The following is a 115,343-nucleotide window of genomic DNA, read 5'->3' as shown; positions in this document are numbered from 1 at the left end:
TCCTTGGAGTATAGTTGTTATCGGTACAAATGGAGAAGTATTGCAAAGCTAATGGTTACTATTTATTTTATAGCATTCAGCAAATAAAATCTGTATAAATGTAACATTAATTCTATATAAACAATTAAAATAGTGTTACTATTCACCCGAGACAGGATGCCTTGGAAATACTGTCAGCGGAAATGCTTGTTCTTCACCGCAATTGTTTCAGCGCCAATTGCGGGAGCAAGCCATTGATATATTGCATGGGAGTACTATATTAGCGGTCTACTGCTGATATATGTTATTTCCCATTTTAGCAGCTACTAGCATACTATGAACAATGGATGGTGAATGTAGGGCACTCATAATCTAATCAAATTAATAAGCTCAATAGTATCAAAATATTTTTATATAATTTAAAATATTAACTGTATTACTAGCTTATATTGATATTTAGTATTATAATAGGTCTGTAGACATAAATGTCTAATAGACCTATTTTTTTACATAAGACTAAAAAGTAAATAAGTATAAATTTATTTAATTTTAGTAAAACTGCACTATGTTTTTATTAATTTAACTTATGCAATCATAAAGTAAGCCTAAACTTCTTTGTGACGAGTTTTATTAAATGTTCAATTATTATTTTATACCCTGAAACAAATGTTGGAGGTTAAAAATGTTAATAGGTATAAGTGGTGCAATGCAAGAGGAAATACAATTCTTGTCAGAAAGTATGAAGATTTCAGAAACAAAAACAATTGGAATGAGAGAATTTTATATCGGTGAGTTATTTGGTAAGGATGTGGTTTTAGTATTTTCCCGATACGGAAAGGTTGCAGCCGCCTCAACTGTAACTACACTAATTGAGGTTTTTAAAGTTGATTTAGTTGTATTCACCGGAGTGGCTGGAGGGGCGGAAAAAACCTTGAATATAGGCGACATTGTCATTGCTGATAAGTTGGTGCAGCATGACATGGACGCTAGTGCTCTACCGGGTTTTAGGAAGTTTGAGATACCATTACTAGGTATAGAGGCCTTTGAAGTTCCTGAGAAAATAATAACACTCGCTAAACAATCTGCTCTTCATTACATATCTGAGAATATGAAAGCTGACGTTTCCAAATCTGATTTAGAAGAGTTCAATATTACAACTCCTAATGTTGTAGTTGGTACTGTTGCAAGCGGTGACATTTTCGTAGCAGATAGTCAAAAGGTACAAAGCCTAAGAAACGAAATTCAGAATTTAATGTGTATTGAAATGGAAGGCGCCGCTGTCGCACAAGTTTGCTATGAACACAATGTTGATTTTATTGTTTTTCGAGTAATATCTGACAAGGCAGATGAAGAAGCAACTATTAATTTCCCTAAATTTAAAAAAAATGCAGCAAGTCATTTTACTAGTGGTATCATAAAGAGGTTCATAAAGTCAGTTACTCTGGATTGAAAGGCTTGATAAAGCTATTGATATATAAATTTATTTTTGAGTATTTATTGAGTTAAAGCTTCGAACCATAGTTGGCTTAACAAACCAAATATGTTCCTTTTGAAAAACAAGTTGAATAAATATATCGCTATACAATTGATTAATCAGCAAAGACAAAGGAGTACAGCAGTTACAGCGTACTCCTTATTAAATTAAGCCTGCATTAATGTTAAAATCACCAACCAAGTTATAGTTTGATAAACAACATATTCTTTGCAGTAAAAAGTTTTACCAACAAGTCCATGGTGTTATTCCTCCCCTACTATTCATTAATATATATTTAAAACCACAGTTTAAGGCACATAACAATAATTTCAGAAGCAATGAAAAACTCTAGTTAATAATAATTCTATTGAAGCTTAATTTAGATTAACATAATTTTATAATAATGTAACAATATTATTTAGCATCTAATATACTGCTATTAGAAATATTACACTACGGTTTTATTCAATTTTCCATTAAAGGTGATTGAGAATGGCATATACAGTTAGAGAATTATTTGCAAGATTGATACAATGTGAAGCCGAAGGAGAAGGTGATGACGGCATGAGAGCAGTGGCGTCTGTTGTCATGAACAGAGTTACTGTTCCATATGGCGAATTTTTTAGATTGCTTCATGGTGATGTGCGAAAAGCAATATATCAAATTAATCAGTTTACATGCTGCAAAGAAGTAGTAGCAAATGCTTATAACCCACAAAATATTTATAATATGAATCCACAGCAAATACATTATGACATTGCTGATTGGGCTTTAGCTGGGAACACTCTTGGTGCAGTTGCTAATTCTCTTTGGTACTATAACCCATATAGTCCTAAATGTGCAACTTATTTCCCACCTGGAGGTACTGGTATTATTTTCACCAGAATAAATAAACACTGCTTCTATGTACCTACAGAAAAGTATGCAAAAACATAAAAACTAAATATATGAAAATAAAGCTTTCTCAGTTATATAAATACTAGTTAACTCCTGATGAAATGTAAGTAAATTTACATAGAATATTATCACCTTGAAATTAGGTATTAACTTTTAATATAAAGTTAAGGCTGATAATTTAATTATTTATATTGTTATAAGAATATTGAAAATAATAGCAAATTGAATTTAGATAGATTGAATTAAGAAAGGAAGTTTAGTATTATGAAAAATTATTTTATTCCATACTATAATACCACCGACTGCTATCCAAAAGAACGTATTGACCCAAACAACCCTGTTCCCGAAGAATTGATACCTTCTTCAGACCTCAACCAATTAACACCTATAACACCAACTAGCGAACCACAGGCTATAACACTTGAGAGCACAGAATATCTGAACGGTTACTTACGTACAAAAATTGGGCGAAAAGTCAGAGTAGAGTTTTTAATTGGAACAGGAACATTAGTAGATAAATTTGGAGAACTAGTCAGTGTTGGTGCAAATTATATTACTATTAGGCAAGCTGAAACAGGTAATCTTGTAGCATGTGACTTTTATACAATAAAATTTATATCTTTTTATAGTTAAAATTATAACCTTGTAAGGCATTTATATTAAATACTTAATAAAGACATTACCCTTTATATCATACACAAACCATGATACTCACCTCCACTTAGAAAATTCGCTTGGCTCAGTTTTTCAGAGCAAACCGAATTTTCTTTGTTAACAAGGTGTCTGAAATGCATCTATAAGTGGAACCTCTTTTCTCTTTAAGTAGTTCTTCTTCTGATACAATAACATACAATAATAGTTTTAAGCACATTTTCATAATTTTCATATAGATGTAGGAAACCTGATAATTTCAGACATAGAATTCCACATAGCTTATAAGAAAAAAACCAAATAGATTGTTAAAGCTACCGCCCCTAAATAATAACTTTCAGTTTACCGTTCTATCCGAGCTATTGACCTAGAACTAATTTCATGGAATTTATATAAGGAGCAACTTAAATTAGAAAGCAGTACATTGCCTACATATACAAAAAAGCACTAGACAACAATCTTTGTTATCTAATGCTTTTGGCGTGCCAATAGGGATTCGAACCCCAGACCCACGCCTTAGAAGGGCGTTGCTCTATCCAGCTGAGCTATTGGCACATATGGAGCGGGTAGAGGGAATCGAACCCTCGCAATCAGCTTGGAAGGCTGATGTTCTACCATTGAACTACACCCGCATCTGTTGCTTATCATCAGCGTTTGAAGTGTATCGCCAGCTGACTTTTAATATTATAAAGGACATGTTATACTTTGTCAACATTTTTTCAAAATTTTTTTATTTTTTATTTACAATCTCTAAAACCCGCTTAAATCAAGCTTTACAAGACATAATTTTATTTAAAAATAAAGAATATCAGAAAAAATTTTATTTTTATTGATATCCAAAATAGCATATGACTCTGAAAAACGGCTTCTTGATTGCGTTATACTTCCAGGATTTAACAGAAGTATATTATCAATTTTTTCAATAGTTGCTACATGGGTATGTCCAAACAAGACTAGCTTTGCATTTTCAGCTTTAGCGCGTTCTAGTATACGTTTGTAATTCAATTTAACAGAATAATTATGTCCATGGGTAATGAAAATTATATTATTTTCTATCTCAAGAACTTTTTCGGTACTGATATCCTTATTTCCATCACAATTTCCACTTACAAATTCAAATCTAATATTTGGATACAATTCACTTAATCGAACTGCATCTTTATAATAGTCTCCAAGATGTATTATAATTTCAACGTCAGGATTTAATCCTATTGCTATTCTCGCATTTGAAATATATCCGTGAGAATCACTAATTACAAGTGCTTTCATTTAGCCCCTTCCCCCATAGCTAAAATTCAAATTATTCATTTCTATTAATCATTAAATATAGCTTATTTAATTCTCCCTTCTTATACCCATGGTCTATAAGCGGAAGTGACATATTAATGGTTTCCAAATAATCAAATGAACATAAATTAGTAATTTACTAGAACTAGCAATTACTTCTTATTAGCTTCTTATTAGCTTTTTTAAGCATTCACACTCACCATTCAAAGCTGCTTTAACCGACATGCATTAAGCATTCCTGCAAATAATTTAAACTTGCTGAATCTATATAAATATAGCCATCTAAAATACAACTATAAACATATCAAGAATCTATATTCTATTGTCTGCTTTAGAAGCAGTTAGTATCGGGTAAATACTCTTTGATTTTTTCAGCCATTTTGTTCAAAGCCTTTGCTCGATGACTTATTTTATTCTTTATATCTGTGTCTAATTGAGCCATGGTTTTGTCATATTCTGGTACATAAAAAATGGGATCATATCCAAAACCATTATTGCCTTTACACTCAAAATCTATAAAGCCCTCACAAGTATCACGTACAACAAAAGCTTTTCCATCAGGAAATACAACAGCTATGGCACAAACAAATCTAGCAGTTCTTTTTTCAAAAGGTACACCCTCTAACATGCCTAAAAGCTTTTGATTTTTATCATCGTCAGTAGCCTCGGGGTCTCCAAACCTAGCTGAATATATTCCTGGAGCACCATCAAGAAAATCCACTTCAAGCCCTGAATCATCGGCTATAACTATCTTATTTGATATTTTGCATATCTCTTGAGCCTTCTTCATGGAATTTTCTTCAAATGTAGTACCATCTTCTTCAACATCAATATCTATTCCAATATCACCAATTGAAACTACTTCAAAAGACATATCAGCTAAAACTTTTTTTATTTCAGATATCTTCCCCTGATTCTTTGTAGCAACAACCAATACATTCATTCTTTTTCTCCCCTAATCAAATTTAATTCCTTAAATAGAAAGTAAATTAGTTATTTTAATACTTCCTTTTGTAGCTGAATCAGCTTATCTATACCTGATTGCGCTAAATTCAGCAATCCATCTAATTGCTTTTTACTAAAACTGCTTTTTTCACCTGTTGCTTGAATTTCAATAAACTCACCTTTGTCAGACATAATTACATTCATATCCACCTCTGCATTACTATCCTCGGTATAGCATAGGTCTAACATTTCTTTACCGTTTACTACCCCAACACTTGTGGCAGCAACAAACCCCTTAACAGGCATTTTAGAAATTAATCTATTATTTTTCAGCATTCTGCACGCATCCACCAATGCAACATAGCTTCCAGTAATTGAAGCCGTTCTAGTTCCTCCGTCTGCTTGAATTACATCACAATCAATAGTAATAGTTCTCTCGCCTAAGAGTTTTAAATCTACAACTGTTCGCAGCGATCTGCCTATTAAACGCTGAATTTCCTGACTTCTGCCATTTAGTTTAAGCTTTGATATATCTCTCGCATTTCTTACACCTGTTGCTCTAGGAAGCATAGCATATTCAGCTGTAACCCATCCCTCTCCTGAATCCTTTTTGAAGGGCGGAACTCTTTCTTCAACCGAAGCAGTACAAATAACCTTTGTATCTCCTACTTCAATTAGAACTGATCCCTCAGCATGTTTTATATAATTTCTTGTAATTTTCACAGGTCTTAATTGTCCATTCTCTCTTCCGTCTTGTCTTAACATATTTCCTCCAAATCAAGTATAAATAATATTTAATTTTTAATTAATCAACATTTAAATCACTGCATATAAATCAGGCTGCATATGCAGCAGTTCGTATTATTGAACCACATTTGTGAGATTGGCTCCTTCGCAGCAAACACAACTATTTATAATGTAATTACACATTTTTTATAAATTTTAAAATACAAATAGCATAAAAAAATTTAATCTCTGGTATTCCCAGATAAAAAGAACCAGAGTCAAAAATGACTGTAGTTGATACAAATCATTTTTGACTCTATTAATAATACATTAATTCTTTACAAAAATCACCTATATTTATTAATTTGGAATCTAATTAAATCAAATTTGTATGAATTTGTTGAAGAACAGTTAATTCTACTATGGTCTGTTGCAAAACAAGAAATAATGTATATCAATAATTAACTGCTTAAATAGTACTCACATGCAATATATATCTATTGCTTGCTCACGAAATTAACGCTGAAATAATTGCGGTGAAAAGTATCGATATACAGAAAATCTTGTTTTGCAACAGCCCTGCGTAACAAATATCTTGTAAGTGACCCATTTAGATAAGTTTGTACGGGAGTACCAGTAAGCTAGTACCTTATATTTACCTGCAAAGTTCACAGAATTATTAGCCTAACTCGTTTGCTGATTTTTTTGAAATGAATTTTACAGGCAAACTACTTAATTACTTATGCTGGTACGCGAGTATAACTTAGATAAATGGGGTACTGGGTTAATTACATTTGTATGAAATTTATTTGTCTATTACCTTATTTATAGTACCGGGTAAAATTTTAGCTACTGCAACCTCAGTACCTTCTGGTAAAGTGTTTTCCTTTCCATCTATCAATATTTTTACTTTATTAGCTCCTTTTAATTGGCTTACAGTATAATATATCTGATTTAATAAGCTTTGTTCCTTCTCTGATCCTCCATAATTGCTTATCTGAGAAGAAAAATCCAATGTCACCAACCCATTTCGTTCGTCATATGAAAGCAGCTTAGTTCCTTCTGGGAATGATGTAAAATATTTAGATTCACTTGGTGTTTTTGCAAGTTCAGAAAACATCATTAATGGAATTTGATTAGCCTCTGATTTTTCAATTTGCTTTGAGACTGGCACTAGATAATTTAACTCTTTATTACCATAGACCATATAATATAAATCGCATTTTACGCAACCATCTTTAAGTTCGGTTTCATCCGTATTAATAAAAGTATTCTGTCTGTTGGAAATTTCGGGTAAATCAGTGCCGTTAACAAGCCTATCAAGTGTTTTTCCTTCAACTCTTATTTCAACATTTGAAATTGTTTTAAATCCTGTTAAAGTATATACAACGGAGGAAATTATCATTTGCTCATCAGATTTACTTGCAGAATTAAGAAATTCCTTCGAAAAGTCTATAATAGCATTTCCATTTTTAATGCTCAGACCTCTTATAGTTGTACCCTTTGGCAATACAGGATACAAGCCATAATAAGCCAGCTGTTCCCTTGTTACTGCTTGATCCACTAAACCGTTTATTGCCGCCTTCGCTAAGCCTTCTTGCTTTGTTACTTTTCTAGTAACAGGTACAAGCAGGCCTTCTTTAGTTCTATAATAAAGTGTTATCAATACACTTTCTTTATTATTTGAATCACTGATAACACCTTTTCCTGTCCCATTCTCTACAAAAGTCTCTGTATCTATTGATTCACTAGAAATACCGCTTGCTGCTCCACTAGCCATTAATGCATTATCACTAGTCGAATTTGCAGCTGTAGTATTATTGCTATTTTGTGCTGATTCATTAATTACAAAGGCATTTGCCGCCGAATTTTCATCCTTGTCTGTCTGTATAGCATCAGGAATAATTTTATCTGAATCCTTCGGATTCTTTCCTATAAATGAACATCCTGTAATCATCAGCATAACTACTAGCATAATGCTAATTGTTCTTTTCATTATTTAGTCCTCCTTATTTTTGAAAAAATTTCCATAAAATAATTATAGACCAAATTTATACATTTTATTATTTCCCAAGAGTAATTGCTATCAAATAAAAAACTTTAACTATGCTGTCTTTATTGATTGGCTTTTTTCTCTAGTTCAATTTTCTCTAAAGCCTTAATTACTGCATCACATAAAGCTTGCGCAGTTTTTTGCTGAAAAGCCTCACTTTTTAAGTTCTTTAAATCAGTGGGATTAGTTAAAAACCCTATTTCGCAAAGGGCAGCTGGCATTTTTGTATATTTTAATACAACAAGATTTGGCCTTTCAACGGTTTTCCTATTAACTGTTTTCAACTTATTAATTAACGAATCTTGTAGCAATTTTGCAAATTTCTCGCCTGTAAATGAGGTATCCCCAGCCCTTTCAGGATAATATAGTGTTTCTGTTCCACTTACTTTACTATTGTCAATAGAATTATTATGTATACTTAAAAACAGTGTTGCATTTAAGGCATTTGCAATATATGGTCTATCATATAAGCCAACAAATGTGTCATCTTGACGAATCATATACGTTTTAATATTCTTAGCCTCAAGAAGTTCTTCCAACTTTAATGCTATAGCAAGGTTTAAATCTTTTTCATATGTAGTACCTTTACAAGCACCAGGGTCAACACCACCATGACCAGCATCAATAACAACTATTATTTCATCATCTTTTGCAGGCGTTAACAAGTTTATTTCAGATTGATTCAGTTTTTCATTAAAAGAAATGAAAAATTTGAACTCCTTTTTTGTATTAATGACTATATGAGTGTCTCTTGTTTCTTTATCTCTTTTAATTTCAACGGTACTAACCCGTGAATCATCTATGTTAAAAACTTCTTCCTTAAGAAAAATTTTAGAACTTGCAGGCAAAATTATTGTGTATTGTTCTGCATCATAGCTTTCTGTAAAGTAATTTGTAATAGTAGAACCAACACTTGCAAGTTGTATTCCCTTTAATGAGAAATAGACTCTATCGTATTTATTTATATATGATAGTTCAGCCTTCTTAGGTGCAAGTAAATTTATTTCAGTCACATTTGATTTTTCATTATAGGATATGTAAAAATTAACCTCTGTTTTTATATTAAACACTATATGAGTAGCTTTTGTTTCCTCATCCTCTTTTATTTCAACAGAACTCACCAATGAATCGTCAATGTTAAGAACTTCTTGCTTTATGAAAACACCTGACCTTTCAGGTATAATAATTGAATATCTGCCGTTTTCCATATCATATGCTTCTGAAAAATTGTTACCAGAACCAAGGCTTAATAAATTAATATCCTTTAATAAATAGTAAGCTTTATTTTTATCATTAACATAAGTTAATACGGTATGTATTTGCTCTTGGTCACTTACAGCTGTTTCCTCATTTGCATTTTCATTGCTTGTGTTGGGCTCCTGTGATACTGAATTGTTTGTGCTGTCCTTAATGCTTGTACCATCGTCAGCACTAGAGTTTCCTTTAGTATCTGAGCCGCCTGTAATGACTGTATTTTTTGTACTAATATAAACTGTTCTATTTGCAGAATTCCAGCTAATATCAGCACCAAAGGCTTCAGCTACATACTTTGCTGGTACATAGGTTCTGCCATCCTTTAACAAAGCAGTAGTATCCATCTGCTTTAATTTACCATTTAATGTGTAATATGCATCATTTATAAAAAGTACTAATGTGGTGTCTCCTAATTTAAAGGTTGCTTTCTGCTCTTGACCGTCCCAAGCTACAGTGGCTCCCAATTCTTCAGCAATAAATTTAGCAGGTGTTTGAGTCCTATTATTTGAATCAAGAAATGGCTGTGCATCAGGAAATTTGATTGTTATATCATTAACTATTACACTTATTGGCTGCTGCTGACCAAATGTAACTGTTGTAAAAACTGTAAAGAGACTTAAAATCAATATAAAGTGTATTAGTATTTTTTTCATATGTACTGTCCTCCTAAAAATAGTCGTATTATTCAAGGTTTCTATTGAAAAGGCTTGACTAATACTTTATCCTATGTAAAATATTGTGCTATATATTTTTGAACCCTTAAAGGTAAAATTATAGTACTAGTTATGATATATAGTTTAAGTATACTATTTTATTTAGAAAAATAGAAAACGAAATTAGAGTTTTAAAAAAAATGTAACATTTGTGTAAAAGTAATTTGATAAATTAACGAAAAACCGACAAACTTTGAATATACTATTAACTAAAAACGGAATGTGTGCGGCGTTTAAAACGCTAAGATAGTTCATTACTGGCTCATTTACTTTACTTCAAAAAGTTATTTTTCAATTTATTTGGCTCAATTTGCTGATGTTCAGCCATATCAAGGTTAAATAACTGCATGAATTTGCATGTAAAAAAAGCTTTCTTTTCAATATCCCTATAAAAAAAGAATTAAAAATATCTGAAATATAAAAAATTGTCTGGAGTATTTTAGTGTACACATTCAAGCTCAGAAATAAAAGTAATTTCGAAACACACTTATTTATAAATACATAAAAAATTCCTATATTAATACAATAAATATGGCAGGAAACCATTGATAGGCCTCCCGCAACAATAAAATTTCTATATTGGAAAGTTAATTATTTATTGCTTATCAACAATCACATCCGCAATCAGAGGTTTCAGCCAGCGGTCAGATTATTATTTATTATTCAACAACAATATACATCCACAATCCGAGTTTTCGGTCAGCAGTAACATTAATGTTATTTATTGTTCAACGACAATATACATCCACAATACTTTTGGCGATACAGTCCCATATCTCTTGCCATTTGCTGTCCTTGTCTGAAGCCTGGTCTAAAATCCCTATATACAAATTGCACACCATATTTCTTTGCATAATATTCACCAAGTTCTTTTATTAAATCGTGTTTTTGATATGGACTAACCAAAAGAGTTGTAGTAAATGCATCATAACCTTTTTCCGCTGCATACCTTGCAGCTTTTTCTAATCGTAAGGAATAGCATTTATGGCATCTGTCCTCTCCAATATCCTTCATTGCTTCCCACTCATCCTGCCTAAATTCATCATCGTATGCTACTGGTATATTTGTTATACTGCTGAGTTTTTCTACATTTTCTTTTCTTCTAGTATGTTCTTCGATTGGATGAATATTAGGATTATAATATAAACCTTGAATTTCAAAGTTCTCTTTCAACAACTCCTGTATAGGAAATGTGGAACATGGTCCACAACACATATGCAATATAAGTTTCATTTAATGCTAGTCCTTTCCCAATAAAATTAATCATTTTTCTTTAATTAATAATACTATATAAAATAATAGTACTAGCTTACTGTTACTTCCGTACAAACTTATTCTAAATAGGCTATTCACAAGATATTTACCTTATTTGTACTCGCGTACCAGTATAACAACAAACAATTTACCTGCAAACATAGTTCAAAAAATGCAAGGTTTATAAAATAATTCGCACAACACATTGCTGTAATATTATAATTCAAAGATAAATTGGAATAATAAAAAATCTTATTATATCTATTCCTCCCCAAAAGGCAGTCCAAAATGCTCATATGCATGCCTTGTAGCCATTCTCCCTCTAGGTGTCTTATTAATATAACCCAGTTGTATAAGAAAAGGCTCATATACATCCTCTATTGTTCCTGGGTCCTCTCCAATAGAAGCTGCAAGAGTATCAAGTCCTACAGGTCCCCCACTAAATTTTGTTATTATACTCAAAAGCATATTTCTATCTACGCCATCAAGACCAATTTCATCAACCTCAAGGGCATCAAGGGCATGTTTTGCAACCTTTAAATCTATTATCCCTTTTCCAATAACTTGCGCAAAATCACGAACCCTTTTCAATAGCCTGTTTGCAATTCTAGGCGTTCCTCTTGACCTTCTTGCAATTTCATAAGCACCATCTTCATCTAATTCTATGTTAAGTATTCCTGCAGAACGCTTTACAATATGCTTAAGTTCATCGGCAGTATACATTTCAAGCTTATTAATAACGCCAAATCTATCCCTGAGCGGGGCAGTAAGTAGTCCAGCTCTGGTAGTAGCACCTATTAATGTAAATTTAGGAAGGTCAATTCTAATAGAACGAGCACTTGGTCCCTTACCTATGATTATGTCCAAGGCATAGTCTTCCATAGCCGGATATAAAATTTCTTCTACACTCCTGTTAAGGCGATGAATTTCATCAATAAAAAGTACATCATGGGTGCTTAAATTTGTTAGTATTGCAGCCAAATCCCCTGCTTTTTCAATTGCTGGTCCCGATGTAATTCTAAGGTTTACGCCCATTTCAGATGAAATTATACTGGCAAGTGTAGTCTTTCCCAATCCAGGAGGTCCATATAGTAAAACGTGATCCAAAGCTTCATTTCTTCTTTTAGCAGCCTCAATAAATACATTCAGATTACTCTTCACCTTGGATTGTCCTATATATTCGTCAAGCTTTTTTGGTCTTAAACTCACTTCATCAATATCTTCAGAATGTGTTTCTCTATTTACTAGTCTTTCATCTTCCATATTAACCTCCATGTTTATCCCCAGCTTACTATATTGTCGCATATAATAATGACTTCAATATATATAACTATAGATGGATACTGATTTTGCTATTTGGTAAATTCTAAAATTATATCCATTGAGCATGCTTTTATACATGTAATTTATCTAAACAAACTTTTCAAAGAAAGCCGAACTTACTAGAGTTTATAAATCTTTTGTTACTATGTAAACTAGCTTATGCTATATAATTATCTGACTTAATAGTTAGTAAGGTCTCCTGCACCTATAAATTCAACTGCAAAATTAGAATAAAATAAGTATTAATTAATTTAAATTCTGTTCTTTTTTCTTTTATACAAAAAGTACAGTTGGGTATAGTACATCTCTATTGTATTTTACAGCAAAACAACAGGACTTTATCTTAAGGACAGCCCTTAGATCCGAATGATAAAGCTTATTTCATTGAAAGTGACTTAAGTGCCTTCGTTATAATTTCCTCTACGCTCATTCCCTCTGTGTATACGTTATTAACTGACTTTGAAGCTTCAAAGGAATTGTATCCTAACACCATAAGTGCGCTCACCGCCTCAGTTAATGCACAGTCACCTTCATTTTGTTCATTTATTGTCGAACAGCCAAAAGTATTATTTGTAAGCTGCTCTTTAGATATTTTATCTTTAAGTTCCAGGATAATTCTTTGAGCTACCTTTGCTCCAACTCCCTGAGCTTTTGTTAAAGATTTTATATCCTGTGAAACAACTGCAAGAGCAAATTTGGATGGTGAAAGTGTTGATATTAATGAAATAGCAGCCTTTGGCCCAACTCCTGATACAGATATCAGCATTTCAAACATACCCAGTTCTTCCACAGTGTGAAAGCCATATAAAACTGCTAAGTCTTCTCTTACATAGTAATGAGTATGTATTTTGACCTGTGTTCCAATCTGTCCTACACTGTTTATAGTAGATAATGCGGTAAAAATCCTATATCCTATTCCACCTGCTTCTACAATTATACTGCTACTAGACTTATCTTCCAAAGTTCCCTTTATATATGCAAACATTTTACACTCTCCAATATATTGTTTGGTCTAAAATTTATTATATCCTAAAATAGTTCCCATCCTATGGGAATTTCCATGGCATATTGCAATTGCCAAAGCATCAGCAACATCATCCGGTTTGGGAATAGCATTTAAGTTCAATATAGCTTTTACCATTTGCTGTATCTGTACTTTTTCAGCTCTGCCATACCCTACAACCGACTGCTTTACCTGCAAAGGAGTATATTCATATATATCAACACCTGCTTTTGCAGCAGCAAGTACCGCCACTCCTCTGCCATGTCCAACATTAAGGGCAGTTTTTATATTCTTATTAAAAAACAATTCTTCTATGGCAATGGCCTCTGGTTTAAATTTCTCAATCAATTCCTCCAACTGATTATATAGCACTAAAAGCCTTTGTGAAAGCTTCATGGATGCCTCTGTTGTAATTGCTCCATAATCCAAAACCGAAAATTTGTTCCCTTCATATTTTACAACACCATAGCCTGTAATTGCAAATCCAGGGTCTATCCCCATTATTATCATTAGTAACCCCCATGCTTTCTATTATTCAAAGTTTTATAGTTCACTTAACCTTGTAAGTTAAAAATCAAATATTTAATTTTAATAATAATCAAATGAATAAATCAAATAAAAAATTCATTTCTTTGACTGGATATAAAATTCAACCAAAATTAACTTGCACATTATAACATTTTTAGTCACTATTCAGTCAATGACAAATTATATTTTTTTGGCTATTCAACTATAAAATGAAAAGCTGAATAATGGCATCCTATATGCTGCTTTTCTTGTCAAAAAGCCATTAGTATACTTAATCGCGGCTTAGCTTTCCATTCAAATGTTAGATAAAAAATATTTATTACAAAACAGACCATTAATAAATTAAACATCCAAAGACTGAGTGTATTCTATTTATGAGGCTGAATAGAAATACTTATAATTTTAATATTATTGTATAAATATAAAATCATATTGAATATTTATGCAATACATTGTATAATCATTGTTGTAAATTTATTATTTGGTAAAAACTTAATTTATCAGGGAGTTTTCTTCCCTTCTAATTAAGAATTCATTTATAATATATTTTAGCATAATTTTATAGTATTGTTTTTTAATTTTAAATATTTAGTTGTTGCTGAATTTTTCAGCTGAAAGGATGGTAAATATGAGCAAAGAAAAGGTTTTATTAGCTTATTCAGGTGGACTTGACACCTCAATTATTATTCCATGGTTAAAAGAAAACTATGATTATGAAGTAATCGCTATGGCTGGTGACGTTGGACAAGGCGCTGAATTAGAGCCATTAAACGAGAAAGCAATAAAAACAGGTGCTTCCAAGATTTATATAGAGGATTTAAGAGAAGAGTTTATAACTGACTTTATATATCCTACATTAAAAGCTGGTGCAATATATGAAGGAAAATATCTATTAGGTACTTCCTTTGCTAGACCTATCATTGCAAAGAGAATGGTTGAGATTGCATTGAACGAAGGTTGTACTGCAATTTGCCATGGCTGTACTGGTAAAGGTAATGACCAAGTTAGATTTGAGTTAACTGTTAAAGCTTTAGCTCCTCATCTTAAAATAATAGCACCTTGGAGAATTTGGGACATTAAGTCAAGAGAAGAAGAAATAGATTATGCTAAGGCAAGAAATATTCCTGTTCCAGTTACTAAAGAAGATAACTATAGTATGGACAAGAATCTATGGCACTTAAGCCATGAGGGTATGGATTTAGAAGATCCTTGGAATGAACCACAATATGATAAAATATTACAGCTAATGGTTTCACCTGAAAAAGCTCCTGATGTACCAACATATGTTGAGATCTATTTCGAAAAAGGTATTCCTAAGAAAGTAAACGGTGTAGAGTACAGTCCAATTGAATTAATGAATGTACTAAACAAGGTTGCAGGAGAAAACGGAGTTGGTATAGCTGATATAGTTGAAAACAGACTTGTTGGTATGAAATCAAGAGGTGTTTATGAGACTCCAGGCGGAACAGTTCTTTATGCTGCACACAGAGAATTAGAATTGCTTTGCTTAGACAGAGACACTATTCACTACAAGGATTTGGTAGCTCAGAGATTTGCTGAATTAGTATACTTCGGACAGTGGTTTACTCCTCTTCGTGAATCATTATCAGCATTTGTTGATAAAACACAGGAGACAGTGACAGGTACAGTTAGAATGAAACTCTACAAAGGTAACTGTATGCCTGCAGGTGCTAAGTCTGAATACTCCTTGTACAGTGAAGAAATTGCTACCTTTGATAAGGATGAAGTTTACAACCAAAAGGATTCTGAAGGCTTTATTAATCTCTTTGGTCTTCCGATAAAAGTTAGAGCTCAAATGCTACAAGGTAAGGATATAAAATAATTAGTATAGTGCTCCATACAAAATGGCAAAAACTCTTGCGCTTTTTTATAAGCAATAAAATGCATGGGTTCGTGAAAAGATTCTTTTTGAGCTTTTGTATCCATTATTAGGACAAATTATTTAAACATTAATGAACTTGTATGGGACAATCCTAAATGGGTTGTCCCTTTATTAAAATTGAAATATTATTAATTCATCAAATATTTGAGTAACCCACTTAGATAAGTTAGTACGGAAGTATAAGTAATCCATTACTGTGCTTTTACTCTGCAAGGCTTGTAAATAAATAGCCAACGTGTTAGATTAAGTTTTTGTATTAGCTAATGTAAGAATGGGAAAGTTAAACTAACTAAAAAATACTATTGTTATTTTTGGTAGATGGAGGTAAATATGAAACTTTGGGGCGGTAGATTTGAAAAAGGAACTGATAAGCTAGTAGATGACTTCAACTCCTCTATTAGATTTGACTCACGAATGTACAAGCATGATATATTGGGAAGTATCGCCCATGCAAATATGCTTGGCAAATGCGGAATTATTTCTACTGAGGAAAGTACCCTAATTCAAAATACACTTAAAGCTATTTTAAGTGATATTGAAGCCGGAAAAATTGAGTTTGAAATTGATGCAGAAGATATTCACATGAATATTGAAAAGATACTTATTTCCAGAATTGGAGATACAGGAAAGAAACTCCATACTGGAAGAAGCAGAAATGACCAGGTTGCCCTTGATATAAGAATGTATTTAAAGGACGAAATTAATATCATTAAAGACATGCTTGTTAATCTTGAAAATACTATTATAAAAATATCAGAAGATAATTTAGACACTATCCTGCCAGGATATACTCACTTACAGAGAGCACAGCCTATAACCTTTGCTCATCATATGATGGCTTATTTTGAAATGTTCAAACGTGATATTGGGAGATTGAGTGATTGTTATTCAAGAATGAATGTACTCCCACTTGGTTCAGGAGCTTTAGCTGGTACAACATACCCTCTTGACAGGTATATGGTTGCAAATGAGCTTGGATTTAATGATGTTACACAAAATAGTCTTGATGGTGTAAGTGATAGAGATTTTGCTATTGAATTGCTCTCATGCCTTTCAATTCTTATGATGCATATGAGCAGACTTAGTGAGGAAATAATTCTCTGGTCATCCCATGAGTTTGGCTTTGTTGAACTGGATGATGCTTATAGTACAGGCAGCAGTATTATGCCTCAAAAGAAAAACCCTGATGTAGCTGAACTTGCCCGTGGTAAAACAGGACGTGTATATGGAAGCCTTATGACTATGCTTACAGTTATGAAGTCCCTTCCATTGGCTTATAACAAGGATATGCAAGAGGATAAAGAAGCTATATTTGATGCAGTGGATACCGTTAAAATGTGTTTGCCTGTTTTTTCAAATATGCTTGCCACTATGAAGCTTCGTAAAACAAATATGTACAAGGCAGCCCAAGGCGGCTTTACAAACGCTACAGATATTGCCGATTATCTTGTAAAAAAGGGTATTCCTTTTAGAAGCGCCCATGAAATTATAGGTAAAATGGTGCTTTACTGTATTGAAAATAACAAAGCTATTGATGATATGAGTATGGAAGAGTTTAAAGGTTTCTCTGAAAAGATTGAGGATGATGTTTATACTGAAATCAGTCTTGAAAAGTGTGTTGCAGGAAGAAAGCTTCCAGGTGGTCCTGCTGGCGAAACTGTACTAAAGGCTATAGAAAATGCAAAAATGTTCATTAGTTCGTTAAGCTAAAATAACTACGAAAAAACGTATTGTTTCCTGTATTTTAATATAACCCACCTTTGATTGATAATATCAAAAAGTGGGTTATATTAATTATTGGCAACTACAATTTTAAGACTCCCAATTGTATCTCGCAATAAGGGAGTCTATTAATCTCTTTTATGTTAATTAAAATAACCATTGGTAATTCTCCAACAGATTCTTATGTGTCAAGTTTGAGCATAAAAAAATAGGCAATAGGCATAGTTTTAATAAATATATCTTTAATTGCTATAAAAATAATACCATCTATAAATTACCATCAAATTGATGCTGCTTTATATTATGAGAAAGACATTGTATACCTATATTAAGGACTATGCTTTTTGAACTCATTTCAACAATAATATTTGAAGTAGTAATACCTATTTCATTTAGATGACTTTGGATATCGCTCTTAATGCTTTCTAGCAACGCTCTATCTCTTACCTCTATAGTCTCTTGATTCAAAAGCATTATATACCTCCCATAAAAATATTTGCATCAGTGAACCTTCGCTTTTTTTTCTAACGCCTTGCCCAAGCTAAACCATGAATCCCTCAATTTAAATCTCATCTCTTCATCAAGGGTTCTCTCGATAATATCATTCAGGCTCTTTCTGGCTTCAATGTAATCCTTAATCACAAATTCTTCTTTAGACATTATTTCCTCTATATACTTAATCCATTCCTTAAGAAGATCAATACCAACATATTCTGTAGCTGCCTTCCTTTTGATGTGATATACTACCTGCTTAATTGCTTTTCGCTTCACATCAACATCAGTTTGAATCTTATTGCTTCGCTTCTGGCTCATAAATTATAATCTCTCCCCTTTTAACATCATATAAATTAGCCTCTATGCCCATTTTCAGCCCAAAACAATAAAACTTTTTATTAAATAAAAAGTTCTGCTTTTTAAATAATTTTTAAATTGTGAAATGTGATTTAGAATTTGATTTTTAATTTCCAGTTCGTTTACTTTATTATAAAGTATTACCAGTATTTTTGCAAATGATATTATTTTTTCACATAACTTATGAAAAGCAAAAGGATGTCTTCTGACAGATAACCCGTCTGAACAACATCCTTAAAAAGTCTATTTAACTAAGCTAAGTATAAGTCTTTATCACTGTTTTCAAATATTTCACAAAGTAATATAGAAAATCTTCTCCACTATATTATTATTTTGTATCAATAACATTCGGCAATTATTTAATACGTCTAATACGTCACCAACTGTTTTCCATTTAGCCTTGCCATATCAACGTTCTCTTTTTTTTGTTGCGGTACAGTGACAGTGTTAGCATCTCCATCACTTACGTACTGTGAATTGCCCTTGCTCAATGCATCAAGCCACCATGCCAAATCACAATCAACCTTGGTTATACCTGTGGCTCTTACTCTAGGAATAGCCAGTGGATCAAATTTAACTGAAACTGGTGACGGTGATGGATTTGCACCAACCAGCATAATTGCAGAGTGCTTGTATTCGGTACCTTCATAATTTCCCTGAATGACGTATTCCTTTAAATTCTTTGATGCACTGCCAAAGGGAAGTGAAAAAGAATTAAAAGCATATCCAGGTACATATTCATTCATAAGCTTTTGGTTGCCTCCAACCTCTTCAAGCATCTTTTGAACAGTTTTAACACTTGGTAACGATACATGTGTTTTTGTATGATTTCCAATTTCAAATCCTTTGTCAATGAGATACTTTAGTCTATCTGACATTGTTCCAGCACCTTTGAAAGTAGTTTTAACACCTAAATTAACAAAGAATGTGCCATTTAGTCCAAAGTCAGGGTGCTTCTTATAAAATGCCTCCATTATACCAACAGCTGACTTGGGATTAGCAATAAGAGTTCCATCTTTTTCAACTAAATTAAACTCTCCTGCTGTTCCATCATCAAACGTAAAAACAATAGGTATGCAGCCCGCAGGAACATTAATATTATTGTTCAGCATATCTGTAAGACTAATCAGTCTATACTTTCTATCATATAAATCCTGAAGAAGTTTTTCGAACTCTGAAAATGTGGTTGTATACTCCTTATCTCCACTTTGGTATTCTTCAACAAAGTTGTGGAACATGACAACCATAATTTGACCACTTTCATCTGGCTTAATGCTGCTGTAGTCAATGATGTTGGCTTGCTGAGTGTTGTCAGTTGTTACTGTTTTATTATCAGTGTCGCCATTAGCCTCATTTCTAGTATTACTGTCATCACTGCTATCAGTACTTTCAACGATACTGTCAGAAGAAAGTGCATCCATTTGCTCCTGACTCTGAGTTAAGCTAGAAGCTTCACCTAAAACAGTATTTTCAGCATTATTAATTTCTTTGTTTGTATACAAATTATTAGTGCAGCCAGAAACAAGAGCAGCTATCAAAATTAATATTAGTAATGTATATTTTTTCATCTTTATCTCCAAATATTATCTTGTATTATAGTTCAGCAAATTAACATTAGTCCATACACTTTACTAAAATGTAAGGAGATGGACTTAACTTCTTTAAACTTATTCTATCCAAAAGATAAAAACTAAAACTGCATTTTTTTAAATTTAGTTTTCGCTTTCATAGTCAATTGCTACGGATGATTCTTTCACTTCTTTTATATATTCCAGAACCTTAAGATGAGCTGGATGTACCTGATATTCTTCCATATCCTTCAAAGAATCAAATTTTGTATAGAGTCCAACATCGTAAGATCTTTCTGAATGTAATATATCTGTTCCAACCTCTATAAATTTCAAACAAGGAATTTGACCTTTAAGCGATAGCAATTCTGATTTCATTTTCTGTAAACTTTCTTCACTTTTATCCTTTAATCTAAGTAATACAATATGTGTTAGCATTGCTGTTCCTCCGTAAAAATAATTTATATTTTACTTAATTTTATCTTTGTTATGGTTCATAGTCAAATAAATTTGTTGATAATTATACTCATCAAATATTTTGCAATATTTAGTTAGCAATTCCACAATTTAAATAGTTACAGAAAAAAATATTGTTACTATTCAGCCTCTGACAATACAATATGCAAAACAGTAAACTTCATAAACAATACTCGCATACAATATATTAATGAAATATTAATGGCTCGCTCTCGAAATTAACACTGAAATAATTGCAGTGAAAACAAGCACTTACGCCGACCATATTACACTCCATATCCAGGCTCGGGTCAATACTCACAGCAACCGATTTCCGCTTTATCAGCTAAAATATTGTGTTACACCTTTTATTTCTTACGTCAATTTCTAACAGAACATCGCAATTAAATATATCGCTACTTAGTACTATTTCTTAATATTTATTGTAAAATTGTTACAAATAATTAAATTAATAGTTGAATTTTCTAATTAAGCAATGTATAATTATTCAGTAGCATGAGTATTCATTCATTTTTTATTTTCATACGTTTCAGTTAGTTTTATTCAATCAATCGCTTATATCTATTTTTTTGATAAATCCCTATTATTTGGGGGGACTGACAATTTGCCAGTCCCCCACTTTTTATGTTTACTTTTAATTTATACAATTTCTTATTATACTCAAATTTTCCATTTGATAATTACTAATATATCAGACATATAACCTTGTCTAGGTTCGTAAGGTCTTTTATTAGGTCTTTAATAATTACCAATGTTGCAAACATATCTTTTATAAAACTCAAACACAGATTACTTACTAATGTGAAAAAATTGGATTATTTTTTAATTTCTTAAATAAACTTATTTATTGCTCAAATAACTATAGATACTCAAAAGCCCCTCAAGTCTAGTCATCTTATTCTTAGGATTAAAGTTTCCATTGCTTCCATTCATCGCCTTCAAACCAGACGCAATACAAACATATCCTAGCAAATCAGGATCAATTTTATTAGCATCCTTAAAGTTTGATTTATATATACCCTTTATTTCTGCAACATTCTTATAGCCAAGGAATCTAACAAAGTACTTTGCTGCTTCTTCTCGGCTTATAGCTGAGGTTGGTGCTTTTTCTTCCTTAGTAATTATTCCTGAATATATTAAAGAATTATACATATTTTCAATAGTTTCATCATCCATTTTGTTACCAAAATAGAACTGATTATTTAGCTGACACAGTAAAATAAAATAATCTTTCTGAAGTAAGTTTTCTTTAGGCTTTAATTGGCTATCAAAATATCTTATAGACATTTGAGTAAGAATTTTAATCTCATTTTCTGCCTTTAGTCCCTCAATATCAGTATAATCCAATACTTCATTTTCAATATAGACTTCCCCTGAATTATCTAGAATATCACCTGTCTTTGCACTTATTACAGATGGTTTATCTGTATTAATAAAGTAACCCAAAACGGCATTATAAGCTTCTTCGTACTCACTCCATACCTTTTCATTTTCTGTCTTTGAATAATCACTGACATATCTGATATCATATCCTATTTTGTCAAAAAGAATATCATAAATTTTTTCTACGGCTATTATGTTTTTTGGAACCTCAAAGGTTGTATTTTTACTCCAATTACTATTTGCTCCGGAAACATTTCCTATAACATTATCATATGATATTTGTACATAATTGTCAGGGCATTCCACTCCGTTTTCCATTCTTACAAATCTAAATGTATAATAATCCTGATTTTTTTTCTCAAAAGCAACTGAATAGCTGTCATCATACTTTAATTTATCATATTTACCAGGCATTAGGCTTTTTAATACATCCTCACAAATAGCTTTTGCTTCTTCCTCAGTCTTTTTTGGCTTTGTACTTTCTTCTTGTGAACCAGTAAAGCCAAAGTTTTGGATTTCACCAGTTTTTGCATCAATTTGTATATCTCTGTATAAAACTTTATCTTTACTTATTTCCTTTTTATAGTTTAAATACCATATAAACGATTCATTATCTCTCCAATCCTTACTCAAATAAGAATTTGCAAGCTTGAAGCTATCATCAAGACCAAAGAAACTTATCCCCCTTACCTTTTTATCAGCATTTTCTTTGGACATAACATCTGACATGCTCTTAACAGCCTCAAGTTCTTCAGGTGTTAAATTTATATTTCCACCTGCTGCTGCAACCACTGCACTTTTGGCAGCAGTATCAAAGCCATACTCGTCATATAAGTAACGTCCAGTGCTAACATCCTCCACTTCACCTGTCAATCCATCTATGTATTTGTTTGAATATTTAGGTACATATGCTAAATATGAAGTCTGCATATTGTCTTTTGTTTTTATCATATATACCAATTTTAGCCCAAGCTTATCGATAAAAGCTTTTTTTGCCTGTTCATTGCTTATAATCTTAGAAGCATCTTCAAAAGTAATTTTACTTGTGTGATTGCAGGTATAATTGCTAACATCTCCTGTAAACTTATTTACACTGATACTTATATCGTTAGAATAGTATTTTATACCATTTGCCTCTCTTACATAGCTAAATATGTATTCACTGTCTTCTCTGTATGTAATGTTTTGCTTAATAAGACTGTATTGTTCTAATAGCTTTGAATCAAGATTATTTATAAACTTCTCTGCAATTTCTCGGCTTTGATCTTCTGAAAACTTAGGTATTTTCTTTTCATATGAATGTGTTGAACGATCATACCAATAATAACGTCTGATTAAATTATTTTCATCAATAGAAACATTAATTGATTTACCCTCAGTATCACTGGTCCATTCTAAGTTAAATGAAGTTAAGCCTCCTTTATTATTTATGTAGTAATTAAAAATATTACATTCTTCTGGTATTTCAATTTTCTCTCTTACTGCTTTAATTGCAATGGCTAACGCATTATCTTCTGAAGCTACATCGCTTGCCATTGCAGGCACTATAAATGTAATCATCATAACAACTACAAGCAGCATTGAAATAATTTTTTTCACAACAATTCCTCCTCGGTTTTAAAATTATTTTTACTAATTATTACTAATAACTATAATCTATAGACGATATTTTATTTTATATGTTCCAAACTTTTTTAAAAATTTTTTGCTTATAGATTTACTTTAGGTTATGATTTCTATAGGCATGGAATGCTAGAATTAATCAATATTTAGTATCACCCTTAACCAGTACTTAGGCTAACTAATAAGCATTTCTCAATTACAAAAAAAGGAAAATTTTTTCTACATTACAGTTCTGCCTCAACTATTGCCTTAGAACTGAAGAAAGCAGCTCATATATAAAGCTGCTCTCTTGTACTAAAAATATGTAATTTTAAACTAATTTTTAACAACAATTATTAATTTAACTTTGGTATTTTCAGTTCTTGGTTAACATACAGGCTATTTGCATCCTTCAAGTTATTGAACTTAATAATGGCATCGTATTTGTTGGAATTACCATAATATTTATTGCTTATTGAACTGAGTGTTTCTCCTGGCTGAACTACATGTATATCATACTCGGTATTTTCACTATTATTATTGCTCTCAGTATTTTCTTTACCAGAGTCAGCTGCATTATTTTTGCCGGTCTGAGTTTCATTATTTGGCTTCTTGTCAGTTGTATTGTTTTTATTATTAGCCTGAGTTCCTGTATTTTGATTTGCCCCATCAGCATCATTATTTTGCTTACTACTATCAGTTTCTTCATTATCACTTGAAGATAATGTCGTAGAATCACTAGCTTCAATATCACCTAGATCATCTAGAAATTCATCCGTATTTTCAGCTGCATTGGTATTATCTGCAGTGATTGAACTTACGGTGCTATCTGCAGGTTCTTTGTCAGAAGCTAATATATTACTGTTTTGAATAATCAAATATGCCATAAATAAAACACCTGATATAACAACTACACAAACAAATGCAAGTATGTAATTCACAATATTTTTTTCTTTATGAGAATAATCATCTACACTTTCATTGTAATAATCATCTTGGCTTAGTCTTCTATAATTGTTGGAGGGGTACTCAATATTTAAAATTTTATCCACTTTGATAATCATGATAGTAATGCTATCTTCTATACCATTTTTCAAAGCCTCTTGAAATAGAATACTTGCCATCTTTGAGCAATCAAGCCCTGAATTAACAACAGCCTCAATCCTGCTTTTACTTACAGAATTTAGCAATCCATCACTACAAATAAGAAAAATGTCATCCTCTTCAATTTCAATAGTTGGAGATGCTTTTACTTTTGTTTTTGACTCCTCTTCTGCCAATTTTAATATTTTTTCTGTATCATTATAGATATCTGCTGAATTTGGAGTTATCCCTAACATTTTAAGTTTTTGGGTTTTTCTGCTATCATTTCTAGCAAACACATCATAGCGTTCACCCTGTCTGTACAAAAAGACTCCGTTATTACCAAGGTTCATCACAACAGCCCTATTATTATCTACAATAATTGAAGAAAAGCCCGTGAGAACTGATGAGTCCTGATTATGTAATACTGCAGATTTGCTATATATCAGATTACTTGTCAGCTGCACTGATTCTGATATTTTTTCTGCGATATACTCTAATGAATATTGCTGCCTTTTTATATTCTCATGGTATTTTTTAATTTCTTTTATTGCTGAAATACCATTTGTATCGCCATCATCTATACCCATTGAATCGGAAACAGCAAAAATAAAATTATTGGAATATTTCTCGAAAGAGCACTGAATACTCTCTGTATTAAGACAATTAGAAAAATTGCCATTAAAGTAAAAATCATCTTTATAAGAATCTTTACTGGCACAACTTATTACTGCAGCGTTCAGCTTAATGTTTCCATCCACAGCATTTCACCCCATATCGTATTTTAAATTTCTTTGTATCTTTTGTAAAACTCAAACTCTGTACCTTATGTTAATAGGCATTAAACAGTACAATTAACTAAAGTTTGAGATATTTAATTATATTACTGCTTAATTATGTAATACATTAATGTTATTATTATTTAATTAAATTACATAGATGTAAACAGGTTACACAAAGTTAGTATAGCATACCATATAAAAAAACAAAAGAATTAATTCTCTAGCAAAGTTTCATTTCAGCATTTTTGTCAAAAAACAAAGCATGTTATATTGAATATATTGTTTTGAAATAGCACAATAGCAATGTATAAGCTAACTGCATTTTTCTATATTTTTTGAATAATAAAAAATGGGGACCCTGCCAAGCAGAAATTCCCCACTTTATTTGAATTGTTCACCTATGTAGTTTTCATTTACTTTGATGAAGTAAATGCATTTAATATTGATTTTATTACAGAACTTGCTATATTGATTATGTTAAGAATATTTTCTGCATTAATCGAAAAAGAGTCTGTAACATTTTCCTCAACTGTTGATACAATTGAATTTGCTTTATCTATAGTACCTTTTGCACTGACTGCAAGTTCATCAACACTTTTAAGCGTTTCTGGCAATGCTGAAATAGTATTTGTAACACTATTAGCGTTGTTATCTATTAAATTACTTACTTTTTTTACGACCTTTAGGCAATTTATTAGCAGTATAATCAAAAATACACCTACTATAACAGCTAAACAAAATATTACAAACCAAGCAACTGCACTAAGGTCTACCGTAACTCTCATATGCAACTTCCTTTCGTATATAGAGCTAAAATGCTTTAGCTTTAAAAAATATGTATTGTTAAGCTTTATTATTCAGCATCTACAGCATCTTCAGCTTTTTCAGTTACGCTATCCTCAGTAGCAGCAGCATCACAGCTGCAGTTCTCTTTTTTTACTATTTCTTCTATCTTTTCTTTAGCAACATTTAGCCCTTCTTTTACATTTTCAAGGGTCTTTTTAGTTGTATTTGCTATATCTTCTCTAGTTTCTTTACCTGACTTTGGAGCTAATAATACGCCAGCAGCAACGCCAACTGCAGTACCAATTCCAGCACCTATGGCAACATTTTTTGCTGTTTGTTTTTTGGATGATTTTCTCTTCTGAAATAAATCTTTTAAGTTCATATATACGACCTCCTCAAAAATTAGTAACAATCAATAACTTTCATTTTGAAAGAAATTGATTATAAATAAAAAGCAAAATTTATATTTACAATATTTACTAAAACATATATACACATATTATACGTCTTTTATATTAAAATTGATAGACATATATAACATATTTTTAATAAAATTAATCTGATAATTTAAACTGCATATTAATATACTTAATATTTATATTTTTTATTACCCATTAATTTCTAAACCGCTTTTTGAATTATACTTTCTAAAGCTTTTGCAAGCTGGTCAGGGCAAGAAGTTCCTCTTCCTTGACAATTAATGCCTTTAAGTCTATTTATTACATCTTCTACAGACATTCCTTCAACTAAGTGACTAATACCTTGAAGGCTTCCATCGCATCCTGAATTGAATTTTACACTTTTAATTATACCGTCCTCAATGCTAACATTTATTTGTCTTGAGCATGTTCCTCTTGTTTTAAAAACTATATTCTCCATATAAAGTCCCCCAATACCGATTATCATCCTATTGTTCATTTTATCTTTAAAAATTCAGTAAGCTATTCTAATTTTAACATTCAATCATTAATAAGTATATTTTGATTATTATAATTTATGGATTATTTACTGTCAAGAATTATATACAATATATCACATACACCCCATAATTGAGGTACAATGTTATATAATTTATTAGCTATATCATCATTTATAAGCCATAAAACTATAATTCTTAATAAGTATGCTAAGATAATAGTAAACTGTTGCTAAAGGCTATATTGTGTGATTATACAAATTCTGTTAAACTATAACTATTAGCTTAAATAGCAATAACCTTTTCTATTTGTATTCTTAATTGGTATAATAAGAGTTGTTTATAATTAAGCTATTTTCAACTTGATAAGTAAAATTAACTATTGTACATACTTAAAGATAGTTTTGTGTCTGAAAACAAGCACAAAACTATAATTAACAAATCAATATTTAGGAGGTAATGGCTTGAATAATACTATGAATGTTTTGTTTGCTTCTTCCGAAGTATTTCCCTTTGCAAAAACAGGTGGCCTTGGGGATGTGGCTGGTTCACTGCCCAAAGCAATTTCAAAGCTAGGTACAGACATCAGAGTAGTTATGCCCAATTATGGGTGTATATCTAAGCATTTTAAAGAATCAATGGAATATTTAGGATATATATATATCGATCTTTCATGGAGACACCAATATTGTGGTGTTTATAAGCTTGTCTATGATGAAATTACTTACTATTTTTTAGACAATGAATACTATTTTAACAGATCTGAATTATATGGAGATTTTGACCAAGCAGAGCAGTTCACATTTTTTAGTAAAGCCATTATTGAAATGCTGCCTCTCATTGGTTTCAAACCAGATATTATTCACTGTAACGATTGGCAAACAGGAGTTGTTAGCTTACTATTAAAAGCAAACTATCGTTATATACCATTTTATAGCAATATAAAAACAGTATTTACAATTCACAATTTAAAATACCAAGGTATTTTCCCAAGTGATGTAATTCCAAACTTGCTGGGAATAGGTTGGGAATACTTCACTCCTTATGGGATAGAATTTTATAACAATGTAAACTATATGAAGGCAGGTTTGGTATATTCTGATTCAATCAGTACTGTTAGCCCAAGCTACGCACAAGAGATTAAAAACAGCTTTTATGGAGAAAATCTAAACACCCTATTAATACATCGTTCAAATGATTTATATGGAATTTTAAATGGAATTGACTACGAAAAAAATAATCCTGAAACGGACAAAAGACTTTATGCAAACTATTCGGCTGATAATTTATCAAATAAATATGAAAACAGACGCCTGCTTCAGCAAGAACTTGACTTGCCTGTAAGACCTGATGTGCCAATTATTAGCATAATATCCAGACTTACTGCCCAAAAGGGATTTGATCTTATAGAATGTGTACTTGAAGAAATTTTGCAAATGGACATTCAATTAATTGTTTTAGGAAAAGGTGATGAGCATTATAAGTGGGTGTTCGAAAATGCTGCTTATTGGCATAGAGAAAAAGTCTCAGCCAATATAACCTTTAATGACACATTGGCTCAGAGAATTTATGCTGGGTCTGATATGTTTTTAATGCCATCACTATTTGAGCCATGCGGACTTGGCCAAATTTTCAGTTTCAGATATGGTTGTGTTCCAATAGTTCGTGAGACTGGTGGCTTAAATGATACCGTTTTGTCTTATAATGAACAAACCGGTGAAGGGAATGGATTTACATTTACAAACTACAATGCCCATGATATGCTTTACACTATCAGGAGAGCAGTAGACTTCTATAATAATAGAAAAGATGTATGGAATTTGCTGATTCAAAGAGGAATGAGAGCCGATTTCAGTTGGCAAAAATCAGCACAGGCATACTTGGATATGTATCGCAAAACATTAACCAAAAAATAAGCCATTAATTGAAGAGCATCTCGCAATGTAAAAAATGCGGGGTGCTCTTATTTTAAGAAGGCTATGTCATACCAAATAATTGATAATTGGAATTTTTACAGGAAAGTCAAAAACTATCCTATAAACAGTGATTTGATTATTTCGACTTTTCTACTATTGTAATGCTATAAATCTTTCCAAGAGTGGAAGGATAGATTGTTTGAATATATCCGTCGTAAGTAATTTCAACCACATCACCCACTTTAGGTTCAGGTGATGCTGGCATATTTTGAATGGGAATACTAAAACAATCTGATGACTTCAATTCCAAAGACCCTTCTACTGGTGTCACAGGCATTGTGCCGTTAGCAATCTCTGTGATTGTTGCTTGAAATACTGTCTTTGTACTTTTAGCATCAGTACTTGGTTGTTCTTTCTGCCCGCAACCTGCCAATACAAATACTAAGCATAGTGCAAATAAAAATATCCTCTTCATAGTTTAACTCTTCACAAATTCTAATTTTACATCACCAACGGAATTGCTGATAAGTCTGTTTTTCGATAAAATCCAAAACGTCTTTAACGATAGGAATTTATCATCAACTCCTTTGTAGAGATTATTTCCTACTATTATCATGCTTATGAGGACAAACCTTAATACAAATTCCACATACAGAACCTCGTCCTATATGCTTAAACTTTTGGCTCATATACTCAGAACAGGCTTTAGCATCAACTAACTGGCTGCGGTCTGAACCAACTGTCCACTCCTTTCCTGTCAAAGCAAGTGCTGGGCATGAACTCACACATTTATTGCATGAACTACATTGGCTTTCCATTATTGTATTATCAGACGCAACCTCTAAATCTGTCAACACAGTTCCAAGCCTAACTCTAGGTCCAAATTCCTTGTGAATAAAAAGTCCGTTTTTCCCAATCCACCCTAGCCCTGCTAAAACAGCTCCTGTTTTATGGGGAAATACTCCACTGTATGGAACTTTTGATGTAGGTATGCTTTGCGAAGCAGCTATAGAGTAGGCATTGTACCCCTTTTTATTTAGTGCTAGCACAATTCTTAGTGAAAGTTGGTCTATCATAGTATTCACAGACCTATAATGATTAAAGTAGGTAAAAGTAGGTTTATCATCTATTTCATCAATTATTGCATCAGATAATCTTATTCCAAATGTTATTGCATACTGATACTTTTTCAACTCATCTGGCAGGCAATCCCCAACCTTTGACATTCCCACAAATGATGCTCCAAGCCCTAATATAAATTCTTCAAGTTCATTACTAAATAACATGCTAGACTCCATTTAACAGTTCCTCCAACGACAAAAAATAATATTTAAAATGTGTACACTCATTGCTTGATTGCCTAAATCTTCAAAAAGCTGCTTGCTGGTTTTTGTGGCTCGAAAGGCGCACCATGTTTGCACAAATTATATTTTCTCAAAAAGCTGCTTGCAGTTTTTTGTGGCTCGAAAGCGCACCATGCTTGCACAAATTATATTTTCTCAAAAAGCTGCTTGCAGTTTTTTGTGGCTCGAAAGCGCACCATGCTTGCACAAATTATATTTTCTCAAAAAGCTGCTTGCAGTTTTTTGTGGCTCAAAAATGCACCATGTTTGCACAAATTATATTTTCTCAAAAAGCTACTTGCAGCTTTTTGTGGCTCGAAAATGCACCATGTTTGCACAAATTATATTTTCTCAAAAAGCTGCTTGCAGGTTTTGTGGCTCGAAAACACCATGTTTGCACAAATTATATTTTCTCAAAAAGCTGCTTGCAGTTTTTTGTGGCTCGAAAGCACCATGTTTGCACAAATTATATTTTCTCAAAAAGCTGCTTGCAGGTTTTGTGGCTCGAAAGCGCACCATGTTTGCACAAATTATATTTTCTCAAAAAGCTGCTTGCAGCTTTTTGTGGCTCGAAAACACCATGTTTGCACAAATTATATTTTCTCAAAAAGCTGCTTGCAGGTTTTTGCAATGCGAAGAGAACTATGAATGCACAAAGCTGAACTTCGCATTTTTACCTCTTCACCTCCCATATTCAGGAAATATGGAAATATTTTTTTTATTATGCTATAATTATAAATATTATAGCACAAAATAAGACTTATTTTTATTTTACAAAAGATACCAGGGAGGTTTTATGAATCCTATAGAAAGTAGAGAACTTGCCGAAAACAAGATAATATTATTGTATATCATCAACAATCTAGAAGCTCCTGTTTCTAACCTGCTTCTAACTAAAATAGTACTAGAAAATAAGCTTATGAACTATATATTCCTGCAGCAATATCTTGATGAACTATGCGAAGGAAAATTATTAGAAAAAATTGATAGTGATGATAAACTTTCATACAAAATATCTCCAGCAGGTAAACAGAGTTTAGATTATTTTGTTTCAATCATTGCCGCTGGTACAAAGTCTAGAATCGATGAAGCCCTCACAAATAATAAAAAACGCATAAAGCATGAAAGCAGTATAATTTCAGATTATACCGCAATCAGTGAAAATCAATATCTTATTACTCTAAAGATACTAGAAGGTAATTTCACTTATGTTGATTTAAAATTAACTGTAGGCAGTAAAAATGACGCCAAAAAGATTTGCAATAATTGGAAACAAAATAATGAAAAATTATATAAAAAGATTTTATCTGATTTAACAGATGAAGTATTCTAATTATATACTTCAAAATAAAAATTACTTTTATTTTAAATAAAGCGCCAACCGTTATCTATTTTTCAAAATTGCTAAGATCATGGTTGATTTGTCTTGCCCTACATTCTCTTATTAATAGATTAAGTTGGTGCTTAACAAATGCAAGCCTTAAGCTAGCAATTTTTTTCTTGCCATAATCCTCTTTAACGCTGTTCAGATGGTTTTCACAAAGCTTCAAAAATTTATATGTATTTTGAACCTTATCAATAAGAGTTTTATCATTTATAAACTTTATATCTGATGCTTGTATATACTCATAGTTAATATTTGAATAATTAAATCTATCTCTCATACTCTTCTCCCACTATGCTCCAAAATAAAATACCACTATATATATTCCTATTATCATTTTTTTATGCCAAAGTTTTAAAAAAATTTTATAAATTTGAGTAAGAATGAGAGTAATTAAATAATTATATCCCCTTATTAAAGAAAAAAAGAAAAAGAACTACCTAGGTAGCTCTATAACTGAATTCTTTTCAGATTGTTTATACAATACAAATTTACTTCCAATTACTTGAACAATTTCTGACTGTGTCAACTCAGCAATTTCCTCACATACTGTTTTTGTGTCACACTCAGCATTTTTTAGAACTGTTGCTTTTATTAATTCTCTTGCCTCTAAAGCATCAGAAAACTGTTTTACCATATTATCGCTTATTCCGCCCTTACCAACTTGAAAAATTGGCTGAATATTATTAGCTAGTGATCTCAAATAGCTTCTCTGCTTACCTGTAAGCATATATTTCCTCCATTTTATAATTCTTATTATAAATCTTAGTATTCTTTCATATTTTATTAATATAATTTAGTCCATATTTTAAAAACCTGAAGCAGATGAAACAAAGCACTATTATTTTGAATAGTCAAACTCTGTATCATAGATTCTTACAGTATCCCCTTCTTGAATTCCCATTTCTTCAAGAGCCGCTATAACTCCCTTTTTCTTCAATGCTCTTTGGAAATACTGCAGGGATTCATAATTATCTAAATTGGTTGAGCCCAATACCTTTCTAAGCCAATTGCCCTCAACAACATAAACTCCGTTATCAATGTGAATATCAAAAGGCTTTTCATCCTTTGCAGTATATACAACCTCTTCATCTTTGTTTTCATCTATCAAAATAGTATCTGGCAAAGTACTAAGGGTATTTGAAATATAGTACATTAACTCCTTTAAACCTTTGTTTGTAGCAGCAGAAATGCCAAATACCTTATAGCCTCTGCTCTCAAGTTCAGCCTTGAAGGCTGCATATTTTTCTTCTGTTCCTGGAATATCCATTTTATTTGCAGCAACAATTTGAGGTCTGGAAGCAAGAAGTTCATTATATCTAAGCAGTTCTTTATTAATAGTTTCAAAATCCTCTATTGCACTACGGCCTTCAATTTCAGATACGTCAACAACATGAACCAGCAGCTTTGTTCTTTCTACATGTCTTAAAAATTCATGTCCAAGCCCAACGCCCTCACTGGCACCCTCAATCAATCCTGGAATATCTGCAATTACGAAGCTTTTTCCTTCGTCAATTTTAACAACACCAAGATTAGGAACCAATGTTGTAAAGTGATAATTTGCAATTTTAGGTTTTGCAGCAGAAACCATAGATAATATAGTTGACTTACCTACATTAGGAAAACCAACAAGGCCAACATCTGCAATTACTTTCATTTCCAGAATCAAAGAATACTCTTCACCAATATCGCCGCTCTTTGCAAAGTTTGGAATCTGTCTGGTAGGTGTAGCAAAATGCTGATTGCCCCTGCCCCCTTTTCCACCTTTTGCAATAACACATCTTTGGCCCTGCTTAATCATATCAACAAGAACCATTCCAGTAACTTCATCTTTTATAATAGTTCCACGCGGCACCTTAATAATTAAATCTGCGCCATTTTTTCCAGAACAATTTGAAGTTCCGCCATCTTCTCCCGATTGAGCCTTAAAGTTCTTTTTATATTTAAAATCTATTAATGTATTTAAGCCCTCATCCACTTCAAATATAACGTCTCCGCCTTTTCCGCCATCACCGCCGTCTGGGCCGCCTGCTGCTACATATTTTTCACGATGAAATGAAACACATCCATTTCCGCCATTTCCAGCCTTAACATGTATTCTAGCACTGTCCTTAAACATTTTCCTCTCCATTTCCAATCCGGATAAGTTTATTCTTAATCCTATCCAATAAAAAACAATCTAATCTTCAAATTTTATTGTGAACTAATCTATCGGCTAATATACGATGATATCGACAGTATTATTACCGTTTTGATATAAACCCAAAGGCTATTTACAAAGTTTGGGTTAAATTAATTTGATTATTACTCGCTAAAAGATAAATTCGAAAATATCAATAACCAGAAAAAGGTAGAAAATGCCTATCACATTTTCTACCTTATATTATTCGTTTAATGCGATAATATTAGTCAGCAGTTACAATCTTAACCTGCTTTCTATCTCTGCCAAGTCTTGCAAACTTAACCTTTCCATCCTTCAATGCAAACAAGGTATCATCCTTGCCAATACCTACATTCTCACCAGGATGAATTTTTGTACCTCTTTGACGAACAAGAATGTTTCCAGCTAGAACAAACTGTCCATCAGCTCTTTTTACACCAAGTCTTTGAGCCGCACTGTCACGACCGTTTCTAGAACTACCAACACCCTTTTTATGAGCAAAAAGTTGTAAATTAACCTTTATCATGAGACTACACCTCCTCATCCATTACCTTCACATAGTCCGGATAAGCATACTCTATCTGTTTGAATCCTATTTCCGCAGTAGCCATAATTATATTGGCATCATGTCTTAGTTGGGGCGATAAGTCCATATCAAGCTTGCAGGATACATATCCATCCTTATCTCTCCGCTTATAAAAGCCTTTCAAGCCTATAATTTCCTCAATAGCTCCTAATGCTGTAAACGTAATTGCAGAAATTGCTGAACATACAATATCACTGCCTTCTTCGGCATAATAAGCATGTCCCTTAACAACAAACTGTTTAATATTTCCTGCTAAATCCTTACCTATATTAATTTTAATCATTAATCAATCTAATCCTTAAGCATTAATCTTTTCGATTTGAACCTTTGTATAAGGCTGTCTGTGTCCTTGCTTCTTCTTAATGTTCTTTTTTGGTTTGTAATGAAAAACTGTGATTTTTTCACCTTTACCATGGTTAAGAACCTTTGCGCTAACAGAAGCAGATTCTAGTATTGGAGCTCCGAAGTTAACTTTTCCATCCTTTGATACTGCAAGAACTTTATCAAAAGTAATTGCTTCTCCTTCTTCTGCGAAAAGCTTTTCAACGAAAACTACATCGCCTTCTTGAACTTTATACTGTTTTCCACCAGTCACTATAATTGCGTACATGATACACCTCCTACTAACAGTCTCGCCGGCAAAATGACATTCACACATCACAGGCAATAGTTATAAACTATATTTTGAAAGCCTTGGCCGAGCGGTTACCGATATAGTTTAGCATAGTAATGAGTTATTGTCAATTACTTTAATTTTTAACTCATTTGGCTTAAAATCACTAGATGTTGATGCAGAAACCCTCACATCTACTTTTTTAGCTGCATTTAAATCAGATATTTTATTTATATTTTCTTCAATAACAGACACAACCGAAGGATGTACCTCAAATATTACTTCTTTAGCCTTAGTGGTGCCAAGATATTCCTTTATCTTTTTTAAAACCTCCATAGCATTTGTTTCAGAAGTATATACCTTTCCAGTTCCTTCACAAAGCGGACAGTCACAGGTCATAATAGTAGAAAGTTCTTGTCTCATTTTCTTTCTGGTCATTTCAACAAGACCCAGCTGTGTCATTCCAAGAACTATAGCTTTTGTTCTATCATTTTTAAGGCATTGCTTTAGAGAATCAAGCACCATTTGCTGGTGTTCACTGTTATTCATGTCGATAAAATCAATTATTACAATACCGCCAATATCTCGTAACCTCAGCTGCTTTGCAATTTCTCTGGTTGCCTCAATATTTGTTTTAAGAACTGTATCCTCTAAGTTATTATTCCCAACAAATTTGCCTGTATTTACGTCTATTACTGTAAGTGCTTCAGTTTTATCAATTACTATATATCCACCGCATTTCAGCCAAACCTTTCGAGAAAGAGCCCTCTGAATTTTTGTCTCTATCTGGTAATAGTCAAAAATATCATAATCCTTTTGAAATAATTCAACTCTGTTTTTTAGAGCAGGTGAAATCATCTCAACTAATTCAATTACCTTATAATATTCTTTCTCATCATTAATTACAAATCTATCTATATCCCAAGTAAATAAATCCCTTACTGATCTATAAACTAAATTAACGTCCTTGTGAATACATCTTGGAACAGGCCCGCTGCTTTCCATCTGTTTAATTTTTTCCCATAGCTTAGTAAGGAAAGAAACATCTTCAATAAAATCTTCCTCATTTTTGCCCTCTGATACAGTCCTAACTATTAGTCCCATATTATCAGGCTTTAGTTTTTCCGCTATTTTTTTAAGCTTTTGTCTTTCCTCATCACTTTCAATTCTTCGAGATATCCCCACATAATCGGCATTGGGCAGCAATACCAAATTCCTTCCAGGCAAAGTTATATGCGTTGATACCCTTGGTCCCTTAGTGCCAATAGGCTCTTTTATTACTTGAACAGTTAATTCTTGTCCTACTTTAAGTATATCCGAAATGCTGTACTCAGCAAAATCCCTATATACTTCCATTTCATCATCAGAATAATCTTTTTGTGGAATAGCATCCCCTACATATAAAAAAGCATTTTTTTCATACCCTATATCTATAAATGCAGCTTGCATACCAGGCAAAACACTGCTAACTTTTCCTCTGTATATATTACCAACAAGTCCTTGATGGCTAGTTCGCTCAATATGAATCTCTGCAAGTTCTTTGTCCTCAAGAATGCCAACTCTAATTTCTGCTTCATTGACATCTACAATCATTTCATTAATCATCCAATCACCTCAAATGTTACTATAAAACAAGCCCGTCCATTGGATCTAAAAGTTGGTTCTGAGCCATAATAAACAACTTTTCCCTATGAATTCTTTCAATTTCATAATCAAGCTTCATAAAATCAAATATTGAATCAATTAATAGTTCCGGTTTCAAATTTGCTTTGCTTCCAGCACTCACCAGCATGGAAAACTTAACAATACTAAATGTACCGCATGGCTTATATTCAAAATTTAAATCAAAAATCATATCCCGAATATTTGTATCTTTAATGCCGCTTTTAGTTCTCTTCTTAACAATTATTTCATTCTGAGCAAGATATTTATTTAAGCTTGTTTTTATATCCTTTTCTGTACACGGAGAATTAATACCAACAACTACAGAGTATCTAGATGCAGCAATTAAAGCCATTATATTATCCTTTGATTTCCTAGCCTTTGCCGCTATAATTTCCAGTCCCTTAGGCAGCTGTGAATTCAATCTTGTTAGAAATTCATTAACAGACATCTGCTCATCTGTAATTTCAAAATCGCCATATTCAGCTTCACTTGTAACACCAACACTCAATGGTAATCCAAAAACCATGTTAGGATGCGGATTGAAGCCTTGTGAATACGCTATAGGAAGCCTTGCCCTCCTTATTGCACGTTCAAACACCTTCATCAAATCAAGATGTGATATAAACTTAACTTCGTCGCCACGCTTAAATTTAGTTCGAATATTAGCCAATGCCGTTACCTCCACAAATACCACTTTCGAATACAGCAGCTCCACATCCACCGCAATTTACTCTACAGTTTGGTGTAATCTTTTCCTCATAAGCTTTTTTACTTTCATTTATTAAAAACTTCTTTGAAACACCTATATCTATATGATCCCAAGGCAAAATTTCATCATACTCTCTCTTACGCGTTGCATAGAAATATGGGTCTACGCCACATTCCTCAAAAGCCTTCATCCAAATATCATATTTAAAATATTCGCCCCAGCCATCAAATTTACATCCAAGTTCCCATGCTTTAATTAAAGCCTTACATATTCTTCTGTCTCCACGGGCAAAAACAGCTTCTAAAAAGCTTAGTTTATTTTCGTGATAATTATATGTTATCTGTTTTGAACGTATTCTTTCTTTTAATAGCATTTGCTTCTGAGATACATTTTCAATGCTGTCCTGAGCCTCCCATTGGAAAGGAGTGAAAGCTTTTGGAACAAATGTAGCCGTGCTGACAGTAACATTTAAGCCCTTTCCTTTTTTCTCCATTGGAACTCTTTTGTATGCATGTACAACCTTATGAGCCAAATCGGCTATTCCTTCTACATCCTCATTGGTCTCTGTAGGCAAGCCTAGCATAAAATATAGCTTGACTCCATGCCATCCACCATTAAAGGCAAGTGAAACAGCATTTAACAAATCCTCTTCCGTTATCCCTTTATTTATTACATCTCTAAGTCTCTGCGTTCCCGCCTCTGGCGCAAAAGTCAATCCGCTCTTTCTCACCTTCTGAGCTTTTTCCATTAAATCTAATGAAAAGGAATCTAATCTTAAGGATGGAAGAGATAAACCTACTTTTCTCTCTTTCATTTCATCAAGAAGTTCTGTTGTGAATTCTTCTAATTGGCTGTAATCACTAGTACTAAGTGATGTTAGTGATATTTCCTCATAGCCAGTGCTTTCCTCAAGCTTTTTAGCTAACTCCATTAATCTTTCATGGCTTTTTTCTCTTACAGGTCTATAAATAAAACCAGCCTGACAAAATCTACAGCCTCTGATACAGCCTCTGAAAACCTCTAACATTATTCTGTCATGCACAATATCTGTATATGGAACAATCATTTTTTCTGGATAATATACCTTATCCATGTCCTTTATAATGCGTTTTTTTATCTTTACAGGGTACTGTGGCTTTATTGGTGTAAAACTTTTAATAGTGCCATCTTCATTATAGTCAAACTCATAAAATGAAGGTACATAAATACCTTCTAGCTTTGCTATTTCTTCAAGAAAAGCAATTCTTGATTTTCCTGTGCCCTTCCATTTTACATATTCATCCATAACTTCATTAATAATTTCTTCACCTTCACCAAGCATAAAGAAATCAATTATATCAGCAAGTGGCTCTGGATTATATGCACATGGTCCGCCTGCACAAACAAATGGATCATTATCCTTTCTATCGGCTGTTGTCAGCGGTACGCCCGCCAAATCAAGCATGTTTACTATATTAGTAAAACTCATTTCATATTGAAGAGTAAATCCAATAAAGTCAAAGTTTTTTATTTCGTCTTTAGTTTCGAGAGCGTATAAAGGTATATTATTCTCACGCATCTTAGCTTCCATGTCTGTCCATGGCGCAAATACCCTTTCACAATAACAGTCTTGTCTTTCGTTTAACAGATGATACAGTATTTTCATACCAAGATGCGACATTCCAATTTCATAAGTATCGGGAAAACAAAATGCAAACCGTATATCTACAGTTTTTGGATCTTTAATAACACTATTCCATTCATTCCCAGTATATCTTGAGGGTTTCTCTACACTTTTCAGTAATCCATCTGACAGCCTAATGCTCATTTTTATCTCCATTTCATTTGTTAATGATAACTTTTATAAATTTTTATATTAAACACACACCTATAACAGCATAAAACTTACTTTTATATGTGCATGTATAATTAACAACTTAGTCTTTATTAATAACTTAACTAGCATTTTTCAGCCTATTAAATAAGCTTAGTCTATGAGGGTTCAAATTTATTAATGGTTTGCTGACAAAATAATTGCAGAATTTATTAATCATTCATGCAACTATTTCTAACCCAACCTTCCATTTATATATCCTCCCATCTTCAATTGAAAAAGTTGTGATAATAGGCTTTAAGCTCTACATTTTCAGTTAATAAAATTTTGTTTGTATTGTTTTAATATATAACTTATAAAGCTTTCATAAATTAATTTAATCTATATTTACTAGTTTCATCGGGTTATCAATCTTTTATTCAATAATGCTATTTTGTCAAAAATATAAGCGCTCTCCATCTTATGAAGTCGCTTAAATAATGGCCTAAGTGATGCGATTTGAACGCACAATCTCTTGCTCCCTAAGCAAGTCCAAATAACGTATATAAATTATGTAACGTTAAATTCTCAACCTATTCTAACACGGAAGTTTACCTAATAAAAGATATCAGATTTTTTATATTTCGTCAATTGATTAGTGTGCTGTTATAAATCAAAACAGTACAAATATAAGTATTTAGATACTATTTTGATATATAAATTTTATGGTAATAAATAATTGAATATAAAAAATACTGCATATCATTTTTAATATGCAGTTTTATGTAATTTTTTAGCAATCTTTTTGTTCTGACAATATAATGATTATTTGAAAATAAAACGCACAAATAAATTTATGACAGAGTTATGTCCATAAACAAAGCAAACAAAAAAGCAACTCTCAAAATCAAGAAAGTCGCTTAAATTAATGGTCGGAGTGATGCGATTTGAACGCACAACCTCTTGCTCCCGAAGCAAGCACCCTACCGTTGGGCTACACCCCGAAATATTTGAAATAATGTTTTATCATTTATCATATATATCGAAGATAATAACCATAATTTCTCCAACTCTTATATTTTATATCTAAGCTTTGTAATTTGCAATACAAACAATAGGGTTCTGCATGAAATTAGACTTTAGTTTATTTATTATTTTTCTACATTCTTATCACAACTTATCACAAGGAAATATTCTCGTAATTTTACACCACAGAACCATATTAAATTTTTATATTCTTAAAGTCATTTATCCTATTAGTTATAAATTCTATTATTTGCTTGTGTTCTGCTTTTCCATTGCCGGATATTATAATAGGCTCTCCAAAAGATATACATATAGGCTCTTTTCTTCTAATTGGGCCTATATCCTTAATCAGCTTTCCATTCCCCCAAAAATCGGTCTTAATAGCAATGGGTATAATAGGAACACCTGCCTCCTTTGCCAGCTTAATCCCCAATGAATTAAACTTTTCTGGATCAAACTCTACGCGTCTTGTACCTTCTGGAAATAAAACAACTGATGTACCATTTGCAATTCTATCTTTTCCTTGATTAATTACGTTAATTAAGTCTTGCCTAGAATTCTTTCTTGAAACAACAATGGGATCAAGACTTTTCATAATTGGTCCAAAAGCAGGAATTGAAGTTAGAACATCCTTAATAACAAAAGTTATTTTTTTCATAGGTACTATGATGCAAGGAAAAACAAAGGTTTCTAATACACTCATATGGTTACTTACAAATACAACAGGACCTTTTGCTTTTTTTATATTTTCAATTCCGTCAATAAATACTTTTCCGCCACAGTTCTCAATATTTTGAAGAATTTTATAGCTTGAATTGGCGAACTTCTCCATATTAAAGCTGCCTTTACCCACTAACCGTCTTGCTTGTATAATTACTTTCACATAAGTATATACAAAATACCATCTAGTATTCAAAAATATCTTATCAAAAATAATTCTTTTGCTTCCGCTTGTCTGATACTTATCTCCATTAAAAAATTGCTTACCCAAAATATCACGCCCCGATTTTTATGTTATGGTTAAATTAAATTTCTTTGAAGTACTGATTTGAAACTATTGAGCAACAATATATAATTGCAATAGTTTCTATCCCATCAAATTAACTCGACAGACATCAGTTATTATATATCACAAATCCTTCCATGTCTACCACCCATCTTTATTCATTTATATGCTTTAGAATACATTTTAATTCTATCTTATTGCCCTTATGAATACAAATATATCAAGGAGGTTAGTTTTCAACAAACTATCTCTTCTAGATATTTTGATGCTTCTATATTCAAAGCAGGAGTAATCTAAAAAGGTCAGTCCTCAAATAATCACAAATAAATTTTGCCAATGCATTAAATATGATTAATGTAAAATTCAATTTAACATATTATGCCTAGAATGGCGTTGGAGGTCAATATGAGTAGATTTACTTTTATAATAACAAGCAGAAAAAAACTATTTCTTTGTATAATTTTAATATTATTTATTATACTTGCTGCATTTTCTATTTCAAAGCTAAATTATCCTCATACTGCTCAAGTGATAGAGGTTGACAATTCTATAACTAAGCCAGTCATATCACCTGAAAATGAAAACAGACAATTAAAAGGCATATTATCCAGTATTCTTCCATCAGAGAGCAAATTATTATTCGAAAACAGTTCAAGAGGAATCTCAGATGTATATACTCCAAGTGAACCTCCTTCAATTACACCTAAAGAGGTTCTTGAAAAAGGAAAGACTTTGTCTTTTATTTTTACATATACAAATGAGGATTATCTTCGCCCAATTTACTCAGACACATGGAAACAGGCATATTATCAAGGTTGGCTGTATCTTCCGCGCAAAATAATATCTGCTAGACATAATCTTTTTATATATCCAGACAATTCAAATGATATTTTTAATATGGAAGGTGAATTAGGATTTAATCCATCTTTGTCAATTGATGACCAGAACTATATTAATATAATGATTTATAATTTTGATTTGCAGAAAGTAGTTCAATTGGAAAACCAAATAGTCCTTTCTGGAATTCCTGCAAAAAAAGGCGTTCAGATAATATCAATAAAAACAAATGATATTGCTATCCAAAATGAAGATGAACAGCTTTCAATACAATTATGTACTCCAAAAGGGTTAGAACTAGATTATCAAACCATAAACTTCCCTCAAGTTCCAAATGGTACAGATGATTTTGGTGCTGTGGAAGAAACTTTTTTGAATTTGAGCAGTGTTAGTAATATAGTAGACGAGAATACAATTCTTAAGCAGGAACTTAAACACTATATCTCAGATTCACCAAGCCCTATATATTTCCAATATAATGGAGGGTATCAAACCGCTAATATATTAAGTGAAATTATAGACTTGGAAAATGCCATAAATTGTTCTTCTCCCATAAACTATAGTATTTTATACGATAATAAAAAGTATGTTAGTCCTATTTTTCATCCCGAATGGAAGAAGCATTCTGACAAGGATTGGTGTTATATTCCACGAAAAATGTATCTTAACATGAAAAAGCTGTTTGTTCTGTCCTCAGATAAGGATGTCGCCTTTGATTTGTGCGCCGAATTAGGATTTTTTGAGGAATTCCCTGACATTAGTGAAAATCAAGTGGGACTACTTGTAAGTAATTTTTCTGTGTCAGCAGCACATATATTTGAAGATAATATTTTATTATCTGGAAGTCCATCTAGAACAGGAATTCAAGTAGTTGGCTTAGATAAAGAAAAATTAAAGAAACACAAGGAATACGCTGTTAGATTAGTAACAAAAGACCTGTGTGAAATAGATGTAGATGTCATAAAAAACTAAATTAGCCCATCGTGCAATTGATTCTGAACAGAAATTGTTTCAATTTATTGGCGAATAACAGTTAAGTCTGCTATGGCCTGTTGTAAAACAAGAAATAATTTAACTAAAGCTGTACTAAAATTATAACCATAGCTTATACTTGTACACGAGTATAGAATAGATAAATGGGATACTTGGTCAAAGAAATTTGATATAGTTTTATCAAATTTCTTAGCAGTATCCCATTTAAATAAGTTTGTACGGAAGTATAAGTAAAGGAGTAATTTTTTCTGTGTGTTATATAAAATAATTAGAACATCGCGTTGAATATTAATAATTATCTTAATTTATATATAATATTAGTCCTATTGATTATAGTAATGAATACATATGCTAATAAAGCGCTGATAGTTCCTTGGATTAGGTTACCTGGCAACTCTGAAACTATAGTCATAAGCGCTAAATTTTCATCAATTAACCTTAATACCAAAAGTTCAAAAATTAAATACCCTGAAGCCATAACCAAAACTCCAACAGCTAATGCAATTATTCTTCTTATAACTGATTTTGAATCATTGTTACTTTTATTTGCAATAGCACCAACTATATATCCCTCGAGCCCTTTCACAATGAATGTAATAGGAGCAAATATAAAAGCACCCAATACCAAATCTGCCAAAGCAGAGCCAAATGCACCTGCAATAAAACCTGATTTTCTGCCTAGAAGTATTGCTGTAATCATAATTACAGCATCTCCTACATTAAAATATCCTTGTGCTATTGGACTTGGTATATGCAAAAATGGCAAAAAAGTAATTAAAAACACCAAAGCAGTCATTAATGCATTAACAACTAGTTTTTTTGTAGAAATTTTATTCATTTATCAATCCCCTAGCTTAAATAATAGTAAAGAGTCTAAAGCAAATTTTGCATTTTTACTCTTCTTCTATTCTAATTGCATTTAATACACTATCAATCGAGTTCAGTTCTTTTAACCTTGAAATGTTACTTTTTAACTCTTTCTCCACAACTACTGGAGTAATAAAAGCAAACTGATTATTTTTTGAACCTATTTCAACAAACTTTAACTCTTGATCAAATACAGTGCAGATATCTTTCTTGGCTTCTTCAATATTACCAGCCTCAACTACCACCAAGAATTTCGACATACTATCTCCAATAGCAAGAATGTTGTTATCATTATTTCTAACCCATACGTTGTTAGTACCAAAATCTGGATGCTTGGCAATATCTATTATATCTGCTACAACTGCGCTTGCTGTAGGCATCTTGCCCGCTCCTCTTCCATAAAACATTGCATCTCCAATAGCATTACCTTTTACAACGATGGCATTGAATACGTCTTCAACATTAGCTAATGGATGTTCTTTTGAAATAATTGCAGGGCTAACTCTAGTAAAAATTTTGCCATTAACCTTTCTACTGATAGCTATTAGCTTAATTACACTGTCAATTGCCTCCGCATATTTCATATCGTCTGTAGTAATCTTTGTAATTCCCTCAGTGTATATATTTTCAGGATTAACATATTCGTTGTACGCTATTGAAGATAAAATAGCAAGTTTTCTGCAAGTATCGTGTCCCTCAACATCGGCTGTTGGATTTTGTTCCGCATAACCGTTTTTCTGAGCTTCCTTTAGTGCTTCTTCAAAACTTTTTCCATCCTTTTTCATATGAGTCAAAATATAATTTGTAGTTCCGTTTAGAATACCAGTAATTCCATTAATCTCGTTAGCTGCTAGACATTGATTAAGTGGACGTATAATAGGTATTCCACCGCCTACACTTGCCTCAAAGAGATAACTTACTCCGTTTTCCTTTGCCAACTGTAAAAGTTCCGGTCCTTGTGTTGCTACAAGTTCTTTATTTGAAGTTACTACACTTTTACCTGACATTAAAGCCCTTCTTGTAAAATCAGCTGCAAATGTTACCCCACCTATAGTCTCTACAACAATATCTACACTATCATCATTAAATACATCATCTGCGTTTTTTGTTAAAATGTCTGCATAAGGGCTGTCAGGAAAATCACGAATGTCTAAAATCCACTTAACTTTAATTTCTTGACCTGCACGATGTGCTATGCTTTCACTGTTAATTTTAAGAACCTCAGCGACTCCACATCCTACTACCCCAAATCCTAAAATAGCTACATTAATCATATTTACCTCCCATGTTCACCATCTCACAAAATATACTTAAATTATTACGTTAATTAACCCCTCTAATAACCTACTAATCTAATTACATCTCTACACTAGCAAAACCCATTTGTATTTTTTAGCTTGAAATCGCACCATATATGCAGTAACATTAATACACTAGCAAAAACGCTTGCGTTTTTGGAGCTTGAAAATGCACAATGTTAGATTCTTATTAAAAACTTAATTTTCAAGCTGTTATCTTGCCAATATTTCGCATCTTCTGACGCCCTCTATTTTTTCAATTTCACTCATCAACTTTTGCATATCATCCTTCATTTCAAAGGTTTCAATAGAAACAGTTACATCAGCTAATCCATTAATGGGAATATTCTGATTAATAGTTAAGATATTAGCCTTGGCAGAAGCTATTTTATTTATAATGCTTGAAAGTATTCCTGAAAAGTCTTCAACTACAAAAAAAAGTGTTAAGACCTTTCCTCTTGAAGTTTCGTAAAAAGGAAAAATATAGTCTTTATATTTATAATAAGCACTCCTGCTAATTCCGACCTCTTTAACAGCATCGTTGACAGTTTTTATCTTGCCAGTACTTAATATTTTCTTAACCTCTATAACCTTAGAAAATACTTCAGGTAAGATATACGAATCAACTAGAAAAAAAACTGATTCCTGTTTCATACGCCCTCCTGTCCGTGTCATACGTACAATTGTATTCCCTTGGTGATATATTAGCACATTTTAATTTTCTTTGCAACCAAAAAAGATATATTAATCAAATTATCCGATTAATATATCTTTTACCTTTACGCTATAATTTTAAATATTATTTGCAAAGCAAAAACCACAGAAATCTTGCTATTACAATATACAGAAGACAATATCTTATGCTTCTATTTTAAGAGTTTCTTTTACTTTATCTATCATTTTTGCAGGCTCACATGTCTCCTTATGAAGAACTGGTTTGTCTTTAAGTTCTCTAAGCGGTTCAGGAATCTTCAGTCCAGACTTTTCATTAAGCACTGATAAAAGTTCAAATTCGGACTTACCAGCAATGGCGTCCTCCCCTAAAATAGCTTTAACAACACTCTCATTAAATTTGTATGGGCTAGCTGTTGAAACTATTACAGTCTTTGTAATATCACTTGTTGAAATTACATATTTGTCATATACATCAACCGCAACAGCAGTATGAGTATCCAACACATATCCAGTTTCTAAATACACACTCTCAATTGTTTTAAGAGTATCACTATCATTTGAATAGTCTGCCCAAAATATATTTTGAATTTTCTTTTTTGTCTCTTGGTCTACCTCATATGAGCCTTCAGTATTTAGCTTGCTCATCCATTCACATACCATCTCTGAATTACCTTCAGTAATTAGGTATAAAAGTCTTTCAAGATTACTAGAAATCAAGATATCCATAGACGGTGAAAGAGTCTTCTTGAACTCTCTGTTTTTATTGTATATACCAGTATTAATAAAATCTGTTAAAACATTATTATCATTTGACGCACATATTAACTTATTTATTGGTAAACCCATTTCCTTTGCGTAATATGCAGCTAGAATATTACCAAAATTACCTGTTGGTACTACGAAGTTAATTTTGTCGCCAATCTCAATTTCCTTATTCTTAAGCATATCTGCGTATGCAGAAAAATAATAAACTATCTGAGGCACCAATCTTCCCCAGTTTATGGAGTTTGCAGAAGAAAATTTATATCCATTTTCCTCCATCAAAGCCATAACATCTTTATCATTAAATATGCGCTTTACACCATTCTGTGCATCATCAAAATTACCGTTTACAGCGACTGAAAAAGTATTATTTCCCTCTTGAGTTACCATTTGCATTCTTTGAATTTCACTAACACCCTGATTTGGGAAAAATACAATAATCTTTGTGCCTTCAACATCTTTAAACCCTTCAAGAGCTGCTTTTCCTGTATCTCCTGAAGTAGCAACAAGTATAACAATTTCTTTGTTTTCACCTGTCTTCTTTAATGCTTTTACAAGAAAATGTGGGAGAATTTGAAGTGCCATATCTTTAAATGCACTTGTAGGTCCATGCCACAGTTCTAGTATATTTACTGATTCATATAATTTGTGTATTGGTGCTATGCTATCTGATTCAAATTTTTTAGCAGTATACGCCTGACTGACACAATCCTTTAATTCACTTAAGGTATAATCATCTAAATATCCTTCTAATATATTTAAAGCTCTTTCTTGGTAACTTTGTTCACTCATTTTCAAGATTTGCTCATTACTAAAGTGAATTATATTTTCGGGTACAAATAGCCCTCCGTCTTCAGCAAGTCCTTTCTTTATAGCTTCTGCTGAACTGACGCTTGCACAATTTCCTCTGGTACTTCTATATAACATTTTTACCTCCCACAAAATAAACACCCTATTTGGATATTAGGATCAATTTACAATCTATAAATAACAAATATTATCAAATCCTATTAGACTAAATGATATAATAAATCCAAAAAAAATGCAATCTCAATATAAGCAATTTGAAGCTAATATAGCTTTATTTAAAACACTCTCCACACTTGATTTTTCTTTTGCATACCATAAATAAGCTTTTGTACCGATGTTCTGCCCAGATTATATAGAAACTCCAGTTCATCTTCAGATTTATTAAAATTCAAACTAGGTTGATTTCCAGTAATAATATGTGCAATGTTATCAATATTATATGAATTTTTAGGTACACCCGTATCATGGGATACAAAGAGCAATTTTTTAAGTAAATTTTCATCTTTAAGGAAATCTTTAGCACACTTTCCCATCAATTTTAAACCAATAATAGTATTTAATTGAGTACTGTCAATGAGCCAAACAGGAAAATTATCTAAAACCCCCCCATCAATTATATAATGAGGCTTAATGATATTGTTTTCTTTTTTCATTTGAGTAACAGGCTCAAATATAAATGGTATAGACATACTCATTCTAACAGCTCTTGCCACCTCTAGTTTATCTGGTTCAATATTATAAATAGCAATATCATCTGGAAGAACAATTACCTTTCCCATATTTGCATCAACTGCCGTCATTCTTACCTTGTATCCACGTGGATTTACCTTATCAGCAATTCCCCCTCTAAAATCACTAAAAGTATAAATACCTTTGCTTGCAAGTAGATTTGCCACCCATTCTTCGAAAAGTTCACCACTTAAAAAAGCATTCTTTATACTAAAGGCAATTAAATTTATCAGAAAATTACCTCTTGTCCCCTTAAAATCTTGGTTATCCCTCTCAATAAGCTGAAGTTCTGGGTAGTCTTGCTTATGCAATAATGTGAAAATATCATTATCGTTAAAAAATTTTTTACTCTCTGTCATATTTCTTATTTTATCTGCAATTGATATATCTAAGTATTTGTCCTCCCTAAGCTTTAAACTATTAAAATCAAATTCATTTATCAGTTTCATTAACTCTTTTGCTGAATATCCAGCACCAATTAGCGCAGCAGTAAGTGCTCCTGTAGATACACCTGCAATATTCCCAAGAATACTATACTTCTTTTCAAGTTCTTCATATGCACCAATAAAAGCAACTGAATTAACTTCTCCTCCACTAAATACGATATTTAACGCACGATTGGCAGCACTCATTCACAAATCCCCTCAGAACATAATGAAATGTATCTAATGTATATATATTACTGATATTTGCTAATTAGTATATTGTACAATCCTAAGTATTTGATTTTTTAAGTAAGACTTGTTTATTGGCTATATTATATAGAAAAATGTTGCAGATTAATAAAAGCATCATAAAATTAGCAATAAATAAAATTATTGTTTTGACAAGCAAAAAAATCTGGTACGCGAGTACAACTTAGATAAATGGGTTACTTGGTGGTAATTCCATTTAGATAAGTTTGTACGGGCGTACCAGTAAGTCAGTACTTTGTATTTACCTGCAAAGTTCAATTCAGCCTATTGTATTGCTTTAAGTCTTTCTTTAGCATACTTTATATAGGATGAATTAGGATATTCCTTTATGAGCTTCTCATATGTTACAGCAGCCTTTTGTAAATCGTTAACTTCAACGTAGCTTTTTCCTAAAATATATAGCGCTTTATCAGCAAAGTCCCAATTATCGCCTAGAACAAATAGCTTTTCAAGCTTTTTAACTGCTTCAGCATACTTTTTATTTTTATAAAGCGTATTCCCATCTGTAACCAATTGATTAGCAGCACCTAAAAGTACCTTGTCTTTTATTGAACTATATTTTTCTTTTAAATCTTCCGAAAATTCATCAACATTAAGAGACATTAAATTGTCTGCAGCTTCAATATATTTTTTTTGATTATATAGAGCTGATATTTGAGAAATTTGAGTTGATATCTCATATCGCCTTAGCTTTGTGTTTGCAGCTTCAAGCTGTTCTTTTAATCTATCCAATTCTGCAACTGAATTATTTTCAGCCATAACCTGCTGCTGTTGCCCTGCAGCGTTTTGCTCAGCGGCATCAACATCTCTCGTCTCCTTTGCCGTTCCAATAAAAAGAATTATTGCAGCTATAAGGCAAATTAAACTAAATACACTAAAAATTACTGCAGTAAATGGTTTTTTTAACTGTGAACCTATTTTTTCTAATACGATGTTCTCAGCAAGTACATCGTTTGAAATATAGCTGTTTTTTTGTACGGGTTCTTTCACTTGCTTTTTTAATGTATTATTAGCTAACTTATTTTTTGATTTGACTATTTTCTTGTTAGAAGCATTTTCTGATATACTAATAAAATTAAGATAATCTGCTGCTTTTATAGCATTGTTCTCTTTCTCCACAATACTTCTAAAAAGTTCTTCTGCTTTATCCAATTGATTTGTACATGCATAACATAAACCCAATAGATTTATTGCCTCGTAGAAAACTGGATTAATAGATACAACTTTTTTAAGTTCAATCATCGCAATATCTTCATTACCTGATTTTAGATACTCAATTGCTTTATTATACAGTTCTACAGAATTTATGACCTTATCAGTTTTTCCACTATTTGGGGCAAATTTTTCGATGTCGATAGGTCCGAAGCTTTTTATCTCTTGTTTTAGATCCATGAACATTAGCTCCTTTCAAAGTATAAATACTTTTATCCCATGTCTATTGCCCATATTCCTTCAAACAGCCATATTATCGTATTAGGGCAGTCGCAACACTGGATAACCATTTCTTATTCCCACCTCAAGCAAATCAATTAAAATGAAATTTAACTTTACATCGGAAAATACATCTAGTAATAATATTATTTATCCTTTACGTAAAATAAAAAGATAAATTAACTATAATCCTTTGTTCCCAGAAGTATACCAATGTTTATATGCTCCCATTGCATTAATTTGGAAGCATATATTGTTATCAATCTAGTTTATCTAAAATACCCGGTAAAACTTCACATATAAAGCATTGATCATATATATAATTTTCTTATTTCTCCAATCATATATAACGATCCAAAAACACAAATTATACTATGCTCATCAATGTTATTATATGCTAACTCTAAGCTCTTCTCTAAAGTAATTCCATCCTTAACATTACCTGAATATTCCTTTAAAACCGCAGCAAGCTCGCTAGAAGGTAATGCCCGTTCATTGTTTGGAGTTACTGTTATGATTAGCTTTGCTTTTTTAGCCAGCAAGTCCATAGTCTTTCGATAATCCTTGTCTCTAAGGAAGCCCACAATAAATATTTTGTTTTTATCCGCAAAGTACTTGTCAAGTGCCGCATCCAAAGCCTGCCCGCCTTCAAAATTATGTGCACCATCAATTAAAATCAAAGGTTTTTTATTAATTATTTCAAGTCTTCCAGGCCATGTTGTTTTTGATAAACCGTCCTTAATATTATTATAATCAATATTAAAACCTTTATTAATTAAAATTTCACATGCATCAATGGCTAATGCAGCATTAAAAATTTGATGATCCCCTAAAAGCCTAATGTTCAAACTTTTATAGTTTTTATAATTAAATAATTGCCCCTCTAGGCTATGCTCAACTAACTTCACTGATTCTAAGCAAGTTTTGTGTAATACAGCATTCTGACTTTCGCACACTTTCTCAAATACTTTTTCAGCTTCTGGCTTTTGAGGATATATAACAGTATCACAATTTGGCTTAATTATTCCGGCCTTCTGATAAGCAATTTCAGCAATAGTATTTCCAAGCCTGTCTGTGTGATCTAAGCTAATAGTAGTAATAACACATACCTCTGGCGGTTCAATGACATTTGTTGAGTCATATCTTCCACCAAGGCCTACCTCCAAAACTACTATATCGCAGTTATTCCTATAGAAATACTCAAATGCTACAGCGGTAATAATTTCAAATTCTGTAGGGTTCTCAAATCCTTCTTCAATCATTATGTCAATTTTAGACTTTACATAATTAATTATTTCTGTTAATTCCCGTTGTTCTATTTCAGTATTATTTATTTTGATTCTTTCTGTAAATCTCTGTATATATGGTGAAGTAAATACTCCTGTTTTATATCCGGCGCTAATCAATATATTACTTATAAATGAAGTGGTAGACCCTTTTCCATTTGTACCTGCTACATGAACAAATCTTAATTTTTTTTGGGGATTCCCCATAAATTCCATTAGTTTGTCAATTCTCTCCAAACCTAGTTTACTTCCAAATTTAAGGGTACCATGTATGTACTCCATAGCTTCTTCATAGTTCACGGTAAATTGTTACCTCCAAATATGTATTATGCAAGAAAACAATATCAGTTTTTATCAATGGAGTCAATTGAAATTAGTATTTAAATTCTATTCAATAATGCTTGAATATCTTCTTTTTTCATCTTACAAGTATTTATTCCCATACTGCCTGATAATATATAATCAAAAATTACCAAATTACATTGGGAAATTCTTTCGTCTTCTTCTAAGTCAATAAATTCATCTAAATTGACATCTTTTATTGATGTTGGTAAATAATATCTAACACCCATATTAGGAATAATACTTCTAAATATTTCATTTTTCCAAACCTCATCAGGTATAACAGCAAACAACTCAAATCCTTCAATTACTTCAGTCTTTAGAGAAATAGACAGCATTGTGCGTCTAGTGTGTACTAATACTTTTCTTTTTTTGTACAAAACTCCAAAGTTATCTAATTCGTTTGTAAGTCTTGATAAAAGCAATTTACTTTCCTTCTCACTTAATTTTAAAAAAGAACAGTTTATCTCAATAATTATATCATTCTCTGCCTTTAATGAAGATACAATTTCGTAACTTATTTGTGAGTTACTCATGTTTTTTGCTGAATACGATAGAGTAAACTTTGAAATAGAATCCCTTTTATTTGAAATATCTGATAATTTTATTTTAATATTTTTGATCATTTTTCTACTCCTTGGTATCTTTTATTTACCTCTTTATCCAAGAACACTTCAATTTTAACCAGGAAACGAAGTTTATTAATAAAAATGCTTTAATAAAAAAGGAAATATACTTTTTATAAGCCCTCCAGCTTCCCTTATGAAAATTGTATATTATAATGGTAATAATTTCAATTATTCCCATAAATAAACCTGTCGATTTGGGCTTAAAAGAATATGAGGTTAGTTTTTTACCTGTCCTTCGCCCTAAGCATTATTAACACGCACAACTAAAAAGAATATGATGTTAGGTTTCACTATAAAACTTCAATTTTTAAAATAAAAGTAAACTATATTAAAGAAACTGCCCAATTAACAATTCAAAAACATTGTTTTAAGACAGTTTCTTTAATTTTATTTATACTATATTATCCACTAATATTTTTCAACTAAATAAATTGTAGTTGTGGAAAAGTTTTTATTCTTACTTTGCCAACCTAGCTTCTAATTCTGCTTTCTGTTCTTCATATCCAGGCTTTCCAAGCAATGCAAACATGTTTTTCTTATAAGCCTCTACACCTGGCTGATTAAATGGATTTACCGCTAGCAAGTATCCACTTATACCACATGCCTTTTCAAAGAAATATACCATGCTTCCGAAGTAGTACTCGTTTAATTCGGGCACATTAACTATTAAATTGGGTACTCCGCCATCAGTATGTGCAAGAAGCGTACCCTCAAAGGCTTTCTTATTAACAAAATCCATCTCTTTTCCTGCTAAGAAATTAAGACCATCAACATTATCTTTGTCTTCTTTTATTATAATGCTCTTTCTTGCCTTTTCAACATTTATGACAGTCTCAAATATATTTCTAAGTCCATCCTGTACATATTGACCCATTGAATGTAAATCTGTTGTAAAATCTACGCCAGCTGGGAATATTCCCTTCTGATCCTTACCTTCGCTCTCACCAAAAAGCTGCTTCCACCATTCAGTAAAAAAGTGAAGGGATGGCTCATAATTTACCATTATTTCTATTGTTTTATTCTTATTGTATAATGCATTTCTTGCTGCAGCATATCTGTAGCAGTCATTATTTTTAAAATCGCTGTCCTTGTATAAATTATATGCATCTAAAGCACCCTGCATAATTTTGTCGATGTCTGCACCAGAAACAGCAATTGGCAATAAACCAACAGCAGTTAAAACAGAGAATCTGCCACCAACATCATCAGGTATCACAAAAGTCTCATAGCCTTCTTCATCTGCCAGCTTTTTCAATGCTCCTCTAGCTTTATCAGTAGTTGCATATATTCTCTTTTGAGCTTCCTGTTTGCCATATTTATTTTCCATGTACTCCTTGAAAATTCTAAATGCAACAGCAGGCTCAGTAGTAGTTCCTGATTTTGATATTACATTAACAGAAATTTCTTTTCCTTCTATTAACTCTAATAAATCTGCCACATATGTTGAACTAATATTGTTTCCTACAAAATAAATTTCAGGAGTTTTACGCTTGTCCTTTGGAAGCATATTATAGAATGAATGTGAAAGTATTTCAATTGCTGCCCTAGCTCCTAAGTATGAGCCTCCAATACCAATTACAACCAATACATCTGAATCTGCCTTTATTTTTTCAGCAGCCTTCTTAATTCTAGCAAATTCTTCTTTATCATAATTTACTGGCAGGTCAACCCAGCCTACATAATCATTTCCGGCACCGGTTTTATTGTGCAGCATATCATGTGCAAGCTTAACCTGTCCCTCTAAATAATCAATCTCATAATCACTCAAAAAGCATGATGCTTTAGAGCTGTCAAATGTTATTTTATTCATAACTGCCTCCTATTTGCACTATTCAATTTATAAATTTTACCTTTAATAGTATATCATTCGATTTCATTATTTAAAAGCTAAATTACTGTTTTTTTATGGACTTTTACTTATTTTCTTACTATTTAAACAATCTTATTTAAATAAACTCTGTCTATGAGTATTCAAATTTTGTTGAATTTAAAGTATATTTTCTTATTAAAACCAATTCTAATAATATTTTCTTGGTAAGAAATTTATTTTTTTGACAACAATAGTATCAAAGACAATTAATGTTGTTATAAATCATTCAACTTTACAAAAATCATTAAAAAGTTAAATAATTCTATCTTGAAAAGGAGAAAAATTATGTCAAATCCAAAAAAACCATTAGTTCCAGAAAGTAGAGATGCCTTAACAAAATTCAAGCTTGAATGTGCAGCTGAAATTGGAAGACTTCAGTACTGCAAAGAAAATAACGATCACTACAAGGGTGACTTAACTGCAAGACAAAACGGGTCTGAGGGCGGTCCTATAGGTGGACAGATGGTAAAAAAAATGATTGAAATGTATGAACAAAACATAACACAGCAATAGTATTTACTTGTAATATTGCTTAAAAGCTTTGAAGTCTGAAGCATAAAATAAAAAGTTTAAGAAAATCTTAATGTTTGTGTAAATAATTTATAAATTATATTTATATAAACAATTACAGAGAATCTTAAACTTTTTATTTTTCTCTTGATATATATTAAATTAACACATAATTCTATTTTATTGATTTTTTGTTTTTTATTTTCATTTTATTTAATTTATGTAACTATATTAATGTGTTACTCAAGTAATAAATCATATTATTAAGGAGAAAAGCATGAGAAACATGAGAAGAATTTAAGTAGTGTAACATCCAACATAGTTAGCCTTGTATAATATATGCCATTTCCATTGTTGTGTGTATACTCATACTAGATAATAACTACTCCAGTTCTTCAAGCTATTATGATGCTTTCTTATCTTTAATGATTAAGCGAAGAGGAGCATAGCATTAATTCAAATATGACATTCAAAGATTTTAACAATACATTGGAAGTATTTATAAAAAAGTGGGATATCTATGGTGAGAGGTCAACCTTAGGCTTTTCTCCTTATGACTATTTATTAATCAAAAAATAGTACTTTTTAAATTATTTACATTCCATACGTGAACTCTTCTATTTTATTTAAGCGGTAACTTTTGTTTTTTGCTATATCTGGTTTATTTATTTTATATTTTTATTGTTGTAACATTAATTCATCTGTCCCTGCTAGTTAGTTTATTATCTAATGCTCATTTAAGCATATAAAAATTTTTATATATCTGATATAATAAATTAATATTAGTACTCTAAGGAGATGATTTTTATGTGGTACACAACAAGCAAAAAAATAGTACCCTTTTTTCTTATAATAAGCATTTTCTTGTCCTACTCAGTTCAAATTAATGCACAGCAAACAGATAATTCTTTAGCTTCAATTTGCGATAGCTTAAATAAATTAGGACTTCTATCAGGTGACGGCAATGGCAATTACAATATTGACAGCACTCTGAAAAGAACAGAAGCCATGACTTTTATAGCAAAATTAATGGGCAAAAATGAGTACATACAGAAAAACAAAGACACCTTAAAGAAAACTAAATTTAAAGATGTTGCTGAAACAGATTGGTTTGCCCCATATGTAGAGTTATGGTGTTACCCGATAATTCAGCCCTACTTACGAAATATGTGTATATTTTATTTGGTGCGGTATAATTAATTATTTCAGATTCATAATCTTTATTTTTAATAGAATCAATAGTAATAATATCGCTGATTATATCAACATTGTATTTTACCTTGTTGGTTTTATAATTTCCAACATCGAAGATTGTATTATCAAGAATATTGTTATTAGTGTTAGTCTGAACTGGTTCTGATAAAGTTAATTTGATTTTTTGTTCTCCTATTACTTCATAACTTATAATCTTAGGTTGTACTGTATCTGATACAGGGAATTCAATTTCTGTATCTTCGAATAATGTTTCGCCGTTTGCAGTTTTAATACCCTTTTTAATTAGTAATTTTGCAGTTGTTCCTATAGTTAGGTTTTTACTTAAAGTAATTACCGTATAATTATTACTTGTGATATGATAGGAAGCATTTTCTGGTAATTGGTTTGATATCTGTTTTTTTTCAATGTCGTAAATATTTGAAAACGTTGAGTAATCTTTACTGTAAGTGATACCGCCAGGAATAGCAGAAATTAAGTCAGTCCCCTTATCTTTTACTTCATAAAAAGCTATGTTTTTTGCATATACACTATCCACCTCTATAGGAAATTTAACTTCTATTTTATTTAAAGAGAGAACCCTCACTTTAACTTCTTTTATGTAGTTAAAGGCAAATTTTGAGGAAGGAACTTTTTTGCCTGCATAATCCTGGATAGCATTAGGAGCATCGGTACTTGCAGCATTCACCGTAACAATGCACATTCCTTCAGGCAGGGCTTCATCTAATGTAAGCGTTATAATATTATCAGACAGCTTTGCACTTTTTACTTTGAGTTCTTTGGTAATAGGGGTTTTTTCATCTGAATCAGTATTATGAGTTATGCGGAAGTTTTCAGGATTAAGTGAGTCGGAATTAGTTCCGTCATAAACTGGTTCTGAGAAAATGAGTTGAAAAGTTTTTTCACCAATTATTTCTGCACTTGAAATAAATGGTGTGAAATTATCCAATATAGTGACAAAGAAGTCTTTATCTTTGGAAATTGTTTGACCATTTTCTGCTCTAATTCCATTTTTTACCGTTACCTTTACAGTTATTCCTTTTAATTTAGTATCATTTAATGTAATAAGTGCTGTTTTTATATCTTCGGCTTTTATTGAGTCAGGTGAAATAGATATAGTATTTCCCAAATTATCTTTTATTTCATAAAAATCTATATTTTGAATTGAGTCTTTATCCATCGCCATGTTAAAATCAATTTGAATCTGTTTTAAATTAGTTGATCTGACTGAAATAACATCTGGTTGAGTTATTTTATTTTCTAATACGAATGAATAAGTGTTATCTTTTACGCTATTTTCAGCATAATCTCTAATTATATTAGTTGTACTTAGAGTATTATTTTGAAATCTTACAAATATAGTAGTGTTTTCCAAACTTTCTGATAAAGAAAGAGAAATTATGTTACCAGATAGTGTAGCTTTACTGATTGTATATTCCTTATAGTGAGAATAAACAGTAAAATTTTCTACAGAAGAAAGAGTGTCAGAATTATTACCATCATAAATAGGTTCAGAGAAAATAAGTTCAATAGTTTTTTCATCTAATTTTTCTATACTTATAAGTTTAGGACTTTCAAAATCTTCAACCTTTACATTATATTCAAGATTCTTAGCTAGTACATTTTCGTTAGGTGCTTTTAATCCTTTTTTTATTATAACCTTAGCAGTTGTTAGGTTAGACAACCTATCACTAATTTTATTGTTAAGTGTAATAACTGCCGTTTGTTTGAGTTCATTATAATTAACAGCACCTTGGGCAAGCTTAATTACTTCTGTTCCTTTATTCCTTATTTCATAATAGTTAATATCCTCAACTGATGATTTATCCATAGGAGTACTGAATACTACTTGAAGCTGCTTTGCATTTAAGGATTTTATAGAATTGATAAATTCTTGGGAATTAGATTCGGTTTCATATCCCAGAGACTTTGCAATATCAGCGTTTATGGCACCTTCATTAATTAGGGTTTGAATTAGAGTGTTATTTTCTCCGTTTATTTTTGCATTTAAAGCAGCATTCATATAAATTGCGGCATCACCTCTAGTAAAGCTGCTATCAGAATCCTTTGTTTTTGACAAATAGGAGGTATCAGCTGCAAGACCTGCTTCATAGGCTTTTTTAAAGACATTGCTATTCCATTTAATATCATCATATTTTAATAGCTTTAAAAGCAAAACCAAATAAGACTGTTCTGTAATTTTATCCTTAGAACCGAATAATTCATCACTATAGCCTGAAACAATGTTGTTTGAATAACAGAAACCTACATGAATACAGCTCTAAGTACCAAAATTAATGGTCAAAGTGAGACCTTAATTCAACTTTTAATAAATGATGGTGCTGTTAACGCAGATATTGCGAAATCACTAGGGTATGATACTGTTGAAAAAACAGATAATACAGATACACCTAAAGAAACTATTTCTGTGAAAATCAATGAAATTCTTTCTGTTAGCGAAATAGAAATAGCAGTTTATTTAAATACAGAGCTTAAGTCAATCAGCAATAGCAATATATTAATATATGAAGCAGGTAATGAAAACAATAAATTAAAAATATACTCTGTAACTTCTACAGGTACTAAATTGATAATAAAAACAGGCACACAGGTACCAAAAAAAAGTTACAATGTAGAATTAATTAATATCAAAGATTCAAATGGAAATATTATACCAAGGCTTACAGGAAGCTTTTCTGGCTATACTCAGATTTCTACATATTCATCTACGCCATCACCTACTCCTAAGCCTTCTCAGGCTGTAGATTCAGTAACCGCAATAAATGCAAAGCAAATACAAATAGTATTCAATAAAGAAATGAGTAAGTCGTCAGTCGAGGATATAAACTTTTATGAAATAAAGGATAAGGGTACTGATGTTATTAGTCTTGCTCAAGGTGCTGTAATTTATGATGAGCCTACAAAAACTGCAGTCATTACACTAAACAATAAGATAAGTGACAAACTGACTAACCTTACAATAGCAAAGATTACTGTTAAGAAAGGAATTAAGTTTATTGATGGCTCTGAACAAGCTAACAATATGGAATTTAATGTTAAAGTAGAGGATTTGGAAATAGCAACATTTAAAAACCCAGAAGTAATTGGTGAAAAAACAATAAAAATTCCTTTCTCAGAACCTGTTTATGATGGCACAAATAACAACTTCCTTAATACCGAAAACTTTAGAGTTAATTATTTAAAACCAGCGTATGTTGAGGATTTAACATCTACAGGTATTAAACTTTTGGAAGCTTATACATATACCGTACAAAGTGCAGAATTAATAGGAAGCACTATAATTCTGAACTTATCAGAAGCTCTTTCTGAAGGTACCATAAAGGTTAATATAAATAGCTCTATAACCGAAAATCCTATTCAGGACTATGCAGGCAACATACTATCCAACTGTGAAGCCACATTTAATTATGTAAAAACAGGAGATACATCTTCACAGGTTAGTGTCGAAAAAGCCGATGAAGATATGGTAACATTAAGCTTTTCAAAACCAGTAACCGCATCAGACTTAAAACTATTCCATACAGATAAAACTATTGCAGCTAATATGTCAACCCCAGTTTCTATAAACAAAGGAACATTTGTAAATGAAATTACATTTGAATTTCCTAACAAAATTCCTATGGGTACAACTGATTTATTTTTGGTAAACAGCACCGACCCAAGCTGTAAAATGTTTAATATATTTGGTGAATATGTTCCAGACCAGACTCTGGTTGCTGATGTAGCACCTGAAAAAAACCCACCAAAAGTTATAGATTCTGTTTTGATTAATAATAACACTTACACAATATTCTTTAATGAAAAAGTAAGTAAAGATTTTGCAGAGAACTCCGCAAATTATGACTTCACAACCTTTGACTATTACACTACTGTATCCTTTGTACCTTCATTAAGCAATGATGGTAAAAGTGTGAATTTATATTTACCAAAAGGTCTTCGTGATAATACTAAGTATAGGATAGTTATTAGAAATGCAGAAGACATTTCTGGAAACAAAACAACTTCAGATATTCAATTAACATATACTAATGGTGAACATTCAACTCCATCGCTAGAAGTAAATAAATCCTTTACCAATAATACTGAAGGCAAAATATTTATATACTTCAGCGAACCAATGAACGAAACCCAGATGCTTGACAAATCTAGTTACAAGGTTGCTATAACTTCTGGTGCTATTTTTGCCTCTTTAGGAGCTGGTGATACAGTTTCTAAAATATCAGACAGGTCAGTTCTAATTGATTTGTCAAAAACAGTTAATTCGCCCAGCGTCATGCTAGCACCTATTATGGACTTAAAAGGAAATAGATTGTATAACTCAATAGCGCCTGTTTATATAAAGGATATAGAAGAAGAAACAGTAATGGTAGAATCAATAGATTTAATAGCAAAAAACAAAGTTAAGGTTACTTTCAACAGAGTGCTACAAACGTTTAGTACAAATGACATTTCATTTGCTGGAGTTACCAACAATACAATACTTGTGGCAGAAATTGAGTCACTGATAAATAACGACAATGATAAAACTGAAGTAGTAATAGTTCTTAATAAAGAACTTAGCGCTGATGTAAAATACAATGGTTCTGTTGTATCAGTAATTACCAAAGAAAACTGCAATTCAAAGTCAGTTTTAGGAACTAAATTGACTCCATCACAATCTATTTCCATTAATGACATGGTTGCTCCAGAAATTATCACCTATGACCATGATTCAAATTCTTTAACAGAACCGGTAGAAAAGGTTGTTTTATCAGGAAATATTTTGACTTCTATGATTGATGGCAAAGTATCAAAAAATACAACTGGAACAATAACTATAACCTTTAGCGAACCAATTTTAGAATTTTCTCTTTCTGTTTTGACTTTTGAGGTTGAGGGATATACTGTAACATCTATTTCAAATGCTGTAAATAAAAATGAAGTAGTATTATCTATAAAAGCAAATAAAGACAATACTCCAGCAAAAACAACAGTAAGACAAGTTAATAATATTTCAGATTATTCAGGTAACATGTATTTATCAGACAAAGTTTGGACAGTAAGATAAATTTTGATACTGGAGATTTTCAACTAAGGGTAGTTATTCTATAGTAGTTATTCTCATAGTAGTTAATTCTATAATAGTTAATTTCAAATAACTAGAAAGCCTCTAAATGATGTATTAATCACTAATCTTTTAGAGGCTTTTTAAAACCTAGTATTTTTATCAATACATATTTATATTTCTACCTAACGTAAAACATTTAAGTGCCATTTGAGATATGATTTTTATTCAAATAATTTTATATTTTTTCTTCTGTTATCTCAACGTATAGCCCAATCCAGCCATATAATCTATTATACTCTTCGCAAATCCATTTATTTCATCGCTGGTAAGAGTCTTTTCGTTAGAGCCTATAACAAATCTGAAGGTCATACTCTTCTTGCCTTCTGGTAAGCCTTTGCCTGTATAAATGGTCACAAACTCAAAGCTATTTAAAAGTTCAGACTTAAATCCGCGAATATCTTCAACCAGCTTGTCAAATGTAACTCCATTATCAACTAAGAAGCTGTAGTCAAGCTTAACTTCAGGGAATTTTGATAAATCCTTATATTTAATTGAAGCATAGTCTATAGCTTGCAGAAGTTCTCTGTTTATTTCCAATACTGCTACATTTATCTTTTTACCGATATTCTTCTTAATTGAAGGATGCACTACACTTATATAACCCATTAACTTACCATTATAACTTATATCAACAGATTTCATTGGATGAACCCAATTAAATGCACTTGTACATGCAGTAAACTCAGGTGTAATATTTTTTAAGGTCTTAGCTAAATAAGTCATTATTCCCTTCAAATCATAGAACAATTCATCTTCACTCTTAATCTTACTTCCTAGCAATATACAAACATTTTTGTGTTGTTCACATTTTTCCTTTGGATTTGCAGCAGTAAATACACTTCCAATTTCAAAAATAGAAAATTCCTCATATACCTTTTCATTTTTCTCAGCAAAGCCCAACATACAAGGAACCATGCTTTCCCTTAAGGTGTTAGCGTCCTGTGCTTGTGGATTCAGAATTTTTACCTGTCCATTAGTTTCAATTCCCATCTTGGCATTATAGGTATTGTCATACCAAATATAACTCATTACCTCGCTTGCACCAAATCTCTCAGAAAGCAGTTCTTTAATTTTGTGGTCTAAAAGCCTATCCTCGTTATATTCAAGAGGCTTTAAAGCGATATCCAAGGTTTGTGGAACTATATTATCATAGCCATATATTCTAGTGATTTCTTCTATAATATCAACCTTCATTGTAATATCCTTTGTTGCTCTGAAGGTTGGGACTTTTATTTTGAAAGTATCACCCTCAACATCCACTTTGAATTCCAATGATCTCAATATTTCAACCATTTTTTCTTGAGGTAGGTCGTTTCCAATATACCTGTCAATATAAGGCTTTGTAATTGTGATGTCAATCGGCTCTAGCTTTTGGCAATAAACATCAGATAAAGCTGAAGCAAAATTAATATTTGGGTTCATATCCTTTAACAGTTTAACAAATCGTTGAATTGCAGTAACTGTAATATTAGGGTCAAGGCACTTTTCATAACGAGCACTTGCCTCAGTACGAAGTCCAATTTTTGTTGAACCCTTTCTTATTGAAGGACCATCAAATGTAGCCGATTCTAGTAAAATAGATGTTGTGTCCTCCAACACTTCGGAGTTTTCTCCCCCCATAATACCAGCTATAGCTACTGGTCTTTCCTTATTACAAATAAGCAATACATCCTCAGGCAAATTTCTTTCAGTGCCGTCAAGTGTCTTGAACAGAGTAGGTTCTTTTGTAGACCTAACAACAATTCCGCTTTCCACCTGTCTGCTGTCAAATGCGTGCATTGGCTGTCCAAGTTCAAGCATTAAGTAGTTGGTCAAATCAACTAATGGTGAAATTGGTCTCATTCCACAGTAAAACAGTCTTACCTTCATGTTCATTGATGTTTGTAAATTAGTGGCTCCATCTATTTTTATGCTGGAATATCTGAGACATTTTTCTGTATCTTCAACATTAATATCAACTTTATCCTTACCCTCTGAACCAGCTAAGCTGTCTAGTTGCATTGGCTTTAGTTCTCTGCCATAAATAGCTGCAATTTCACGCGCAATACCATAATGTCCCCATAAATCTGGTCTGTTTGTTAGAGATTTATTGTCTATCTCTATAATAACATCATCAATATCAATTATAGATTTAATGTCTGTACCTGGTGCATAATCTCCTTCTAAAATCAAAAGTCCACTGTGGTCATCGCTAATGCCCAATTCTTGAGCTGAACAAAGCATACCATAGCTTTCTACCCCTACCAATTTCACTTTTCCAAGCTTAGGAAGCTTTTTAACAGAACCGCCTATTTTTGCTAATGGAACTAAAATGCCTTCTGTAACATTTGGAGCTCCGCATACTACTTGCAGTATTCCGTCACCTGAATCAACTTGAGTAATTTTAAGCTTTTTAGACTCTGGATGTGGAACAACGCTGATTACCTTGCCAACTACAACATTCTGAATGTCCTGACCAACAAATTCTACATCTTCAACTTCTGCTGTAGACATTGTGAATCTATACCAAAGTTCTTTTATATCTATACCATCTAAATTAACATAATCCTTTATCCAATTTAATGAAATTTTCAATTTACTTTCCCCCTATCTTACCGAAAATTGTTCCATTGCTCTCAAATCTCCCGAGTTGAGAATACGAATGTCACTGATTCCATATTTCATCATTGCAAGTCTTGTCAATCCTACACCAAAAGCAAAGCCCGTATATTCTTCAGGGTCAATACCTCCTGCACGCAGAACATTCGGATGAACCATTCCACAAGGTAACAATTCTATCCAACCTGAATGTTTACAAGTAGGACAACCAGAACCACCACATATCATACAGTTAAGATCCAATTCAAAGCCAGGTTCAACAAATGGGAAAAATCCAGGTCTTAATCTAACCTTAACATCTCTTTTGAATATCTCTGACAGCAGTATTTTCATTACATATATTAAGTTTGCAATAGAAACATTTTTATCTATCATCATTCCTTCAAGCTGGAAGAAAGTATTTTCATGTGAAGCATCAGTGCTTTCATTTCTGAAGCATCTGCCAGGAGCTATTACCTTAAGTGGTGCTCCGTATTTTTGCATAGCTCTTACCTGACATGGTGAAGTATGAGTTCTAAGCAGCGAGCCATTTTCAAGCCAGTAAGTATCTTGCATATCTCTGGCAGGATGGTTTTTTGGTATATTGAGTGCCTCAAAGTTGAAAAACTCCTCTTCTACCTCAGGTCCGTCAACTATATTAAAGCCCATACCTGTAAATATTTTTTCTACTTCTTTTTGAACAATAGTAACTGGATGTAGTGAACCTACTTGGAATTTTGTACCAGGTAATGAAATATCAAAGCTTGAACCCTTGCTCAATGACTTTTTGACATCATTATTACTTATCTCCTTAAATTTTGCCTCCAATAATTCACTCAATTCATTTTTAAGCTCATTTGCCTCTTGACCAAACTGCTTTCTCTCTTCAATAGCCATGTTCTTGAGATCCTTGAGCATTTCTGTCAATTCACCCTTTTTTCCTAAGAGTTTTACTCTAAGTTCTTCAACCTCATTACTTGTGGCAGCTGCTTTTATTTTGCTAAGAGCCGCATCCCTTAAATTACTGATTTTCTCAATCACGTCTATTATCTCCTTTCATATTATATCCATATATATCCACAATCTTAATAAGCATAGTATCCAGCAAGTTCCTGACATAGACCAATTCCCATATTCTAGGTTTGAACCAATTTTTAAATAATAAGTTTGAAAACCAACAATTAATACCAACAACTAAAATCTTAAAGTTGAGTTTTTTTCAATTTCATTTTCAATTTCAAATCAAATGAAAACAAAAAATAAAGCCTTCATCCCAACAAAGGGACGAAAGCATTTTTCGCGGTACCACCCAGATTTTTCAGCAATATAGTTAAGTTTTACTAAAACACAGCTTGATTATTATTTCAAGCAACAAAACTATATAAACTAAACTCTTGTAATTTTAACGGCTTTAACCGGCAGCTCCTACATTAATACAGTGTATAATTTGATAAAACAATAACTATTCGACAAAAATATCAAATCATATAATATACACTATACTGTTCAAAGCTGCAGCTCCGGAGGGAACTTGGGCAAGTAGTCTGTTAAAGGTACTTTCAGCCGATGATACCTTATCTCTGCAACATCCTGCTCTCGCTTACTTTTCTCCATCATTGCCTTTATTTATTTAATTATCATACCAGCTTTCAATAAAACGGTATTTTTTACAACCAGTTATATGTAGATTATTATAGCAATATAAATTTAAACATTCAAGAGTGGATTTTTATTATTTCAACTTTACACTATAACCATAAAATATAAAAAGATTTGAAAAGATATTTTAAGAATTGTTAACATACTTAAAACATGAACTAATTACTAAAAAAAGTAGTGCCAGATGAATAAGGGAATGTGGAAATAATCAACATAATAAAAAAGTATAAAAGTATTATAACTAAAAATAAATATGAAACAACTTTGATAATAATGTCGCAATTCAAAAAATGCATATGTTTTATTGCAGTTTATAGCAATTAAGAAGACACCGATAAAGTATAGAAATAGCTCCATACTTAGATGTTGGCTATTTCTATACTTATTCAAAAAATTAAATTAATATTTTTATTTCTAAATATATTACTAAAACCTCGCTATTGAAAATGCTGATTCTATATTCAAAACAGCATTATTTATATTTTAACTCAAGTTTTATCTTCATCTATCTCCTCTTTCATTTTCCTAACAGCATCCTGCCTTCTAGAATTTTTTTCTATTAATCTTTTTTTCAATAAATCATCATTTGTTTTTTCAAGTATTTCATTAGCAACTTCAGCATTATGCATAGTCTTATTAATTTTAGTTTTAACTCTTTCTTCTTCGGCTACACGGTTATCTGGATTTTTAGTTTGCTTCATATTTATGTCCATGTAATCATTAAAACCTATTGAAACATGGACTTTCGCACCTCCTCTAAAAAATATATAATTAGCTTTTTTTATTATGTCCACAAAACAAAATTGTAAACAGCCACTTGACGATAATTTCAGCAAATAATACAATATAATATAAATAACATTCCAAAGGATAACATATGAGTTATAAACGCTTAATCCCAATGGTATTATCATTATTTATTTTACTATTTCCACTTTATTTCTTTTTAATTAAAATATCCAGCAAAGATTTTTCATATATTCTTCCATTCATACTGCTAGTGACTTACTTCTTGTACTGCTTCAATTTTATTCGAAAAGAATTTATAAAAATAAAGGCAGATAGGCAGACTGGTATTCTAGAAAAAACATTAGTTTTGTGTGATTATAATGTTCTTTATACAAGAAATGAGAAATATGGTGCTATGCCTCCAATCCCTACTGCTACATTTTTATCCTATGATAACGATGAATATATTCACTTAAGCGGAGACTTTTCAAAAGTTGATATGCATCCTGGGAAAAAATATAGGGTAAAATTTTATAAAGAATCAGGACTCCTAATTGACATAGAATACAATAAAAGCAAATCAAAAAAATTAAAACTCAATGTTAAATCTAAAAATCAACTAAAAAATAAATATTATAATTTTGCTTTCAAGCATATTGATACTGAACATTCCAATAAAACCTCAAATAGATATATTAGCTTTTTACAAGTACTTATATTTACTATTATAGGTGCCCTAATATTTGGTGTACTATACATTATATATTTGGTATTTAACTTTATCCAAGCAAAAATACTGATGTCTGAAGGATACATAATGCTTATTCAGCCCGATTTTGTTGGTTGGTTATTTATCATTTTTGGTTTTACTATTTTTATATTAATTACATTTGAAGGATATGATGATTATTGGGGATTTATTACAAAAGTATATAACAAGCTTGGATTTAAACGTTCATTAATAATCATTTCAACTGTATTCTTTATGCTTTTATCTCAATTATTTAATATATGTACAATTATTTCAGATGACGGAATAGAATTAAAAAAAGGTTATTTTATGCAAAGCAAAACATATGGTTGGAGTAGCGTAAATAAGGCTTCAGTCTATTACTCATCTTTGAAGACTAGAAGCACTACTAATAAATTAAAGCTTCATTATGTGTTACAATTAAGTGATGGTAATTCAATTGATTTAAAAAAATCAAAAATGTTTTGGAATAGTATTTTAAAAGTTGATAATATCCTTAAACAAAAGCATATTTATATTGATAAAGGAATACTGTCTTTTAAAAACAGCACTATTCTCCTAAGTAATGAAAATATAGATTTTGATAGTGGTGCTCGTATATTGAGCGAAATAATGGTTTATCAGGCTCCAAGCTATCTATCTAATTCTGATTACTCTGAAAATTAATTTGTACCAAGCCATTATTTGTAAAACTAAAGTAATATAAAGCATTTGAATAAGTTGATATGTTAAAACATTATATGTTTTTCACTTGGTAATAATATATCTAAAACACACTAGCAAAATAAGAATAATGGACTTAAATTGCTAAAGGAAACTCTATAAAAATATTTTATAGGAGGTGTAAGTCCATGTCGTCGCTTTATGAATTTTTTGACTTAATACACAGCATGGACATATTTAATGAAGAGAAAAAAAATAGTTATTAAAGGTTTACCCTTCCAGACATGGACACCTGCAATAAGAGGTTTCGAAAACAGCATTAGTACTCTTGGACTAGTACCTATAAATGGCACAAAACATGGAGTTATGATTAGGGGCAATGACAAAAATAATCCTGTAATCATATTTGTACATGGAGGGCCCGGAACAACGGAAATCCCATATGTCAGAAAATATCAAGATTTATTGGAGCAAAACTTCACTATCGTACATTATGATGAAAGGGCTACTGGTAAGTCTTTTCACTTTTTAGAGGATTATTCTAACCTGTCAATTAATTTATTGGTAGAGGACTTAATTGCATTAACAGATTATATTAGCCAAAAACTATGTACAAATAGAATAATTTTAGCTGGTCATTCCTTTGGAACGGTTATTGGAATTAAAGCAGCTAATTTGGCTCCCGAAAAATATTTAGCTTATATTGGAATAGGTCAAATAGGTGACTTTTGGAGCAGAGAATTGGAATCACTGGAATATTGTCTAAAGCAAGCAACTCAGCAGAATCACCTGCAAGATATTAAAGAAATTGAGTCCTACAGGGAAAATATTGTTAATCATAAAGACTCACTTCCTAGAAAATTTGTAAGAAAATATGGCGGAGTGTCACGTCTTATAAATGATGCAAGTGACATGGCATCGGGATTACTGCTAAGTCCTGAATACAATTTCCTTGATACCATTCGTTTTAGCAAAGGCCGTTCCATTTCCAGTAAAATACTCTGGACAGAACTAATGCAAAGTAATCTTCCAAATGAGGTTTCTGAGTTAAAGATCCCTTGCTATTTCGTTATGGGTAAGCATGATTATTTAACACCTGTAAACTCTGCTAAAGCTTACTTTGATTCAATCAATGCCCCATCAAAGGAGTTTGTAGTTTTTGAAGAGTCTGCACACTATCCTCAGTTTGAAGAAAAGCAGAAATTTTATGATTGGATAAATAATATATATAATAAAATCAAAGAATGATGTTTTGGTATCTATTATTATATGACGTTTAGCCTTTGCCATTACATTATAGTAGTTTAATATAGAACTCATAATGTTGAATATTAATTGTAAAAGCTTGTTAATAGTAAATTTTAATAGAATTAAATTTGCATTCCAATTAAACCATTGCTGTCATAGCCCTTTTTCTTTAGATTTTTACTTATCCATATAAAGTATATTAAACATGTTATTATTGCACTAACGCACATTCCTATAATTAGTACAAAATCTCCAACACTTTGCAGGTAGCTATCTATACCTGCTCTTCTGGTCAGCATCACAAATATATGAGAAGTATACAATACTGTAATAGAACCCCAGATAGAATCGGAGCAAATATAGGCTAGACAATATATTACCATGCTAATGTATCCAAATACACTCAACATCATGTCTGACTGAAATGCCGCCGGTAAAGCTTGAATAATAACTGCTACTGTAAGAGGCATAACTTTCCTCAATTCATTAAATATTAATCCCCTAAAAAGCATTTCTTCAAAAATAGTAAAAACAACAATGTTGTAAAACATAAAATAAAAAATATTGCCATTATTAAATCTATCAAAAAAGCTTATCACTGCGTATAAATTGGGTTCAAAATATTCCATATTCATAAAGCATAGTATAAAAATCGATATTGAAATACCAATAAAAATAGATAACATTAAATTTTTTATACAGATAATTTTAAATTTACAGAACGTCAATATATTAATTTTTCTTATTCTAAAAATTATGATATATATTAATGTAGAAATTACAACATTTAATATCATTTCTAAAGATATGGTATTGTTTAAGTATTCTACAGCCCTCATAAATTTAGATTTAGATGCATAACTCATTAATATACTTACAAATTTAGAATTTAAAGTGTATATCAGCAAAAATAATAAATCAAAAACTATTCCTTTTAAAAATGTAGTTATTTGAGCCCTTTTCATATTTTTTATCCCCCTTATAGTTTCATAACGGATTCTTTCTAGGTCATTGATTTTCAAATTTAGTCCTTGAAAAATAACAGTTTACTCATGTTCTCGGAGATATCAATAAATGTTCAAAACTATGCAGGCATTAGCAGAAACAATTCAATTCTTATAGTTCATTACAGAAGGCTATAGTATCTAAATACAATCCACTATGAATGTATAGAAGAAGATAATGGAAAGTAGTGCTTATGTGGTCAAGCAGTGGAGTGTATCTCTTGATGGCAATACAAGAGATACACTCATAAAGCTTGATAGACATATTATAAAAAACTAATAGGAGTAGAAACCAGCAACGTCTGTATTTGTTTACCATTTGTGGCTTTTATCAAATCCATAGAAAGAAAAGATAATTTCTATCTCACCATTTATCTATGAGTCAAGAGCCTGTAATACCAACTCAAGCCTTGACAGCTTGTCCTTTGTAGTGATAAATGCCAGTTCTCATACTATAACATTTCACCCTGTTTAATTTTAAAATCATTAATAAAGTCTTGAAAATATTTACTTTTCACTGCAAAAATACCTATAAGTAATAAGATGATTCCAGAAGCAGTAGTCAAATAATACCATTTAAATATATCCAGTAAAACCCCATACAACCAAAGTCCCACAGGACTAAATATAAATGCTGCTGTCATGAATACTCCAAAAACACGTCCTAACAATTCCTCTGGTATCTGAAACTGGAAATATGAAATCATAGAAACATTTTGTAAAGTATTTACTGAACTTAATATAACAAGTATAATGCTGAAAATAATTGTTATGACCCACATATTTTTAGTAAGTGTTTGAGCACCAAAAGGCAATAGCCACAATATAAACAAAATTGCCTGTATTTTAAACAATGTAAAAAATCTTTTAATCATATTGCTACTAAGTGATTTTATAAAAGATATAAGAGAAGCACCTGCTATTGTACCTACTGCCGCCGAAGCCTGTATAATAGACAATTGAATCCCGGAAACTTTCATAATATTGTAGCTTACATATGTCAGAACCATGCTTACCATTGGATAATATATAAGACTTACTACTGCTGCAAAGGCTAAAAAGAAAATTATAATTTTTTGTGAGTACAAATAACTAAATGTCGTCTTTAAATCTGCTAGATATCCTTTTTTACCAATACTATCATCTGATGAAGTATTAAGTTTTTTGAATTTGAGAAACATTTCAAATATACCAGATAGAATAAGTACTATCCCATTTAGCATAAATATCACTTTAATTCCAAATGTTGTATATAGCACAGCTCCTATTATAGGTCCTATTATATTTACTATAGCTGATATTCCTTGAATCGCAGCATTTGCTGTAGGTATGTTATCTTTATTTACGATTTCCGGAATAGACGAGTTTACTGCAAGGTTGAAAAAGGACTGAATTGTGCTTATTGTTAGAACATAAAAAACTATAAGCACAATGCTTTTGGGATAAAAATTGAGTAATCCTGTGTATGCAATAACTATTACGCCACTTAAAATATCTGATCCGACAATAATTCTTTTTTTGTTATATCTGTCAACAAAGACACCTGTAAACATGTTTACGAAAATCATAGGGAGGACGGATAGGCTCAATACCAAAGAAAAAGTACCTGCCGTCCCGGTTATGTCCAATACATATAAGCTTAAAGCAAATGTTAATACTGTTGACCCTATACCTGATATGAATCTACCTGATACAAGTAGCAATAAATTCAATTTCATATTAACTGGGCTAATGTTTCTGTCTAAAATCGCTGCATCTTGCATTCATTATTCTTCCTTTTCTTATTTTATTTAGAATGAATCGTTAATATCAGTAGTAGTCATATACCTATAATAGAAATTTCCTTAAGACCATAATCTCTCCAATAGATACATTAACTCCTTTTCCAGTTCTTTTATTTCTGTAAAGCACCTGCCTGCCTCCTTATCAATAACACTTGTCAGATTGTACTTTTTGGTTAGAGTATGGCATATGTCTCTCCATCTTTGAGCCGATTCTTCTAAAAGCTTTATAACCATCCATTTAATATCATTGTTACATTCTCCGCTATAGTTTTCTAATGTAATTTTAAATAGTCTTCTACGATGTGCGAGTGTTATAAGTTTCCAGTCTAATATTTCTTGAAGTATACGGTTTTGCATGTTGTTTTTATCATCAAGTCTTTGAAACTCTTTACATGATATTTCTATAAGCTTATCAAGTGCAGCTTCGCCGTAATAGGTTGTAAGTCCATTTTCATTTGTAACTGATCTTTTATAATTTTTTATTATTAGATCTACAAGCTCTCTTAGCTTTGATTCTCCTTGTAATTTTTGCTTATTTACAGTAACAGTAGAATAAAAAACATCAAATTCGAAAGCTGGTAGTATATCTTTTTTAGGAATAAGTCCTACAGACTTATTTTCAATATAAGGAATATATCTATCTGGATTTATCATTTCAGGCATTTCAACAGAATATAAATTATCACTGTCACGGGCGACAAGCATAAATAAATGTCCTCGTCTTTCCTTTATTTCAGGAGCGTTATAGCTTACAAATTCTCTAAATGCAGGATTTCTGAGACAGTATATATCTACAATTAGCTGTTCTCCTTTGTCTAGTAACTGCTCAATCTGAGACATAGCCTCAGTACCCTTTTCTTTATAATTTTTGATTTCAAAAGCATCCTTCCATAAATGATAAGTTGAAAAATTAATATCATATATTCCACCGTACTGATTCTCTGTTATATTCATATCAAAACCTTGTGCAAAGTACTCAGAGTAGTTTCCTTTATTACCTAATTGCTTTTTAAGAATAAAATAAAGCATTACATTTGCACAATCCATATTTTCAGTTAAAGGATCCCTATTTCCCTGTGTATCAAAATAATAATCCAGTTCGATATTTTTTTTCATTTGTTCAGGTAATTCAACCCCTTGTCCTCCAAATGGAACAGCATATTTGCTAAGTTCAGCAATTGTAGGATTCCTAAGTATATTCATCATGTTTAGGCCAAAACTCTTAAGCTTTCCACTGACCTGAATGGCTTTTAAGGACGACCCTCCTAATTCAAAGAAATTATCATAAATACCTACCGACTCTATTCCTAGTACCTCCTGCCATACTTCTACAAGTTCTTTTTCTATATCATTCCTAGGTGGTGCATATTTTGTTTCTAAGCTTAATGTAGGTTCAGGCAGCGCTCTTCTATCAATTTTACCGTTGGAAGTTAAAGGAATATTTTGAATCCTTACATAATAAGAAGGTATCATATAATCTGGTAAATCTTTTGATAAAAACTCTCTAAAATCAGAAGCAGATATATCTCTATCCTGCACTAAATATGCACATAAATACTTATTACCATTTGAATCTGTTCTGTCCAGCACCACAGCTTCCTTAACTGATTCATGCTTGAGCAGCTTTGATTCGATTTCTCCTAGTTCAACCCTATAACCTCTAATTTTAACCTGAAAATCGGATCTACCCAAAAACTCCAGTTCACCATCACTATTCCATTTTGCAAGATCTCCTGTCTTATACATTTTTTCTCCAAAACTAAAAGGGTTGTCTACAAACTTTTCAGAAGTTAGGGCAGGATTATTCAGATAACCTCTTGAAAGGCCTTCACCAGCAATACATAATTCTCCAGCCACACCTAGTGGTACTAACTTAAAGTTTGAATCTGTAAGATATATTTGAGTATTTGCAAGTGGTTTACCTATAGGTACAGTTTTTCCTACTGTTTTGCCAGACTTATACCTATAAAATGAAGCACATATTGTAGCCTCTGTTGGACCATACCCTACTAATACCTTCATATCTTTGTTTAACTCAAAGAATTCTTCAAGAACATAATCTTTAATGTTCTCAAGACCTGTAAGTATTTTATTTAATTTTGAATTTCTAGCCTTTAGCAACCTGCATAAATCTTGAAGTATTGTAGGAGGAATAAATGCAAAAGTTACTTCCTTATCTGCAAGAGTGTCTGCTAAATGCTCCAAATCCATCAGTATTGGTTGATCGTTAAGCACAAGAGTAGCACCAAATAAAAGAGGCATGAAAATTTCCACTACATTTGCATCAAATGATATGTTAGCAAGACTAAAACATTTATCTCTTTTATCAATTTCTTCGTCATACCACTTATATATACAATGCAAGTAATTATTTAGAGCTTTGTGAGGAATCATTACTCCTTTTGGTTTACCTGTTGAGCCTGAAGTATAAATTACATAGGCTAAATCATTAGGATTATTTATATTTTCAATCTTCTGACTGTTTCCAGAATAAGTATTGCTATCTCGAAGATTTATTACTGTTCCATCAAACTCAATTCTTTCTTCTATAGAATCAGTGGTAAGTAAAATTTTCGCACCTGCATCTTCAAGTATGTACTTAATTCTTGTTTCAGGATATTCTGGATCTATCGGCAAATAAGCTCCTCCTGCCTTTAATATAGCCATTATACCAACTACAAACTCAATAGAGCGCTCAATTAACAATCCCACTATTGTGTCTGAAGTAACACCATGTTCTCTCAACTTATGCGCAAGGCTGTTCGATTTAATATCCAGTTCATCATATGTGAGTTTTTGATTACCAGCTTCTACAGCGATACAATCATAAGATTTTTTTACTTGTTCTTCAAATAAGTCACATATTGTTTTATTTTTCGGATATTCCTGTTGTGTTTGATTAAACTTGAGTAAAAGAAGATTCTTTTCAAGTTTTGATAATATATCTATATCTGAAATTAGAATTTCAGTGTTTTGAGATATTATATCCAACAGAATCTGATAATGCTCCACAAAGCGTTCAATGGTGCTTTTTTTGAACAATTTAGTGGCATACTCTAATTCAAAATAAATACTATCTTGTTTAGGGACTGAATAAAGGGTAAAATCAAACTTTGATATTCCGCTTTCAAAATCAAATTTTGAAAATACTATGTCACTGGATGTTTCTTCAGCCCAATCCATATTCTGAAAAACAAACATTGTATCAAACAAAGGATTTCTATCAATGTTCCTTTTTATTTTTAATGCATCTACCAGCATTTCAAACTGATAATCTTGATTTTCAAGAGCCATTAAAAATCTATTCTTTACATCTTGCAAGAAGCTACTAAATTTAATATTACTCTTAGGATAGTTTCTTAAAGCCAACGTATTTACAAACATACCAATAACATTATTTAGTTCGGAACGAGTTCTTCCTGAAACAGGCGTTCCCACTACAATGTCTTCCTGTCCAGTATACTTATGCAAAAGTATATTGTACGCTGCCAAAAATACCATAAATAGTGTTGTTCCAGTTTTTATACTCAATCTTTCTAGTCTTTCTAGCAATCCCCCATTAATTTCAAAGCAAACTCTGCTTCCTTCAAAGCTTTGGACAGCAGGCCTTTGATAATCGCAGGGAAAATTGAGTATAGGTATTTCATCTGAAAATTGATTTATCCAGAATTTCTTCTCTTTGCTTGTATATTCTGTTTTAAGCATTTCGTCCTGCCATACTGCATAATCCTTATACTGAACCTTTAATTCATTAAGCGATGCACCTTGATATGACTTTATTAATTCATTAAATAGTATGCTACACGAAATTCCATCAGATATTATATGATGCATATCACATAGAAGAATATGTTTTCTATTGTTAATTTTCAAAAGCTTAGCTCTTATCAATGGTGCTATTCTTAGATCAAACGGTCTTATAAAGTTCTTTATTAACTCAGGTACATCCTCATCCTTGCAAAGAGTTATATCCATATTAAATTCTAGCTTTTCGCTGATCTTTTGCACAGGTTCACCATCTATAATTTCAAAACTAGTTCTTAGAGATTCATGCCTGTCCACAAGTAATTTGAAGGCATTTATAAACCTTTCAGTATCCAGTATCCCCTCAATTTGCATAGCCGAAGAAATATTATATGTAATGTCACTGTCGATTTGATTAAGTATAACTAACCTTTTCTGTGCTGAAGATACAGGATAATATTCTCTTTTTTCAATATGAGGTATTATTGAGTATTCTTTCTTCTTAGCATCTTCTATAAATTCTGAAAGTTTTCTTACTGTAAGAATCTCAAAAGCAGTTGTTATAGGTATTTTAATGTTGAATTGCTCTTCTATTCTAGACAATAAATTTGATACTTTTAGAGAATTTCCTCCTAGTTCAAAAAAGTTATCTGTAACTCCGATATTTTCTATTCCAAGTACATCTTCCCAGAGTTCAACAATTTTTTTCTCAATTTCGCTTTCAGGCAATACAATATTTTTAGCTTGAGCTTTTTCAGCTGTAAAGCAATTTATTCTGTTAACAACATCTGCATACATACCGTTTTTAAAATTTTCTGCCAGCTTATATCTCTGAACTTTTCCGCTAGCTGTTAGTGGCAAATTCTCTACAGGTATTATATACTTAATGTCTAGGCCCATTAGTTTATTTATATTAGTTTTTAAAGCAATTGCTATAGGCACGAAATCCTCAAGCATTCCTCCAAATAAAACAAAAATGCAAATCTCCTCTGTTTTGCTAACCTCATCCTGTACACTGCAAGCAGCAACTTTCCCTGACTCAATAATTCCTAACCCTTCAGCCGTCTTTTCAATATCATAAGGATAATAGTTCTGTCCATTTATAAAAATAATATCCTTTTTTCTGCCTATAACAATCAAACGTCCATTTCTCATGAACCCTATATCACCCGTATCCAGCCACCCATCTTGAGTAAATGCATTAGCTGTTGCCTGTGGATTATTATAGTATCCTCTTGTAACATTCTTGCCTGTTATTTGAATTGTTCCTACGGTATTTTCCTCCACAATTAAATTGTCTTCGTCACATATTCTGACAAAGCAATCCTGTACCGGAAAGCCTAAATCAACGAATTTTACTGATTCTGATGATGAACTATCCAAAATAGCCTTCTGACCTAAAGAAACAGACTCCCTTTTAATGCTTAACGTCACAAATTCCTCACCAACAGGAGGTATTGATACTGCTAAACTTGCCTCTGCAAGACCATAAACTGGTAAAATAACATTGCTTCTCAAATTATATGCTGACATTTTAGCTATAAATAAATTGCATAGTTCTGATGAAATAGGCTCAGCACCGTTTAATATTAAACGAATATGTGATAAATCCCAATTAGAAGCAAGTTCAGGCTTAAATGAACTTAAAAAATGTTTGTAACCAAAGTTTGGAGAAGCTAAAACAGATATTTTATATTCATTTGATTTTTCAATCCATAGAATAGGGTGTCGAATAAACAGCGATGTTGGCATAATATATTGGTTAATTCCTCCTGCGAGTGAGGATATATGAAAGCCTACAAGCCCCAAATCATGTGTAAGAGGCATCCAACTAAGAGTTGCATCATCCGGTAAAATTTTTACTGCATTTAACATGGCATTTATGTTTACTAATAAATTTTCATGTGTAAGTATGACACCTTTAGGATCACTTGTTGACCCAGAAGAAAACTGTATAAAAGCTATGTCATCTGAATTAGGTGTATATATTTTACCTAAACTATGCGAATCAATGGCTTCTTCTATTAAAAATGAATGTTCTTTTATGCTTTCTTGTTCAGATAAATAGCTATCAAGCTTCGATTCTGTAATAAGGTATGGCTTATTCAGATTATTCCATATCCGCACAATCTTAAGTTTATGTTCCTCATTATTACCTAGAGGTATAGGAACAGGAATAATTCCACCTAATATACATGCCCAAAAAACACATATAAACGATTGATTATCCTGAATCTGGAATATAATTTCATCCCCAGGCTTTACCCCTTTTCCTTGTAAAAAGCCAAGAATTTTTAAAGACTTAGTATACAATTCTTCATATTTAATGAAGACTTCTTTATTAATATCTTCTATAAAATAAATTCCTTTATCACACTGTTTTATATCTTCAAATAATTCTATTAAGTTTCTGTACTTTAACATATTCACCTCTCCCTTGTTTTAAGACAATAAACAAATTTCTGCATGCAATTAAATATTAAGCCAAAACAGTCTTTTCAAAATTCTTTTATTAATAAATAAAAGAATTTTATAAGTTTCTCATAAGCCTCTATACTGATTTTTTCGTTTACTCCATGAATTGTATTTAAATCGCCTATGCTCATTTCAATAGGGCAGAACCTATATATTTGAGAAGCAATATTTTTATAGTATCTAGAATCAGTTAACCCAACAGTTAAATATGGTGCCACTATTGTCTCCTTGAAAACAGATTTCACAACTTTGCTTATAATTCTATATTCCTCTGAACTACTACTGGAAGGCTCTATAGGATTAAAGCTATTTTCTTTTATTTTGACTTCAATACCGTCACACCCTATAATTTTTTCTACTTTTTCCTTTATACTAGTTATAGTTTCTCCTGGTAAGATTCTAAAGTTAATATTTGCTTTTGCCTTTTGCGGAAGTATATTTTCTTTTATCCCACCTTCTATCATCGTTACAGCAATTGTAGTTCTTACTAAAGCGTTAGTAGTTTTAGAATTTGTAAGAATTTTTAATACAAGTGGCTTAAACAACCAGGTGTTCTTTAAAACAATTCTTTTGATTAATGGCATTTGAGTTATAATTGTATTTAAAAACTCTTTTGCAGCTCCATCTAACTTTGGGCGAAATTGTTTTTTCTCTAGTCTGTATATAGCTGTAGCTAGCTTTCCGATAGCTGTATGTCTCGGAGGCATAGATGAGTGCCCTCCTGTAGAAAAGGATGTTAGTTCCAATGTTGTAGTACCCTTTTCTGCTATACCTATTACTGCCAAAGGCTTAGTTACACCTGCAACAGCATTTTTTAAAATAAAACCACCTTCATCTAACACTGCAGAAAGAGTAACTCCTTTTTCTTTCAAATAATCTGCTATATGGGCATTACCACCACTTCCTCCGATTTCTTCGTCATGTCCAAATGCTAGATATATAGTGTTTTGGGGAGTAAAATTATTTTTCAAAAGTTCCTCTATTGCTTCAAGGATACCCATTAGCTGGCTTTTCATATCAAGTGCACCACGTCCCCAAATGTATCCTTTTGATATTTTTCCTGAGAACGGAGGATAGCTCCAATTATTTTCAGTTCCAGCTTCAACCGATGCTACATCCATATGCGCCATCAGGAGTATAGCACCTGCATTTTGTCCAATGCCTTCCCATTTTAAAAGAATACTCATTTTGTTAATAATATCAATTTTTAAATTTTTAAACACATGCGGAAATGTATCTTCAAGAAATAATCGAAATTTTAGAAATTCCAAATTATCCATTTTATTTGTGTTCTCATAAGATATGGTTTTATATTGGATAGCACGGGATAAATGTTCTGCTGCTGAAAGTATATCTATCCTACAGTTAGTATTTTTTATCTCTGCCATGGTATCTCCAATCTGAAACATATGCTGTTTCTATCATACTACTGTATTTTTGCCATTATTAAAAACAATTCTGCTTCCTGCAAACTCAAAAGTAAATGGCATTTCCTTAAAATCTTCTAGCGCGGACTTTATATTTTTATAGTTTTCCAGCGGATATGCAAAGAGAAAATAGCCTCCACCTCCAGCACCTAGCAGTTTACCTCCATAGGCACCTGCTTGTCTTCCCTTAGAATAAATAGCATCAATTTTATCATTGTTTATTTTATTTGACAGTCTTTTTTTATTTTCCCAATTTTCATTAAGAAGTCTCCCTATATTTTCAATATCCGCATTTCTTATGTACTCTTCACCTTGCAATGTAATTTCCTTTAGCCTATTGAGATTTTCAATATTTATACCTATTTTTGTTTTCTGATCATGTAATACGCTAGATGCCTTCCTGGTAATTCCGGTATAAAATAAGCTTGTACATATATTAAGTGTATTAAATGCTTCAGGGGTAGCTTCAATTTCCTTTGCAGTAACTGTGCCATCTTTATTGAAGCTATATTTTTTTAACCCTCCAAAAGCAGATGCATACTGGTCCTGTTTACCTATCGGTTCTCCCAAAATGTCTATTTCTATCTTACATGCAAATTCTGCAAGTTCTGCTGGATTCTTATACTCTCCCTTGTACGCAAAAAGAGAATTTAGCAAGCCAACTGTAAATGCACTTGATGAGCCAAGTCCGCTGCCATCTGAATGTATATCTGAAAAACTTGTTATTTCAATTGCTCTTGTTATGTTAGTTATTTTTAATGCTTCTCGAATTATTTTATGTTCTATATCATTAACATTATTGACTCTTTCTCTTTTAGAATAATTCAATACAATATCATCATCATCTCTTGGAGTGACAATTACATATATATACTTGTTTATTGCAGCACTTAAAACTGTTCCGCCATAATTTTCATAGTAAGCCTTGAAATCAGTCCCTCCGCCAAAAAAACTTACTCTAAGAGGTGTTTGACTGATAACCAATTTAATCACCCCCTTAAATATCCTTTTATTATACTCATAATTAAATGTTCAAGTATCATATGTATATCTTCGACCTTTTGCATATCTCTAATTGGAACATGGATACAGTACTTTGCAAGTTCTTTCAGCTTACCTCCGTCATATCCAACTAATCCGATTGTTTCTGCTCCAACATAATTTGCATATTCAATTGCATTAACAACATTTTTTGAATTACCACTTCCAGAGATTCCAATTACAAGATCATTTTTGGTCAGATAGTTTTTTAATTGAAATCTGAATATTTCATCATAGCTAATATCATTTGCAATAGCCATAATTGATGATACATTGTCATTAAGGCAGCAAAATTTGAATCTCTTAACTAACTTCTCACTTACACCTTTATTGAAATCATTTACAAAATGCGATGCTGTTGAAGCACTGCCTCCATTTCCAAAAACATATACAAATCCTTTTCTATCATATACTTCAAGCAATTTCAAAATCACTGTATTTATTTCATTCACATCTAACATGTCAACTTGAAGTTTTAATGTGCCTAGATACATATCGATGCTTCTATAAAAATCAACATCAATCTTCTCTAAACTTGATGTTTCCATTAGAATTCCTCCTTTTAAAGTTATATACTTTATGTGGATTTTATAGCATTTTAATCAGGTGATTTTTGACTTTCCTAGTTCAATAAATATCTTATACTTAGTGACATAGTTAATATTCTCTTATATAAGATAAAATAGTAGTGATTTGGAATTTATATCAAATTTAACTATTACATTTACTAATACTACTTATTAATAATGATTTTTACTGCTTCTAATATATTTGCAGAATAGTAATCGGGTTTAGCTTTATATTTAGCATCATTTTCAATCACACCAGATCCTAGAAGAATAGTTTTTAAGCCCGCATTTTTCCCTGTTTGAATGTCTATGGTTGAATCACCTATCATAAATGATGAAGACAAATCGATATTATATTTCTCAACAGCACTTTGAATAAGTCCAATTTTAGGCTTTCTACAATCACATTCTATTTTGTAAAGCTTGTTTTCTTCTGGATAACCCTTGTCAGGGTGATGGGGACAATAGTATAAATCATCAATATATACACCTCTTAAGCCTAGATCATATTCCAACTTTTTATGTATATTATCAAGTTCATCAATTGTACAGAGATTTCTGGCCACAACAGGCTGATTTGTAATCACTATGCTGAGATATTCAGAATTATTTAATAATTTTAGTGCTGTATAAGCTTCCTCAAAAACTTCCAATTCCTCAGGTTTTGATACCAAACCACAGTACTTATTTATAGTACCATCTCTATCAATAAAAACTGCTTTCTGCCTATTGGATAAATTCCTTTGTGCCACAATCCCTTCAACCATATGCTTTTGTACAAGCAAATATCTATCTGGGGTGCCCATGTCTTTGAGATACTCAGTAGTTCTATACCCCAAAACCTTTTTATCTGGAAGAATATTAGAAATCACATTCTTTACAAGATCCTGTTTTACACCTTCCTTAATATACTCTATTACACTTATATTCAGAAGAAACATTCCTGCAATCACACAGTTATTATAATAAAAATCTCTAGTCTGGTTTTTTTCAAGAATATTTATTACTCTATTATTTTTGTCTAAAGCAATAACATCACTGTCATATGGATGATTATTCGGATGGATAACTATGGAACAATCTGCTTCATTCTCATTGTGAAACCTAATAAATCTATCTAAATCCATATCAAATATTATATCGCCGAACACTACTAGAAATTGATTATGCAACAGGTTTCTAATATAATATAAAGCTCCGGCAGTTCCTAATGGTTCAGTTTCTTCAAAATATTGAATTGTTACGCCAAATTTTCTTCCATCACCAAAATACTCTTTTATTTTGCTACCTAGATAACCTATAATAAAAATAATTTCCGTTATTCCATATTTTTTAAGTTTTTTGATTTGATGCTGTAAAATAGGTTCTTCATTTATTTTAACCATTGGCTTGGGGACTTCTTCTTTAGTAAATTCGCGTAATCTGGTTCCTAACCCACCGGCTAGTATTACTGCCTTCATTTTATGCATCCCCTTTAAAATCCTTGCAGCTTGATAAAGCTTTAGTTCGATACTGCTTGAATTTATCATTTAGTCTTCTATGAGCTTCATAGAATTTCTCTCCATTATCATGATGTCCATTCCAAATTTCAGGTGTCCAGCCAAATTGGAAATCACTGAATACTCTACACACATCTTCCCAGTCCATATCACCTTCACCAACTTGCAATCCCTCGCCATCTAAGCCTAAGCAATCTGAATAATGAATATGCTTTACAACTGGTTTGACTATTTTCATATACTCCAGAAAACTTTCTCCCGTATAGTTTGTGTATAACTTTGCATGACATAAGTCCAAACACATCCCTAAATTTAGTTTTTTACAGAAATTATACATATCTATAGCACTAAGGAAGGTATTGCTAACTCCTTGTTTTGGTACCCAGCCTCCATCAATAAACCACGGGTAAGTAACCATATTTTCTACTAAAACCTCAAGGCCGCTGGTGTCCATTCTTCTCAGTGAATCTTCAAACAATTCATATTGCCTACTTGGATCCTCTAAAAAATGAGGATATGTCATTGTCCCAGGGTGAACAATAAACTTTACATCACCTGTACACTTTTTAAAGTGACGTTTAAGGTTTCTAGCCTTCTCCATTACGCTGTTTATTACACTAACTGAAAACAATCTAAACTCTTCATCATAAGAACATAAATCAAGTAACTTGCCATCTGAGTATTCAGGTAAATGTACAACTAAGTCTAAATCATAATCCTTGCATTCATCCTCTTTTTTTAAGTCACTAGCAGCATAATGTATCTCAACATAATCTATGTTTCTGTTTTTAATCATTTCATCTATGTCTTTAAATCTTGCTACTACTCCTATTTTCCCTGGAATAAATACTCTTTCGTTTAAATTTGTTGATAAAGAAGAATCCTTTTTAGCTTCCTCAAGTTTTGAGTTTAAAATATCGCAACTATGCAGATAATCACCTTTTTGCAAATTACTAGTTACTTCTTTTCCTATTACATCAAACCACTGCTTTGCATTTACCTCTTTTACTGGAAGCTGTAGTGTAACATCAGATTCTTCGAGTATTTTACCTTGTTTAACATCTTTCTTTAGAACAATACTTTTTGACAGAATTTCTTGATTTACCATTTCGCCCCTAGATTCATACTTGATTTCTTTACCAATAATAGTCTTAATTTCATTAATATTTCGAATCATCTCACCAATACTTTTTACATTTACAGACGACTTATGTAAACCAAGTTGGTCATCATATAAATGAACATGTTTTTCAATAACATCTGCTCCTAAAGCACAAGCAGATAAAACAGAACTTTTGTTTAAATCATTACTGGAATAACCAACTGACTTACTATATTTTTTAAGTATGTTTAATGCTCTCATATTTATAGTACTTTCAGGCGCAGGATATGCACAAACTGCGTGCATCAACACTACATTGTATTCAGAAAGTCTAAGATTGCGGCACAATATTTCAACTTGCTTTTCTGTCATTCCACCTGTTGAAAGATAGAGTTTATGACTATTTTCAAGAATAGCAGATATTAGAGGTATATTCATTGCATTCATTGAATGTACTTTAAAGTCTGTTATTCCAATTTTTTTGAATAATTCAAAAGATTTAAGATCCCAAGGAGTAGCTATAAAGTCTAAACCAAGTTCTCTACAGTATTCAAGAATAGTTCTATAGTCCATTTCATTGAATAATATTTCATCAATAAATGGTAATTTTAGCTGGAGTGACCACGCTCGTTCAGTTTGTGATGTTTTCTTTAATACACTTGGATGTACGCTTTCCTCTAAAAAGAAATGGTGAAACCTTACAGCATTTACTCCAGATTTTTTACACTCCCTTAATATTTTCAAACAATAATCTAAGTTACCATTACATGACTTTCCAACCTCTGCAATGAAATATATACCAGATTTCAGCTTCACATCTGTCATACTAAGTAGTGTATTAAGCATTTCTCCCACTTTACATGTATGAGTACCTGCAATATTATAAGCTTCACCAGGAATACCTTTTTCAGTGAGCAGCCAGTAAGCTTCCACCATATCCCTTATATCAAGAAATGTACGGACTGAGTCAAGATTCCCTACATAAATTGTATTATCTTTTTTTATACCTGCTTCTATATCTGCAATCTGCTTTGCAAATGAAGGTGCTACAAAGACCTGCTTACTTCTAGGACCGGTATGCGTAAATGAACGGGATCTGACGATTTTTAATCCGTAAGTAACATGATATTGGTATGCTATAAGATCTTCTGCAACCTTACTCACTCCATATGGACTTTGTGGTCTAAATGGAGTATCTTCATTAATTGGTAAGTCTTTTTCTTCTACCTGCCCATATACTTCTGACGAAGTACATACATGTATTACTGGATTACACCCAGATTCCAATACTGCTTCAAGTATGCTTACCGTTCCAAAAACATTTGCTCTAAGTGTATCTATTGGTGCCCTAAAGCTCATAGGTACATATGACTGTGCTGCAAGATGGAAGATTTTATCTGGCTTTATTTCGTTAACAGCACGGTAAATAGAATGAGGATCACCTAGGTCGAAATTTATTAAATTTATTTTATCCTCTATTTGTTTAATATCTTGCATAGGACTATTCCATCTTTTAAGTCCAAATACTTTGACTCCTGGTTTTTTAACTAGGTATTCAGCTAAATAGCTACCTGCAAAACCAGTTACTCCTGTAATCATAACATTCATTTCATACACTCTCCTTTATTGCTGATAAATTACTATCTTTTTTTAGTTAATAATATCCACTATTTGTTGTTTTTTGAATAGATTTTGTCTTATTTTAATATTTTATTGTGCAAATAGTATATTTTATGGTTCCTTTTTTACTAATTTATATTTTTTTTATTTATATACTTTTATGTTTCATTTATTTATAATCACCATATAATTACTTTTAAGCAATAATTGTATATTTTAAGACATTAATTAATTACTTATCTAACTATTTTTGATATTATTTATCAATAAATTGTAAATAAGGAGTTGATTTTATGATTAATATCGCAATTGCAGATGTTTCGCAAGAATCAAAAAACACGCTAAAACATTTTTTAGAAAAATTTAATAATATTTGTATTATTGGCGAATCAGATAATGAAAGTGAATTACTTAAAATCGTTAATATTTACAAACCTGATATTGTTTTTATTGAAATTGAATTAGGGGAAAGTAATGGAATTGAAGTTGCTAAAAAAATTAATGTTGTAAGTCCATTAACGAATATTATATTTAAGAAAAATATCTTAAGGATGCTTTTGATGTCTATGCATATGACTATTTGCTAAAACCATTAAAGCTGCAAAGAATTACGCAGACTCTCAACAGGTTTACTGATTTAAAAATAAATAGATCTCAAAATGAATTAAATGATATGTCAGTAAAAACTCAAGAAGTTTTGGATAGGATATATATAGAAAGTGAAGGAATAAGCTACATTATCAATATTCATGATATAATTTTTATTACACGCTATGACAGAAAGGTTCTTATAGTGACAAAAAATAAAAACTATTCTATCTGGACTTCAATAAAGAACCTTGAGAAACGGCTGCCAGATAATTTTTTTCGTTCACATAAAGGTTATATTATAAACTTGAATTACATCAATGAAATACGCCTTATGAGCAAAAAAACTTATACTGTTTATTTTAACGGTTGTACTGAAACAGCATTAATGACATTTGATAAAAGTAATATAATAAAAGAAAGATATTGCTTGTAATTGTTTTGTCTTTCATTACTTACCTATGCTTTTAATGATTCTATTGCCATCCTTGCCCAACTTGAATTTATAAATATTGCTCTACCAATGCCGATGAGGTCTGATTTATTATCAGCTAGTAACCTTTCGGCATACTCAACCTCTTTAATGCCTCCTGTCAAAATTATTGGTAAATCAACTACTTTCTTAATTGCTTCACTAAGTGGTGCAAAATATCCTTGTGTTGAAATTCCAGGTATTGTAAACCCTAAAAGTCCACCTGATATACTTAAAATATCTACACTAGCTTTTTCAAATTCTACTGCAGCAAAAAGACTATCTTCTATGGTAGTTCCTCCTTCAATATAGTCACAGGCACCTAACCTTAATGAAATGATAAAATCCTTACCTACAGTAGATCGTATCCTTTTTATAATTTCTAAATGAAGACGAATACGGTTGTACACATCACCACCATATATGTCATTGCGTTTATTTATGATTGGAGAATAAAATTGATTAAGTAAAAAGCCATGAGCTGAATGTATTTCAACACCATCAAACCCAGCTGCTTTAACTCGACTAGCAGCATCAGCATATTTCTGAATAAGAATTTCTATCTCTGGTAAGCTTAGCTCCCTAACTCTATAGTTTGGAATAGGTGAAGGACCAACAGGTATCATACCTATATCTTTCTCATTTGCTTTGTATCCAGCATGATTAATTTGCATAATACATTTTGAGCCATTGCTATGTATAACATCAGACAGTTTTTTTAAGCCTTCTATTGTGCTGTTATCCGAAATTGAAAGCTGTCTTTTGTCAAATTTTCCTTCTCTTGATATATAACAGTTTTCAACAATTAAAAGTGAAATATACCCTCCATCAGTTTTATCCTTGTAAAAATCAAGTATCTCATCAGTAACATTACCATAAGCATCAGCTTTATCTGTTACCATAGGTGGCATAACTAAACGGTTTTTAAGTATTAAATTTCCAATTTTTAGTGGCTTAAGTAAATAACTCATGATAACCCCTCTATTTCTATACTTATTAATCTTTAGATGATTCATGCATACAAAATGTGTTAGAATATGAATTTAACCATTTTAAGGATATGTATTTATTTTTTTGTAATTTATACTTAATAACTTTTATAATTATATATAATGTTTATGCTTGTATTTTTTCCTATTTAATATATTATTTTATCATAAAATTAACTATTTGAATATAAAGTTTTTAGTATCTATCATACTAACTTTAGTATTTTCAAATCTACAAAACTATCATAATATAAAGGAGTTGACTTTATGGAAAACAGTACATTGAACAGCATTTTTACAAGAAGAAGTATACGTAAGTATACAAATGAAGCAGTACCTAGTAGTTTAATAAAAAACCTTTTAAAGGCTGCAATGAGTGCTCCGTCAGCGTGTAATCAGCAACCATGGCATTTTCTTGTAATAGACGACAGAAGCACATTGGATAAGCTTTCAACGCATAACTCTGGTTATTCAATGTTAAAGGAAGCATCTCTTGCAATTCTTATTTGTGGTGAAATAGAGACAGCAATTTTAAAACATTTCTGGGCTGAGGATTGTGCAGCAGCAACACAAAATTTACTTCTAGCAGCACATGCTTCTGGTCTAGGAGGAGTATGGCTTGGAGTATATCCAGAGGAAAATAAAGGTGTATTCTTAAAGGAGGTATTAAATATTCCAAACCACATTACACCATTCTCATTAATATCTCTTGGATATCCAGCTGAAACAAAAGAGCCTGAAGACAGATATAATGAAGATAAAATTCATTACGGTAAATGGTAATCTTTTTAAAAGTATTTACATAAAATTAAACATAAGAATTATGGCCACAAACCAAAAGATTATATTCGTTTAAATAGTATCTTCACGGTTTGTGGCCAATAATTTTGAACATATATTTTTAGTATTCCTACTCTAAAAAGGCATTCTAAATATTTATTTTAAATTACTATTTCATTAAAACTATAACGGTATGAGTAGTTCCTGCCTCAAATACAGGTATTTTGGTAACCTCTTCACCATCTACTGTAATTTTTGCAATGCCAGAATTTACACCATTTGGATTCTGAACCTCAATATTATAAGTTGCACCTCTAAATACTCTCTTTGCCTTAAATCCTTCCCAATTTGATGGTATACAAGGTTCAACAATCAAGCAGTCATAATTAGCTCTGATTCCTAAAATATGCTGACTAGAAGCTACCATGTTCCAAGCCGCTGTACCAGAAAGCCATGAATTTCTTCCAACTCCAAATTGAGGATTTTCTTTCCCAAGAATATTCTGACAATATACATACGGCTCAACTTCATATAACTCTGCATCATCATTTCTCTTTCCTGGCAATATCTGGCTATAATATTCAAAAGCCTTGTCTCCATTACCTAATAAAGTTTCTGAAATCATCATCCATGGATTTGTATGCAAGAATATTCCACCATTCTCCTTCGTACCTACAGGGAATGTTGTAATTCCTCCCTTTGTCTCATCATATTCAGGATAAGATGGATACATTGTTACAATTCCAAATTTTGAATTCAAGTACTTATCAACTGATTCCATACATTTTTCAGCCTTTTCCACATCAGCAACCTTACCTAAAATAGCCCAAGACTGAGAGTTTATAAATATTTTACCGTACTCGTTTTCTTTTGATCCCAAAGGATTTCCATAATCGTCAAAGGCTCTCTTATACCATTCTCCATCCCAACTACTTTCATTAATGGCATTTCGCATTTCTTGATACATATCACTGAACTTTGAGCATGGTTCAACACCTTCACAACTCATTTCTTTATACATAGCACTATCCTCTGAGCAAAAGCCATTGTTTTTCAAGTACTCACATAATTCAAGCATTTCTAAAACTGCCCTGCAAAATAGCATGGATGTAAAAACACTCTCAGCAACGCCGTTGCCTAAATCAAGATTTAATGTATCGTTCCAGTCAGCACGTCCAGCTAAAGCTATATTATTAGGTCCTCTATTATTATAAGTAAATTCTAATGCCCTGTCTAAATGCTTCATTACTGTTTCAGATGTAGTCTTATCATTATATAAAATTGGTTCATTTAGGAATTTAAAGTCACCAGTCTCTTTAACATAAGCATTTACAGCTAAAATGAGCCACAAATGGTCATCTGAATACCAGTCATATTTTTTAACAGGTGCATCACCTTGTCCACCCTCTCCTGTAAGCGGAAAGAACAAATGATATGCTCTACCATCAGTAAATTGACATTTCAAAAGTTTTATTATAAGTTCTTTTGCTTCACTTGGTATTGTATGCATTACTCCTAAACTGTCTTGTGCACTATCACGAATTCCCATTCCTCTTCCTAATCCAAGCTGATAAAGAGAAACAAAACGAGACCAGTTAAATGTTGTTTTACACTGGTATTGATTCCACACATTTACAAAAAGATTCATTTCTTCATCAGGAGTATCTACGCATAATTTTCCTATATAGTTCTCCCAATACTCTTTTAAACGAACTAAAGCAGCTTTTGCATTGTTAGGAGATAAGTAATCTTTAATATCCTGTCTTATTTCCTTTCTCTCTTCTGCAAAACCAAGAATAAATACCATTTCTCTTTCTTCATTTGGTCCTAAATCAGCGTCAATACAAAATGCACCAACACCGTTCATTCTACGGGAAATTGAGTTACTGCACCCACCCTGCTCAACAGCAATAGGATTACTTTCAGATCTGTATTTCCCAATAAATGTTTCAAGATTAGTATCAAAACTGCTAACCTTTTCTCCGGTAGCAAAAAAAGCTGCATTATCAGTTATATGATGTGGGTGATATGTAATTATACCATCATCATATCTTCCTTGGTTTATTTGTTGAACCCAGTCAACATTTTGCTGATCCATTATTGCATCCCAAAAACAAAACTCAGAGTACGCAAACACTTGAAGTTTTTGTGCTACACCGCGAATATTTGATAGCTTTACATGCCAAATTTCAAAGTTTTTATCATCCGGAACAAAGTATGTTACTTCACCAATAACACCTTGATACTCTCCTGTCAAAACAGTATACCCCATACCATGACGGCAACTATAGCTGTCAATTTTCTTTAATACTGGCTGGTAACCAGGGTTCCAATATTCTCCGGTATCCTTATTTCTGATATATATATACCTTCCAGGTCTATCCATAGGTATACTATTATATCTGTATCTTGTTACACGCCTATTTTGAGGATCCTTGTGAAAGCTGTAACCTCCGCCTGTATTAGATACAATACCGCCATAATTTCCACTTCCAATATAGTTTATCCATGGCGTTGGCGTGTCTGGCCTAGTGACAACATATTCTTTGTTCTTTTTGTCAAAATATCCATACCTCATTTAAAAATTCTCCTCCATTAATAACATATAATTACGGTTTTACATATAAAATATGGGGCCACATTATAATGTATTTTGCAGTGGTTTATAAAATAAATATTTTTTAGCAATACTAGCATATGTTGATGTCTTTATAACTCTACCTGTTCACATAAGCTTTATGTATAACATTCATTTATATAAATTCAGGATATAAGCCTTATTATATGACATTTTTATGCATTTAAACTAGATAAAGAGAAAATATAGTACACGGGAACGCTCCCATATTTGATTTAAAAAATAGCTTACAGAAAATAGTAATGTACAATCTAACTGTAAACAAAATCAAAGTTCTATTCTTTATTAATCATCACAACCAGATTCTCTACAACTGCATGTTTCCCCATAGTATAATTCAGTATCAAATGATAAAACTTGAGGCTCTGACTTATTATTGGCTATATTCTTCATAATTAATTCGATAGCTGATTGAGCAATCTTTTCGATTGGCTGCATCAATGATGTAAGTCTAAGATTTGATGAAATATAGTGTAAAACCTCATATATGTTATCGCATCCAATAATTGATAAATCCTGGGGTACCTGAACCCCAATCTCTTTGGCTTTCTGTATTGCATCATAGCCCTGCATGTCATTAAATGTAAACACAGCGGTAGGTGGATCATTTAAAAAAATAAGTTTTTCTATAGCTTCACTACCACTACTTTCGCCTGCATCAGTAAAAATCACGTAATCCTCATTATACTCAATACCATTTTCCTTAAGTGCCTCTTTATATCCGTTCAATCTTTCCAAAGCCACTTTATGGCTTATATTTCCTGTTATGTGAGCTATTTTAGTATGTCCAAGATCTATTAAATATTGAACAGCTTTTTTAGCTCCATTAAAATTGTCAATAATAATATCATTTACCTTTATATCTTTAAAATAATTTTCAATTACTACTAAAGGATATTTTGAGTCAATGATTTTTTTTACTATCTCTGAATCCCTGCAATCACTCCCAAATAAAATGAGCCCATCGGCTGTGCCACTTGTAAAGTATTGCACATACCTTAATTTTGAGTCGCAATCATCATTTGTGCTACAAAATACAACATTATAATTATATTGAGCAGCGTATTTTTCAAGCAGATTAGCTAAATTTAGATATATAGAAGCATTAAAAACATTATAAATAACTCCTATAACTCCCGACTTCCTTGAAACAAGGCTTCTAGCTGCTTGATTTGGAGTGTAATCCAGCTGTTCTATGGCATCAAGTACCTTAATACGAGTTTCATCTTTTACACCAGGTTTATTGTTTATTACTCTTGAAACAGTTGTTTTAGACACTCCTGCCAATTTCGCAATATCAAAAATGTTACTCATACTAAATGTCATTCCTTTCGCTGTGCACAAACACAAAATGATGAAACTATTATGGGAAAACCTTTTGCTTCGCATAAGCCAAAAAAGCTAAATTACATCAATTTCTAATTTATTACTTTACAGTTAACATTATATACTACATATATGTTTGGAAACAAGCATTCATTTTAATTTCTGTCGCACTATTTCGTAAATCATTATAGAAGCAGCTATAGACGCATTTAAAGACTCTGCCCTTCCTGGCATTGGTATCTTTACTAAGCTATCTGATAACTGCGCTGTTTCATCACTTATTCCATTTGCCTCATTTCCAACTATTATTGCAATCTTACCTGTTAAGTCTTCATTATAGTAATTGTTTTTTCCCTTCAAATGTGATGCGATTATCTTATAATTAGATTGTTTTAAGAGTTCAATTGATCCATCTATTTTCATATTTTCAAAAATGGGTAAATGAAAAACAGAACCCATAGTTGAACGCAAAACCTTTGGCGAAAAAAGGTCAACACAGCCTTTTGTCAATATAACTGCAGAAATACCAGCAGCATCTGATGTCCTGATTATAGTTCCTACATTTCCTGGATCCTGAAGTCTATCTAATATCACTATTGAATTTCCCTGCTTAATAATTTCATCAAGATTATTTTCTTTCTTTTTTAGCACTGCAAGAATTCCTTGAGGTGTTTGTGTATCTGATATTTCCTTAAAAAGCTTTTCATTTACAAGAAAACACTCATTACATACTGAATTTACTCTATTAATCAGTTCTTTTCCTCCATTTAAACTTTCAAGTTTATCAGATATAATCACTTTTATAATATCCTGCTCATTATCAATTGCATCGTTTACAAACCTAATTCCTTCAACAAAATAAAGTCCTTCCGCATCTCTGTTTTTTTTCAGATGCAATGCCTTAATCTCTTTTATTGTCTTATTTTGATTGCTCTGTATATAGTTCATCATTTAATCTCCTGTTTATATCTATAAAATTCTTTCCATAAAAATCCAAGTAACAAAACTGTTCCATGAAAAATTGCATGAGTCAATACAAATTAAACTAGCTGTAATATAATGCTTTAAGTTAATTTATTATATATCCAACTATTGTTGATTTTAAGCATGGATTACTTTTCATCGTCTTTGGTCTTAAAATAATTGCATGAATTAGTTGTATGAGAGCGCTTGCTTAAAGAATACAAAAATTTTGCCTTGAAACCAAAATCAATATTCATACAAAATCAATATTCATACAAAATCAATATTCATACAAAATCAATATTCATATATGTATAAAATCATTTATGTATAAAATCATTCTGCAAGCCCAAAACTCTTTGCAGGCAAACAGAATGATGCTGTTGAACAAATACTAATTCAAAAATTATCTTGAGAGTTCTATTTAGATAAGTTTGTACAGAGTTATCAGTATAAAAGTACGGTAATTTTTCTATAATAATTTTACTATAATATTTTTTTCCTATAAGGTTAAAATATCAAATTGTACAACGCATTAAGTTATGTATCATGATCTATGTTCTGTTTCATTTTTGACTAAACAGAATTTTTTCCAATTCTGAAACAGGCATAGGTTTATAAAAATAATACCCCTGTATTTCATCACACATTTCTCTCTTAAGAAATTCGTACTGTTCTTCTTTCTCTACACCTTCAGCAATTACATTGAGTTCGAGATTTTTTGCAAGTTGAATTATAGTCTTTACAATTGCTTCATCTTTTTTACTCTCTGATATATTCTGAACAAACTGCATATCTATTTTAAGCTGATCTATAGGTAAAGTCTTTAATCTACCTAAAGAGGAATACTCCGTTCCAAAATCATCTATTGAAATAGATACACCCAGTGCTTTTAGTTCATTCAGCATCTGTATTGTATACTTATATTTTTCTTTATCTACGGCAGCACTTTCAGTAATTTCCAATTCAAGATACTTTGCATCCAGCTTGGTTTCGCATAGCACTTTATTGACAAAACTAATCAGCTTTTTATCTTGAAATTGCTCAGCAGCAAGATTTACAGACATTCTTATAGGAGGTAGTCCCTCCTCCTGCCACTTTTTATTCTGACGACATGCTGTTTCAAGCACCCATTTGCCAATAGGATCAATCAATCCTGTCTGCTCGGCTAATGGCATAAATACCTTTGGTGGAATCATTCCAAACTCATGATTATCCCAACGAAGCAAAGCCTCAACACCAACTATTTCTTTTGTAGCAGTACATATCTGTGGTTGATAATATAAAACAAATTCATTCTTTTCAATGGCTCTATATAGATGGTTGGTAATTTTTGTCTTATTCGATACCTCATCTTTAATCTTTGAAGAACATATAGTATATTGATGCTTGCCATTTTCTTTAGAACTATACATTGCTAAGTCCGCATTCTTAATTAATGTTTCTGTATCTTCACCATCATAAGGATAAATAGAAATACCCATACTAGCAGTAGTGAAAAACTCTTGATCTTGAATAGATATTGGTTTTGATATAGATATAAGAATTTCATTTGCAATCTTTTCAATATCATCTATTTCAGTAACTTGGTTAACAAGTACTAAAAATTCATCACCACCAAAACGTGCAACTGTATCATGTTTACGTGTACAAGCTGTAAGCCTGTTTGCGACCTCCTTTATTACTTCATTTCCGCCAAAATGCCCAATGGTATCATTTATAAGCTTAAAGGAATCTAGATCAATGAAAATTACACCTATTAAAGTATTATCTCTCTTTGCTAAAGCGATTTCCTGGTCTAATCTATTTTTGAATAATGTACGATTAGGTATACCCGATAAAGAATCATAATATGCCATATAGCAAATTTCTTTTTCAGCTTCCACTTTAATTAAACCATCTGTCAATATATTTGACAGAATTTTGAGCAATTTTTTATGATTATCATTAAAGAATTCTTTTTCTTGATTAGAAATAAAAATCAAAAAACCTAAAGCTCGGCCTTTTCTAGTCAGTGGAATTGCATATAAAGATTTAACCTTTAGCTCTTCTAAAATTGCTTTCTCTTTAGTTGCTTCCTCTGGAAGCATTTCTATATCAGAAATATGCACTATATCTTTATTATATAGCTGTCTCTTCCACCATTTCATATTATTCTCTATAATATTAGGAATATATTCAATTGCAGATTCCATACCTTGTTTATACCATTCATAGGTTTTGAAATTTTTAGATAAACTTACAAACATTATTCTGTCTAAATCAAAATAATCTCCACTGTAGTTTAAGAAAGAATCTATTTTCTCATCAATATTAAATTCATTAACTCCAATTAAATCAGCTGAAATAGTAGAAATCATTTTCTGAAATTTAATTTGATTTTCGTTCTCTTTCAGACGATTAATATATATTTGATTAATATAATAAGCCATCAAAATAGTTATACCAAAAAAAGCAATTCTGACAAGATAGTCAGCTCCATCAACCCTCACATAAACAGCTGGTACCTTTATCCATACAATAAATTGCGTAATAATAACAGATATACCTAAAGCATATAACAATTGACGTTTATTAAACACAACACAAATCATAACAAAAATGAAAGGAGCTGCCCAAACAGTTGTACTTCCAGTACTGATGTACTCAAATGTAATTATTGGAACGGTTAAAGATATAGTAGCCGTAAAGAGCAAGCCTCTTTTATCCTCTTTCATTGGCAATTTTCGAATAATTTGAATCAATATTCCAACAAAAATCAAAAATATACTGAAGAATAGTATAGAAGAAATTTCTCTCTTATTAAAGTAAAACTGAGATATAAAATTTAGCAGGGCTCCAATAAAAAAGCTTACAGACATTATCTGGTGTATTCTTCCCTTATTTTCTTTATTCAATATTTTACCTGGTTCAGCTACAAAATTATCCTTAGGGATTAAAAGTCCGTATTTTTTTGTAACATAGCAAACAACACTAATAGGCAAAACAGCTAGAAATGGAGCCAACTGCGGACATTGTACAGACGTATATACATTAACTATGGTTTCGGTTACAGTACCTAACAAAACTGAAAATGCAAAAGAAGCAATCATCAAAAATGACATCTTTTTTTTATCTGCGGATTTTGATTTTTTTCCCCAACTTCCCAGAAGATATACGCCAAGTATAGTGCTAAATACATAGTAAACATTATATATTTGAGCCCAAATATTCTTTTTTTCAACAGTTATCCAACCAACATCAGAATAAGCTAGGTTATACTGCTGTCTTGCAAAGCTAAAATATAGGCAAAAAACAATAACAAACACCACTGCTGGCAAATAAATTAATATGTAAACCCATCTTTTTTTTAACAACTCACTTCTATCAGTTAATAGAATAAAAAAATGTATTAAAAAACTAAATATAGTTGACCATCCTATAGCTGCAAACATTCTCCATGACACTGCTGTATTAAGATCAGTTGTGAGAAAACACATTGAAAAAGCAAACGACCATATACTTAGAGAAATAGTAACCAAAAGAAACAATCTATTTAATGTACTTTTCACATTAAGAAGAAAAATATATAGCCCCAAAAAAATATATACAGAAAAAGATATAAAAAATAATAATGATAAAGTATAAGTTAATGTCATTCTTTAGCCCCTTTCATTAGGAAACTTATAAAAGACTTACAAATTATAAATCTTATAAATCTTTTACTTACTAACTCCTAATGTCTTGATAACATTTGTAATTGTCAAACTTTCAACTTCTACAAAGTACTCTCTTTCATGAATATCCCACAAATAATGTGCATCTGATGAATATATTCTTTTTGTTCTATTTAATTTAATTAAATTTGAAATAATAGTACTTTCGGTATTTCTATCGCTAATCTCTACACATTTCACATCTATATCCTCTGGTATAGTACCAAAACTTGAAATGATAGAATTGGCTTGTCTATCAATATGTGCTGGGATAGCAATTCCGTTTAGTTCATTATTAACAATATCAAAAACCTCATTAATAGTTATATCTGCTGCAGTTAAAAGTAGTCTACTCTCCTTTGAAATCAGATTATCTTTTTCATCAAATATGAGCTGTTCACCAAAAATTTCTTCCTTATTTTTGATATCAGGTAATCTAGAGTATACTAGCTTCTGCATTTCTGCTGCTCTTTCCATATCAGAAAACAAACAAATTACATGTATTTCTTCCGCAGTCTCAATTTCTATACCAGGTATAACAAGTAATGAAGTATTTTTTGCACAATTTACAATTGCCTGCACGTTTGCACATGAGTTATGATCAGTTATTGCTATAACATCCAACCCCTTCAATATACTCATATTGACTATATTGTTTGGTGTCATATCATTATCTGCACAAGGAGATAATGAAGAATGAATATGTAAATCATATGCAACGTTCACTTTTTGCCTCCATAAAAGAATCCTATATTAATTTATTGTACAATAATTTTGCACCATTTTTGCATCGTAAGGATATTAATAAATTCTGTCAATGAAGGAGGGATTATCAAAATTCCCTTAAAAGAAAAACACACTGTTCCCCCCACCTCTTCTTTACCAGAAAGGGATCATTAGTTATTATCCATTGACTTTATTATTTTCTTACAAATCTCAAAAGCACTGTACTTAGTACTGATTATTGTTATTTCATTTTCATTCGCTTTCCTTAGCGTTAACTCTTCAACGTCTATTCCTTCTGGGATAATAACACATGCTACATCAGTCAACATAGCAACTGCAGGCACATTAACATTTGTTAAAACAGTAATCCATGCATCCCCTTTTTGTGCATGAGACATAACCCAACTAAGTAAATCACAAATATAAACATTTTCTATTTTTACAGCATTTTTAACCTTTTGAGTCAAAAGTTTTCCATCTATTACAGCAATTAGATCATCAATATACATTTGCCCTCCATCATTATAAAAAATGCTTAAAGTCAATTACTATCGGCTAAATAACCGATGCTATTGTCAATGGTTACACTTTTATATAACTAGCAAATAAAAACTCTTTATAATCAAACTAATATAAACTTAATGTTAGTTTATATAGGCATGTCCAAAATACCAATCAAATGCCTTAAATTTAGCAGCAACGCTATTTTTGAAACATGTAATATATTATTTTATTTGCCCAGTCAAATAACTCTACCATTTCGAAAAACAATAAGCTTTACCTAACAGTTAAATCAAATATTCTATGTTTATTAGCAGAGACAAATAGTTCTGCCGCTGTCAAATCCAAATTAAGTAAAGTTTATTTTGCTAAATCAAGTAACTCTGCTTTTTGGGCCCAATAAGCTTTGCCCTTCTTTGAGATAAATAGCAAAGCTACTTTCGGGGACAAACAACCTTTGCCCAACTAATTCAAATAAACGTAGTTTATTTGCGGAGACAAGTAGCGAAGCTACTTGTCGGGGACAAATAAGCAAATTTTATTTTATTATATCAAATAATTATTTGTCCCTATCCATAACAGGAGGCATCTTTCCTCCTAACTCTACCATTTCCTCAGCTAACCCCCGTATTCTTTCTCTCAGTTTAAAAATACAATCAGTCTCATTAGCTGTTCCTCTTACAATATCTTCTGCAAGTGCACGACAGTTTGGAGATCCACATGCACCACAATCCAAGCCAGGCAACTCCTCATATAGCTTTTCAAGCATTTCTAATTTTTCTATAGCTTTTGAAACATTTTGATCTAGCTTCATAACAGGCTTATATTCAACATTTGATGTCCATACAAGATCCTTATAGCTTCTTTTATATATACCGTTAATACTTTTCTTTGAAGCTTCACTCATATGTTTCTTCTGTGTTGTCTTTGCTATAAATACATTAGTCAAAGTTAATGGTCCACCCAGACAGCCCCCTGTACATGAAAGCGCTTCAACAAATTCAATATCACTAAGTCTGTCTGCTTCAATTTCATCAAATATTTTAATAACATTGTGAATTCCATCAACAGATAAAACCTTTTCAGTACCTAACGCTCCACTTTCGCCACCAGAATTAGCCCAATCAATTCCGTCTGCTCCGGCCTCTGCTAACTTTTTCGTATTATCTACATTGTTCAATGCAGAAAGTATCTTTAAATATATATCTTTAATAAATATTACTCCATCAACATTTGATTTTTGCTTTTCATATGGAGATTTAACACTTGTTGCCTTTGCAGCACATGGCGAAATAAAAAATGCCCCAATATCATCCATAGGTATATTATATTTTTCATGAATCTCACTTTTTGCTATTTTAGCTGCAACCTCCATCGGAGATTCCAATTTGACAATATTATCAATCAATCCAGGAAACCTAACCTGAATAAGTCTTACAACTGCTGGACAAGCAGATGATATCATTGGTTTTTTTATTTCATTATTTTTCAATAATTGTCTTGTAGCTTCACTTACTATTTCAGCAGCTTTTGCCACCTCAAAAACATAATCAAAGCCAATTGACTTTAATGCAAATAAAATATTGTCTCTAGAATACTTTTTATCAAACTGACCATAAAGAGATGGTGCAGGTAAAACAACTTTGTATTTAAAATTATTAATTATATCTAGCCCATCATTTATGGCAGTTTTAGCATGATAAGGACAAACACGTATACATTCACCGCAATCTATACATCTCTCATTTATAATCTGAGCTTTACTTTTTCGTACACGAATAGCCTCAGTTGGACACCGCTTTATACAATTAGTACAACCTCTGCATTTGTCTTTGTCAAGATTAACAGAATGAAAATACTCTTTCACATTAACCCCCTACCATAAACTATATATTTATATTTATATTTATTCTATCAATATTTAAATATAATGCTTAAATTCAAAATTAAATTTATAACTCAATATAACTAAAAATTAACTGTTATAATTATAGTTGTTCCCTTTCCAACCTCAGTATATATCTCTAGCTTGTCAGCATACTTCTTCATATTTGGAAGTCCCATTCCAGCTCCAAAGCCCATTTCTCTTATCTTATCAGGAGCCGTTGAATACCCCTCCTGCATTGCCTGTTCCACATCAGGAATTCCGGGGCCACTATCAACAATCTTAATAACTACCTTATCACTAAAAATTTCAACATATGCATATCCACCATTTCCATGAATAACTGCGTTTATTTCAGCTTCATACATAGAAATAGCGGCCTTCTTAATTATATCGGCTGAAACTCCAATTTGCGTTAGTTTGTTTTTTACATTACTAGAGGCTTCCCCAGCGATTATAAAGTCATTTGCAGGTATTTCATACTTTAGCTTTATAGTACTCATATTTAGATTAACATCCATGCTCAGCATTTTTCAATACCACTTACATTCTGGCACAGACGCAGTCCTCCTCTATCACCTGATTATAGAAATACTAAAGTTTTATAAAGCTAGCTAGAAAAATGAAAGTTACATTTCAAGCATTCATCCTTCTCACAGCATATCAAAATGCACCGAGCAGCTTTTCATGATTTGAGCAATAAAGCAGAGCATACACTTTAATGTTACTATTTGTGTTTCTAGTTTCACAAACGAACTAGAACTTGTTTTAACCGCTAATCATAAGGTGTACCCCTTACTAAGCTAATGTTCACCACTAATTAGAATAATATATTATCTATATACCATTTCAAAAAGCTCAAACCTTTCAGCAAGCATTTTAAGATTTCCCTTGCAGACCTGCATTATATAGTCTGCCACACGAAACAAACATAGTAAGCTTAGTTGACATTAAAACAATCCCTTTTTCTCTTGCCAATTCAACCATACTATCTAATGGAAGCTTACCTCTTACAAAAACAATAGCCTTTATATCCATCATTTCTGCAGTTCTGATAACCTGTAAGTTAATAAGTCCTGTCAGCAGTAACACACTTTCTGTTACATAAGCCATTACATCACTCATTAAATCAGAACCACATCCCGCTGTAACAGTATGTTCCAACAAATCTTCGCCAGTAATTACTTGAGCCTCCAATATTTCAGATATTTCACGTAGCTTCATTTTCCCACCCCTTATAGAGTATGTACCTAAAAAATAATATTGCAATATATTGACTAATCAACTTTAGCAGTTGAAAATTATTAGTATAGGAGAACTTATCAATGAAAAGTTTATTATAGCTAAAATAAAGTTAATTTGCATAAACAAGCCAATGATAAATCTCCAGCACCGATAAATCTTTTATTAGCGCCAAAGTTAAGGTCTTTTTAATGATTGTTACTAGAACCTCTAGAAATTAAACACCATAAACCAATTTTTTAACCGTCCATATACTAGAGGTTCACTCTCACTAAGTTTTGCCTAAAAGAAGCAACTACCTCCAATAAATTCCTTCACTATAGAATTATTAGGAACATCCTTTGCGTCTATAGGTAAGAAATAACTCAAAAATTCAATCAATCTCTTAACCTCAGAGTATCTTTCATTTTCTTGTCCCAATTCCATTAGAAGAGGCTCTGCATATGTCTTCAACAAACACAACTCATATACAAGCGACGAGTTAAACATAATATCAGCATTCTCTTGATAAGGAAATATATTTTTTTCCTCACCTCTTCTCACTGAAGGCCATCTATTTATTGTATTAATCGCGGAGCATCCTCTAAATTGATTATCCCTTACGATTCTTCTTAATAATCTGGTATCTGTAGATGGTATTCTATTGTGATCATCAATATTCATTGAAGTCAGTGCACTGACATAAATCTTATATTTATCTTCTGGTGAGATTGATGCTGTAAGCCTATCATTTAAACCATGTATGCCTTCTATTACAAGAATGGTATTTTTATTCATTTTCATTTTTTGTCCAAAGGGCTCTCTTGAACCTGTTTCAAAATTATAAATTGGAACTTCAACCTCAAAGCCCTCTAATAGCTGATTAAGATGCTTATTGAACAAATCAACATCTATGGCTTCAAGTGCTTCATAATCATAGTCACCATCTGAATCCTTTGGAGTTTTTTCTCTATCTACAAAATAATTATCTAACGAAATAGTCTGAGGATTGAAACCATTGACTCTAAGCTGAATACCAAGTCTATTTGCAAAGGTAGTTTTACCAGAAGAGGATGGTCCAGAAATAAGAACAATTCTTTTTTCTTCCTCATGGTTTGTTATTTTATCAGCAATTTCAGCTATTTTCTTCTCATGAATAGCTTCGCTTACTCTTATTAAATCTCCTATTTTACCTGCATTTACAATGTCATTTAGTGCTCCTACATTTTGTACTCCCAAAATTCGTACCCACTTTTTGTAGTCAATAAAAACTTTAAATAGCTTTTTCTGCTCCTCAAATGGTTGAAGTTCCTTTGGGTTAGATTTTGATGGAAACTGTATTATAACACCGGGTTGGTAAAATTTAAGTGCAAAGCAATCTATATAGCCGGTACTTGGTAACATATATCCATAAAAATAGTCTTCATAACCTCCACAGTTATAAACTGTTACATGTGATTTTTTCCTATATTCCAGCACTTCATATTTATCAAGTCTTCCAGTATTTTTGTACAGCTGTCTGGCTTCCTCTAAAGAAATAACCTTTTTATTAAAAGGCAAGTTGCTTGCAATGATCTCTCTCATCTTCTTTTCAACTTTTTCAACATCAATTTCTGTTAACGCTTCACTTCCATTAATTTCACAGTACACACCATTGCTCATAGGATGGCTGACTATTGCATTTCTATCAGGAAAAATGTCATTTACTGCTTTGATAAAAATAAAGTACAAACTTCTCCTATATATTCTCATACCATCTTCATCAGTTAAGTCTATAAACTTTATTTCTGAATCCTCATTTACTTCATAATTCAAATCCTTTATGTCATTATTTACTCTTGCTGCAACAATAGCATAAGTATTATTACTTTTAAAACGTTTACTTAATTCTGAAAGAGAGGTTTTTATATCAATTTCATATTTATTATTATCTATAGTAACAATAACTTTTTTATTTTCCATACACCCTCCGTTTTAAAATGAATTTTTGCGTAATCCAAATTGATGTTATTAGCTTGCCATTTATTCAGATATTAATATATTTTTCTACTTTTCTCTAGTTTATAATATTCTATACAAAATGTAAAATATCCTTTTAATGTAATATTTCTAAAAAAATTATAATGTCAATATTTTTTGATTGTAGAATTTCAATTGATTCAGAGTGGTTTCAAAGAGGCAGTAGATATTTTTTTACCACCTAAAAACCAGAGCAGCATCTGTTCTTATTAATGTAAGATTTTATCTCACTTATTATATTCTCGTTTTGATTGATGAATCAAATGTTTATTCTTATTTGTATTTGACAGTAATTTGGCTATAATATACAATGAAACGTGGAAAAAGTGTTGATGGAGAGGTTAAATAAAATGCCAGATTTAAAAGCTGAAATTAAAAAAGAAGTATCACGAAGAAAAACGTTTGCTATTATTTCTCACCCAGATGCAGGAAAAACTACATTAACAGAAAAACTTTTGCTTTATGGGGGAGCCATCAGAATGGCTGGTTCTGTAAAATCAAGAAAAGCAAACAAATTCGCCGTATCAGATTGGATGGAAATTGAAAAGCAAAGAGGAATTTCTGTTACCTCTAGTGTTATGCAATTTGAATACAATAATTATTGCATCAATATACTAGATACACCAGGCCATCAAGACTTCAGTGAAGACACCTATAGAACTCTTGTAGCCGCTGATAGTGCTGTTATGCTTATAGATGGTGCAAAAGGTATTGAGGCACAGACAATAAAGCTTTTCCATGTATGTAAACTCAGAGGTATTCCAATTTTCACATTTGTAAACAAAATGGATCGTGCAAGTAAAGACCCCTTTGAGTTAATGGAAGAAATTGAAAGAGTACTTGGTATTCGTTCATATCCTATGAATTGGCCAATTGGTATTGATGGAGATTTTAAAGGAGTATACAATCGTAAATTAAAGCAAATTGAGCTTTTTACCGGTGGTGAGCATGGACAAACCCAAGTTTCATCTCAGGTTGGAAAAGTAGATGATCCCGTATTTGCTGATTTGCTTGGAAGTCATTATCACGATAAGTTATGTGAAGATATTGAACTATTGGATATGGCTGGTGACGAATTTGACAAAAAGAAAGTTCGTAATGGAGAGCTTACTCCTATGTTTTTTGGAAGTGCTATGACTAATTTTGGAGTACAACCATTTTTGGAGGAATTTCTAGAACTTGCACCTTCACCAGGAGTAGTTGAGGCAATCGGAGGTGATGTTGACCCCGAAAGTGACAAATTTTCTGGTTTTATCTTCAAAATACAGGCAAATATGAATCCAACTCATAGAGATAGACTTGCCTTTTTAAGGATTTGCTCCGGTAAATTTACAAAAGGAATGTCAGTAAAGCATGTAAATGCAGGAAAGGAAGTTCGTCTTTCACAACCGCAGCAGTTTATGGCACAAGAAAGAACTATTGTTGAAGAAGCCTATGCTGGTGATATCATTGGTTTATTTGATCCTGGAATATTCAATATTGGAGATACCTTATTTGAGGGTAATGACAATATTAAGTTTAAAGGTATTCCTATATTCCCTGCAGAATTTTTCTCAAGAATTACTCCTGCTGATACAATGAAGAGAAAGCAGTTTATTAAGGGTATTAATCAGCTCTCTGAAGAAGGAGCTATTCAGGTATTCAAGCAAATTGACATTGGTATTGAAGCATTGATTGTTGGTGTAGTAGGTGCACTTCAGTTTGAAGTATTAGAATACCGATTAAAAAATGAGTACGGTGTGCAGCTTAGAGTTCAAAACTTACCTTTTAGACATGCAAGATGGATTAAAAATGAAGGCTTGGATCCACGAAAGCTTAACCTTCCTAGTACAGCAATAATTGTTGAAGACAAGCTTGGCAGAAACTCAATACTATTTGAAAATGAATGGTCAATCAGAATGACTGAAGAAAGAAATAAAGGTTTAGAGCTAATCGACATAGCAACTCAAGACTTTAAATTATAAAATCATGTTAGCAGGCTAATTTTGCATAAGGCAAATGCCTGCTTTTATTTTTATCACCTCAACTTTCTCACAAAATACATAATAAAACTTAATTCGCAGGTAAACTTTTTATTGCTATTACTGGTACAGGAGTACAACTTATATAAATGGGTTACTTGGTTAAAGATTTTTGCTTGAATTTATAGGCGAAGAATACTTAATGTCTACCAACGAAGTAATAAAGAACGAAGCATAAAGCATGGATGCTAAATGTGGTAAGGCTGTATAATTAGTTATTATGAGCCACTACTAATTCAACAAATATATTTGGATTAACCATTTAGATAAGTTTTTACAGAAGTACCAGAAAGCCAGTATATTTATCTGAAAAGTTCATAAAATAATTAATACAAAGTGTTAAATATAATATAAAAGAGCCTAGAATTACTGATATTAGTAAGCTTACAGCCTTATCTTAATTTGAAATTATAAGGGGATACAGAAAGTTTTCTTGCTTTTTAAAAAATTTTAAAAAAATATTTAATTTTTTTTGTTTTTTTGCTTGACAAAAAGTGCAAACCTCTTTATAATAGGTCTTGCGCTTGACGTTGGGATGTCGCCAAGTCGGTAAGGCACCAGATTTTGATTCTGGCATTGCGTTGGTTCGAGTCCAGCCATCCCAGCCAGCCATTTGACCCATTAGCTCAGTTGGCAGAGCACTTGACTTTTAATCAAGGTGTCCGCAGTTCGAATCTGCGATGGGTCACCAAAACCTTTAATCTTTTGATTAAAGGCTTTTTTATTTTATAACAATAAATCAATTTACATATTTCCCCTTTTTATGCAACTTAATATTGTCAGCTTCTATTTCTACTTCATATATATTTTTGATTCCAGTTTTTTCTTAATATATTCAACTTCCCCAGTTGAAAAATCGTAGGTGCTTACCTTATCAATGGAAAGTTGGATTAGAAATAATTGCATGAATTAGTTGGTTAGTAAAGCTTGCTTAAAACAATACAATCCTAAAAAACATTCCTAAAACTGCTCACAATAAATATGAATAATATATATTTTTAATGATGTTACTTTGTATGTTATAATTTCAGAAATCTTAAATAATAAAAAGGCTGTTCCTAATAATCTTAATCCATATAATATTTACTGATACTTAGAAACAATATATGGGTTAATACATATAGAAACAGCCCTTAGTTATTCGTAATATATTACTACTGCTTGCATAATATTTACCGTCTATTCAACACAAATTACATATCATATCGGCTCTCTAGTTGTTATTCCTCTTTTTTATCTTCTTTCTCACTAACTTCCTTTTTCTCCAATGTACGTTTTATCTTTCTTATAAATTTAAATATTAAATAACAAATTGCTCCTATAGGTATAAGTATTGGCAATGCAGCTGCTAATGCTACTACAAAATCCTGTAAAAATTCTCCCAAACCTATTAAACTGTTATTAAAGCTATAAGCTACTCTTTCAAAGAATCCGTCTTTTTCTTTAGGAGTCTCTGGCTTTATTTGCTCAACCTCAGATATATTAACCTTCAATGTTGAGTATTCTATAAGTGAGTCCCATTTTCTGAGGGTTCCTGTGTAATTTTCTATTGCATATAATACTTCTTGGAGTTCTTTTTCTATTTTTAATATATCCTCCATCTTTTCAGCCTTGCTAAGAAGTGCATGTAAACGTTCCTGTCGTATTTTTAATGACTTTAATCGTGCTTCGGTATCAAAATATTGTTCTGTTACATCTTCTCCACTTGATTCTTCTAATACTACAGTTCCGAATTTCTTTAAGTCAATAAGTGACTGATTGTATTTAGCCTTAGGGATTCTAAATACATATTCTGCACTTTTTAAACCTGCATATCCTAATCTTCCGCCCCGAATTGATGAATTTTGAATAAAACCACCTATAGATTCTATGTATTGGCTTAACTCAGTTTTAGTTTTTTCGAAATCTAAAGTTTCTAAATTTACTTGCCCCGAAAAAATAATTTTCTGCCCACTGGTCATATTAGCTAAGCTTTGACTACTTTCGTCTTCTTTTGCAGCTATTGATTTTGTTTCTGAAACTGATTCTGTAGATTCCATATCATAAATTTCAACTGCACCATTTGGTTCACTTAATGAATATTGCTCATTATAAGCTGCAACGGATTCAGTGGACTTATTACCGCATCCAACTGCTGAAATTGATACAACTAATATTAGTGACCATATTAATAATTTTCTAACCATAAGCGATCCTTCCTCTCTGTGTACATAAATTAGGTATGCTATTTTGCAAAATCAATTGCTGTTACATCTCAAAGAAACATTCTGTTCACACAATACTTGTCATGTAATTAATATTGTGTAGTTTTTCACTTATGTACTTCAATCATCACTCCTCAATCACTACAGTAGCTACATTAATATTGGAGGTTTCCAGTTCATAAATGTACAATTTTTTCACAAAATGCTTTTTGAGGCGATACTCTACTCCATAAATTTCGGTATTGTTGTATAATAGCTTTGTTTATATGTTGTGATTCATCCCAACAATTATCGTTAATATGTTAAGTCTATTATAACAACTATAGACGCAAAAAAAAGAAAAATGTTTCATTTATATTTCATAATTTTAGTAAAATTGTTAGATATAAATTAAAAAGATATTGGATTAGAATTGAATTTATTTGGGCTATTGTTGCATAAAAAAATAGTATAAACAAAAGTTTATACTATTTTTTGGGGTGGATAGTGGGATTCGAACCCACGACATCCAGAACCACAATCTGGCGCTCTAACCAGCTGAACTATACCCACCATATACGCCTCTGAAATGTTGTCTCGCAAGGCACATTTGATATTTTACGGCACAATATCATTTTTGTCAATAGAAATTTTATTTTTTTTATTTTTTTTAATACCAAGCTTTTCAAAATTTCTTGATTTTTACAATTCTCGATAGTATAATTAAATTGCTAAGCTTTATAATTTCTTATTCTGATATCATCTCCTTTTTCATCCCGTAATGTATAAGGTTTTATATGCTCAGCAACAAAATTTTAGGAGGTAGTCTCATGGAAGATAAAACTCTTACTTGTAGAGATTGCAGTGCAACATTTACCTTTACTGTTGGCGAACAGCAGTTTTACGCTGAAAAAGGATTTACAAATGAACCTGCAAGATGTCCTGATTGCAGAAAAGCTAAGAAGGCTTCACAGAAAAACTTCAATAGCGGATACAGTCAAAGATAATATGCAACTCAATTATATACTGACGTTGCTTTGATTAATCAGACAGACATCAAAAAGCCCCTGTAAGAGTTCAGGGGTTTTTGTTTATCGTAACAATAAAATTATATTTACGAAAATTGATTATTTATTTGTAAACTTGTATATTGTTATGTGATGATACTTTTCACCAGCTCTTAAAATAGGTGATGGAAAGTTCTTATGTTTCATCGCATTAGGAAAATACTGAGTCTCAAGACAAAGTCCAGTTCTCGAATTATAAACCGCATCATCCTTACCTACTAACTTTTCACTTAAATGATTACCCGAATAAAATTGAATTCCTGGTTTTGTAGTATACACTTCCATAGCCCTTCCGCTTTTAGGGTCATATAGTTCAGCTGCTAATTTATTAACATCTCCCTTTGTGTTAAGAACCCAGTTATGGTCATAGCCTTTTCCATTTACAATTTGCTCATCTGTGCTATTTATATCATCAGCGATACACTTCATTTTTGTGAAATCCATCACAGTTCCTTTAACGCTTTTAATTTCTCCAATTGGTATACATTCATCATCTACAGGAGTAAAGTAGTCAGCATTTATAAAAAGCTGATGCTGTGTTGCATCTCCAGAATTATGTCCAGCGAGATTGAAATATGCATGATTTGTTAAATTAACTACAGTATCTTTATCTGAAACAGCAGTATAATCTATTTTCAGTTCATTTTTCTCTGACAATGAGTATTCAACTGTAACATCTAACTTTCCAGGGTAATTTTCTTCACCATCTGGACTTGTATGTGTAAGAACTAATTTTTCATTTCCATTCTGTTCTGATATTTCTGCATTCCAAACAACATTATGGAGACCTACCGCACCTCCATGAAGATGATTTTCACCATCGTTTTTTAATAATTCATAAACTTTACCATTTAATTCAAACCTTGCATCCTCAATTCTATTTGCGTGCCTTCCTACTAATGCACCAATGTAACCATCGTTATCGATATATTTATCCAACTGTGTGTACCCCAATGCTACATCAGCTATGTTACCACTCTTATCAGGAACACCAATTGAAACTACAATTCCACCAAAATTAATAATATCTACAGACATATTTTTAGAATTCTTCAAAGTAATGATATCCACGTTTGTACCATCTGGTAATGTGCCAAAATATTTCTTTGTAATACTCAAAGCTTTATCCTCCTGTACATTTGTATTTAATTTATATATTATTAACAATCTAATAATAAACTAATTCTTATGTAAATTAAACAGCTTTTTTCGTTTTTTGATGAAATTATCAATAAGTTACAATTAAGCATTAACAAGAGCAGTGTGTATCCTAGCCTAATGCAACATCTAATATCATCATAACAGCAAATCCAATTATACACCCTGCAGTAGCAAGATGCGTACTCTTGTGATTTCCACTCTGCGCCTCTGGAATAAGTTCTTCAACTACAACAAAAATCATTGCACCTGCTGCAAAAGCAAGGGCATATGGCAATATAGGCCGTATAAAAGTAACAGCAAGTGCTCCTATAACTCCTGCAATTGGTTCTACTACACCAGAAGCCTGTCCATAAAAAAAGCTCTTTTTGCGTGAAAGCCCCTCTCTCCTTAAAGGAATGGATACAGCAGCACCCTCTGGAAAGTTCTGTATACCTATTCCAATGGCTACAGCCACTGCTGACATAATAGAAATGTCATTTATACCATTTGCTACGGCACCAAACGCTACACCAACCGCCAAGCCTTCTGGGATGTTATGTAACGTAATTGAAAATACTAATAGTATGCTGCGTCTAAGCTTTGTGGATATACCTTCATTTTCGCCTTCTTTAGAATTAAAATGGGTATGTGGGATAATCTTATCAGCCAATCCCAAAAATGCAGCTCCACCCACAAATCCTATTGCTGCAACAAGCCATGCAGGTAAAAAAGAGTCCTCTGCCATATCTATAGCTGGCGCTAATAGTGACCAAAAGCTGGCAGCAATCATAACCCCTGCTGCAAATCCCAGCATAGTGTTAAGTATCCTCTGATTTATTTCCTTAAAAAAGAATACCATAGATGCTCCAAGTGCTGTTAGCGCCCATGTAGTTAATGTTGCCAAAAGAGCTAATAAAACATGATTTTGATTACTTAGCCATTCCATATATTACACCACCATTCTGTTTATATAATTAACTAACCTACGAAAATATAAATTACCGATACTTAAACCTATCAATTCAATAACTAGCAATAAAAACTGAAAACCTAATTATAAATTGATGCTTTATCTGGATCAATCAATAAAATATTGTTTAAAAATGCACTACAAAATAAGGATAGTATGTTAAGTACACCTTGCCATTTTTCATAACTTATATTAAGTTTTCTCTTATTTAGCAGAATTGCTTTCCTTGAGTAAATCTCGTATTTCCGTCAGCATTTGCAGTTCAGCTGATGGTGGAGGAGTTTCTGCTGCCTTTTCCTTCATCTCTTGCGCTTTAATTCTTTTAAGCTTATTTATCATCTTGACCATACAGAATACAACAAATGCAATTATTAAGAAATTAATTACCTGCTGAATAAAAGCACCATACATTATTGCTGCCTCACCTTCTACCGCATCAGATGGAAATTTGAGGCCAGTAAAGTCAATTTTGCCTATTATAAAACCAATAGCAGGCATTATAACTTGATTTACTAATGAATTTACAATGGAAGTAAATGCACTTCCAATAATAATACCAACAGCTAAATCAATGACATTACCTCTTGAGATAAACTCTTTAAATTCAGATATAAATTTTTTCATTTTAGCATAATCCTTTCTAAAATTATAGTACTTGTCTTTCTTCTAACATCTATGAACAATATAAAATCAACAAAAAGAACAATAATAGAATCCTAAACATTTTTTATTAAGGTTGTATCTTTAAAGCAATTCTTATTAGGCTATACCATTATTGTGTTAAGTATAAACTAAGAGGTTTAATTATTCAACTAAGCTTTTTTACAACTTAGTTTAAGCTTTGCAAAATTGATTATATATTCACATATATCAAACGCTTGCGTTTTTGGAGACTCCAAAGTGAACCAAGTAATTACTTGCTATACTTTCGAGTTATATCGTCAACAAACCATTAATAATCTTAAACTGTAGATACTGTAGATTTTCATGGAAAGTAAGTTGAATAATTAATTTACATTAGATATTTTAAGCATCTATAATCAACAGAGAACGCTAAGCTACTAATCAGTAATATATGCCATTTCATCCTTAGTTACATTACCAATATAAACAAAGTTGAGTTTATCCTTTGACAGCTTGTATGCATTTTTTAAGTCCATAAGAGTTGTTTTTTCTTTATCCATTTTATAATTAGGAAAATACCTTGATATATGCAAAACAATGTCTCTGTCTACTGTTGAAATAAAATCAACAAGCTTGCTTAATGTTTCATTGCTGTTGTTTTCTCCTGATATTAATAAGGTTGTTATCTCCACATGACAGCCCTTGCTATGAGCCAGTTCAATAGTATTTTTTACAGGCTCTAAGCTTCCTGCGCAGAGTCTTTTATAAAATTCATCATCACCTTTTAAATCAACATTTATAGCGTCAACGTAAGGAAGCAGCTTATTCAAAGGTTCATTATTTATATACCCATTAGTTACAAGTACAACCTTGCAATAAATATTCTTTTTCTTAATCTCTCTCGCCACATCATAAACATACTCATACCAAATAGTAGGCTCATTATAAGTAAAAGCCAAGCCTATGTTATTTTTTTGATTCAATGCAATATGCGCCATTTCCAAAGCAGGAATAAAGCGGCTTTCTGCTTCATACTGTGAAATAGCATAATTCTGGCAAAAGCTGCACTTAAAATTGCATCCAAAAGTACCAATTGATAAAATGTTACTATTGGGTTGAAAATGATACAGTGGCTTTTTTGTTATTGGATCTAAGGATATAGAAGTTATTTCACCATAATTAATAGTAAATAGCTTCAATTTGCCTTCCTCTTCATCACACTCCCTGACTCCGCAAACTCCTCTATGTCCTGCAGAAATAAGGCAATTATGAGGACAAAGGCTGCATCTTACTTTTTCATTTTCTATACTATAAAACAGTGCTTCCTTTTTCACCTTTGCACCTCGCTATTATTCCTCGATAAATCTTTCTACTTTAAATCTTTCAATTTCATAAGGTTCATTTGGATTTATTCCGGCTTTTTGAAGAGCAATAGAAATCTGCTCTTCCTTTGTATTTACTCCTTCAAGGTTTGGGAGAAGCAATCCCCTTTTCCTTCCACTAGTCACAATTACACCGTAATTTTTGGGGTCTAATTCATTAAAACTGCACTTCTGAGCAGGATATAGCAAATCTACAGAAATATCAATTTCAAACAATTCATCTTCTCTTAGTGGCGGGAATCTCGGATCATTAAATGCAGCGGAGATTGAATTATGCATTATTTCCTCTGCTATAGACGGTGTAACCGCTTCAATAGTACCTATGCACCCCCTTAGTTCTCCTTTAATTTTTAGTGAAACAAATACACCTTTTCTATTATTTAAAAGCTTTGCATCCTTTATATCATTAATAGATAACGGCCTTCCATTTTTTAAATAGTTTTCCAAATTTCTTCTAGCCAGCTTAGTATATGCATTACCTTCTTTTAATCTTCTTAAGTGCTTTAACTTCCCTATTTCCTTTAAATCAGTATATATTGATTTCCCATCTTTAAAATTAAATTTTGCTACTCCATATCCTACTCCAAAAGGACCTTCATAACTCAAAATATCTGCCTTTGCCTCTTTGCCGTCCAAAGCACCTGCTAAAATATATATAGATCTCAGACCACACTCTGCTGCTTCATTAATTAAAGTCTGATCCATATTGAATAAATCACTAATTCTCCCTTGTCTAAGAATATCTATTAACTGTAAATCAAATTTCTTTCCATATGGACTGTATGGATATGCTCCATCCTCTGTCAGCCTATGAGAAAGATCACCCGAAGCTATTAATACAGCTTGAGTATTTGTATTTTTACACGCCTGTTCAATAGCCATTCCAAAGTAATATAATTCTATCGGAGCTAACATTCCATAAGTAATATGCACAATTTTATATTTATCTATATCCTTAATATGATACAGAGGTATAGCTGCTCCATGATCTAGTTTAAGTTTAACTCTGTATACGTTTTCATTTTGTTTATTTAATTTAACTGTTGGAATATTAACTTTCTCTGCCTCCTTGATAATTTCATTGGTAAGCAAAGTATCTATTTTTAATTTGAAAGATATTTTACTTGCCCCAAATTTGCCTAAATTACCTTCTAGGGTTTCCTCGCCTATCATGGCAATGGCATCTCTAAAAATAGTTCCATGAGGCGTTATTATAATAATAGTATCAACGTTTAATTGCGATATTTCTTCACCTATAGCATTACAGCTGTCTATAGTTTTTTGAATTTTCGCTTCTTCACCTTTCCCAATCTCATGTACCATAAGTGGTGGGTGCGGCATTAAGTAATACCCTTTCATATCTATACCCCATTTCATTTTTTATAATTATCTTATAAATATTTTACGTATAATAGTTAATCCTATGGGCTAAATCCCCCTAAGTCAAAATAAATCTAATCCAAATCAACTGTAAAAATCACAAAACTAGACACAATTTATTTTGCCTTAAATGTCATTAAATATTTTGCTCAATAAACATATATTATAATATTTTAATAAAATTATTAAGCTTTTGGATATAAATGTCAATATGTTTAATCTTAGAAGTAATCCATTTAGATAATTTAGTATGGAAATATCAGTTAGCAAGTCCTATAAATTTACCTGCAAGGTTCATAAAATAATTAGAACAAGCGCTAAATTAACAAAGCTCCTGAAAACAGGAGCTTTTATATATGTATTGAAGATATTTGTTACGTAGTTATTGATAATTAGCTTTCTATACTCACATAAGATAATTGCATTTCGTCATTAAATTCAACCTGAATAATGTGTTCATCTAAATCATGTTTTTTCCAGCTTAAGCAGCCCCATCTGTCATTAACAATCTCTATATCAGCTTCTTTTAGCCTTTCCAGTATTTCATCCCTATTGTAATTACCTTCGTAAAAATCTAGAACACAATAATTTAGTATATATTCTATAATTTCTGGCTTCTTGTAAAAATATAAATCCAATATTTTATTAGCGTAGGCAACCGTATTTTGATTCATAGAATCCTTGTGAATCTTAACTAAAACCCCTTCTGCCTCTGTTTCATAATAATGGTCATCTAAAACAAAATCTTCAATTTCCATTTTTAGACTCCTCCTTAAAATAAATAATCCACACGAAATAGTATATGATTATTATTATTCATTTAATAACCAGTACCCTTTAATATTGGAAATATTATACAAATCATCATATTAGAACTGTTTATTCAACTAACAAAATCATCGTTCATATTAATAAAATTTTTTCTTCTATTCCTTTGTATATAAACTCAATAGTTTTTGGAATTTCCCTACTTGTAATTAATTTAATTCTAAATCTTTCCTGGTATTGGAATTCACCGTAGGCCTTTCCGAAGGTTAATGTTTTTTCTTCATCCTTATAGATAAGATTAATAGCTGAAAAGTTCCCATTTTCGTAGGAATAATTGTCCCCCTCATCATTATATAAGGTAAACTCTCCATCTTGCCCGCTGTAAATAATGATTTCAGATACTTCTCCCTTTTTCTCGTCCGCATACATAAGCTGTTCAGACACTGGTATAATAGAACCTGCTCTAACAAAAAGCGGCATCATATCCAATGTTGCTTTGCATGTAATGGTCTGACCCCCCTCATGTATAGTATTGGTCCAAAAATCAAACCACCAAGTACCTTTAGGTAAATATAAAATTTTTGTTTTTTCAATATTTGACAACGGTACACTATTTACATCATAGTACATGGGCTCTGTGACCGGACAAACAAGAAATGCCTTGCCGAACATAAAGC

Annotated in this window: 88 protein-coding genes, 6 tRNA genes and 1 other annotated feature (2 of these 95 only partly in view); of the genes, 20 read left to right on the top strand and 74 right to left on the bottom strand. The window is 31.7% G+C overall.

Annotated elements, in window-relative coordinates; all coding sequences use genetic code 11:
• The 4 genes from EHE19_RS07680 to EHE19_RS07665 form a co-directional block, all read left to right on the top strand.
• Positions 1–52: the end of an ATP-binding protein gene (locus EHE19_RS07680; RefSeq protein ID WP_137696494.1), read on the top strand. It extends 683 nt beyond the left edge of the window; only the last 52 of its 735 coding nucleotides appear in the window; the start codon falls outside the window, past its left edge; it ends in the stop codon at positions 50–52.
• 609 nt (positions 53–661) lie between these two features.
• A complete protein-coding gene (locus EHE19_RS07675; RefSeq protein WP_137696495.1) occupies positions 662–1,429 on the top strand; it encodes a 5'-methylthioadenosine/adenosylhomocysteine nucleosidase in 768 nt (255 codons plus the stop codon).
• 516 nt (positions 1,430–1,945) lie between these two features.
• Entirely contained in the window at positions 1,946–2,389 is a 444-nt protein-coding gene (locus EHE19_RS07670) for a cell wall hydrolase (protein WP_137696496.1), read from the top strand.
• Positions 2,390–2,614: 225 nt separating this feature from the next.
• Positions 2,615–2,983, top strand: coding sequence for a hypothetical protein (locus EHE19_RS07665; protein ID WP_137696497.1), 369 nt, complete (start codon positions 2,615–2,617; stop codon positions 2,981–2,983).
• 496 nt (positions 2,984–3,479) lie between these two features.
• Here EHE19_RS07665 and EHE19_RS07660 read toward each other — a convergent pair.
• The 11 genes from EHE19_RS07660 to ruvC all read right to left on the bottom strand — a co-directional run bounded on the left by EHE19_RS07660 (position 3,480) and on the right by ruvC (position 14,069).
• Positions 3,480–3,556, bottom strand: a tRNA-Arg gene (locus tag EHE19_RS07660).
• A gap of 3 nt (positions 3,557–3,559) precedes the next feature.
• A tRNA-Gly gene (locus tag EHE19_RS07655) sits at positions 3,560–3,633 on the bottom strand.
• Between the two features lie 160 nt (positions 3,634–3,793).
• A complete protein-coding gene (locus EHE19_RS07650) occupies positions 3,794–4,270 on the bottom strand; it encodes a metallophosphoesterase (RefSeq protein WP_137696498.1) in 477 nt (158 codons plus the stop codon).
• A 349-nt stretch (positions 4,271–4,619) separates the two neighbouring features.
• Positions 4,620–5,231 (bottom strand): XTP/dITP diphosphatase, encoded by a 612-nt coding sequence (locus EHE19_RS07645; protein WP_137696499.1) that lies wholly within the window; start codon positions 5,229–5,231, stop codon positions 4,620–4,622.
• A gap of 50 nt (positions 5,232–5,281) precedes the next feature.
• Positions 5,282–5,998 (bottom strand): ribonuclease PH, encoded by a 717-nt coding sequence (gene rph, locus EHE19_RS07640; RefSeq protein ID WP_137696500.1) that lies wholly within the window; start codon positions 5,996–5,998, stop codon positions 5,282–5,284.
• Between the two features lie 766 nt (positions 5,999–6,764).
• Positions 6,765–7,955, bottom strand: coding sequence for a GerMN domain-containing protein (locus tag EHE19_RS07635; RefSeq protein ID WP_137696501.1), 1,191 nt, complete (start codon positions 7,953–7,955; stop codon positions 6,765–6,767).
• 119 nt (positions 7,956–8,074) lie between these two features.
• Positions 8,075–9,919 carry an N-acetylmuramoyl-L-alanine amidase gene (locus EHE19_RS19725; RefSeq protein ID WP_244648358.1) on the bottom strand — a complete coding sequence of 615 codons (1,845 nt, stop codon included), beginning with the start codon at positions 9,917–9,919 and terminating at the stop codon, positions 8,075–8,077.
• A gap of 777 nt (positions 9,920–10,696) precedes the next feature.
• Complete coding sequence (locus tag EHE19_RS07620; protein WP_137696502.1) at positions 10,697–11,212, bottom strand: epoxyqueuosine reductase QueH; 516 nt, start codon at positions 11,210–11,212, stop codon at positions 10,697–10,699.
• A 282-nt stretch (positions 11,213–11,494) separates the two neighbouring features.
• Positions 11,495–12,496: a Holliday junction branch migration DNA helicase RuvB gene (ruvB, locus tag EHE19_RS07615; protein ID WP_171003500.1), complete on the bottom strand. Its 1,002-nt coding sequence runs from the start codon at positions 12,494–12,496 to the stop codon at positions 11,495–11,497.
• A 436-nt stretch (positions 12,497–12,932) separates the two neighbouring features.
• Complete coding sequence (ruvA, locus tag EHE19_RS07610; protein WP_137696504.1) at positions 12,933–13,541, bottom strand: Holliday junction branch migration protein RuvA; 609 nt, start codon at positions 13,539–13,541, stop codon at positions 12,933–12,935.
• 27 nt (positions 13,542–13,568) lie between these two features.
• Complete coding sequence (gene ruvC / locus EHE19_RS07605; RefSeq protein WP_137696505.1) at positions 13,569–14,069, bottom strand: crossover junction endodeoxyribonuclease RuvC; 501 nt, start codon at positions 14,067–14,069, stop codon at positions 13,569–13,571.
• Between the two features lie 646 nt (positions 14,070–14,715).
• On the opposite strand from ruvC, the gene EHE19_RS07600 reads away from it, so the two are divergent.
• Positions 14,716–15,930, top strand: coding sequence for an argininosuccinate synthase (locus EHE19_RS07600; protein ID WP_137696506.1), 1,215 nt, complete (start codon positions 14,716–14,718; stop codon positions 15,928–15,930).
• Positions 15,931–16,320: 390 nt separating this feature from the next.
• Positions 16,321–17,700, top strand: a complete 1,380-nt coding sequence (gene argH, locus EHE19_RS07595) for an argininosuccinate lyase (RefSeq protein WP_137696507.1) — start codon at positions 16,321–16,323, stop codon at positions 17,698–17,700.
• 279 nt (positions 17,701–17,979) lie between these two features.
• On the opposite strand, the gene EHE19_RS07590 is transcribed toward argH, so the two are convergent.
• The 9 genes from EHE19_RS07590 to EHE19_RS07550 form a co-directional block, all read right to left on the bottom strand.
• Positions 17,980–18,186, bottom strand: a complete 207-nt coding sequence (locus EHE19_RS07590) for a hypothetical protein (RefSeq protein WP_137696508.1) — start codon at positions 18,184–18,186, stop codon at positions 17,980–17,982.
• 27 nt (positions 18,187–18,213) lie between these two features.
• Positions 18,214–18,525 carry a hypothetical protein gene (locus tag EHE19_RS07585; protein WP_137696509.1) on the bottom strand — a complete coding sequence of 104 codons (312 nt, stop codon included), beginning with the start codon at positions 18,523–18,525 and terminating at the stop codon, positions 18,214–18,216.
• A 407-nt stretch (positions 18,526–18,932) separates the two neighbouring features.
• Positions 18,933–20,132 (bottom strand): polysaccharide deacetylase family protein, encoded by a 1,200-nt coding sequence (locus tag EHE19_RS07580; RefSeq protein ID WP_137696510.1) that lies wholly within the window; start codon positions 20,130–20,132, stop codon positions 18,933–18,935.
• A 144-nt stretch (positions 20,133–20,276) separates the two neighbouring features.
• Positions 20,277–20,570: a Dabb family protein gene (locus EHE19_RS07575; protein WP_137696511.1), complete on the bottom strand. Its 294-nt coding sequence runs from the start codon at positions 20,568–20,570 to the stop codon at positions 20,277–20,279.
• A gap of 879 nt (positions 20,571–21,449) precedes the next feature.
• Positions 21,450–23,591, bottom strand: coding sequence for an S-layer homology domain-containing protein (locus EHE19_RS07570; protein WP_137696512.1), 2,142 nt, complete (start codon positions 23,589–23,591; stop codon positions 21,450–21,452).
• A gap of 359 nt (positions 23,592–23,950) precedes the next feature.
• A complete protein-coding gene (locus EHE19_RS07565) occupies positions 23,951–25,438 on the bottom strand; it encodes a LysM peptidoglycan-binding domain-containing protein (RefSeq protein ID WP_137696513.1) in 1,488 nt (495 codons plus the stop codon).
• Positions 25,439–25,872: 434 nt separating this feature from the next.
• Complete coding sequence (locus EHE19_RS07560; RefSeq protein WP_137696514.1) at positions 25,873–26,244, bottom strand: hypothetical protein; 372 nt, start codon at positions 26,242–26,244, stop codon at positions 25,873–25,875.
• Positions 26,245–26,312: 68 nt separating this feature from the next.
• Positions 26,313–26,627 carry a YtxH domain-containing protein gene (locus EHE19_RS07555; RefSeq protein WP_137696515.1) on the bottom strand — a complete coding sequence of 105 codons (315 nt, stop codon included), beginning with the start codon at positions 26,625–26,627 and terminating at the stop codon, positions 26,313–26,315.
• 239 nt (positions 26,628–26,866) lie between these two features.
• Positions 26,867–27,124 carry a TIGR03905 family TSCPD domain-containing protein gene (locus tag EHE19_RS07550; protein WP_137696516.1) on the bottom strand — a complete coding sequence of 86 codons (258 nt, stop codon included), beginning with the start codon at positions 27,122–27,124 and terminating at the stop codon, positions 26,867–26,869.
• A 513-nt stretch (positions 27,125–27,637) separates the two neighbouring features.
• Here EHE19_RS07550 and glgA point away from each other — a divergent pair.
• Complete coding sequence (glgA, locus tag EHE19_RS07545) at positions 27,638–29,077, top strand: glycogen synthase GlgA (RefSeq protein ID WP_137696671.1); 1,440 nt, start codon at positions 27,638–27,640, stop codon at positions 29,075–29,077.
• A 136-nt stretch (positions 29,078–29,213) separates the two neighbouring features.
• Here the strand turns inward: glgA and EHE19_RS07540 are convergent, their stop codons facing one another.
• Both EHE19_RS07540 and EHE19_RS07535 read right to left on the bottom strand, forming a co-directional pair.
• Positions 29,214–29,552, bottom strand: coding sequence for a lipoprotein (locus EHE19_RS07540; RefSeq protein WP_137696517.1), 339 nt, complete (start codon positions 29,550–29,552; stop codon positions 29,214–29,216).
• A 121-nt stretch (positions 29,553–29,673) separates the two neighbouring features.
• Positions 29,674–30,375 carry a 4Fe-4S double cluster binding domain-containing protein gene (locus EHE19_RS07535; RefSeq protein ID WP_244648357.1) on the bottom strand — a complete coding sequence of 234 codons (702 nt, stop codon included), beginning with the start codon at positions 30,373–30,375 and terminating at the stop codon, positions 29,674–29,676.
• An 841-nt stretch (positions 30,376–31,216) separates the two neighbouring features.
• Here EHE19_RS07535 and EHE19_RS07530 point away from each other — a divergent pair.
• Positions 31,217–31,753, top strand: a complete 537-nt coding sequence (locus EHE19_RS07530; protein ID WP_137696518.1) for a DUF4364 family protein — start codon at positions 31,217–31,219, stop codon at positions 31,751–31,753.
• Between the two features lie 55 nt (positions 31,754–31,808).
• Here EHE19_RS07530 and EHE19_RS07525 read toward each other — a convergent pair whose 3' ends face one another.
• From EHE19_RS07525 to EHE19_RS07475, 11 genes are all read right to left on the bottom strand, one after another.
• A complete protein-coding gene (locus EHE19_RS07525; protein WP_137696519.1) occupies positions 31,809–32,084 on the bottom strand; it encodes a hypothetical protein in 276 nt (91 codons plus the stop codon).
• 156 nt (positions 32,085–32,240) lie between these two features.
• Entirely contained in the window at positions 32,241–32,534 is a 294-nt protein-coding gene (gene yhbY / locus EHE19_RS07520; protein WP_137696520.1) for a ribosome assembly RNA-binding protein YhbY, read from the bottom strand.
• 111 nt (positions 32,535–32,645) lie between these two features.
• Positions 32,646–33,923 carry a GTPase ObgE gene (obgE, locus tag EHE19_RS07515; RefSeq protein WP_137696521.1) on the bottom strand — a complete coding sequence of 426 codons (1,278 nt, stop codon included), beginning with the start codon at positions 33,921–33,923 and terminating at the stop codon, positions 32,646–32,648.
• A 286-nt stretch (positions 33,924–34,209) separates the two neighbouring features.
• Positions 34,210–34,491 carry a 50S ribosomal protein L27 gene (rpmA, locus tag EHE19_RS07510; RefSeq protein WP_137696522.1) on the bottom strand — a complete coding sequence of 94 codons (282 nt, stop codon included), beginning with the start codon at positions 34,489–34,491 and terminating at the stop codon, positions 34,210–34,212.
• Positions 34,492–34,495: 4 nt separating this feature from the next.
• Positions 34,496–34,834: a ribosomal-processing cysteine protease Prp gene (locus EHE19_RS07505; RefSeq protein WP_137696523.1), complete on the bottom strand. Its 339-nt coding sequence runs from the start codon at positions 34,832–34,834 to the stop codon at positions 34,496–34,498.
• 15 nt (positions 34,835–34,849) lie between these two features.
• The gene (rplU, locus tag EHE19_RS07500; RefSeq protein WP_137696524.1) at positions 34,850–35,161 is read right to left on the bottom strand and encodes a 50S ribosomal protein L21; all 312 of its coding nucleotides are present in this window, start codon (positions 35,159–35,161) and stop codon (positions 34,850–34,852) included.
• A gap of 108 nt (positions 35,162–35,269) precedes the next feature.
• Entirely contained in the window at positions 35,270–36,769 is a 1,500-nt protein-coding gene (locus EHE19_RS07495) for an Rne/Rng family ribonuclease (protein WP_137696525.1), read from the bottom strand.
• A 19-nt stretch (positions 36,770–36,788) separates the two neighbouring features.
• Positions 36,789–37,499, bottom strand: coding sequence for a TIGR03936 family radical SAM-associated protein (locus EHE19_RS07490; RefSeq protein WP_137696526.1), 711 nt, complete (start codon positions 37,497–37,499; stop codon positions 36,789–36,791).
• Positions 37,492–39,345 carry a TIGR03960 family B12-binding radical SAM protein gene (locus EHE19_RS07485; RefSeq protein WP_137696527.1) on the bottom strand — a complete coding sequence of 618 codons (1,854 nt, stop codon included), beginning with the start codon at positions 39,343–39,345 and terminating at the stop codon, positions 37,492–37,494. Before EHE19_RS07485 ends, EHE19_RS07490 begins: the two co-directional genes overlap by 8 nt.
• Before the next feature lie 914 nt (positions 39,346–40,259).
• Positions 40,260–40,334, bottom strand: a tRNA-Pro gene (locus EHE19_RS07480).
• A gap of 218 nt (positions 40,335–40,552) precedes the next feature.
• Complete coding sequence (locus EHE19_RS07475; RefSeq protein ID WP_425314300.1) at positions 40,553–41,347, bottom strand: lysophospholipid acyltransferase family protein; 795 nt, start codon at positions 41,345–41,347, stop codon at positions 40,553–40,555.
• Positions 41,348–41,767: 420 nt separating this feature from the next.
• On the opposite strand from EHE19_RS07475, the gene EHE19_RS07470 reads away from it, so the two are divergent.
• Complete coding sequence (locus tag EHE19_RS07470) at positions 41,768–43,171, top strand: hypothetical protein (protein ID WP_244648356.1); 1,404 nt, start codon at positions 41,768–41,770, stop codon at positions 43,169–43,171.
• Between the two features lie 316 nt (positions 43,172–43,487).
• Here the strand turns inward: EHE19_RS07470 and EHE19_RS07465 are convergent, their stop codons facing one another.
• From EHE19_RS07465 to EHE19_RS07425, 9 genes are all read right to left on the bottom strand, one after another.
• The gene (locus EHE19_RS07465) at positions 43,488–44,030 is read right to left on the bottom strand and encodes an ECF transporter S component (RefSeq protein ID WP_137696529.1); all 543 of its coding nucleotides are present in this window, start codon (positions 44,028–44,030) and stop codon (positions 43,488–43,490) included.
• Positions 44,031–44,085: 55 nt separating this feature from the next.
• Positions 44,086–45,333, bottom strand: a complete 1,248-nt coding sequence (locus EHE19_RS07460) for a homoserine dehydrogenase (RefSeq protein ID WP_137696530.1) — start codon at positions 45,331–45,333, stop codon at positions 44,086–44,088.
• A gap of 237 nt (positions 45,334–45,570) precedes the next feature.
• The gene (locus EHE19_RS07455) at positions 45,571–46,011 is read right to left on the bottom strand and encodes an ACT domain-containing protein (protein WP_137696531.1); all 441 of its coding nucleotides are present in this window, start codon (positions 46,009–46,011) and stop codon (positions 45,571–45,573) included.
• A gap of 204 nt (positions 46,012–46,215) precedes the next feature.
• Positions 46,216–47,721 (bottom strand): threonine synthase, encoded by a 1,506-nt coding sequence (thrC, locus tag EHE19_RS07450; RefSeq protein ID WP_137696532.1) that lies wholly within the window; start codon positions 47,719–47,721, stop codon positions 46,216–46,218.
• A 158-nt stretch (positions 47,722–47,879) separates the two neighbouring features.
• Positions 47,880–48,965, bottom strand: coding sequence for a patatin-like phospholipase family protein (locus tag EHE19_RS07445; RefSeq protein WP_137696533.1), 1,086 nt, complete (start codon positions 48,963–48,965; stop codon positions 47,880–47,882).
• A 327-nt stretch (positions 48,966–49,292) separates the two neighbouring features.
• Positions 49,293–50,420 carry a tetratricopeptide repeat protein gene (locus EHE19_RS07440; RefSeq protein ID WP_137696534.1) on the bottom strand — a complete coding sequence of 376 codons (1,128 nt, stop codon included), beginning with the start codon at positions 50,418–50,420 and terminating at the stop codon, positions 49,293–49,295.
• A gap of 350 nt (positions 50,421–50,770) precedes the next feature.
• Positions 50,771–52,045, bottom strand: a complete 1,275-nt coding sequence (locus EHE19_RS07435; protein ID WP_137696535.1) for a bifunctional folylpolyglutamate synthase/dihydrofolate synthase — start codon at positions 52,043–52,045, stop codon at positions 50,771–50,773.
• Between the two features lie 80 nt (positions 52,046–52,125).
• Positions 52,126–52,713 (bottom strand): hypothetical protein, encoded by a 588-nt coding sequence (locus EHE19_RS07430; protein ID WP_137696536.1) that lies wholly within the window; start codon positions 52,711–52,713, stop codon positions 52,126–52,128.
• A gap of 460 nt (positions 52,714–53,173) precedes the next feature.
• Positions 53,174–54,526, bottom strand: coding sequence for a glucose-6-phosphate isomerase (locus EHE19_RS07425; protein WP_137696537.1), 1,353 nt, complete (start codon positions 54,524–54,526; stop codon positions 53,174–53,176).
• A 345-nt stretch (positions 54,527–54,871) separates the two neighbouring features.
• Here EHE19_RS07425 and EHE19_RS07420 point away from each other — a divergent pair, with 345 nt between their 5' ends.
• On the top strand, positions 54,872–55,099 hold the full coding sequence (locus EHE19_RS07420; RefSeq protein ID WP_137696538.1) for an alpha/beta-type small acid-soluble spore protein: 228 nt from the start codon (positions 54,872–54,874) through the stop codon (positions 55,097–55,099).
• A gap of 1,081 nt (positions 55,100–56,180) precedes the next feature.
• Here EHE19_RS07420 and EHE19_RS07415 read toward each other — a convergent pair.
• Positions 56,181–58,490 (bottom strand): hypothetical protein, encoded by a 2,310-nt coding sequence (locus EHE19_RS07415; protein WP_137696539.1) that lies wholly within the window; start codon positions 58,488–58,490, stop codon positions 56,181–56,183.
• Between the two features lie 87 nt (positions 58,491–58,577).
• Between EHE19_RS07415 and EHE19_RS07410 the strand changes: the two genes are divergently transcribed.
• Positions 58,578–61,376 carry a hypothetical protein gene (locus EHE19_RS07410; protein ID WP_137696540.1) on the top strand — a complete coding sequence of 933 codons (2,799 nt, stop codon included), beginning with the start codon at positions 58,578–58,580 and terminating at the stop codon, positions 61,374–61,376.
• A 252-nt stretch (positions 61,377–61,628) separates the two neighbouring features.
• Here the strand turns inward: EHE19_RS07410 and pheT are convergent, their stop codons facing one another.
• The 3 genes from pheT to EHE19_RS07395 all read right to left on the bottom strand — a co-directional run bounded on the left by pheT (position 61,629) and on the right by EHE19_RS07395 (position 66,373).
• On the bottom strand, positions 61,629–64,010 hold the full coding sequence (pheT, locus tag EHE19_RS07405; RefSeq protein WP_137696541.1) for a phenylalanine--tRNA ligase subunit beta: 2,382 nt from the start codon (positions 64,008–64,010) through the stop codon (positions 61,629–61,631).
• A 12-nt stretch (positions 64,011–64,022) separates the two neighbouring features.
• On the bottom strand, positions 64,023–65,054 hold the full coding sequence (pheS, locus tag EHE19_RS07400; protein ID WP_137696542.1) for a phenylalanine--tRNA ligase subunit alpha: 1,032 nt from the start codon (positions 65,052–65,054) through the stop codon (positions 64,023–64,025).
• A gap of 236 nt (positions 65,055–65,290) precedes the next feature.
• Positions 65,291–65,639 (bottom strand) — a binding site (T-box leader).
• 521 nt (positions 65,640–66,160) lie between these two features.
• The gene (locus EHE19_RS07395; RefSeq protein WP_137696543.1) at positions 66,161–66,373 is read right to left on the bottom strand and encodes a hypothetical protein; all 213 of its coding nucleotides are present in this window, start codon (positions 66,371–66,373) and stop codon (positions 66,161–66,163) included.
• A gap of 176 nt (positions 66,374–66,549) precedes the next feature.
• Between EHE19_RS07395 and EHE19_RS07390 the strand changes: the two genes are divergently transcribed.
• Together EHE19_RS07390 and EHE19_RS07385 are read left to right on the top strand one after the other, a co-directional pair.
• Positions 66,550–67,818, top strand: a complete 1,269-nt coding sequence (locus tag EHE19_RS07390; protein ID WP_137696544.1) for a hypothetical protein — start codon at positions 66,550–66,552, stop codon at positions 67,816–67,818.
• A gap of 237 nt (positions 67,819–68,055) precedes the next feature.
• A complete protein-coding gene (locus tag EHE19_RS07385) occupies positions 68,056–69,063 on the top strand; it encodes an alpha/beta fold hydrolase (RefSeq protein ID WP_137696545.1) in 1,008 nt (335 codons plus the stop codon).
• Positions 69,064–69,185: 122 nt separating this feature from the next.
• Here the strand turns inward: EHE19_RS07385 and EHE19_RS19570 are convergent, their stop codons facing one another.
• From EHE19_RS19570 to EHE19_RS07345, 8 genes are all read right to left on the bottom strand, one after another.
• Positions 69,186–70,028, bottom strand: a complete 843-nt coding sequence (locus EHE19_RS19570) for a CPBP family intramembrane glutamic endopeptidase (protein WP_137696546.1) — start codon at positions 70,026–70,028, stop codon at positions 69,186–69,188.
• A gap of 491 nt (positions 70,029–70,519) precedes the next feature.
• A complete protein-coding gene (locus EHE19_RS07375; protein WP_137696547.1) occupies positions 70,520–71,830 on the bottom strand; it encodes an MFS transporter in 1,311 nt (436 codons plus the stop codon).
• An 81-nt stretch (positions 71,831–71,911) separates the two neighbouring features.
• Positions 71,912–78,019: a non-ribosomal peptide synthetase gene (locus EHE19_RS07370; protein ID WP_137696548.1), complete on the bottom strand. Its 6,108-nt coding sequence runs from the start codon at positions 78,017–78,019 to the stop codon at positions 71,912–71,914.
• Between the two features lie 74 nt (positions 78,020–78,093).
• On the bottom strand, positions 78,094–79,458 hold the full coding sequence (locus EHE19_RS07365) for a M20/M25/M40 family metallo-hydrolase (RefSeq protein ID WP_171003501.1): 1,365 nt from the start codon (positions 79,456–79,458) through the stop codon (positions 78,094–78,096).
• Between the two features lie 33 nt (positions 79,459–79,491).
• Complete coding sequence (locus EHE19_RS07360; RefSeq protein WP_137696550.1) at positions 79,492–80,481, bottom strand: GHMP family kinase ATP-binding protein; 990 nt, start codon at positions 80,479–80,481, stop codon at positions 79,492–79,494.
• A 5-nt stretch (positions 80,482–80,486) separates the two neighbouring features.
• A complete protein-coding gene (locus EHE19_RS07355; RefSeq protein ID WP_244648355.1) occupies positions 80,487–81,086 on the bottom strand; it encodes an SIS domain-containing protein in 600 nt (199 codons plus the stop codon).
• Positions 81,087–81,271: 185 nt separating this feature from the next.
• Positions 81,272–82,567 carry an HAD-IIIA family hydrolase gene (locus EHE19_RS07350; RefSeq protein WP_137696551.1) on the bottom strand — a complete coding sequence of 432 codons (1,296 nt, stop codon included), beginning with the start codon at positions 82,565–82,567 and terminating at the stop codon, positions 81,272–81,274.
• A gap of 1 nt (position 82,568) precedes the next feature.
• Positions 82,569–85,316, bottom strand: a complete 2,748-nt coding sequence (locus EHE19_RS07345) for a GDP-mannose 4,6-dehydratase (RefSeq protein WP_137696552.1) — start codon at positions 85,314–85,316, stop codon at positions 82,569–82,571.
• A 305-nt stretch (positions 85,317–85,621) separates the two neighbouring features.
• On the opposite strand from EHE19_RS07345, the gene EHE19_RS07340 reads away from it, so the two are divergent.
• Both EHE19_RS07340 and EHE19_RS07335 read left to right on the top strand, forming a co-directional pair.
• Entirely contained in the window at positions 85,622–85,915 is a 294-nt protein-coding gene (locus EHE19_RS07340) for a response regulator (protein WP_137696553.1), read from the top strand.
• A complete protein-coding gene (locus tag EHE19_RS07335; protein ID WP_137696554.1) occupies positions 85,909–86,352 on the top strand; it encodes a LytR/AlgR family response regulator transcription factor in 444 nt (147 codons plus the stop codon). Before EHE19_RS07340 ends, EHE19_RS07335 begins: the two co-directional genes overlap by 7 nt.
• 23 nt (positions 86,353–86,375) lie before the next feature.
• Here the strand turns inward: EHE19_RS07335 and EHE19_RS07330 are convergent, their stop codons facing one another.
• On the bottom strand, positions 86,376–87,359 hold the full coding sequence (locus EHE19_RS07330; protein ID WP_137696555.1) for an NADH:flavin oxidoreductase: 984 nt from the start codon (positions 87,357–87,359) through the stop codon (positions 86,376–86,378).
• 285 nt (positions 87,360–87,644) lie between these two features.
• Here EHE19_RS07330 and EHE19_RS07325 point away from each other — a divergent pair, with 285 nt between their 5' ends.
• The gene (locus tag EHE19_RS07325) at positions 87,645–88,160 is read left to right on the top strand and encodes a nitroreductase family protein (protein WP_137696556.1); all 516 of its coding nucleotides are present in this window, start codon (positions 87,645–87,647) and stop codon (positions 88,158–88,160) included.
• 166 nt (positions 88,161–88,326) lie between these two features.
• Here EHE19_RS07325 and EHE19_RS07320 read toward each other — a convergent pair whose 3' ends face one another.
• The 10 genes from EHE19_RS07320 to EHE19_RS07275 all read right to left on the bottom strand — a co-directional run bounded on the left by EHE19_RS07320 (position 88,327) and on the right by EHE19_RS07275 (position 103,074).
• Positions 88,327–90,735, bottom strand: coding sequence for a glycoside hydrolase family 94 protein (locus EHE19_RS07320; RefSeq protein ID WP_137696557.1), 2,409 nt, complete (start codon positions 90,733–90,735; stop codon positions 88,327–88,329).
• A 345-nt stretch (positions 90,736–91,080) separates the two neighbouring features.
• A complete protein-coding gene (locus EHE19_RS07315) occupies positions 91,081–92,109 on the bottom strand; it encodes a LacI family DNA-binding transcriptional regulator (RefSeq protein WP_137696558.1) in 1,029 nt (342 codons plus the stop codon).
• A 162-nt stretch (positions 92,110–92,271) separates the two neighbouring features.
• The gene (locus tag EHE19_RS07310; RefSeq protein WP_137696559.1) at positions 92,272–93,069 is read right to left on the bottom strand and encodes a TrmH family RNA methyltransferase; all 798 of its coding nucleotides are present in this window, start codon (positions 93,067–93,069) and stop codon (positions 92,272–92,274) included.
• A 581-nt stretch (positions 93,070–93,650) separates the two neighbouring features.
• Positions 93,651–96,722, bottom strand: coding sequence for an EAL domain-containing protein (locus EHE19_RS07305; protein ID WP_137696560.1), 3,072 nt, complete (start codon positions 96,720–96,722; stop codon positions 93,651–93,653).
• Positions 96,723–96,785: 63 nt separating this feature from the next.
• Positions 96,786–97,505 (bottom strand): PHP domain-containing protein, encoded by a 720-nt coding sequence (locus EHE19_RS07300; RefSeq protein ID WP_137696561.1) that lies wholly within the window; start codon positions 97,503–97,505, stop codon positions 96,786–96,788.
• 170 nt (positions 97,506–97,675) lie between these two features.
• On the bottom strand, positions 97,676–98,014 hold the full coding sequence (locus EHE19_RS07295) for a DRTGG domain-containing protein (protein ID WP_137696562.1): 339 nt from the start codon (positions 98,012–98,014) through the stop codon (positions 97,676–97,678).
• Positions 98,015–98,565: 551 nt separating this feature from the next.
• Positions 98,566–99,873, bottom strand: a complete 1,308-nt coding sequence (locus EHE19_RS07290) for a [Fe-Fe] hydrogenase large subunit C-terminal domain-containing protein (RefSeq protein WP_137696563.1) — start codon at positions 99,871–99,873, stop codon at positions 98,566–98,568.
• Between the two features lie 101 nt (positions 99,874–99,974).
• On the bottom strand, positions 99,975–100,394 hold the full coding sequence (locus tag EHE19_RS07285; protein WP_137696564.1) for an ATP-binding protein: 420 nt from the start codon (positions 100,392–100,394) through the stop codon (positions 99,975–99,977).
• A gap of 376 nt (positions 100,395–100,770) precedes the next feature.
• On the bottom strand, positions 100,771–101,115 hold the full coding sequence (locus EHE19_RS07280) for a hypothetical protein (RefSeq protein ID WP_137696565.1): 345 nt from the start codon (positions 101,113–101,115) through the stop codon (positions 100,771–100,773).
• A 300-nt stretch (positions 101,116–101,415) separates the two neighbouring features.
• A complete protein-coding gene (locus tag EHE19_RS07275) occupies positions 101,416–103,074 on the bottom strand; it encodes a nucleoside kinase (protein ID WP_137696566.1) in 1,659 nt (552 codons plus the stop codon).
• 407 nt (positions 103,075–103,481) lie between these two features.
• Between EHE19_RS07275 and EHE19_RS07270 the strand changes: the two genes are divergently transcribed.
• From EHE19_RS07270 to EHE19_RS07260, 3 genes are all read left to right on the top strand, one after another.
• Complete coding sequence (locus EHE19_RS07270) at positions 103,482–105,095, top strand: peptide chain release factor 3 (RefSeq protein WP_137696567.1); 1,614 nt, start codon at positions 103,482–103,484, stop codon at positions 105,093–105,095.
• Positions 105,096–105,683: 588 nt separating this feature from the next.
• Positions 105,684–105,760 (top strand) — tRNA-Gln (locus tag EHE19_RS07265).
• Between the two features lie 7 nt (positions 105,761–105,767).
• A tRNA-Lys gene (locus EHE19_RS07260) sits at positions 105,768–105,843 on the top strand.
• A 529-nt stretch (positions 105,844–106,372) separates the two neighbouring features.
• Here the strand turns inward: EHE19_RS07260 and EHE19_RS07255 are convergent.
• Both EHE19_RS07255 and EHE19_RS07250 read right to left on the bottom strand, forming a co-directional pair.
• Positions 106,373–107,338: a DUF4349 domain-containing protein gene (locus tag EHE19_RS07255; RefSeq protein WP_137696568.1), complete on the bottom strand. Its 966-nt coding sequence runs from the start codon at positions 107,336–107,338 to the stop codon at positions 106,373–106,375.
• 493 nt (positions 107,339–107,831) lie between these two features.
• Positions 107,832–107,908: transfer RNA gene (locus EHE19_RS07250), tRNA-His, on the bottom strand.
• Positions 107,909–108,165: 257 nt separating this feature from the next.
• Between EHE19_RS07250 and EHE19_RS07245 the strand changes: the two genes are divergently transcribed.
• Positions 108,166–108,342, top strand: a complete 177-nt coding sequence (locus tag EHE19_RS07245; RefSeq protein ID WP_137696569.1) for a zinc-ribbon domain-containing protein — start codon at positions 108,166–108,168, stop codon at positions 108,340–108,342.
• Positions 108,343–108,462: 120 nt separating this feature from the next.
• On the opposite strand, the gene EHE19_RS07240 is transcribed toward EHE19_RS07245, so the two are convergent.
• The 7 genes from EHE19_RS07240 to EHE19_RS07210 all read right to left on the bottom strand — a co-directional run.
• Positions 108,463–109,521, bottom strand: coding sequence for an aldose epimerase family protein (locus tag EHE19_RS07240; RefSeq protein ID WP_137696570.1), 1,059 nt, complete (start codon positions 109,519–109,521; stop codon positions 108,463–108,465).
• Positions 109,522–109,672: 151 nt separating this feature from the next.
• Positions 109,673–110,488 carry a ZIP family metal transporter gene (locus EHE19_RS07235; RefSeq protein WP_137696571.1) on the bottom strand — a complete coding sequence of 272 codons (816 nt, stop codon included), beginning with the start codon at positions 110,486–110,488 and terminating at the stop codon, positions 109,673–109,675.
• Positions 110,489–110,716: 228 nt separating this feature from the next.
• A complete protein-coding gene (gene mscL, locus EHE19_RS07230; protein WP_137696572.1) occupies positions 110,717–111,136 on the bottom strand; it encodes a large-conductance mechanosensitive channel protein MscL in 420 nt (139 codons plus the stop codon).
• Between the two features lie 437 nt (positions 111,137–111,573).
• Positions 111,574–112,470, bottom strand: coding sequence for an AmmeMemoRadiSam system radical SAM enzyme (amrS, locus tag EHE19_RS07225; RefSeq protein WP_137696573.1), 897 nt, complete (start codon positions 112,468–112,470; stop codon positions 111,574–111,576).
• A 15-nt stretch (positions 112,471–112,485) separates the two neighbouring features.
• Entirely contained in the window at positions 112,486–113,877 is a 1,392-nt protein-coding gene (gene amrA / locus EHE19_RS07220; RefSeq protein ID WP_137696574.1) for an AmmeMemoRadiSam system protein A, read from the bottom strand.
• A 413-nt stretch (positions 113,878–114,290) separates the two neighbouring features.
• Positions 114,291–114,656: a hypothetical protein gene (locus EHE19_RS07215; protein WP_137696575.1), complete on the bottom strand. Its 366-nt coding sequence runs from the start codon at positions 114,654–114,656 to the stop codon at positions 114,291–114,293.
• Positions 114,657–114,801: 145 nt separating this feature from the next.
• Positions 114,802–115,343 carry the end of a glycoside hydrolase family 31 protein gene (locus tag EHE19_RS07210; RefSeq protein ID WP_137696576.1) on the bottom strand. It continues 1,822 nt past the right edge of the window, so the window shows 542 of its 2,364 coding nt (coding positions 1,823–2,364); the start codon falls outside the window, past its right edge; its stop codon occupies positions 114,802–114,804.

The organism is Ruminiclostridium herbifermentans (genome assembly GCF_005473905.2).
Classification (GTDB): domain Bacteria; phylum Bacillota; class Clostridia; order Acetivibrionales; family DSM-1351; genus Ruminiclostridium; species Ruminiclostridium herbifermentans.
The sequence above is the reverse complement of the archived record's forward strand: the minus strand, read 5'-3'. Positions and strand labels throughout refer to the sequence as shown.

Excerpts from the sequence above, each read along its gene's own strand:
- EHE19_RS07345 (WP_137696552.1), bottom strand. The coding sequence starts at position 85,316 with ATGAATGTTATGATTACAGGAGTAACTGGTTTTGCAGGTAGCTATTTA.
- EHE19_RS07620 (WP_137696502.1), bottom strand. The coding sequence starts at position 11,212 with ATGAAACTTATATTGCATATGTGTTGTGGACCATGTTCCACATTTCCT.
- glgA (WP_137696671.1), top strand. The coding sequence starts at position 27,638 with ATGAATGTTTTGTTTGCTTCTTCCGAAGTATTTCCCTTTGCAAAAACA.
- EHE19_RS07235 (WP_137696571.1), bottom strand. The coding sequence starts at position 110,488 with ATGGAATGGCTAAGTAATCAAAATCATGTTTTATTAGCTCTTTTGGCA.
- EHE19_RS07375 (WP_137696547.1), bottom strand. The coding sequence starts at position 71,830 with ATGCAAGATGCAGCGATTTTAGACAGAAACATTAGCCCAGTTAATATG.
- EHE19_RS07495 (WP_137696525.1), bottom strand. The coding sequence starts at position 36,769 with ATGATTAATGAAATGATTGTAGATGTCAATGAAGCAGAAATTAGAGTT.
- EHE19_RS07560 (WP_137696514.1), bottom strand. The coding sequence starts at position 26,244 with ATGAGAGTTACGGTAGACCTTAGTGCAGTTGCTTGGTTTGTAATATTT.
- EHE19_RS07535 (WP_244648357.1), bottom strand. The coding sequence starts at position 30,375 with ATGGAGTCTAGCATGTTATTTAGTAATGAACTTGAAGAATTTATATTA.
- EHE19_RS07650 (WP_137696498.1), bottom strand. The coding sequence starts at position 4,270 with ATGAAAGCACTTGTAATTAGTGATTCTCACGGATATATTTCAAATGCG.
- EHE19_RS07485 (WP_137696527.1), bottom strand. The coding sequence starts at position 39,345 with ATGAGCATTAGGCTGTCAGATGGATTACTGAAAAGTGTAGAGAAACCC.
- EHE19_RS07585 (WP_137696509.1), bottom strand. The coding sequence starts at position 18,525 with ATGAGCCAGAAGCGAAGCAATAAGATTCAAACTGATGTTGATGTGAAG.
- EHE19_RS07445 (WP_137696533.1), bottom strand. The coding sequence starts at position 48,965 with ATGAGTGCTGCCAATCGTGCGTTAAATATCGTATTTAGTGGAGGAGAA.
- EHE19_RS07285 (WP_137696564.1), bottom strand. The coding sequence starts at position 100,394 with ATGAGTACTATAAAGCTAAAGTATGAAATACCTGCAAATGACTTTATA.
- EHE19_RS19725 (WP_244648358.1), bottom strand. The coding sequence starts at position 9,919 with ATGAAAAAAATACTAATACACTTTATATTGATTTTAAGTCTCTTTACA.
- EHE19_RS07215 (WP_137696575.1), bottom strand. The coding sequence starts at position 114,656 with ATGGAAATTGAAGATTTTGTTTTAGATGACCATTATTATGAAACAGAG.
- EHE19_RS07555 (WP_137696515.1), bottom strand. The coding sequence starts at position 26,627 with ATGAACTTAAAAGATTTATTTCAGAAGAGAAAATCATCCAAAAAACAA.
- EHE19_RS07370 (WP_137696548.1), bottom strand. The coding sequence starts at position 78,019 with ATGTTAAAGTACAGAAACTTAATAGAATTATTTGAAGATATAAAACAG.
- EHE19_RS07310 (WP_137696559.1), bottom strand. The coding sequence starts at position 93,069 with ATGAACTATATACAGAGCAATCAAAATAAGACAATAAAAGAGATTAAG.
- EHE19_RS07635 (WP_137696501.1), bottom strand. The coding sequence starts at position 7,955 with ATGAAAAGAACAATTAGCATTATGCTAGTAGTTATGCTGATGATTACA.
- EHE19_RS07505 (WP_137696523.1), bottom strand. The coding sequence starts at position 34,834 with ATGATTAAAATTAATATAGGTAAGGATTTAGCAGGAAATATTAAACAG.
- EHE19_RS19570 (WP_137696546.1), bottom strand. The coding sequence starts at position 70,028 with ATGAAAAGGGCTCAAATAACTACATTTTTAAAAGGAATAGTTTTTGAT.
- EHE19_RS07355 (WP_244648355.1), bottom strand. The coding sequence starts at position 81,086 with ATGGAAACATCAAGTTTAGAGAAGATTGATGTTGATTTTTATAGAAGC.
- rplU (WP_137696524.1), bottom strand. The coding sequence starts at position 35,161 with ATGTACGCAATTATAGTGACTGGTGGAAAACAGTATAAAGTTCAAGAA.
- EHE19_RS07340 (WP_137696553.1), top strand. The coding sequence starts at position 85,622 with ATGATTAATATCGCAATTGCAGATGTTTCGCAAGAATCAAAAAACACG.
- EHE19_RS07390 (WP_137696544.1), top strand. The coding sequence starts at position 66,550 with ATGAGTTATAAACGCTTAATCCCAATGGTATTATCATTATTTATTTTA.
- EHE19_RS07665 (WP_137696497.1), top strand. The coding sequence starts at position 2,615 with ATGAAAAATTATTTTATTCCATACTATAATACCACCGACTGCTATCCA.
- EHE19_RS07440 (WP_137696534.1), bottom strand. The coding sequence starts at position 50,420 with ATGGATCTAAAACAAGAGATAAAAAGCTTCGGACCTATCGACATCGAA.
- rpmA (WP_137696522.1), bottom strand. The coding sequence starts at position 34,491 with ATGATAAAGGTTAATTTACAACTTTTTGCTCATAAAAAGGGTGTTGGT.
- EHE19_RS07455 (WP_137696531.1), bottom strand. The coding sequence starts at position 46,011 with ATGAAACAGGAATCAGTTTTTTTTCTAGTTGATTCGTATATCTTACCT.
- EHE19_RS07430 (WP_137696536.1), bottom strand. The coding sequence starts at position 52,713 with ATGATCAAAAATATTAAAATAAAATTATCAGATATTTCAAATAAAAGG.
- EHE19_RS07465 (WP_137696529.1), bottom strand. The coding sequence starts at position 44,030 with ATGAATAAAATTTCTACAAAAAAACTAGTTGTTAATGCATTAATGACT.
- EHE19_RS07675 (WP_137696495.1), top strand. The coding sequence starts at position 662 with ATGTTAATAGGTATAAGTGGTGCAATGCAAGAGGAAATACAATTCTTG.
- yhbY (WP_137696520.1), bottom strand. The coding sequence starts at position 32,534 with ATGCTTACAGGTAAGCAGAGAAGCTATTTGAGATCACTAGCTAATAAT.
- EHE19_RS07315 (WP_137696558.1), bottom strand. The coding sequence starts at position 92,109 with ATGAGTAACATTTTTGATATTGCGAAATTGGCAGGAGTGTCTAAAACA.
- mscL (WP_137696572.1), bottom strand. The coding sequence starts at position 111,136 with ATGAAAAAATTTATATCTGAATTTAAAGAGTTTATCTCAAGAGGTAAT.
- argH (WP_137696507.1), top strand. The coding sequence starts at position 16,321 with ATGAAACTTTGGGGCGGTAGATTTGAAAAAGGAACTGATAAGCTAGTA.
- EHE19_RS07365 (WP_171003501.1), bottom strand. The coding sequence starts at position 79,458 with ATGGCAGAGATAAAAAATACTAACTGTAGGATAGATATACTTTCAGCA.
- EHE19_RS07385 (WP_137696545.1), top strand. The coding sequence starts at position 68,056 with ATGAAGAGAAAAAAAATAGTTATTAAAGGTTTACCCTTCCAGACATGG.
- EHE19_RS07670 (WP_137696496.1), top strand. The coding sequence starts at position 1,946 with ATGGCATATACAGTTAGAGAATTATTTGCAAGATTGATACAATGTGAA.
- EHE19_RS07330 (WP_137696555.1), bottom strand. The coding sequence starts at position 87,359 with ATGAGTTATTTACTTAAGCCACTAAAAATTGGAAATTTAATACTTAAA.
- EHE19_RS07350 (WP_137696551.1), bottom strand. The coding sequence starts at position 82,567 with ATGAAGGCAGTAATACTAGCCGGTGGGTTAGGAACCAGATTACGCGAA.
- EHE19_RS07460 (WP_137696530.1), bottom strand. The coding sequence starts at position 45,333 with ATGATTAATGTAGCTATTTTAGGATTTGGGGTAGTAGGATGTGGAGTC.
- EHE19_RS07280 (WP_137696565.1), bottom strand. The coding sequence starts at position 101,115 with ATGAAGCTACGTGAAATATCTGAAATATTGGAGGCTCAAGTAATTACT.
- EHE19_RS07245 (WP_137696569.1), top strand. The coding sequence starts at position 108,166 with ATGGAAGATAAAACTCTTACTTGTAGAGATTGCAGTGCAACATTTACC.
- EHE19_RS07395 (WP_137696543.1), bottom strand. The coding sequence starts at position 66,373 with ATGAAGCAAACTAAAAATCCAGATAACCGTGTAGCCGAAGAAGAAAGA.
- thrC (WP_137696532.1), bottom strand. The coding sequence starts at position 47,721 with ATGTTATATAGAAGTACCAGAGGAAATTGTGCAAGCGTCAGTTCAGCA.
- ruvB (WP_171003500.1), bottom strand. The coding sequence starts at position 12,496 with ATGGAAGATGAAAGACTAGTAAATAGAGAAACACATTCTGAAGATATT.
- EHE19_RS07470 (WP_244648356.1), top strand. The coding sequence starts at position 41,768 with ATGAGTAGATTTACTTTTATAATAACAAGCAGAAAAAAACTATTTCTT.
- EHE19_RS07525 (WP_137696519.1), bottom strand. The coding sequence starts at position 32,084 with ATGAGAGATAGATTTAATTATTCAAATATTAACTATGAGTATATACAA.
- EHE19_RS07575 (WP_137696511.1), bottom strand. The coding sequence starts at position 20,570 with ATGCTAACACATATTGTATTACTTAGATTAAAGGATAAAAGTGAAGAA.
- EHE19_RS07275 (WP_137696566.1), bottom strand. The coding sequence starts at position 103,074 with ATGGAAAATAAAAAAGTTATTGTTACTATAGATAATAATAAATATGAA.
- EHE19_RS07295 (WP_137696562.1), bottom strand. The coding sequence starts at position 98,014 with ATGTATATTGATGATCTAATTGCTGTAATAGATGGAAAACTTTTGACT.
- obgE (WP_137696521.1), bottom strand. The coding sequence starts at position 33,923 with ATGTTTAAGGACAGTGCTAGAATACATGTTAAGGCTGGAAATGGCGGA.
- amrA (WP_137696574.1), bottom strand. The coding sequence starts at position 113,877 with ATGAAAGGGTATTACTTAATGCCGCACCCACCACTTATGGTACATGAG.
- EHE19_RS07270 (WP_137696567.1), top strand. The coding sequence starts at position 103,482 with ATGCCAGATTTAAAAGCTGAAATTAAAAAAGAAGTATCACGAAGAAAA.
- ruvC (WP_137696505.1), bottom strand. The coding sequence starts at position 14,069 with ATGATAATAATGGGGATAGACCCTGGATTTGCAATTACAGGCTATGGT.
- rph (WP_137696500.1), bottom strand. The coding sequence starts at position 5,998 with ATGTTAAGACAAGACGGAAGAGAGAATGGACAATTAAGACCTGTGAAA.
- EHE19_RS07580 (WP_137696510.1), bottom strand. The coding sequence starts at position 20,132 with ATGAAAAAATATACATTACTAATATTAATTTTGATAGCTGCTCTTGTT.
- EHE19_RS07540 (WP_137696517.1), bottom strand. The coding sequence starts at position 29,552 with ATGAAGAGGATATTTTTATTTGCACTATGCTTAGTATTTGTATTGGCA.
- EHE19_RS07305 (WP_137696560.1), bottom strand. The coding sequence starts at position 96,722 with ATGACATTAACTTATACTTTATCATTATTATTTTTTATATCTTTTTCT.
- EHE19_RS07325 (WP_137696556.1), top strand. The coding sequence starts at position 87,645 with ATGGAAAACAGTACATTGAACAGCATTTTTACAAGAAGAAGTATACGT.
- EHE19_RS07550 (WP_137696516.1), bottom strand. The coding sequence starts at position 27,124 with ATGGAGAATATAGTTTTTAAAACAAGAGGAACATGCTCAAGACAAATA.
- ruvA (WP_137696504.1), bottom strand. The coding sequence starts at position 13,541 with ATGTTTGCATATATAAAGGGAACTTTGGAAGATAAGTCTAGTAGCAGT.
- EHE19_RS07425 (WP_137696537.1), bottom strand. The coding sequence starts at position 54,526 with ATGAATAAAATAACATTTGACAGCTCTAAAGCATCATGCTTTTTGAGT.
- EHE19_RS07600 (WP_137696506.1), top strand. The coding sequence starts at position 14,716 with ATGAGCAAAGAAAAGGTTTTATTAGCTTATTCAGGTGGACTTGACACC.
- EHE19_RS07320 (WP_137696557.1), bottom strand. The coding sequence starts at position 90,735 with ATGAGGTATGGATATTTTGACAAAAAGAACAAAGAATATGTTGTCACT.
- EHE19_RS07410 (WP_137696540.1), top strand. The coding sequence starts at position 58,578 with ATGAATACAGCTCTAAGTACCAAAATTAATGGTCAAAGTGAGACCTTA.
- EHE19_RS07420 (WP_137696538.1), top strand. The coding sequence starts at position 54,872 with ATGTCAAATCCAAAAAAACCATTAGTTCCAGAAAGTAGAGATGCCTTA.
- EHE19_RS07530 (WP_137696518.1), top strand. The coding sequence starts at position 31,217 with ATGAATCCTATAGAAAGTAGAGAACTTGCCGAAAACAAGATAATATTA.
- EHE19_RS07255 (WP_137696568.1), bottom strand. The coding sequence starts at position 107,338 with ATGGTTAGAAAATTATTAATATGGTCACTAATATTAGTTGTATCAATT.
- EHE19_RS07645 (WP_137696499.1), bottom strand. The coding sequence starts at position 5,231 with ATGAATGTATTGGTTGTTGCTACAAAGAATCAGGGGAAGATATCTGAA.
- EHE19_RS07590 (WP_137696508.1), bottom strand. The coding sequence starts at position 18,186 with ATGCTTTTGAATCAAGAGACTATAGAGGTAAGAGATAGAGCGTTGCTA.